This window comes from Veillonella parvula, assembly GCF_945949885.1.
GTDB lineage: Bacteria > Bacillota > Negativicutes > Veillonellales > Veillonellaceae > Veillonella > Veillonella parvula_B.
Genome location: NZ_CAMFFZ010000002.1, coordinates 1 through 115,343, shown reverse-complemented (window position 1 = coordinate 115,343; position 115,343 = coordinate 1). Strand labels below are relative to the sequence as shown.

General features: G+C 40.1%; 116 protein-coding genes, 8 tRNA genes, 2 pseudogenes and 1 riboswitch (1 of these 127 running past the window's edge). Of the genes and pseudogenes, 16 read left to right on the top strand and 110 right to left on the bottom strand.

The window, feature by feature from the left end; genetic code table 11:
• Window positions 1–365 carry the end of a LysR family transcriptional regulator gene (locus tag Q7O55_RS01575; protein ID WP_303927817.1) on the top strand. It extends 526 nt beyond the left edge of the window, so the window shows 365 of its 891 coding nt (coding positions 527–891); the start codon falls outside the window, past its left edge; its stop codon occupies window positions 363–365.
• Window positions 366–453: 88 nt separating this feature from the next.
• On the opposite strand, the gene Q7O55_RS01570 is transcribed toward Q7O55_RS01575, so the two are convergent.
• The 46 genes and pseudogenes from Q7O55_RS01570 to Q7O55_RS01345 form a co-directional block, all read right to left on the bottom strand.
• Entirely contained in the window at window positions 454–1,608 is a 1,155-nt protein-coding gene (locus Q7O55_RS01570) for an alpha/beta hydrolase (RefSeq protein ID WP_303927815.1), read from the bottom strand.
• 218 nt (window positions 1,609–1,826) lie between these two features.
• Window positions 1,827–2,930, bottom strand: a complete 1,104-nt coding sequence (locus tag Q7O55_RS01565) for a nicotinate-nucleotide--dimethylbenzimidazole phosphoribosyltransferase (protein ID WP_303927814.1) — start codon at window positions 2,928–2,930, stop codon at window positions 1,827–1,829.
• Window positions 2,927–3,964, bottom strand: a complete 1,038-nt coding sequence (locus Q7O55_RS01560) for a nicotinate-nucleotide--dimethylbenzimidazole phosphoribosyltransferase (protein WP_303927813.1) — start codon at window positions 3,962–3,964, stop codon at window positions 2,927–2,929. Before Q7O55_RS01560 ends, Q7O55_RS01565 begins: the two co-directional genes overlap by 4 nt.
• A gap of 123 nt (window positions 3,965–4,087) precedes the next feature.
• Window positions 4,088–4,975, bottom strand: coding sequence for a prephenate dehydrogenase/arogenate dehydrogenase family protein (locus tag Q7O55_RS01555; protein ID WP_303927811.1), 888 nt, complete (start codon window positions 4,973–4,975; stop codon window positions 4,088–4,090).
• A 107-nt stretch (window positions 4,976–5,082) separates the two neighbouring features.
• Complete coding sequence (locus tag Q7O55_RS01550) at window positions 5,083–6,429, bottom strand: MATE family efflux transporter (protein ID WP_303927810.1); 1,347 nt, start codon at window positions 6,427–6,429, stop codon at window positions 5,083–5,085.
• 207 nt (window positions 6,430–6,636) lie between these two features.
• Window positions 6,637–7,509 (bottom strand): 2-oxoacid:ferredoxin oxidoreductase subunit beta, encoded by an 873-nt coding sequence (locus tag Q7O55_RS01545; protein ID WP_004695167.1) that lies wholly within the window; start codon window positions 7,507–7,509, stop codon window positions 6,637–6,639.
• A 1-nt stretch (window position 7,510) separates the two neighbouring features.
• Window positions 7,511–9,262: a 2-oxoacid:acceptor oxidoreductase subunit alpha gene (locus Q7O55_RS01540; RefSeq protein WP_303927807.1), complete on the bottom strand. Its 1,752-nt coding sequence runs from the start codon at window positions 9,260–9,262 to the stop codon at window positions 7,511–7,513.
• A 292-nt stretch (window positions 9,263–9,554) separates the two neighbouring features.
• Window positions 9,555–10,340 (bottom strand): tRNA pseudouridine(38-40) synthase TruA, encoded by a 786-nt coding sequence (gene truA / locus Q7O55_RS01535; RefSeq protein WP_303927806.1) that lies wholly within the window; start codon window positions 10,338–10,340, stop codon window positions 9,555–9,557.
• Window positions 10,337–11,140, bottom strand: a complete 804-nt coding sequence (locus Q7O55_RS01530; protein WP_303927805.1) for an energy-coupling factor transporter transmembrane protein EcfT — start codon at window positions 11,138–11,140, stop codon at window positions 10,337–10,339. The genes truA and Q7O55_RS01530 overlap by 4 nt, the downstream gene beginning before the upstream one ends.
• A complete protein-coding gene (locus Q7O55_RS01525; protein ID WP_303927803.1) occupies window positions 11,130–11,990 on the bottom strand; it encodes an energy-coupling factor transporter ATPase in 861 nt (286 codons plus the stop codon). The genes Q7O55_RS01530 and Q7O55_RS01525 overlap by 11 nt, the downstream gene beginning before the upstream one ends.
• A 176-nt stretch (window positions 11,991–12,166) precedes the next feature.
• Window positions 12,167–13,000 (bottom strand): annotated as a pseudogene (locus Q7O55_RS01520) (energy-coupling factor transporter ATPase); the annotation flags it as partial.
• Between the two features lie 283 nt (window positions 13,001–13,283).
• The gene (rplQ, locus tag Q7O55_RS01515) at window positions 13,284–13,619 is read right to left on the bottom strand and encodes a 50S ribosomal protein L17 (RefSeq protein WP_004695155.1); all 336 of its coding nucleotides are present in this window, start codon (window positions 13,617–13,619) and stop codon (window positions 13,284–13,286) included.
• A 12-nt stretch (window positions 13,620–13,631) separates the two neighbouring features.
• Window positions 13,632–14,636, bottom strand: a complete 1,005-nt coding sequence (locus tag Q7O55_RS01510; RefSeq protein ID WP_303927801.1) for a DNA-directed RNA polymerase subunit alpha — start codon at window positions 14,634–14,636, stop codon at window positions 13,632–13,634.
• Between the two features lie 70 nt (window positions 14,637–14,706).
• Window positions 14,707–15,096, bottom strand: a complete 390-nt coding sequence (rpsK, locus tag Q7O55_RS01505; RefSeq protein ID WP_004695151.1) for a 30S ribosomal protein S11 — start codon at window positions 15,094–15,096, stop codon at window positions 14,707–14,709.
• 19 nt (window positions 15,097–15,115) lie between these two features.
• The gene (gene rpsM, locus Q7O55_RS01500) at window positions 15,116–15,484 is read right to left on the bottom strand and encodes a 30S ribosomal protein S13 (RefSeq protein WP_004695149.1); all 369 of its coding nucleotides are present in this window, start codon (window positions 15,482–15,484) and stop codon (window positions 15,116–15,118) included.
• A gap of 23 nt (window positions 15,485–15,507) precedes the next feature.
• A complete protein-coding gene (gene rpmJ, locus Q7O55_RS01495) occupies window positions 15,508–15,621 on the bottom strand; it encodes a 50S ribosomal protein L36 (protein WP_004695148.1) in 114 nt (37 codons plus the stop codon).
• Window positions 15,622–15,647: 26 nt separating this feature from the next.
• Entirely contained in the window at window positions 15,648–15,866 is a 219-nt protein-coding gene (infA, locus tag Q7O55_RS01490; RefSeq protein ID WP_004695147.1) for a translation initiation factor IF-1, read from the bottom strand.
• A gap of 22 nt (window positions 15,867–15,888) precedes the next feature.
• Entirely contained in the window at window positions 15,889–16,659 is a 771-nt protein-coding gene (gene map, locus Q7O55_RS01485; RefSeq protein ID WP_004695146.1) for a type I methionyl aminopeptidase, read from the bottom strand.
• 3 nt (window positions 16,660–16,662) lie between these two features.
• Window positions 16,663–17,226, bottom strand: coding sequence for an adenylate kinase (locus Q7O55_RS01480; RefSeq protein WP_004695145.1), 564 nt, complete (start codon window positions 17,224–17,226; stop codon window positions 16,663–16,665).
• A gap of 12 nt (window positions 17,227–17,238) precedes the next feature.
• Window positions 17,239–18,501, bottom strand: a complete 1,263-nt coding sequence (gene secY / locus Q7O55_RS01475) for a preprotein translocase subunit SecY (protein WP_012864761.1) — start codon at window positions 18,499–18,501, stop codon at window positions 17,239–17,241.
• 1 nt (window position 18,502) lies between these two features.
• Window positions 18,503–18,949 (bottom strand): 50S ribosomal protein L15, encoded by a 447-nt coding sequence (gene rplO / locus Q7O55_RS01470; RefSeq protein ID WP_004695141.1) that lies wholly within the window; start codon window positions 18,947–18,949, stop codon window positions 18,503–18,505.
• A gap of 22 nt (window positions 18,950–18,971) precedes the next feature.
• Window positions 18,972–19,151: a 50S ribosomal protein L30 gene (gene rpmD / locus Q7O55_RS01465; RefSeq protein ID WP_004695138.1), complete on the bottom strand. Its 180-nt coding sequence runs from the start codon at window positions 19,149–19,151 to the stop codon at window positions 18,972–18,974.
• 14 nt (window positions 19,152–19,165) lie between these two features.
• A complete protein-coding gene (gene rpsE, locus Q7O55_RS01460) occupies window positions 19,166–19,669 on the bottom strand; it encodes a 30S ribosomal protein S5 (RefSeq protein ID WP_004695136.1) in 504 nt (167 codons plus the stop codon).
• An 18-nt stretch (window positions 19,670–19,687) separates the two neighbouring features.
• Window positions 19,688–20,050 (bottom strand): 50S ribosomal protein L18, encoded by a 363-nt coding sequence (gene rplR, locus Q7O55_RS01455; protein WP_004695135.1) that lies wholly within the window; start codon window positions 20,048–20,050, stop codon window positions 19,688–19,690.
• A 35-nt stretch (window positions 20,051–20,085) separates the two neighbouring features.
• A complete protein-coding gene (gene rplF / locus Q7O55_RS01450; protein WP_004695131.1) occupies window positions 20,086–20,631 on the bottom strand; it encodes a 50S ribosomal protein L6 in 546 nt (181 codons plus the stop codon).
• Between the two features lie 24 nt (window positions 20,632–20,655).
• On the bottom strand, window positions 20,656–21,042 hold the full coding sequence (gene rpsH, locus Q7O55_RS01445; protein WP_004695128.1) for a 30S ribosomal protein S8: 387 nt from the start codon (window positions 21,040–21,042) through the stop codon (window positions 20,656–20,658).
• Window positions 21,043–21,069: 27 nt separating this feature from the next.
• A complete protein-coding gene (gene rpsN, locus Q7O55_RS01440) occupies window positions 21,070–21,339 on the bottom strand; it encodes a 30S ribosomal protein S14 (protein WP_004695122.1) in 270 nt (89 codons plus the stop codon).
• A 16-nt stretch (window positions 21,340–21,355) separates the two neighbouring features.
• A complete protein-coding gene (gene rplE / locus Q7O55_RS01435; RefSeq protein WP_004695119.1) occupies window positions 21,356–21,895 on the bottom strand; it encodes a 50S ribosomal protein L5 in 540 nt (179 codons plus the stop codon).
• A gap of 23 nt (window positions 21,896–21,918) precedes the next feature.
• Window positions 21,919–22,239: a 50S ribosomal protein L24 gene (gene rplX / locus Q7O55_RS01430; RefSeq protein WP_004695118.1), complete on the bottom strand. Its 321-nt coding sequence runs from the start codon at window positions 22,237–22,239 to the stop codon at window positions 21,919–21,921.
• Between the two features lie 18 nt (window positions 22,240–22,257).
• The gene (rplN, locus tag Q7O55_RS01425; RefSeq protein WP_004695117.1) at window positions 22,258–22,626 is read right to left on the bottom strand and encodes a 50S ribosomal protein L14; all 369 of its coding nucleotides are present in this window, start codon (window positions 22,624–22,626) and stop codon (window positions 22,258–22,260) included.
• A gap of 24 nt (window positions 22,627–22,650) precedes the next feature.
• The gene (gene rpsQ, locus Q7O55_RS01420; protein WP_295206356.1) at window positions 22,651–22,911 is read right to left on the bottom strand and encodes a 30S ribosomal protein S17; all 261 of its coding nucleotides are present in this window, start codon (window positions 22,909–22,911) and stop codon (window positions 22,651–22,653) included.
• Window positions 22,912–22,950: 39 nt separating this feature from the next.
• Window positions 22,951–23,154, bottom strand: a complete 204-nt coding sequence (rpmC, locus tag Q7O55_RS01415) for a 50S ribosomal protein L29 (RefSeq protein WP_004695115.1) — start codon at window positions 23,152–23,154, stop codon at window positions 22,951–22,953.
• Window positions 23,144–23,581, bottom strand: coding sequence for a 50S ribosomal protein L16 (gene rplP / locus Q7O55_RS01410; RefSeq protein WP_004695114.1), 438 nt, complete (start codon window positions 23,579–23,581; stop codon window positions 23,144–23,146). The genes rpmC and rplP overlap by 11 nt, the downstream gene beginning before the upstream one ends.
• Entirely contained in the window at window positions 23,581–24,249 is a 669-nt protein-coding gene (gene rpsC, locus Q7O55_RS01405) for a 30S ribosomal protein S3 (protein WP_004695113.1), read from the bottom strand. Before rpsC ends, rplP begins: the two co-directional genes overlap by 1 nt.
• A gap of 16 nt (window positions 24,250–24,265) precedes the next feature.
• Window positions 24,266–24,601, bottom strand: a complete 336-nt coding sequence (gene rplV / locus Q7O55_RS01400; RefSeq protein WP_004695112.1) for a 50S ribosomal protein L22 — start codon at window positions 24,599–24,601, stop codon at window positions 24,266–24,268.
• A 13-nt stretch (window positions 24,602–24,614) separates the two neighbouring features.
• Window positions 24,615–24,896 (bottom strand): 30S ribosomal protein S19, encoded by a 282-nt coding sequence (gene rpsS, locus Q7O55_RS01395; RefSeq protein ID WP_004695110.1) that lies wholly within the window; start codon window positions 24,894–24,896, stop codon window positions 24,615–24,617.
• Window positions 24,897–24,919: 23 nt separating this feature from the next.
• On the bottom strand, window positions 24,920–25,750 hold the full coding sequence (gene rplB / locus Q7O55_RS01390) for a 50S ribosomal protein L2 (RefSeq protein ID WP_303927796.1): 831 nt from the start codon (window positions 25,748–25,750) through the stop codon (window positions 24,920–24,922).
• Between the two features lie 26 nt (window positions 25,751–25,776).
• Window positions 25,777–26,061: a 50S ribosomal protein L23 gene (gene rplW / locus Q7O55_RS01385; RefSeq protein ID WP_004695108.1), complete on the bottom strand. Its 285-nt coding sequence runs from the start codon at window positions 26,059–26,061 to the stop codon at window positions 25,777–25,779.
• Window positions 26,061–26,684, bottom strand: a complete 624-nt coding sequence (gene rplD / locus Q7O55_RS01380; RefSeq protein ID WP_004695105.1) for a 50S ribosomal protein L4 — start codon at window positions 26,682–26,684, stop codon at window positions 26,061–26,063. The genes rplW and rplD overlap by 1 nt, the downstream gene beginning before the upstream one ends.
• A gap of 26 nt (window positions 26,685–26,710) precedes the next feature.
• Window positions 26,711–27,352 carry a 50S ribosomal protein L3 gene (gene rplC, locus Q7O55_RS01375; RefSeq protein WP_004695102.1) on the bottom strand — a complete coding sequence of 214 codons (642 nt, stop codon included), beginning with the start codon at window positions 27,350–27,352 and terminating at the stop codon, window positions 26,711–26,713.
• A gap of 12 nt (window positions 27,353–27,364) precedes the next feature.
• Window positions 27,365–27,676: a 30S ribosomal protein S10 gene (gene rpsJ, locus Q7O55_RS01370; protein WP_303927795.1), complete on the bottom strand. Its 312-nt coding sequence runs from the start codon at window positions 27,674–27,676 to the stop codon at window positions 27,365–27,367.
• Between the two features lie 184 nt (window positions 27,677–27,860).
• Window positions 27,861–29,048, bottom strand: coding sequence for an elongation factor Tu (tuf, locus tag Q7O55_RS01365; RefSeq protein WP_278458059.1), 1,188 nt, complete (start codon window positions 29,046–29,048; stop codon window positions 27,861–27,863).
• Between the two features lie 50 nt (window positions 29,049–29,098).
• On the bottom strand, window positions 29,099–31,174 hold the full coding sequence (fusA, locus tag Q7O55_RS01360; RefSeq protein ID WP_303927794.1) for an elongation factor G: 2,076 nt from the start codon (window positions 31,172–31,174) through the stop codon (window positions 29,099–29,101).
• Window positions 31,175–31,189: 15 nt separating this feature from the next.
• A complete protein-coding gene (gene rpsG, locus Q7O55_RS01355) occupies window positions 31,190–31,660 on the bottom strand; it encodes a 30S ribosomal protein S7 (RefSeq protein ID WP_004693556.1) in 471 nt (156 codons plus the stop codon).
• Window positions 31,661–31,712: 52 nt separating this feature from the next.
• On the bottom strand, window positions 31,713–32,087 hold the full coding sequence (gene rpsL, locus Q7O55_RS01350) for a 30S ribosomal protein S12 (RefSeq protein WP_004693554.1): 375 nt from the start codon (window positions 32,085–32,087) through the stop codon (window positions 31,713–31,715).
• A gap of 76 nt (window positions 32,088–32,163) precedes the next feature.
• A complete protein-coding gene (locus tag Q7O55_RS01345; RefSeq protein WP_303927792.1) occupies window positions 32,164–32,409 on the bottom strand; it encodes a ribosomal L7Ae/L30e/S12e/Gadd45 family protein in 246 nt (81 codons plus the stop codon).
• A gap of 355 nt (window positions 32,410–32,764) precedes the next feature.
• On the opposite strand from Q7O55_RS01345, the gene Q7O55_RS01340 reads away from it, so the two are divergent.
• The gene (locus Q7O55_RS01340; RefSeq protein ID WP_303927790.1) at window positions 32,765–34,786 is read left to right on the top strand and encodes a BCCT family transporter; all 2,022 of its coding nucleotides are present in this window, start codon (window positions 32,765–32,767) and stop codon (window positions 34,784–34,786) included.
• A 140-nt stretch (window positions 34,787–34,926) separates the two neighbouring features.
• Here the strand turns inward: Q7O55_RS01340 and rpoC are convergent, their stop codons facing one another.
• From rpoC to Q7O55_RS01325, 3 genes are all read right to left on the bottom strand, one after another.
• Window positions 34,927–39,129, bottom strand: a complete 4,203-nt coding sequence (gene rpoC, locus Q7O55_RS01335; RefSeq protein ID WP_303927789.1) for a DNA-directed RNA polymerase subunit beta' — start codon at window positions 39,127–39,129, stop codon at window positions 34,927–34,929.
• A 29-nt stretch (window positions 39,130–39,158) separates the two neighbouring features.
• Window positions 39,159–43,319, bottom strand: coding sequence for a DNA-directed RNA polymerase subunit beta (rpoB, locus tag Q7O55_RS01330; protein WP_303927787.1), 4,161 nt, complete (start codon window positions 43,317–43,319; stop codon window positions 39,159–39,161).
• Between the two features lie 330 nt (window positions 43,320–43,649).
• The gene (locus Q7O55_RS01325) at window positions 43,650–45,065 is read right to left on the bottom strand and encodes an aspartate ammonia-lyase (protein ID WP_295817357.1); all 1,416 of its coding nucleotides are present in this window, start codon (window positions 45,063–45,065) and stop codon (window positions 43,650–43,652) included.
• A gap of 267 nt (window positions 45,066–45,332) precedes the next feature.
• On the opposite strand from Q7O55_RS01325, the gene Q7O55_RS01320 reads away from it, so the two are divergent.
• On the top strand, window positions 45,333–46,973 hold the full coding sequence (locus Q7O55_RS01320; RefSeq protein WP_303927785.1) for a glycosyltransferase family 39 protein: 1,641 nt from the start codon (window positions 45,333–45,335) through the stop codon (window positions 46,971–46,973).
• Window positions 46,974–47,014: 41 nt separating this feature from the next.
• On the opposite strand, the gene rplL is transcribed toward Q7O55_RS01320, so the two are convergent.
• From rplL to hcp, 24 genes are all read right to left on the bottom strand, one after another.
• The gene (rplL, locus tag Q7O55_RS01315) at window positions 47,015–47,383 is read right to left on the bottom strand and encodes a 50S ribosomal protein L7/L12 (protein WP_004693540.1); all 369 of its coding nucleotides are present in this window, start codon (window positions 47,381–47,383) and stop codon (window positions 47,015–47,017) included.
• 70 nt (window positions 47,384–47,453) lie between these two features.
• Complete coding sequence (gene rplJ, locus Q7O55_RS01310; RefSeq protein ID WP_008602491.1) at window positions 47,454–47,951, bottom strand: 50S ribosomal protein L10; 498 nt, start codon at window positions 47,949–47,951, stop codon at window positions 47,454–47,456.
• A 175-nt stretch (window positions 47,952–48,126) separates the two neighbouring features.
• On the bottom strand, window positions 48,127–48,837 hold the full coding sequence (gene rplA / locus Q7O55_RS01305) for a 50S ribosomal protein L1 (protein WP_004693536.1): 711 nt from the start codon (window positions 48,835–48,837) through the stop codon (window positions 48,127–48,129).
• A 76-nt stretch (window positions 48,838–48,913) separates the two neighbouring features.
• Window positions 48,914–49,339, bottom strand: a complete 426-nt coding sequence (rplK, locus tag Q7O55_RS01300; RefSeq protein WP_004693535.1) for a 50S ribosomal protein L11 — start codon at window positions 49,337–49,339, stop codon at window positions 48,914–48,916.
• Between the two features lie 109 nt (window positions 49,340–49,448).
• Window positions 49,449–49,985: a transcription termination/antitermination protein NusG gene (gene nusG, locus Q7O55_RS01295; RefSeq protein ID WP_004693533.1), complete on the bottom strand. Its 537-nt coding sequence runs from the start codon at window positions 49,983–49,985 to the stop codon at window positions 49,449–49,451.
• A 12-nt stretch (window positions 49,986–49,997) separates the two neighbouring features.
• On the bottom strand, window positions 49,998–50,219 hold the full coding sequence (secE, locus tag Q7O55_RS01290; RefSeq protein WP_004693531.1) for a preprotein translocase subunit SecE: 222 nt from the start codon (window positions 50,217–50,219) through the stop codon (window positions 49,998–50,000).
• A 43-nt stretch (window positions 50,220–50,262) separates the two neighbouring features.
• Complete coding sequence (gene rpmG / locus Q7O55_RS01285) at window positions 50,263–50,412, bottom strand: 50S ribosomal protein L33 (protein WP_004693530.1); 150 nt, start codon at window positions 50,410–50,412, stop codon at window positions 50,263–50,265.
• Between the two features lie 254 nt (window positions 50,413–50,666).
• Window positions 50,667–52,904 (bottom strand): nitric-oxide reductase large subunit, encoded by a 2,238-nt coding sequence (locus Q7O55_RS01280; protein WP_303927782.1) that lies wholly within the window; start codon window positions 52,902–52,904, stop codon window positions 50,667–50,669.
• A gap of 336 nt (window positions 52,905–53,240) precedes the next feature.
• Window positions 53,241–54,428 (bottom strand): elongation factor Tu, encoded by a 1,188-nt coding sequence (tuf, locus tag Q7O55_RS01275; protein ID WP_278458059.1) that lies wholly within the window; start codon window positions 54,426–54,428, stop codon window positions 53,241–53,243.
• Window positions 54,429–54,608: 180 nt separating this feature from the next.
• A tRNA-Met gene (locus Q7O55_RS01270) sits at window positions 54,609–54,685 on the bottom strand.
• 5 nt (window positions 54,686–54,690) lie between these two features.
• Window positions 54,691–54,766 (bottom strand) — tRNA-Thr (locus tag Q7O55_RS01265).
• Window positions 54,767–54,796: 30 nt separating this feature from the next.
• Window positions 54,797–54,872 (bottom strand) — tRNA-Met (locus tag Q7O55_RS01260).
• 5 nt (window positions 54,873–54,877) lie between these two features.
• Window positions 54,878–54,962: transfer RNA gene (locus Q7O55_RS01255), tRNA-Tyr, on the bottom strand.
• Between the two features lie 10 nt (window positions 54,963–54,972).
• Window positions 54,973–55,048: transfer RNA gene (locus Q7O55_RS01250), tRNA-Thr, on the bottom strand.
• Between the two features lie 447 nt (window positions 55,049–55,495).
• A complete protein-coding gene (brxF, locus tag Q7O55_RS01245; protein WP_303927778.1) occupies window positions 55,496–55,960 on the bottom strand; it encodes a BREX-3 system P-loop-containing protein BrxF in 465 nt (154 codons plus the stop codon).
• Between the two features lie 28 nt (window positions 55,961–55,988).
• Complete coding sequence (locus Q7O55_RS01240; protein WP_303927776.1) at window positions 55,989–57,410, bottom strand: hypothetical protein; 1,422 nt, start codon at window positions 57,408–57,410, stop codon at window positions 55,989–55,991.
• On the bottom strand, window positions 57,407–58,060 hold the full coding sequence (hypB, locus tag Q7O55_RS01235; RefSeq protein ID WP_303927775.1) for a hydrogenase nickel incorporation protein HypB: 654 nt from the start codon (window positions 58,058–58,060) through the stop codon (window positions 57,407–57,409). Before hypB ends, Q7O55_RS01240 begins: the two co-directional genes overlap by 4 nt.
• Window positions 58,061–58,075: 15 nt before the next feature.
• A complete protein-coding gene (locus Q7O55_RS01230) occupies window positions 58,076–58,417 on the bottom strand; it encodes a hydrogenase maturation nickel metallochaperone HypA (RefSeq protein ID WP_303927774.1) in 342 nt (113 codons plus the stop codon).
• Window positions 58,410–59,237: a bifunctional 5,10-methylenetetrahydrofolate dehydrogenase/5,10-methenyltetrahydrofolate cyclohydrolase gene (locus tag Q7O55_RS01225; RefSeq protein WP_303927773.1), complete on the bottom strand. Its 828-nt coding sequence runs from the start codon at window positions 59,235–59,237 to the stop codon at window positions 58,410–58,412. The genes Q7O55_RS01230 and Q7O55_RS01225 overlap by 8 nt, the downstream gene beginning before the upstream one ends.
• Before the next feature lie 100 nt (window positions 59,238–59,337).
• Entirely contained in the window at window positions 59,338–61,305 is a 1,968-nt protein-coding gene (locus tag Q7O55_RS01220; protein WP_303927772.1) for a penicillin-binding transpeptidase domain-containing protein, read from the bottom strand.
• The gene (locus Q7O55_RS01215; RefSeq protein ID WP_303927770.1) at window positions 61,305–62,723 is read right to left on the bottom strand and encodes a CCA tRNA nucleotidyltransferase; all 1,419 of its coding nucleotides are present in this window, start codon (window positions 62,721–62,723) and stop codon (window positions 61,305–61,307) included. The genes Q7O55_RS01220 and Q7O55_RS01215 overlap by 1 nt, the downstream gene beginning before the upstream one ends.
• 69 nt (window positions 62,724–62,792) lie before the next feature.
• Window positions 62,793–63,665: an L-serine ammonia-lyase, iron-sulfur-dependent, subunit alpha gene (sdaAA, locus tag Q7O55_RS01210; protein WP_303927768.1), complete on the bottom strand. Its 873-nt coding sequence runs from the start codon at window positions 63,663–63,665 to the stop codon at window positions 62,793–62,795.
• An 11-nt stretch (window positions 63,666–63,676) separates the two neighbouring features.
• Window positions 63,677–64,339, bottom strand: a complete 663-nt coding sequence (sdaAB, locus tag Q7O55_RS01205; protein ID WP_303927767.1) for an L-serine ammonia-lyase, iron-sulfur-dependent subunit beta — start codon at window positions 64,337–64,339, stop codon at window positions 63,677–63,679.
• Window positions 64,340–64,777: 438 nt separating this feature from the next.
• Window positions 64,778–66,343 (bottom strand): hydroxylamine reductase, encoded by a 1,566-nt coding sequence (hcp, locus tag Q7O55_RS01200; protein WP_303927766.1) that lies wholly within the window; start codon window positions 66,341–66,343, stop codon window positions 64,778–64,780.
• A gap of 272 nt (window positions 66,344–66,615) precedes the next feature.
• On the opposite strand from hcp, the gene Q7O55_RS01195 reads away from it, so the two are divergent.
• The gene (locus Q7O55_RS01195) at window positions 66,616–67,341 is read left to right on the top strand and encodes a Crp/Fnr family transcriptional regulator (RefSeq protein WP_303927764.1); all 726 of its coding nucleotides are present in this window, start codon (window positions 66,616–66,618) and stop codon (window positions 67,339–67,341) included.
• Between the two features lie 165 nt (window positions 67,342–67,506).
• On the opposite strand, the gene Q7O55_RS01190 is transcribed toward Q7O55_RS01195, so the two are convergent.
• The 4 genes from Q7O55_RS01190 to Q7O55_RS01175 form a co-directional block, all read right to left on the bottom strand.
• On the bottom strand, window positions 67,507–69,246 hold the full coding sequence (locus Q7O55_RS01190; RefSeq protein WP_303927762.1) for an LPO_1073/Vpar_1526 family protein: 1,740 nt from the start codon (window positions 69,244–69,246) through the stop codon (window positions 67,507–67,509).
• Window positions 69,247–69,255: 9 nt separating this feature from the next.
• Window positions 69,256–69,807, bottom strand: coding sequence for a TIGR01440 family protein (locus tag Q7O55_RS01185; protein ID WP_120056089.1), 552 nt, complete (start codon window positions 69,805–69,807; stop codon window positions 69,256–69,258).
• A 171-nt stretch (window positions 69,808–69,978) separates the two neighbouring features.
• Complete coding sequence (locus Q7O55_RS01180; protein ID WP_004695073.1) at window positions 69,979–70,539, bottom strand: Fe-S-containing hydro-lyase; 561 nt, start codon at window positions 70,537–70,539, stop codon at window positions 69,979–69,981.
• Window positions 70,540–70,558: 19 nt separating this feature from the next.
• Window positions 70,559–71,401 (bottom strand): fumarate hydratase, encoded by an 843-nt coding sequence (locus tag Q7O55_RS01175; RefSeq protein WP_004695072.1) that lies wholly within the window; start codon window positions 71,399–71,401, stop codon window positions 70,559–70,561.
• A 740-nt stretch (window positions 71,402–72,141) separates the two neighbouring features.
• Here Q7O55_RS01175 and Q7O55_RS01170 point away from each other — a divergent pair.
• From Q7O55_RS01170 to Q7O55_RS09290, 7 genes and pseudogenes are all read left to right on the top strand, one after another.
• Window positions 72,142–72,217, top strand: a tRNA-Asn gene (locus Q7O55_RS01170).
• A 4-nt stretch (window positions 72,218–72,221) separates the two neighbouring features.
• Window positions 72,222–72,296 (top strand) — tRNA-Glu (locus tag Q7O55_RS01165).
• Between the two features lie 5 nt (window positions 72,297–72,301).
• Window positions 72,302–72,377 (top strand) — tRNA-Val (locus Q7O55_RS01160).
• A gap of 109 nt (window positions 72,378–72,486) precedes the next feature.
• Window positions 72,487–73,395, top strand: coding sequence for a hypothetical protein (locus Q7O55_RS01155; RefSeq protein ID WP_303927760.1), 909 nt, complete (start codon window positions 72,487–72,489; stop codon window positions 73,393–73,395).
• Window positions 73,396–73,470: 75 nt separating this feature from the next.
• Complete coding sequence (locus Q7O55_RS01150; RefSeq protein ID WP_303927759.1) at window positions 73,471–74,040, top strand: helix-turn-helix domain-containing protein; 570 nt, start codon at window positions 73,471–73,473, stop codon at window positions 74,038–74,040.
• A complete protein-coding gene (locus Q7O55_RS01145) occupies window positions 74,004–74,708 on the top strand; it encodes an IS3 family transposase (RefSeq protein WP_303927838.1) in 705 nt (234 codons plus the stop codon). Before Q7O55_RS01150 ends, Q7O55_RS01145 begins: the two co-directional genes overlap by 37 nt.
• Window positions 74,709–74,732: 24 nt before the next feature.
• A pseudogene (locus tag Q7O55_RS09290) lies at window positions 74,733–74,858 on the top strand (IS3 family transposase); the annotation flags it as partial.
• Window positions 74,859–74,912: 54 nt separating this feature from the next.
• Here the strand turns inward: Q7O55_RS09290 and atpC are convergent.
• The 16 genes from atpC to Q7O55_RS01065 form a co-directional block, all read right to left on the bottom strand.
• Window positions 74,913–75,320 (bottom strand): ATP synthase F1 subunit epsilon, encoded by a 408-nt coding sequence (gene atpC / locus Q7O55_RS01140; protein ID WP_303927757.1) that lies wholly within the window; start codon window positions 75,318–75,320, stop codon window positions 74,913–74,915.
• A 3-nt stretch (window positions 75,321–75,323) separates the two neighbouring features.
• On the bottom strand, window positions 75,324–76,748 hold the full coding sequence (gene atpD / locus Q7O55_RS01135) for a F0F1 ATP synthase subunit beta (protein WP_004695069.1): 1,425 nt from the start codon (window positions 76,746–76,748) through the stop codon (window positions 75,324–75,326).
• Window positions 76,749–76,766: 18 nt separating this feature from the next.
• Window positions 76,767–77,621 (bottom strand): ATP synthase F1 subunit gamma, encoded by an 855-nt coding sequence (gene atpG / locus Q7O55_RS01130; RefSeq protein WP_303927755.1) that lies wholly within the window; start codon window positions 77,619–77,621, stop codon window positions 76,767–76,769.
• 3 nt (window positions 77,622–77,624) lie between these two features.
• The gene (gene atpA, locus Q7O55_RS01125) at window positions 77,625–79,163 is read right to left on the bottom strand and encodes a F0F1 ATP synthase subunit alpha (RefSeq protein ID WP_303927754.1); all 1,539 of its coding nucleotides are present in this window, start codon (window positions 79,161–79,163) and stop codon (window positions 77,625–77,627) included.
• A gap of 16 nt (window positions 79,164–79,179) precedes the next feature.
• A complete protein-coding gene (atpH, locus tag Q7O55_RS01120) occupies window positions 79,180–79,731 on the bottom strand; it encodes an ATP synthase F1 subunit delta (RefSeq protein WP_303927753.1) in 552 nt (183 codons plus the stop codon).
• Between the two features lie 4 nt (window positions 79,732–79,735).
• The gene (gene atpF, locus Q7O55_RS01115; protein WP_298711526.1) at window positions 79,736–80,233 is read right to left on the bottom strand and encodes a F0F1 ATP synthase subunit B; all 498 of its coding nucleotides are present in this window, start codon (window positions 80,231–80,233) and stop codon (window positions 79,736–79,738) included.
• A gap of 18 nt (window positions 80,234–80,251) precedes the next feature.
• A complete protein-coding gene (gene atpE / locus Q7O55_RS01110; protein WP_005377043.1) occupies window positions 80,252–80,479 on the bottom strand; it encodes a F0F1 ATP synthase subunit C in 228 nt (75 codons plus the stop codon).
• A 23-nt stretch (window positions 80,480–80,502) separates the two neighbouring features.
• Window positions 80,503–81,195: a F0F1 ATP synthase subunit A gene (gene atpB / locus Q7O55_RS01105; protein WP_303927747.1), complete on the bottom strand. Its 693-nt coding sequence runs from the start codon at window positions 81,193–81,195 to the stop codon at window positions 80,503–80,505.
• 227 nt (window positions 81,196–81,422) lie between these two features.
• Window positions 81,423–81,767, bottom strand: a complete 345-nt coding sequence (locus Q7O55_RS01100; protein WP_303927745.1) for a Tat pathway signal protein — start codon at window positions 81,765–81,767, stop codon at window positions 81,423–81,425.
• A 34-nt stretch (window positions 81,768–81,801) separates the two neighbouring features.
• On the bottom strand, window positions 81,802–81,996 hold the full coding sequence (locus Q7O55_RS01095) for an AtpZ/AtpI family protein (protein WP_367268436.1): 195 nt from the start codon (window positions 81,994–81,996) through the stop codon (window positions 81,802–81,804).
• A gap of 1 nt (window position 81,997) precedes the next feature.
• Window positions 81,998–83,140 (bottom strand): non-hydrolyzing UDP-N-acetylglucosamine 2-epimerase, encoded by a 1,143-nt coding sequence (gene wecB, locus Q7O55_RS01090; protein WP_303927743.1) that lies wholly within the window; start codon window positions 83,138–83,140, stop codon window positions 81,998–82,000.
• Window positions 83,141–83,197: 57 nt separating this feature from the next.
• Window positions 83,198–84,349 (bottom strand): glycosyltransferase family 4 protein, encoded by a 1,152-nt coding sequence (locus Q7O55_RS01085; protein WP_303927742.1) that lies wholly within the window; start codon window positions 84,347–84,349, stop codon window positions 83,198–83,200.
• 34 nt (window positions 84,350–84,383) lie between these two features.
• On the bottom strand, window positions 84,384–85,742 hold the full coding sequence (locus Q7O55_RS01080; protein WP_303927741.1) for a PFL family protein: 1,359 nt from the start codon (window positions 85,740–85,742) through the stop codon (window positions 84,384–84,386).
• Between the two features lie 9 nt (window positions 85,743–85,751).
• Window positions 85,752–86,027: an ACT domain-containing protein gene (locus Q7O55_RS01075; RefSeq protein WP_004695058.1), complete on the bottom strand. Its 276-nt coding sequence runs from the start codon at window positions 86,025–86,027 to the stop codon at window positions 85,752–85,754.
• 134 nt (window positions 86,028–86,161) lie between these two features.
• Window positions 86,162–87,799 (bottom strand): phosphoglucomutase, encoded by a 1,638-nt coding sequence (locus tag Q7O55_RS01070; protein ID WP_303927740.1) that lies wholly within the window; start codon window positions 87,797–87,799, stop codon window positions 86,162–86,164.
• A 171-nt stretch (window positions 87,800–87,970) separates the two neighbouring features.
• On the bottom strand, window positions 87,971–88,915 hold the full coding sequence (locus tag Q7O55_RS01065; RefSeq protein ID WP_303927738.1) for a YitT family protein: 945 nt from the start codon (window positions 88,913–88,915) through the stop codon (window positions 87,971–87,973).
• 205 nt (window positions 88,916–89,120) lie between these two features.
• On the opposite strand from Q7O55_RS01065, the gene ispE reads away from it, so the two are divergent.
• The 4 genes from ispE (at window position 89,121) to Q7O55_RS01045 (ending at window position 93,924) form a co-directional block, all read left to right on the top strand.
• Entirely contained in the window at window positions 89,121–90,017 is an 897-nt protein-coding gene (gene ispE, locus Q7O55_RS01060) for a 4-(cytidine 5'-diphospho)-2-C-methyl-D-erythritol kinase (RefSeq protein WP_303927737.1), read from the top strand.
• The gene (locus tag Q7O55_RS01055) at window positions 90,014–90,706 is read left to right on the top strand and encodes a GntR family transcriptional regulator (RefSeq protein WP_303927735.1); all 693 of its coding nucleotides are present in this window, start codon (window positions 90,014–90,016) and stop codon (window positions 90,704–90,706) included. Before ispE ends, Q7O55_RS01055 begins: the two co-directional genes overlap by 4 nt.
• A 141-nt stretch (window positions 90,707–90,847) precedes the next feature.
• Entirely contained in the window at window positions 90,848–92,308 is a 1,461-nt protein-coding gene (locus Q7O55_RS01050) for a sodium:alanine symporter family protein (protein ID WP_303927733.1), read from the top strand.
• 359 nt (window positions 92,309–92,667) lie between these two features.
• Window positions 92,668–93,924: a Glu/Leu/Phe/Val dehydrogenase gene (locus Q7O55_RS01045; RefSeq protein WP_008602423.1), complete on the top strand. Its 1,257-nt coding sequence runs from the start codon at window positions 92,668–92,670 to the stop codon at window positions 93,922–93,924.
• Window positions 93,925–94,065: 141 nt separating this feature from the next.
• On the opposite strand, the gene Q7O55_RS01040 is transcribed toward Q7O55_RS01045, so the two are convergent.
• From Q7O55_RS01040 to Q7O55_RS01015, 6 genes are all read right to left on the bottom strand, one after another.
• Window positions 94,066–94,557, bottom strand: a complete 492-nt coding sequence (locus tag Q7O55_RS01040) for a QueT transporter family protein (protein ID WP_155085952.1) — start codon at window positions 94,555–94,557, stop codon at window positions 94,066–94,068.
• A 470-nt stretch (window positions 94,558–95,027) separates the two neighbouring features.
• On the bottom strand, window positions 95,028–95,717 hold the full coding sequence (gene queC / locus Q7O55_RS01035; protein ID WP_303927731.1) for a 7-cyano-7-deazaguanine synthase QueC: 690 nt from the start codon (window positions 95,715–95,717) through the stop codon (window positions 95,028–95,030).
• Window positions 95,718–95,785: 68 nt separating this feature from the next.
• Window positions 95,786–96,541: an exodeoxyribonuclease III gene (locus Q7O55_RS01030; RefSeq protein WP_004695049.1), complete on the bottom strand. Its 756-nt coding sequence runs from the start codon at window positions 96,539–96,541 to the stop codon at window positions 95,786–95,788.
• Between the two features lie 137 nt (window positions 96,542–96,678).
• Window positions 96,679–96,906, bottom strand: a complete 228-nt coding sequence (locus Q7O55_RS01025; protein WP_008602417.1) for a hypothetical protein — start codon at window positions 96,904–96,906, stop codon at window positions 96,679–96,681.
• A 13-nt stretch (window positions 96,907–96,919) separates the two neighbouring features.
• Entirely contained in the window at window positions 96,920–97,738 is an 819-nt protein-coding gene (locus Q7O55_RS01020) for a sulfurtransferase (protein WP_227065185.1), read from the bottom strand.
• A gap of 51 nt (window positions 97,739–97,789) precedes the next feature.
• Window positions 97,790–97,954: a hypothetical protein gene (locus tag Q7O55_RS01015; protein WP_303927728.1), complete on the bottom strand. Its 165-nt coding sequence runs from the start codon at window positions 97,952–97,954 to the stop codon at window positions 97,790–97,792.
• Window positions 97,955–98,268: 314 nt separating this feature from the next.
• On the opposite strand from Q7O55_RS01015, the gene Q7O55_RS01010 reads away from it, so the two are divergent.
• On the top strand, window positions 98,269–99,198 hold the full coding sequence (locus Q7O55_RS01010; RefSeq protein WP_004695044.1) for a DUF3829 domain-containing protein: 930 nt from the start codon (window positions 98,269–98,271) through the stop codon (window positions 99,196–99,198).
• Window positions 99,199–99,265: 67 nt separating this feature from the next.
• Here Q7O55_RS01010 and Q7O55_RS01005 read toward each other — a convergent pair whose 3' ends face one another.
• The 11 genes from Q7O55_RS01005 to Q7O55_RS00955 form a co-directional block, all read right to left on the bottom strand.
• Window positions 99,266–100,819: an ABC transporter substrate-binding protein gene (locus Q7O55_RS01005; RefSeq protein WP_303927727.1), complete on the bottom strand. Its 1,554-nt coding sequence runs from the start codon at window positions 100,817–100,819 to the stop codon at window positions 99,266–99,268.
• 386 nt (window positions 100,820–101,205) lie between these two features.
• A complete protein-coding gene (locus Q7O55_RS01000) occupies window positions 101,206–102,021 on the bottom strand; it encodes an ABC transporter ATP-binding protein (RefSeq protein ID WP_038125689.1) in 816 nt (271 codons plus the stop codon).
• A complete protein-coding gene (locus tag Q7O55_RS00995; protein WP_303927725.1) occupies window positions 102,014–102,811 on the bottom strand; it encodes an ABC transporter ATP-binding protein in 798 nt (265 codons plus the stop codon). Before Q7O55_RS00995 ends, Q7O55_RS01000 begins: the two co-directional genes overlap by 8 nt.
• 12 nt (window positions 102,812–102,823) lie before the next feature.
• The gene (locus Q7O55_RS00990) at window positions 102,824–104,392 is read right to left on the bottom strand and encodes an ABC transporter substrate-binding protein (RefSeq protein ID WP_009661893.1); all 1,569 of its coding nucleotides are present in this window, start codon (window positions 104,390–104,392) and stop codon (window positions 102,824–102,826) included.
• A gap of 173 nt (window positions 104,393–104,565) precedes the next feature.
• Complete coding sequence (gene nikC, locus Q7O55_RS00985) at window positions 104,566–105,387, bottom strand: nickel transporter permease (protein ID WP_021148552.1); 822 nt, start codon at window positions 105,385–105,387, stop codon at window positions 104,566–104,568.
• Window positions 105,387–106,325, bottom strand: a complete 939-nt coding sequence (nikB, locus tag Q7O55_RS00980) for a nickel ABC transporter permease (protein WP_004697516.1) — start codon at window positions 106,323–106,325, stop codon at window positions 105,387–105,389. Before nikB ends, nikC begins: the two co-directional genes overlap by 1 nt.
• 144 nt (window positions 106,326–106,469) lie before the next feature.
• Window positions 106,470–106,657, bottom strand: a riboswitch (cobalamin riboswitch).
• 407 nt (window positions 106,658–107,064) lie between these two features.
• Window positions 107,065–108,396 carry a putrescine-ornithine antiporter gene (potE, locus tag Q7O55_RS00975; RefSeq protein WP_004697529.1) on the bottom strand — a complete coding sequence of 444 codons (1,332 nt, stop codon included), beginning with the start codon at window positions 108,394–108,396 and terminating at the stop codon, window positions 107,065–107,067.
• Window positions 108,397–108,985: 589 nt separating this feature from the next.
• Window positions 108,986–110,413: an argininosuccinate lyase gene (gene argH, locus Q7O55_RS00970; RefSeq protein WP_077707646.1), complete on the bottom strand. Its 1,428-nt coding sequence runs from the start codon at window positions 110,411–110,413 to the stop codon at window positions 108,986–108,988.
• Entirely contained in the window at window positions 110,413–111,624 is a 1,212-nt protein-coding gene (locus Q7O55_RS00965) for an argininosuccinate synthase (RefSeq protein ID WP_303927724.1), read from the bottom strand. The genes argH and Q7O55_RS00965 overlap by 1 nt, the downstream gene beginning before the upstream one ends.
• A gap of 211 nt (window positions 111,625–111,835) precedes the next feature.
• A complete protein-coding gene (locus Q7O55_RS00960) occupies window positions 111,836–112,729 on the bottom strand; it encodes a hypothetical protein (RefSeq protein ID WP_303927722.1) in 894 nt (297 codons plus the stop codon).
• Window positions 112,711–115,343, bottom strand: a 2,633-nt coding sequence (locus Q7O55_RS00955) for a hemagglutinin repeat-containing protein (RefSeq protein WP_303927720.1), incomplete at its 5' end; no start/stop codon positions are given. The genes Q7O55_RS00960 and Q7O55_RS00955, both read right to left, overlap by 19 nt.

Below are 115,343 nucleotides of genomic sequence, written 5' to 3'. Positions count from 1 at the left end.
CAAACCTTTCCCAAATAACTAACACAGACTTGTTTGAAGAACCATTAATTATATCAGGTCAAACAAATGCAGATTTATTTATCACTTCATGGATGGGAAAACCATTGGAGGAAATACATATTGCAGGCTATTATAATCTCGTTTATAACGCATCTGTTATGGCAAGAGCTGGCATCGGCTCAGTACTTACTGTCGAGGGCCTCATAAATACAGAGGGAACAAATCTTGTTACTATTCCATTATCACCAAAACTCGACATTGGCTGTCACCTATTATGGAAGAAGAATACCGCCCTTTCACCTATAGGAAAACTCTTCTTAACACAATTACAACAGCACATAACACAATATACTGCTAATCGCTAATTAAATATTAGGCAGTACAACTTAGAGAAATACCCTCTGTTGTTAGAACAAATACTAACAATAGAGGGTATTTCTACTTATAGTTATATTATTTATCTAAATTAGTACGGAAGAAATCCGCCATTTTTTGAATAGGAATGAGCTTTAAGTTATCATATAAATCTACATGGTTTGCCCCTGAAACAACTACTAACTCTTTATTAGAGCCTGCTTTTTTATATGCATTCTCAGAAAAGTAACGGGAATGCGCTTGGTCCCCAGTAACCATCAAAATAGGACGATTACCCAGTTCGTCTATATGTTCCATCAATTCAAAATTAAAGAAACCATATTTAGCTCGATTGTCCCACATTGTATTGGAATTAATAGAACGTGGGTGATATGCCCGATCACGATAATAATTATAAAACACTGTAGTTACAGGATCCGCATCTGCAGGTAATGTTTCCGGCAATATACGAGTCCCTTTATCTACATGACCTTGTGCATCCACTGGCATCTCATGTAAAGAGCGAATTTGTTTACCGCTATCAACACCTTCCCAGCGTTCTTTCGCCATTTCTTGCTTAATTGCTTCACGTTGTTCAGGCGTATAATAAGCGCCATTATAATGATCACGAATACTTTCGGACATATTATACATTGCAGTTGTAGCAACAGCCTTGATACGCACATCATTGATAGCAGCTGTCACAGCTGGGCCGGATAAACCGCAGATACCTAATGCTCCGATACGGTCACGATTTACAAAATCAAGAGTTCCTACAAAATCAACCGCCGCACTAAAGTCCTCCGTATAGATTTCTGGGGATGCCATATCACGTACAACGCCGCCGCTTTCACCTGTAAAGGACGGATCGAATGCGACGGTTACAAATCCCTGTTTTGCCAATTCCTGTGCATGTAAACCGGAGGACTGCTCTTTAACCGCACCAAACGGTCCACTAATTACGATGGCATCATATTTTTTAGATGCATCAAAATCTTTTGGTAAATACATATGACCGGCTACGTCAATACCAAAACGATTCGGGAATCTCACATCTATAGCTTTAATATCCTTATCCACAGCAAATACACGTGTATCATCTTTAATAGAATCACTAACTATTGCATTTTGTAAATGAGAAGCCTGTTGTAGGTTATTGATAGTTGTTGCTGCAAATGAATTTGTTGTTCCCATGGAAAATACCCCCAATGCTAAAACAGATGTTAATATTGCAATTTTAGTAAATTTTTTCATATTTCCTCCATTAATAAGGCTTTAGGCCTTACATATTCTTGATTACTAGATCTTATGAAATTAGTATAACTTTAGCTCAGCAATATAACAATTTCATATACTTAATATCTAGATATAATTTTTATCAATACTAGATAAAATAAAAATACCAGAGTATTGTAACGACAGTTCCAATATCTCTGGTATTATTCATATACCTATAATAGCTAATGGCTAAACTATTCTTTATCCTTTTGTCTACCTTTACCGACCCCATCTTCAGCCGCTTTAACCTCAGCTTCAACGAAGGTTTTCATATCATTTAACATATGCATAGATGCATCGATAATAGATAGCCCCATAGTCGATCCCAAAGCTTCATCAATTTGTAAATTGTAGTATAAACATGGTTTTATTCCAAGGAATCGACATTGTTCCTTATGAATTGGTTCCTCATAGGCAGCGGATGGGAATATATAGTCCTTAACTAATGGTTCAATGGTAACGGCTGCCAACACAGCTGCACCCGTTACAGCATTATCAAATACTACTGCCATACGATGACCGACAGCACCTAAGATAAAACCCATCAGGAATGCAATATCTAATCCCCCTGCTACGTGAAGCAAATGCAGTACCGCATCACGGCGCTCGCTTTCACTCAAAGCGGACCAGTCATCTACAGCAATATTAAAACGATCCACAAAGGAATGAATATGAGCGGCTCGTTGCTCTACCGTAGGACCGCACTCTGTATGAACGAGAATATCATCATACGCACAACCCGTAATGGTGGCAGTCGTTACTAAAGTATCTAGAAACGCTCGTTCCCCTATATTACCGATAGCTACGACCTGTAATCCATCATCGTGTAGTTTATCAGCATACGTAAAGCCGAGGTCAATAGCACGGTCTAATTCCTCTCGGGAAATGACGGGCTCCACACCAAAGAAATGGGAACCCTTACGGATAACTTGTTGGTCAATATTTGTCAAATCTGTTGTATCTTGTTCAAGACCTATATTTACAACATGCACAGCTGCATTCAACTTAGATGCGGCCCCTTGTGTAGCCGTTCTACCTTCATTGAAACGCTTGATAGCCTCATAACTTTCACTACCATGCTGACTATTTTGAGGACCATCTACCAAGTGGTCCGACGCCACCACAAGTACGCCATATCGCAAATGATTTGGTTTAGGATCTGCCAGAATACCCGCAAAACGCTCAGCTATTAACTCTAATGTTGCAAGACTATAAATAGGTTTTGTTAAATTATCGATACGTAATCGGCATGCTTCCATGGATGGTGCATGTAATGGTTCAATTGTAAAAGTTCTCATGCCTTACCTCCTGTAACAGCCAAATACATATGAACAGCAAGATCTAGCATTCCCATTTGAATGGAACCACCAGAGGCCTCACCGAGACATAACCCTAAATCAACATAGGCTTCAAGACCTAAATTTTCTAAAGAAGATTTAGCCGCTTTTTCAGCAGATAAATGAGATGCCATTACATAATCCATCGCCTGTGGAACTAATGTTTTAGCAACCAATGCACAAGCGGATGTATTAAAACCATCAATAATAACGAGTGCATTATTCGCTGCAGCACCTAGAATAACACCTACGATACATGTAAATTCAAAGCCGCCCACAGAAGATAAAATTCCAATGGCATCGTCTTTAGGAATATCCTTATATTTCTCCAGTACATCATGAACAATGCGTTGCTTTAGTTTAAGTCGTTCATCGGAAATATTCGTTCCTCGTCCTGTCGCCTCTTCCGCGGTAAGTCCTGCAAACTTAGCCGTCATAAGAGCACTAGCTGTCGTATTCGATATGCCCATTTCGCCTACAAGAAACACATTAAAGCCTTCGTCGATTTTTTCTTTTACAAGTCGAATGCCCGTTTCGATACCTTCAATCGCTTGATCACGCGTCATAGCCGGCTCTTCTACAAAGCTTTTCGTTCCCATCCCCAGTTTATGACTACGAAGGCCTGGAACCCAACTCATATCCGCATCGATCCCCATGTCGATAACTTCCATTTGGGCCCCACAATAATTAGCTAGGGAGTTAGCACCCGCCCCTTTAGGAATTAGATAATTTTGTGTCATTCCAACAGTTGTTTCCTTGGGATACGCACTGACACCCATATCAGCTACGCCATGATCCGCAGAAGCAATAATCATACATGGTTTTGGCACGGTTACCTGCTCTTGATTCGTAGCCGCCCCATATTGAGCCACAACATCTACAAGACGACCATATCGATCCACAGGCGATGCTGTATTCCAGCTATCGATTATATGTCCTTCAATCTCTAAGCTGCGACCTGTAATAGCGCCACAAGTTTCTTGTAACAAACTCATAAAAGCTCCCTTAACATAATATATTTACATACTCATATCGATATATAGTATACACGATTCTAGATATATGTCATGTTTTTTCAGTTACATTTACTCTCTTATAGGATACAAAACTACGCCATTTTAATTATCCTTGATTTGACCAGTTAAATACGGTAACTTTCCTCGAATCTCGCGACTTCGTTCAAGATAGATTTCTAATTCTTGACCGTCATCCTCTTGTAAAAGTATTTCTTTTACACGTTGAATTTCTGCTTCAATTTGTGTGAGACCTTCGATGACATTACGACGATTTCCATAGATAATTTCACGCCACATCGATGGTAACCCACCTGCAACACGGGTGCAATCACGGAACCCACCAGCAGATAATTTCATGCGTAATTCGCCCAATTCATCGCCTCCCGAAACTTGTGTTAAAATAGAGGCCAATAAGTGAGGCATATGACTAACCATCGCAAGATATGCATCATGGTCATAGATATCGACAAACTCGATACGAGACCCTAAGGCACGACCCATTTCAGCTAATTCTTGAGCGACTTCTTCACTATATACATCTGAGGCCTTATCCTCTAAAACGATCCAGCCCATGCCTTTAAAAAGGTTCTTATGAGATACTTCATAACCACCCTTTTCAGAGCCTGCCATAGGATGAACAGATACAAAAATCGTACCCTTAGGAATAGAGTCATATACGGCATGAGCAAAGTTTTCCTTCGCACTAGATACATCTGTTACGACTTGTCCCGGTCTAAATAGATGAGCCGTTTCAGTAAAAAGTTGTGCATTTGTATCAGGCGGCAAGGAGAATACAACGATATCAGAATGTTTAATCAATGGTTCAACTTCTGTCCATGCAGCTTTTACTACTCCATCTTGAATTGCCGCATCACAGACCTCTTGGCGACGTGCATAACCTACTACCTCATAATCGGTATATGCCTTTAAGGCCTTTGCCAAGGACCCACCTAATAGACCTAGTCCAATAATACCCACTGTCTTACTCATATAAACCTACTTTCATATAAAACTAACAATGTCTATTCTCCAATATAATGCTAGTTATATTACATTATTATTTAGCTAATTATAAATCAAAATTAGGGAGAATGAAATTAAGCTTCGATAAGATGCTTGTTTCTCCATTTACCGCTATACCAACGATATACAAACAATAACCCTCGCAAGATTTCATCAGCGGCCATGGCAATCCATATACCAACAAGGCCCCAACCCCAGTAAATACCAAATAGATACGATAATGGCACGGCGCATAACCACATACCAAAGATTCCCACTAGCATAGGCGTACGAATATCACCGGCAGCCTGCAAACAACCAACCATAACGATGTTTACTGCACGTCCTAACTCAAGAAAGATTTCAACCAGTAATACATTATGTGCTAACTCTAGGATTTCCGGATCCGAAGTAAACACAGATACAACAAAATCACTAGTCACATAGAAGAATGTAGCAAGACCTACGTTAATAGCAATCGCTAAATACATGGACTTCCATACACGACTAGTAACCTCCTCTTGGCGTTTAGCGCCCATTAGGAAACCTACGATAACTTGTGAAGCATTGGATAGCGCTATGGTGTATACATAACAAAGCATGGCGATAACAGATACATAAACTTTAGTATTAATAACTGCTAAGCCTAACATGTTGACCATTTTCATGATTGTAGTTTGAGATAATTGATAGCTCAATGTTTCTCCACCAGAAGGAACACTAATATGCAATAAAGATTTAACCGTATGCCACGGAAATGATTTTAAGAATTTAAAGCTCACCTCTAAGGTTAATAATTTCTTAAAAGTATATCCAATAATCACGAGCCCTACCACTTTAGATAGCCATGTTGAAATAGAAACACCTAATACCCCAAGACTTGGTATTGGACCATGTCCAAAGATTAATACATAGTTTGTTAGAATATGAATGATATTCATCACAAGGGCAATGTACATGGTAACGCGTGTTAATGAGTGACCTCTAAATACGGCTACTAACGCATAATACATCGCTTGTATCGGTAGCCCTGCAGCAACGATAGTAGTATATATCGACGTATCACTCATCGTTTCTGGTGGTATACCTAGCCATGTAAAAATCCATTCATGGCAAGTAATAAAGAATACTGCCGCTATAGATGAAAAGAGAAAATTCATCATTAAGCTGACCGTACATACCTCTGATAGCTTGGACTGATTTCTCGCTCCTAAATATTGGGCAATCAAAATCGTCGTAGCTGTACTCATGACGATGATGAGCATAATAAAGATATTTAAAATTTGATTGGCATTAGCTACCGCTGCTACCGCTTGAGGCGAGTAGTGACTCATCATCAATTGGTCTATATTACCTACTAGCATCTGTAGGAACACTTCAATAAATATAGGCCAGCTCAAAGTCCAGATAGATAGACTAATCCCCTTTTCATATGCTTTCATAAAAACCTCTGCAATGAATACGATACAATTGCAATGAATATCATACAATGTCCTTATTATATCACGTTATATAACCACATGGGACAAATCGCAGAAAGCAATATACTAAATAGTTTTTCATAAAATAGTACATACAAAAAACGTGCCACCCGAAGGTGACACGTTTATTATGTAGACAAGCAAGTATCTATAGTGTTCTGCTAATGCTTATTTGAAGCCATTACAAAGGCTGTCGAATAATGCTTGGTCAGGTTTTACAACATCTTCAGTCAATGGACGAGGATGTGGTCCGCCATTTGCTGCAGCCATTGCTTTTTCAAAGGAAGGTTTAGATGTATTTTGATAGATAAGGCCTGTAACCAAACCATCAGTATCACCCAAAGTTTTAAGCGCTGTTGCACGATCTGTTGGGTCATAACCTTCAGGCAATGCTACTAAATGTTCTTTGAACCAATCATAACTATTGCGTTTGTTGTATGTAACACATGGGCTAAATACATTGATGAAGGAGAAGCCCTCATGATCCATAGCTTGTTGAATCAAATCAACGAGCTCTTTACGATTCACCATATAGCTTTGCGCTACAAATGTAGCACCTGCTGCAATCGCAGTTTCACAAACGGACAATGGTGACTCAAACGCACCATGAGGAGTTGTTTTTGTAACAAAACCGATGTCAGAACGAGGGGATGCTTGACCTTTAGTCAAACCATATACATGGTTATCCATTACTACGTATGTCATGTTTACATTACGTTTAAAAGCATGAATGGTGTGACCCATACCGATAGCAAAGGCATCACCGTCACCGGAAAATGCAATAACTTCTAGGTCTTGGTTAGCAAGCTTAACGCCTTGCGCATAAGGAAGCGCACGGCCATGAGTTGTATGCGCACCATAAGCGTAGAAATAGCCACCGATACGGCTAGAACAACCAATACCGGAAATTACGGCTAATTTTTCTGGTGGAATATTTTTCGCTACTACAGCGTCAGTAATCGCCGCTTGAACCCCATAATGGCCACAGCCTGGACACCAGTTAGGACGAATATCATTTCTGTAATCTTTAGCTGTTGTCATATTATAGGACCTCCTTAATCGCATTTTTCACATAACTTTTTGTGAATGGATTACCATCGTATTTCAAGCAGCTAGAAATCTTATGTTTCTTATGCATGTTGATTTTAAATAAGTTAGCCAATTGACCAGTTTTATTGTGTTCTACAATAACTACTTTTTTCGCCGCATCAAAGAACGGTTGTAATTGCTTTGCTGGGAATGGTTTAATTAAGCGCAATTGTAAATGGTTAACCTTAACACCTTCTTGATCGAATTCAGCAACAGCTTCTTCGATAGCCCCACGACTAGAAGCCATACCTACAACGAGTACATCCGCTTCATCGTATTTAGCATTGTCCAAGAATGGTTCATAATTATCAGCTACAGTTTCCAATTTACGGAAGCGTTTATCAGTTTGCGCTACGTGCATTGTAGGCGCTTCTGCTGGTTTACCTTCTTCATTATGCTCTAAACCTGTGGAAAGGAATAGACCATTTTTCATACCTGGAATTGTACGAGGGGAAATGCCATCATCAGTCAATTCAAAGCGTTTGAAATAGTTAGGTTGTACCAATTCAGGAAGCTCAGCTTCTTTCATCATTTTACCTCGATTAATAGGTACGCGGTTCAAATCGAAAGAAGGAACGGATTGTTTATTCAAACCTTGTTGTAAGTCAGGCATAAAGATAACTGGACATTGGTACATTTCTGCCAAGTTGAAAGCTTTTTGAATTTCATAGAAACATTCTTCAATAGATGTTGGAGAAATTACGATACCAGAGTAGTCACCATGTGCATTGTAGCAAGCTGCATCAATATCGGATTGTTCAACTTTTGTAGCCATACCAGTGGATGGGCCAGAACGTTGAACGTCAATAACAACCATTGGCAATTCAGCCATGGAAGCCATAGACAAGGATTCTGCCATCAAGGAAAGGCCTGGACCAGAAGTACATGTAAAGCCACGAACACCTGCGTATACACCACCCATAGCTGTCATACATGCTGCGATTTCGTCTTCTGTTTGAACAACAGTTGAGCCCAACTTATCCATAGTTTTAATCATGTATTCCATAACTTCGGATGCTGGCGTAATAGGATATGATGCCATGAAACGGGAGCCCGCAGCAATAGCACCAAGAGCACATGCTTCGTTACCTAATAAGAACATTTGATCTTTCTTACCAGGCGCTGGCAATGTATCGATCGCAACATCGCCTAACTTTTCCATTACAAGGCTATGACCATCATCGAAAGCAGCCAAGTTTTTATCTATAATCTCTTGGGATTTCTTTGCAAATTTCTCAGTAATAGCATCTTTAAACATCTTAGTATCAAAACCAAGAAGCGCTACGGACATTCCAAGTGCTACGATATTACGCATCAACAAGGAGCCTTGTTTCATTGCTGTTTCAGAGATAGGCAAAGATAAACAATTAATCTTTGTACCTTCAAATTTAGAAAAGTCTGGATTAACTTTGCTATCACAGATGATATATCCACCATCGCGTACTTCGGAACCGTGCATATCAACGGTTTCTTGATCAAGGGAAAGCAAGAAGTCTACCCCTTCACCAATGGACATAATTTGTTCCAATGCTACGCGCAATGCGAATGTAGTATGACCACCTTTGATACGAGATGCAAATAAACGTTGGCTATACAAAGAGTAGCCTTCTTTAGCAAGGATTGTGGCCATGATTTCACCGCAACTCTCGATACCTTCACCTTGTTGGCCGCCCATTTTCCAGATAAAATCTTTACGTTTTTGCAAGAGATTCACCCTCCTTAGGATAAAAATTACACTGCTGACAAGAGTCTACCTTACTATTTTAATGTATAGTACGAACCTGTCTTATATCGTCATTGTATCATGTATATTTTAGGTTTACAATGTATCATTTCACATAATAATAGGTATAAATTAAGGTATTATAACTAAAAATTATAAGAGAAAAAGGATACCACTTTTTAAGTAGTATCCTTTTAGTATTTATGCTTATCGTTTTATATTCAGACGGCAAAAAAGAGTCTATATAAAATTATATAGAATATTTATTCTCGAATCATCTAAAATATTTATTTCGTAACACCTCTTGTTGTCGCTCCTCAGTGAAGAATATTTCTTCTAAACATAAGCCTTGAGCGGGTGCAGTTTTTCCTATAACACGGCGGTCCTTAGCTACTAAGTACCCTTTAATGTCCTCCACCTTACGGCGACCAAGTCCGACATCTACGAGTAACCCCGCAATATTACGCACCATATGGTATAAGAACCCATCACCGATCACAGAAATCGTTACGTGAGCCCCCTTTGCCTCAACATGGATTCCCAGGATTGTTTTTACAGGATCAGCAGGGGTTGAATTCGTTCCCTTTAAGGTTGTAAAGTCATGCGTACCTAATAGTTCATTACCTGCAGCCTGCATCCGATCAATATCTAAAGGCTTTTTCACATGCCAATGATACCGCTTCGTCAAAGGATCTGCAATGAGCTGATTATGAATCGTATATACATACTCTTTACCGTATATATTCCACCGTGGCTTCCAATCTAGCGGAATTTCTATCGCTTCTATAACGACTATATCCTTAGGTATATGAGCTATCATGGCGCGAGGGATATTTTCTACGGGTATAGTCCCTGATGTTTGAAAGGTACATACCTGAAATTTAGCATGCACCCCTGCATCCGTACGAGATGCACCATAAATTTGAATGGGTTCATTACAAATACGTGATAAACCATATTCCAAACATCCTTGTACCGTTAAGCCTTTATCATTAGGTTGCTTTTGATAACCTGCTAAATCTGTACCATCATAAGCCACTATGATCTGTATGTTTCTCATAGATCTAACCACCACAATGCGATAAGTACAATAGTTACCAAAACAACAGCGCCAACACCAATATAATCGACACAGGTAACTTGTAATTCCTTCATACGCGTACGGTTGACACCACCTCTATAGCAACGCGCTTCCATAGCGATAGCTAATTCATCGGCCCGTCGAAACGCACTGATAAATAATGGCACTAAAAGTGGCACCATGTTTTTCGCTCGTTGAATGATAGAGCCTGTCACAAAGTCTGCACCACGAGCAGATTGTGCTTTCATAATACGATCTGTCTCATCCAATAAGGTAGGGATGAAACGCAACGCAATAGTCATCATCATGGCTAGTTCATGAGCAGGAACACCAATGCGACGGAATGGATTGAGCAAGTGCTCGATGCCATCAGTTAAGCGAATCGGTGATGTGGTATAGGTCAACAAAGAAGAGAACAAGATTAAGAAGATTAATCGTGCCGCCATTTGAAGACCCATTGCCACCCCATGATCCGTAATATTAATAATTCCCCATTGGAAAATTGGATTACCTGGCGTCGTAAAAATATGAATACCCATGGTAAATACGATGATAATCCAAAGCGGTTTAATGGCAGACCACATAAGGCGCAATGGCAAACGCGATAACAGCATTGCAAAGATGGTAAAACCACCAACAATACCATATGCCAACGGAGAATTCGCCAAGAATATAGCTACAACAAAGATTGTAGTGGCTATAATCTTTGCACGAGGATCCATGCGATGTAAAAAAGAATTCCCTGGGAAGTATTGACCAATAGTAATATTATTTAACATGGCTACCTCCCTCTAGAATTGCTTGTACCGCATCATCTACGGATAGTACGCGATTAGACACATCAAGGCCTTGTTCACGCAAATATTCCATGGTAACAGACACTGGTGGAACATCTACACCAACAGCTTGTAACTCATCACGATGATTATTAAAGATGTCCATCGGCTCACCATCGAGAACGACACGCCCTTTATCGAGTACTACGAGACGGGAAGCCATGCGAGAAATATCTTCCATATTGTGAGATACGAGAATTACAGTTATTCCCTTTTCTTTATGAAGTCGAATGATTTCTTCAAAAATTTCTTCCCGTCCAAATGGATCAAGTCCGGCAGATGGTTCATCAAGCACCATGAAATCTGGGTTCATAGCCACTACACCAGCAATAGCAACGCGGCGCATTTGACCACCAGATAAATGAAATGGAGATCGTTCTGCATACGTGTCGTAGTCAAGACCTACAAACTTCATCGCATCTCGCACACGCTCGTCTACGTCATCAGCACTCAGTCCTAAGTTTTTAGGCCCAAAGGCGATATCCTGAGCAATGGTTTCTTCAAACAATTGATGCTCTGGGTATTGGAATACCATACCAACCTTATGGCGCATTTTTTTAGCTTCCTCTGTGGAGGCGCTAATATCTACACCATTGACCGTAACGGTACCAGTTGTAGGATGTAATAGACCATTTAAATGCTGTACAAAGGTAGATTTACCGGAACCAGTATGACCGATAACACCTAAAAACTCCCCATTTTCAATGGTAAGAGATACACCACGAAGTGCAGTCTTTTCAAAAGGAGTACCCATGCCGTAAGTATATGTAATATTATCTAATACAATCGCCATTAGTGGGTTCCCTCCCCTCTTGAAGCATCTGTTGAGTTTATATCGGATACATTTTGTATATCCGATTTATCTGTAATACTGTTAGTTTTTACAGCCGTAGTAGCATTAACAGCATTCGTTGCATTACTGGCTTTCATTGTACCACTTGCTAATTGTTTACCCAACTTTGAACCTTTAAGGCCCTCTGCTAACTCTTCATTATTAATAATACTCTTACCCACTTCATAACCTTTGGCATTCAATTTAAAAGCAATCTCAGAGGCTACTGGTACATCGAGGCCCAGACCTTTTAAGATATCTACATGGCTAAAGATTTCACGAGGCGTACCATCATGTAATTTCACACCATTTTTCATAACCACAACGCGGTCTGCCGTAACAGCTTCCTCCATGAAGTGTGTAATATATACAATGGTAATACCTTCTTCTTTATTGAGCTTATGAACTGTTTCAAGAACCTCACGACGACCTTTGGGGTCGAGCATAGCTGTTGGTTCATCAAGAACAATGCAATCAGGCTTCATCGCTAATACACCTGCGATAGCAATACGTTGTTTTTGTCCACCCGATAATAAATGGGGCCCATGTTCTCTATATTCAGTCATATTAACAGCGGCTAACGCTGCATCGACACGTTGTCTAATTTCTGCACTAGGAATACCTAAGTTTTCTGGACCAAAGGCAACGTCCTCTTCTACGACGGCCGCTACAATTTGGTTATCAGGATTTTGAAATACCATCCCCACATGTTGGCGAATCTCCCAAATATGCGCTTCATCTCGCGTATCAAAGCCACACACGTTGATATGTCCTTCGCTAGGTTGTAATAGCACATTAAAATGCTTGGCAAGCGTACTTTTACCACTACCATTAGTACCGATGATACAAACAAATTCGCCGCGCTTAATGGATAGACTCACATCGTCTAAGGCATGTACATCATTGCCGTTTTCATCAGTATAAATATGACTCATATGATTGACCTCAATCATAATGTCTTGTTCATTCATGGATAACCTCATATCTTTCTAGTCAATTTCGTTTCTATGAAAGTAGAACCATTTGCATCATCTATCATACTCATGCTGTGCATGATTCCCTTATTTCAATTTATCCTATTGATAGAACTTGAATTTAATAATGTCTTAGATATTATGCAAAAAGTTGACAATACATATTCATTATTTACGATAACTGCTAACATATTACGATATTATACTAGTCGATTGTACCATAAAATTGACAATAAAAAAACGGTGCTGCAACGTAAGTTACAACACCGTATAAGTTTGATTAAACTAACTCGATAATAGCCAAAGGTGCAGCGTCACCTTTGCGAAGACCAGTTTTGATTACACGAGTGTAACCACCTTGGCGGTCTGCATATTTTGGAGCAATTGTATCAAACAATTTTTTTACTACACTTTCATCCATGAGGTATGCAAGAACTTGGCGACGTGCATGAAGATCACCACGTTTAGCCAAAGTTACCATTTGATCAGCTAAAGAACGAAGTTCTTTCGCTTTAGCTTCAGTCGTTTCAATACGCTCATATTGGAAGAAAGATGTTAACATGCTACGGAACAACGCTTTACGAGCGGAGCTGTCGCGGCCTAATTTTCTGTACATTCGTCTTCCTCCTTATTCGCCTTTTTGTTTAAGTTGAAAACCACCTGGGTGATTATTGAGTTTTTCCTCAATTTCATCGATAGATTTTTTACCTAAGTTGCGAACTTTTCCTAAGTCATCAATGGTTTTGTCTAGCAAGTCTGCAATTGTATTAATGCCAGCACGTTTCAAGCAGTTATACGCACGAACAGAGAGTTCCAACTCGTCGATGGAAATCTTTGCTGGGCCGTCATCTACAGCTGGTTCTTCATTATCAGAACCTACTGGATCTATAACGATACCGCCTTCACCAGTGTTTACATCTACAACATCTGCAGAATGCGCTAATTTAGTGAAGTTCCCTAAATAACCAATCATAATGGCAGCAGATTTTGCCACTGCATCAGCAGCAGTAATGGAGCCATCAGTCCAAACTTCTAATGTAAGCTTGTCAAAGTCCATTTCATTACCTACACGAACATCACTCACTTCGTATTTAGCACGAAGAATTGGAGAGAAGATGGAATCGATTGGAATACAACCAATAACATCAGTATCTTTTTTATTCTTCGTTGAAGGAACATAGCCTTTACCTCGTTCAATTACTACGTCCATTACGAGATGAGCTGTCTCATCCATTGTCGCAATCACGAGTTCAGGATTCAATACTTCTACCTCTGGCGGGAATTGTTCAGCTAAATCAGTAGCTGTCAATATTCCATCCTTTTGGAAGTCGAAATGAACTTCCAAAGGTAATTGTGCGTCTTCTTCAACTTTGATGCACAATTGCTTTAAGTTAAGGATGATATCCGTAACGTCTTCGCGAATACCAGGAATAGTAGAGAATTCATGAAGAACTCCATCAATTTTGATAGAGGTGATAGCTGCCCCATCCAAGGATGAAAGCAAAATTCTGCGTAAGCTATTACCGAGAGTGATCCCATAACCACGATCTAATGGTTCACATACGAACTTACCATAACGACCGCCATCGGCGATGTCCACTTTCTCGATTTTAAGTTTCTTTTCTTCGCTCATCAGGAACATCCTCCTATATAACACACGTTCATAGTTAATTATAGCACCGTATCATATCGGTCACTATAAATTATACACGACGGCGTTTTGGAGGGCGACAACCATTGTGAGGAATTGGAGTTACGTCTTTAATGGAAGTAACTTCAAGACCTGCAGCTTGTAAAGCACGGATTGCAGCTTCACGGCCGGATCCAGGACCTTTTACGAATACTTCAACAGTGCGAAGACCATGTTCCATTGCAGCTTTAGCAGCTTGTTCAGCAGCCATTTGAGCAGCAAATGGAGTGGATTTACGAGAACCACGGAAGCCCAAGCCACCAGCGGAGGCCCAAGACAACGCATTACCGTTTGTATCTGTCAAAGTTACGATAGTGTTATTGAATGTAGAACGAATATGAGCCGCACCGGATTCAATATGTTTCTTTTCTTTTCTTTTAGTTCTAACAACTTTTTTAGCCACGCTTTATCCCTCCTTTATCTTATTTCTTTTTACCAGCAATTGCTTTTCTAGGACCTTTGCGAGTACGTGCATTCGTTTTAGTACGTTGACCACGAAGTGGTAAACCCATACGATGACGTTTGCCTCGATAGGAGTTGATTTCAATTAAGCGTTTAATGTTAAGAGCTTCTTCACGACGAAGGTCACCTTCTACTTTGTAATCAGCATCTAACAATTCACGGATTTTCGCTACTTCATCTTCAGAAAGATCGCGAACGCGTGTGTCAGGATTGATGCCAGTTTTAGCAATAATTTCAGATGCTAAAGTTGGACCAATACCATAAATATAAGTTAAACCAATTTCCACTCGTTTATCACGAGGTAAATCTACACCGGCGATACGTGCCATCTAATCATCCACCTCCTATCAGATTATCCTTGTTTTTGTTTATGTTTTGGATTTTCGCAAATAACCATTACACGGCCTTTGCGTTTAATGATTTTACATTTTTCGCATATCTTTTTAACTGATGGTTGAACCTTCATTAGTACCTCCTTTGTGGACCCTATGCTTATTTAAAGCGATAGGTGATGCGACCACGATTTAAGTCATACGGTGTCAGTTCCATAGTAACTTTATCACCAGGAAGAATACGGATAAAATTCATACGCATTTTACCTGACACATGAGCCAATACGATATGACCATTTTCCAATTCAACTTGGAACATGGCATTCGGTAATGCCTCAACGACCGTACCTTCCACCTCAATAACGTCTTCTTTTGACATATCTTTTCCTCCGGTTACCTGTTTATTTAATTAACCGCGGTTCTTCCCGCATAGTTAATATTTCAGGGCCGTTTTCTGTAACAACCACTGTATGTTCGAAATGAGCAGCAGGTTTACCATCTACTGTAACTGCTGTCCAGTCATCCCCTAATACACGAACACGATGTGTCCCTAGAGTTATCATCGGTTCAATACACAATACCATACCTGGTTTCATAAGAGGTCCTTGATCAGGACTACCATAGTTTGGTATTTGCGGATCTTCATGCATTTCGCGGCCTAAACCATGACCTACGAAGTCGCGTACGACACCGTAACCATGTTTCTCACAATACGTTTGAACAGCGTGACCGATAGCACCAATACGGTTACCGACTTTCACTTGTTCAATTCCCTTGAACAGACTTTCCTCTGTAACTTTTAACAATTTCATCACATCGGGTTTGACGTGACCAATAGGAATCGTCACAGCCGAATCGCCGTGATATCCATCAATAGATGATACGAGATCAATACTGAGGACATCGCCGTTTTTAAGCTTACGCTTAGCGCTCGGAATACCATGAACGACTTCTTCGTTAATAGAAGCACAGATTGTAGCGGGGAATCCATAGTACCCTTTACAACTTGGTATACCACCGTGGCTGCGAATATATTCTTCGGCAATTGTATCTAACTCAAGCGTCGTGATGCCAGGTTTAGCCTTTTTTACTAACAAGGACAACGTGTCTGCTGTAAGCTTACTTGCCTTGCGGATACATTCAATCTCATGGGGCGATTTTAAAATAATCATAGATTATTTCTCCAACGCCTTAATGATGTCAGCAAATACTGCGTCTACATCTTGTAAACCATTGATTTCTTGATACAATCCACTATTGCGATAGTAATCAATTAATGGTTTAGTAGATTCTTCGTACACAGCTAGACGTTTCTGTACTGTTTCAGGGTTATCATCAGCACGATTTTCTAGAACAGCTCGTTCGCTAATACGTTTAACCAATTCCTCGGAAGGAACATTTAAGTTAAGTACAGCGTCCAAAGAAATTCCTAATTCTTTAAGGATTGCATCCAAGGACACAGCTTGCGCTGTAGTTCTTGGGAATCCATCAAGAATAAATCCAGATTTGCAGTCATCTTTCACCAAGCGATCACGTACGATACCAACAGTTACGCTGTCTGGTACCAATTGACCAGCATCGATGTATTTCTTAGCCTCAACTCCAAGAGGTGTTTCGTTCTTAATCGCAGCGCGGAACATATCACCTGTTGAAATTTGGGGAATACCGTATTTTTCAATAAGTCGAGCTGCCTGAGTGCCTTTACCAGCACCAGGAGGTCCCATTAATAGAATATACATATTGTTTCCCTCCTATTTCACAAAGCCTTTATAGTGGCGTGTTACCATGAGCGACTCAATTTGTTGCATTGTATCAAGTGCTACACCTACAACGATGAGAAGAGCCGTACCACCAAAGTATACGCCTTGGACGCCGGTTATACTACCGAGGAAATTCGGTATAATAGCAACGACAGCTAAGAATACAGCGCCAGCCAAAGTGATCTTGGTCATCACGTTATCCACATAATCAGCAGTTGGTTTACCCGCACGAATACCTGGAATAAAACCACCGTATTTTTTCATATTATCTGCCATATCTGTAATGTTGATAGAGATTGCAGTATAGAAATACGTAAAGATAAAAATCAATATCGCATACAATGCCGTTTGTAACGGCGTCCCCCATGTAAATAAATCAGCAACTTTATGAACAAATTCATTGTCAATAAATTGTGCAATCGTTACAGGGAACATCAACACAGATGACGCAAAGATAATTGGGATTACACCTGCCTGATTGACTTTCAACGGCAAGAATGTAGAGTGACCACCGTACATTTTTCGCCCTACTACGCGTTTTGCGTATTGGATAGGAATGCGACGTTGGCCTTGTGTAACTGCCACTACGACAGCGATCATCGCAAGTGCAATTACAGCAAATAAGAATGCTTGGAACATGTTAATGGTTCCGTTTTGGATATATTGATAAATAGTTTCGAGACCATCTGGCAATCGAGCTACGATACCAGCAAAGATGATCAAGGAAATACCATTACCTATACCATATGCTGTGATTTGCTCACCAATCCACATCAACAAACATGTGCCTGCTGTGAGGATGATAGCCACAACGAATACGCTAAGGAAATCATTATTTACCAAAGCGTTGTTTGCTCTAAGAGCAAATGCCATACCAGCGGCTTGTACAAAGCCAAGGACTACGGTGCCATAACGAGTTACCTTCGCTATTTTCTTACGCCCGTCTTCACCATCTTTACTCCATGCTTCAAACTGAGGAACTACAGACTGAAGCAGTTGCATGATGATGGAAGCATTAATGTAAGGGGTAATACTCATCGCAAAGATAGAGAACTTACTTAGCGCACCACCAGCAAACAAGTCTAATAGACCAAATAGGTTACCGGATGTAAACAAGGATTCAATAACAGATGCATCTACACCTGGTACTGGGATGTGAATGCCGGCTCTAAACACAGCAAACATCATCAATGTGTACAAAATCTTGTTACGTAATTCAGTAATCTTAAAGATGTTCGAGAGGCTATCTAGCACCCTAGATCACCTCAACTTTTCCGCCTGCTGCTGTGATTTTTTCTTCAGCAGCTTTAGTGAAGCCATTAGCGATAACAGTCAAGTTTTTAGTTTCCAATGTACCGTTACCTAAAATACGAATACCATCGCGTACATTTTTCAAAATGCCAGCTTCAATAAGAGCTACTGGATCAACTGTTGCACCATCTTCAAAGCGATTTAATTGTGCTACGTTAACTTCAGCATATTGTTTAGCAAAAACGCTGTTGTTGAAACCGCGTTTTGGTAAACGACGATAAAGAGGCATTTGGCCGCCTTCAAAACCGGAGCGAACGCCACCGCCAGAACGGGAGTTTTGACCTTTTTGACCACGACCAGATGTTTTACCCAAGCCAGAACCTAAACCACGGCCTACACGAGTACGAGTTTTTTTAGAACCAGCTGCTGGTTGTAATTCATGAAGTTTCATTCAGTGCACCTCCTTATCAGTATTAAACTTCTTCAACTTTTACTAAATGTCTAACTTTATGAAGCATTCCTTCGATTTGAGGTGTTACTTCTTTTACGACTTGAGAATTAGTTTTTTTCAAGCCCAAAGCTTTAACTGTCGCGCGTTGATCTTCAGGACGACCGATTAAGCTTCTTGTTAATGTTACTTTAACTTGTGCCATTTCTTGTCTCCTTATTACGCGTTATAGATTTCTTCAACGGTTTTACCACGAAGCTCAGCAACTTCGCTAGCGCGTTTCAAATCTTTCAAACCTTCGATTGTAGCGCGAACCATATTGTTAGGGTTAGAAGAGCCCAAAGATTTAGTCAAGATGTTACGAACACCTACTAATTCCAATACGGCACGAACAGGGCCACCAGCGATAACGCCAGTACCTTCAGCAGCTGGTTTCAAGAATACGCGGCCTGCACCGAATACGCCTGTTACGCTGTGAGGGATTGTACCATTTTTAATAGCTACGTTTACAATATTTTTCTTAGCATCATCGATACCTTTACGAATTGCTTCTGGTACTTCCGCTGCTTTACCTAAGCCAACGCCTACATAACCGTTGCCATCACCAACAACTACAAGAGCGCTGAAGGAAAAACGACGACCGCCTTTAACTACTTTGGCTACGCGGTTGATGAATACTACTCTTTCTTTAAGATCAAGACTGGTGTAGTCAATTCTCGCCATGTCTATAGTTCCTCCTTCTTAGAATTTTAAGCCTGCTTCACGAGCACCTTCTGCAAGGGCTGCTACGCGGCCGTGGTAAATATAACCACCACGGTCAAACACTACAGTGTCAATGCCTTTAGCGATAGCTTTTTTAGCAACTGCTTCACCAACAGCTTTAGCAGCAGCTACGTTACCACCATAGGATAAGTTCAAATCTTTATCTAAAGAGCTAGCAGCAACCAAAGTTGTACCTGCTACGTCATCGATTACTTGTGCGTAAATGTTGCTCAAAGAACGGTAAACGTTCAAACGTGGGCAAGTTGCCGTACCAGAGATGTGACGGCGAATACGAAGATGACGTTTTGCTCGAGCGATATTTCTACTAGATTTACGAGGCAAGATATTCACTCCTTTCATTCATATAGATGATATTACTATTTACCTTTTGCACCAGCTTTACCAGCTTTGCGACGAACAACTTCGCCTTCATAGCGGATACCTTTACCTTTGTAAGGTTCAGGTTTTCTCCATTTACGGATATCAGCTGCTACTGCACCTACAACTTCTTTGTCTGCACCAGACACAACGATTTTGTTAGGAGCTGGAACGTCGATTGTAATACCAGCTGGAGCTTCCATTTCTACTGGATGAGAGAAGCCAAGTGTAAGCGCTAATTTATTGCCTTGTTTAGCCGCTCTGTAACCAACACCGTTGATTTCAAGAGTTTTTGTAAATCCTTCAGATACGCCTGTTACCATATTAGCAACAAGAGCGCGAGTCAAACCGTGAAGGGAACGATGATTTTTATCGTCGGAAGGACGAGTTACTGTGATTGTGTTACCTTCTACAGTGATATTCATATCTGGATGCAAATCGCGAGATAATTCACCTTTAGGGCCTTTTACGTTCATATGATGGTTATCATATGTAACAGTAACGCCTGCAGGGATCTCGATAGGCATTCTACCGATACGTGACATTATTTCTACCTCCTATTGCTACTATTACCAAACGTATGCGATTACTTCGCCACCAAGACCTTCTTTACGAGCTTGTTTGTCGCTCATAACGCCTTTGGACGTAGAAATAACTGCGATACCCAAACCACCAAGTACACGAGGAAGTTCTTCCTTTTTCGCGTAAACACGTAAACCTGGTTTGGAAATACGTTTAATTCCTGTAATAACTTTCTCGTTATTGGAACCATATTTCAAAGTTACTTTTAAAGTGTTTTCTTCTTTTTCAACGTTCTTTACAAAGCCTTCTTGTAAAAGGATGTCAAGAACGGCTGCTTTCATTCTAGATGCAGGAATGTTTACCGTTTCATGAAGTGCAGCGTTTGCATTACGGATGCGCGTAAGCATATCCGCGATAGGATCGGTCATTACCATAATCTAAAAACCTCCTCTCGTCTAATATTACCAGCTGGCTTTTTTAACACCAGGAATTTGTCCTTTGTACGCCAATTCACGGAACGCAATACGGCTGATACCGAATTTACGCATATAGCCGTGAGGACGACCAGTTAAGTTGCAACGGTTGTGCAAGCGTGTTGGGGATGCATTTGCTGGTAATTTGGATAAGCCTTCATAATCACCTGCCGCTTTTAACGCTTCACGTTTAGCTGCATATTTTTCAACGATTTTAGCGCGTTTCTTTTCGCGTTCAATCATAGATTTTTTAGCCATCTATATGTTCCTCCTATTATTTTTCAAAAGGCATACCGAATTGAGTCAACAATTCACGAGCTTCTTCATCTGTCTTAGCACTTGTTACGATAATGATATCCATACCAGTAACACGTTCTACCTGATCATATTCGATTTCAGGGAAGATGAGCTGTTCTTTAAGACCCAAAGCGTAGTTACCACGGCCATCGAATGCAGTAGCGCTGATACCGCGGAAGTCACGTACACGAGGTAATGCCGCATTGATCAATCTATCAAGGAATTCATACATGCGTTCGCCACGAAGAGTAACTTTTGTACCCAACGCCATGCCTTCACGAACTTTGAAGTTCGCAATGGATTTTTTAGCTTTTGTGATGACAGGTTTTTGACCAGCAATGATAGTCAAGTCATTAACTGCTGCTTCCAATGCTTTTGCATTACCTACTGCATCACCTACGCCGATGTTGATAACGATTTTTTCCAATTTAGGAATTTCCATTACGTTGCCGTATTGGAATTTTTCTTGCATACTCTTTTTGATTTCAGAGTTGTATTGTTCAAACAAACGAGACATTTATGTAGCTCCTCCTTTCCTGATTATTTAAGTACTGTACCGGATTTAACAGTAGCGCGAACGAATTTACCGTCCTTACCTTCTACCTTTTTGATACGAGTAGCTGTTTTAGTTTCTGGATCAACAACCATTACGTTAGAAACGTGAATGCCCGCTTCTTTAGTAACGATGCCTCCTTGTGGGTTAGCTTGGGAAGGTTTTGTGTGACGTTTTACAGTATTAACGCCTTCAACAAATACGCGTTCTTTTTTAGGTTCAGTTGCAATAACTGTACCTTGCTTACCTTTATCTTTACCGGAGATAACAACAACTGTATCGCCTTTTTTGATTTGTAGCTTAGCCATATGCTGCGTTCCTCCTTCTTATAATACTTCTGGAGCCAAAGAAACGATTTTCATGAAGTCTTTTTCACGAAGTTCTCTAGCTACAGGTCCAAAGATACGAGTACCACGAGGGGTCTTGTCATCTTTAATAACTACTGCTGCGTTTTCATCGAAACGAATATAGGAACCGTCTTGACGGCGGATACCTTTTTTAGAACGAACAATAACAGCTTTAACTACGTCGCCTTTCTTGACAACGCCACCGGGTGATGCATCTTTTACAGAAGCAACGATTACGTCACCGATATTGCCGAATTTGCGATAAGAACCGCCCATGACTTGGATGCACATAATACGTTTAGCACCAGTGTTGTCGGCAACATTCAAAATTGTTTGTTGCTGGATCATCGTCTATTCCTCCTTACATCACTCTTATTTTTGTCTTTCAAGAATTTCAACAACTCTCCAACATTTATCTTTAGAAAGTGGACGAGTTTCTACAATTTTAACTGTATCGCCAACTTGGCACTCATTATTTTCATCATGAGCTTTGAAGCGTTTTGTGCTAACCATTGGCTTGTTATATAATGCGTGAGGTACTTTACGTTCTACAGCAACAACAACAGTTTTATTCATTTTGTCGCTTACAACTTTACCTACGCGAACTTTACGTACGTTTCTTTCTTCTGCCACGATTTTAAGCCTCCTTTTCAACCATTAACAAATCTGTTATTATGCGTTTTCAGATTTAAGTTCAACTTCACGTTGTACAGTTTTAATACGAGCGATTGTCTTCTTAACTTCACGAATGCGCATAGGATTCTCTAATTGACCTGTTGCAAGCTGAAAACGGAGGTTAAATAACTCTTCCTTAAGACCGGAAACTTTTTGTTCCATTTCGGCAGCGCTCATATTGCGAATGTCATTAACCTTCATTTACGTCACCACCCAATTCTTTACCCTTAACAACAAATTTGCATTTGATTGGAAGTTTATGGCTTGCAAGACGCATAGCTTCACGAGCTGTAGCTTCTGGCACACCGTCCATTTCAAACATTACACGACCTGGTTTAACCACTGCTACCCAGTATTCAGGAGAACCTTTACCGGAACCCATACGAGTACCAGCTGGTTTAGCTGTGATTGGTTTGTCAGGGAAAATTTTAATCCATACTTTACCACCACGTTTGATATAACGAGTCATAGCAATACGGGCAGCTTCGATTTGACGGTTAGTGATCCAAGATGGTTCGCATGCTACCAAGCCGAACTCACCATGAGACACTGTATTACCGCGCATAGCACGACCTTTCATACGGCCGCGGAATTGCTTACGATGTTTTACGCGCTTTGGAATAAGCATTACTTGCCACCTTCTTCCTTCTTAGCAGGTGCTTGTTTTGCTTCTGGCAAAACTTCACCTTTGTAAATCCATACTTTAATGCCGATACAACCATATGTTGTATGAGCTTCAGCAGTACCGTAGTCAATGTCTGCACGAAGTGTATGCAAAGGAATAGAACCTTCACGGTAGGATTCGCTACGAGCGATTTCAGCACCGCCAAGACGACCGCTTACCATGATTTTGATACCTTTTGCACCTAAGCGCATTGTACGACCTACAGCTTGTTTCATTGCACGGCGGAAGCCGATACGACGTTCCAATTGGCCCGCAATGTTTTCAGCAACTAATGTTGCATCCATATCTGCTTGTTTAATTTCTGCAATGTTAACATCCACTTGTTTATCAGTGAAACGAGTCATTGCTTTTTTGATATCTTCGATACCAGCACCACCACGACCGATAACCATACCTGGTTTCGCAGTGTGGATAGTCAATTTAATACGTTTATTTGTACGCTCGATTTCAATGCGGGAAATACCAGCAATGAAAAGGGTTTCTTTCAAGAAGTTACGAATTTTTACGTCTTCATGAAGATTAGCAGCGAAATCTTTATCTGCATACCATTTTGCGTCCCAATCTTTTACGATACCGACACGCAAACCGTGTGGATTAACTTTTTGACCCACTCTGTTTCCCTCCTTCTTAAGCTCTTTCTTTAACTACTACTGTTACGTGGCTAGTACGTTTCAAAATTTTGAAAGCTTGACCACGGGAACGAGGATGAATGCGTTTTAATGTAGGGCCTTGATCAACGAAGATCTCGGATACGTAAAGATTGTCAACATTCATATCGAAATTATGTTCAGCGTTTGCGATTGCAGAACGCATAACTTTTTCTACTACATCAGCGCCAACTTTCGGAGTGAACTTCAAGATGGCAAATGCTTCGCCGATGTTTTTACCGCGCACTAAATCTGCAACGATACGGATTTTACGAGGCGCGATTCGGATATGTCTAGCGATTGCTTTTGCTTCCATGTATTATTTCCTCCTATTTTTTGCCTGTAGATTTTTCGTCCTTACCATGACCTCTATAAGTACGTGTAGGAGCGAACTCACCTAATTTATGACCTACCATATCTTCTGTAATGAATACAGGTACATGTTTGCGACCATCATGCACAGCAATTGTGTGGCCTACAAAACTTGGGATAATAGTAGAGGCACGGGACCAGGTTTTTACAACTTTCTTTTCGTTAGTTTCGTTTAAAGCTTCAACTTTCTTAAGCAAATGATCTGCTACGAAAGGGCCTTTTTTTATAGATCTGGACACTATTTTATCTCCTTTCCTTTATCCTATTTTGTACGACGTTTAATGATTAAGCTATTAGAAGCTTTTTTCTTGTCGCGAGTTTTAACACCATGTGCTGGTTTGCCCCAAGGTGTAACAGGATGTTTACGACCAACAGGAGATTTACCTTCACCACCACCATGTGGATGGTCACAAGGGTTCATTACAACACCACGGTTGCCAGGGCGAACACCCATCCAACGATGACGACCAGCTTTACCGATTACAAGGTTGCTATGGTCAGCGTTACCAACAACACCAACTGTTGCACGGCACTCTTGACGAACACGACGCATTTCACCAGATGGTAAACGAAGAATAGCGTAGCCATTATCTTTACCCATCAATTGAGCAGATGTACCAGCGGAACGAACGATTTGACCACCTTTACCGATTTTCAATTCGATATTGTGGATTTGTGTACCGTCTGGAATATTAGCCAATGGTAAGCAGTTACCATGTTTAATATCGGACTCAGGACCGGAGAATACAACGTCACCAACTTTTAGACCGTTAGGAGCTAAAATGTAGCGTTTTTCACCATCAGCGTAGTTAAGCAAAGCGATACGAGAAGAACGGTTAGGATCATACTCGATTGTTGCTACTTTAGCTGGAATATTATCTTTAGTACGTTTGAAGTCAATAATACGGTATTGACGTTTGTGACCGCCACCTTGGTGACGAACTGTCATTTTACCAGTATTGTTACGACCACCTTTTTGAGAAATCTTAGCGAGCAAGGATTTTTCTGGTTTGCTTGCTGTGATTTCGTCGAAGGCGGATACTGTCATAAACCGGCGACCAGCGGAGTACGGTTTAAATGATTTAATTGCCATTAGTGGGCCTCCTTACAACTAGACTCTTAGACACCTTCAAAGAATTCAATGGATTCGCCAGCTTTTAAGGTTACGATAGCTTTTTTGTAATCGCTACGTTTACCTTGTGTACGACCCATGCGTTTAGTCTTACCTAAAACACGAATAGTAGCTACTTTTTCTACTTTTACATTGAAGATTTTTTCAACTGCTTGACGGATTTGCACTTTATTTGCAGTCAAAGGCACACGGAAAGTGTATTTGCCTTCTTCCATAAGCATAGTGGATTTTTCGGTAATAACCGGGCGGATTAGTACATCATGTAATTGCATTATCCGAGCACCTCCTCGATTTTTGCGACAGCGCCTTTAGTAATGAAGAGCTTATCGTAATGAAGAAGATCGAAAATGTTCATACCTTCGCAAGCCAAAGCTTTTACACCTTGAATGTTGCGAGCGGAACGTTCAACATTTACATCACCTTCAGTGATGAACAATACTTTTGCATCACCAACGTTGAAGCTGTTAATAATGTTCAACACTTCTTTTGTTTTAGGAGCTGCTAATGTGATTTCTTCCAAAACGTATAATTCGCTATTATTCACTTTATCGCTAAGAGCAGATTTAACTGCTAAACGTCTAGCCTTACGAGGCATAGCTTTGTAATAGCTGCGAGGTTGTGGACCAAATGTAGTACCGCCACCGATCCAGATTGGGGAGCGGCTGGAGCCTGCACGAGCACGGCCAGTACCTTTTTGTTTCCAAGGTTTGCGGCCACCGCCACGAACCATACCTCTAGTTTTTGTTGCATGTGTGCCGAGACGTTCGTTAGACAATTGACGAACTACGGCTTGATGCATTACGGCTTCGTTAACTTCAACGCCGAATACTGCATCGTTTAACTGTATTTCACCGACTTTAACGCCGGATTGATTATATGTTGCTACTGTAGGCATTACATAATCCTCCTTTCGACAAATGATTATTTAACAGGTTTAACCGTGTTGCGAACCATAACCAAGCTACCTTTAGCGCCTGGGATACCACCTTTAACCAATAAAAGGTTACGTTCAGCATCAACTTTCACAACGGATAAGCGTTGTACGGTAACTCTGTAACCACCCATTTGTCCAGGGAGTTTTTTACCTTTGTATACCTTACCGCCGCCACCGGAGATCATAGGACCGATGGAACCAGGTTCACGGTGAGATTTAGAACCATGAGTTTCAGGACCACGGGAGAAGTTATGGCGTTTAATTGTGCCAGCAAAACCCTTACCTTTACCTGTACCCACTACGTCCACCAATTCACCTTCTGCGAAGATATCAGCTGCCAGAGTTTGGCCTACTGTGTAGTCAGCTGCATTAGCTACGCGAACTTCGCGAAGATATTTCACTGGAGCTACGCCAGCTTTGTCGAACTGACCTTTTACAGGTTTTGTTAAATGTTTTTCTTTAATGGAACCATAACCAATTTGTACTGCTTCGTAGCCGTCTGTTTCTACAGTCTTTACGCGCACTACAACGCTTGGGGTAGTTTCCACTACTGTTACAGGAACTAATTGGCCTTCAGCTGTGAAGACTTGTGTCATTCCTAATTTTTTACCCAAAATAGCTTTAGACATTATCGCACCTCCTTATAGTTTTATTTCAATAGACACACCAGCTGGTAAATCTAAACGAGTGATAGCATCTACTGTTTTCGAATTTGGTTCAAGAATATCGATTAAGCGTTTATGTGTACGCATTTCGAATTGTTCACGAGAATCTTTATTTACGTGTACAGAACGAAGAATTGTGAAGATATTCTTTTCTGTTGGCAATGGAATCGGACCAGATACCATAGCGCCAGTTCTTTTTGCAGTGTCTACGATCTTAGCAGCGCTTTGATCGAGAGCTTTGTGGTCGTATGCCTTAAGGCGAATACGGATTTTTTGCTGTTTAGCCATTATTAATAATTCCTCCTGTCGTCCATTTCGTGAATGGGCTGCTCCATAGAAATTCTCCTCCGCAGAGGCAACCTTCTACTTCATAGTTTAAAAACACAACACGAGAGCGGCATTATCTGCCGCTCTGAGTGCTGCATATATTGTGCTCAACGCATTTATTCTACGATGAGCATAAAAGATTAAATTAACCTTCGATTGCTGTTACTACGCCAGCGCCTACTGTATGGCCACCTTCGCGGATCGCGAAACGAAGACCTTCTTCGATAGCGATTGGAGTAATCAATTCGATTTCCATTGTTACGTTATCGCCAGGCATACACATTTCTACACCTTCAGGAAGGTTTACAACACCTGTTACGTCTGTTGTACGGAAGTAGAATTGTGGACGGTAGTTGGAGAAGAATGGAGTATGGCGGCCACCTTCTTCTTTAGTCAATACGTATACTTCTGCTTTGAATTTTGTGTGTGGATTAATGGAACCTGGTTTAGCCAATACTTGACCACGTTCAATATCTTTACGATCAACACCACGAAGCAATGCACCTACGTTGTCACCGGCTACTGCAGAATCCAACACTTTACGGAACATTTCAAGACCTGTTACTACGTATTGTTCAGCTTTTTCTTTCAAGCCTACTACTTCAACAGTATCACCAACGTTTACTTGACCACGTTCAACACGGCCAGTTGCTACTGTACCACGACCAGTGATTGTGAAAACGTCTTCCACAGGCATCAAGAATGGTTTATCAGTGTCACGAACTGGTGTTGGGATGTAGGAGTCTACAGCGTCCATCAATTCGTCAATTTTAGCTACATATTGAGCATCGCCTTCCAAAGCTTTCAACGCGGAACCTACAACGATAGGTACTTCGTCGCCAGGGAATTCGTAGGAAGAAAGAAGTTCACGAACTTCCATTTCTACCAATTCGATCAATTCTTCATCATCAACCATGTCAGCTTTGTTCAAGAATACTACGATTGCAGGAACACCAACTTGGCGAGCCAACAAAATGTGTTCGCGAGTTTGAGGCATAGGGCCGTCAGCTGCGGATACAACCAAGATAGCGCCGTCCATTTGAGCCGCACCAGTAATCATGTTTTTAACATAGTCAGCATGGCCTGGGCAGTCAACGTGTGCATAGTGACGGTTAGCAGTTTCGTACTCAACGTGTGCAGTGTTAATTGTGATACCGCGTTCACGTTCTTCTGGAGCTTTATCGATCATGCTGTAATCTTGGAAGTCAGCTTGACCTTTTTCAGCCAATACTTTAGTGATTGCAGCAGTCAAAGTAGTTTTACCATGGTCAACGTGACCGATTGTACCGATGTTAACATGCGGTTTCGTACGTTCAAATTTTTCTTTTGCCATTTTAAATTATCCTCCGAGGAAAATAGTAATTCTATTAATCTAATGTAAGATTAACCGTTTTTCTTTGCTTGAATTTCTTCAGCAATTTTCTTAGGAACTTCTTCATAATGATCGAATGTCATGGAGTAGTTACCGCGACCTTGGGTTTTGGAACGAAGATCTGTTGCGTAACCAAACATTTCGCTCAATGGAACATATGCTTTGATATGTTGGGAACCATTACGAGCTTCCATGCCGTCCATGCGACCACGACGAGAGTTCAAGTCACCGATAACGTCGCCCATGTATTCTTCAGGTACGTCTACTTCTACAGCCATGTATGGTTCAAGCAATGCAGGGTCTGCTTTGCGAGCACCTTCTTTGAAGCCCATAGAACCAGCAATTTTGAAGGCCATTTCGTTGGAGTCAACGTCATGGTAGGAACCATCAAATACGATAACTTTAACATCAACCATAGGGTACCCAGCGATAACACCGGATTCCATAGCTTCTTTAACACCGCTTTCAACAGGTCCGATGTATTCACGAGGAATCGCACCACCTACAACCTTGTTTTCAAACTCGAAACCAGCACCTGGTTCTTGAGGAATCAATTCCAACCAGCAGTGACCATATTGGCCACGACCACCAGATTGACGTACGAATTTACCTTCAGCCTTAACAGCTTTACGGATAGTTTCGCGGTATGCTACTTGAGGCTTACCTACGTTACAATCTACTTTAAATTCACGGTTCATACGGTCAACGATGATATCCAAGTGAAGTTCGCCCATACCAGAGATAATAGTTTGACCTGTTTCTTCATCAGTACGAACTTTGAAAGTAGGATCTTCTTCTGCCAAACGAGCAAGAGCTGTACCCATTTTTTCTTGGTCAGCTTTTGTTTTAGGTTCAACAGCAACGGAAATAACTGGTTCAGGGAATTCCATGGACTCAAGAATTACAGGAGATTTTTCATCACACAATGTGTCGCCTGTAGTAGTATCCTTTAAGCCAACCGCCGCAGCGATGTCACCAGAATATACGCGTTCGATTTCTTTACGGGAGTTAGCGTGCATTTGAAGAATACGGCCGATACGTTCTTTTTTACCTTTAGTGGAGTTGAAAACATAGGAGCCGGATTCCAATGTACCAGAGTACACACGGAAGAACGCTAATTTACCAACATAAGGGTCAGCCATGATTTTGAATGCCAATGCGGAGAATGGCTCTTCATCGGAAGAAGGACGAGTTGTTTCTTCTTCAGTACCAGGAACAACACCTTTAATAGGTGGGATATCGATTGGAGCTGGCATATAATCGATTACAGCATCCAACAACATTTGTACACCTTTATTTTTGTAGGAAGAACCACAAAGAACTGGGAACAATTGGTTAGCAATAACAGCTTTACGCAATGCCGCTTTCAATTCTTCCATAGAAATTTCTTCGCCTTCCAAATATTTCATCATGATATCATCATCTGTTTCAGCGATAGCATCGACCATCATTTCACGACGAGCTTCTGCTACTTCTTGATATTCAGCAGGGATATCAGTGATTTCATATTCTTTACCGTCATCGGATTTGTAAATTTCCGCTTTCATAGTCATCAAGTCAATGATGCCTTCAAAAGTATCTTCAGCACCGATTGGTACTTGGATAGCTACGGAATTTGCACCCAAACGAGTTTTCATCATGTCAACTACGTTGAAGAAGTCAGCACCTACAGTATCCATCTTATTTACATAAGCGATACGAGGTACACCATAGTTAGAAGCCTGACGCCATACAGTTTCGGATTGAGGTTCAACACCACCTTTAGCACTGAACACCGCAACAGAACCGTCAAGTACACGTAGAGAACGTTCTACTTCTACAGTAAAGTCAACGTGACCAGGAGTATCGATGATGTTGATACGATGTTCTTTCCATTGACAAGTTGTTGCAGCAGAAGTGATTGTGATACCACGTTCTTGTTCTTGCTCCATCCAGTCCATCGTAGCAGCGCCTTCATGTACTTCGCCGATCTTGTGAACGATACCTGTATAGTAGAGGATACGTTCTGTAGTTGTTGTTTTACCAGCATCGATGTGAGCCATGATACCGATATTACGAGTTTTTGCTAAGGAAAACTCTCTTGCCACAGTTGTCACCTCTTATTACCAACGATAATGAGCAAATGCTTTATTAGCTTCTGCCATTTTATGAGTATCTTCTTTTTTCTTGATTGCAGCGCCTGCATTGTTGAAAGCGTCCATCAATTCGCCTGCCAAACGTTCTTTCATAGTGCGTTCACCACGAAGACGAGCGTAATTTACAACCCAACGAATACCGAGGGTTTGACGGCGATCAGCACGAACTTCAACTGGCACTTGATAGTTCGCACCACCGATACGGCGAGCACGTACTTCAAGTACAGGCATAACATTTTTCAATGCTTGATCAAAAACTTCCATTGGGTCTTGACCCATTTTGGAACGAATAATTTCGAATGCATCATATACGATAGTTTCAGCAATGCCTTTTTTACCATCGTACATAACTTTGTTAATGAAACGTGTTACTAATTTGCTGTTGTACACCGGATCTGGAAGTACATCACGTTTCGGAACAGGGCCTTTTCTTGGCATGTTCAATTCCTCCTTTATAATGATGTGTGTTAATTTCGTTTACTGGCTAAAATTATTTTTTAGCTTTTTTCGCGCCGTATTTGGAACGACTTTGCATACGGTTTTGTACGCCAGCTGTATCCAATGCACCACGAACGATGTGATAACGCACACCTGGAAGGTCTTTTACACGACCGCCTCTGATAAGTACAACACTGTGTTCTTGTAAATTGTGACCAATGCCTGGGATGTAAGCAGTTACTTCAATAGCGTTTGTCAAACGTACACGAGCAACTTTACGAAGCGCGGAGTTTGGTTTCTTTGGAGTAGCTGTGTACACACGAGTACATACACCACGTTTTTGTGGAGATTCTTGAAGCGCAGGAGCTGTAGATTTTTTAGTCAAGCTCATGCGTCCTTTGCGTACTAGCTGATTAATTGTTGGCATTTGGGCACCTCCTTTCCAAATTTGAGATTTATAATTGATCCGTCATAACAAAGTGTTACATCGGATATTACCGAGATTAACGTAGGATGCCTACAGCTGTGGCCCGCACCTTGATGCGACACGCACGTCCAAGATCATCCATGGTGTGCTCGTCATTCACAGGTATCCTCTGTTCTTCACAAGCAATCCGTAAAGGCTGTACCACACGTTCATCACTATCACAACCCAGGAACACGTACTTCACAGCACCTTTAGCAATTTGTTTCAACGTTTGCTTGGCACCGATTGTTTTGTTCACCGACTTCAGATGGGCAATGTCCATTGTACTAATTCTCCTTACGAAATTATGCCCATTAGGCATACCTCGCCTAAAGCACTATGTAAGTATATCAATTACAGCAGGCCGTGTCAAACAATTTCCAATGTCATACACCGCTCTACATCTGCATTTTATATGTACACTTACCCGTGTGTTTCACGCAATCTTGAATTATAAATGAAGAGCGTTTTTTTATTCATATATCATTATTTTTATGTATAAATAATCATTCTATACATTTGCTATTATTTTTTCTTTTACCAATTATGCAAAATTAATATAAACACCATTTTATTATGATATAAATTAATACAGAACAAATATTTGTATTTATAAGTTACTAAAGAAAGGAGATTATATGACTAAACTCATCAAACGTTATTCAAATTTTAATCCCCCTGTAATTATAGGTAGCTTGTCTATCGTCTTAGGACTGAGCTTATGTGCCCTTCTGATTCCGCAAATATCTCAAACGATTCTCCAAGGGGTTCGTGATATTATATTTGAAGATTTCAGCTGGTTTTATGTTTTATCCATAAGTCTCTTCTTTATCTTCAATATCTTTCTTGTACTTAGTTCGCTAGGTGACATCAAACTGGGTAGCGATGACGAAGAAGCGGAATTCTCTTATACCGCCTGGCTCGCCATGTTATTTGCGGCGGGTACCGGTGTAGGTCTCATGTTCTTCGGAACTGCTGAGCCGCTCTCACATTATCACTCTGCTGTAGGCTTAGTCGATGGTGCACCTAACGCCAAGGAAGCGTTATTCCGCTCCATCTTCCACTGGGGCATCAATGCATGGACGGTATACGGCATTATGGCTTTAGCATTAGCGTATTTCGGTTTTCGCTATAAATTGCCATTATCACTACGTTCATGTTTCTATCCTCTGTGGAAGGATAAGATCAATGGCCCACGGGGGCATATCATCGATATCATCGCACTTTGCGTAACTTTATTAGGTATTGTAACCACCTTAGGATTTGGTGCCGCCCAACTAGGTGCGGGCTTTCTATATATTGACGTCATTTCCGCTAACGACTTTCCCGCACAAACGGTCATCATCATCGTCATTATGTTCATTGCCGTTTTATCTGCTGTTACAGGTATTGATAAAGGCGTTAAGCTGCTCAGTGAAATCAATATATCGGTTGCATTAGTCTTAATGCTCTTTGTACTCTGTACAGGTCCTACATTGCTCCTATTAAATACAACGGTAGAAAACTTTGGATACTATTTATCACATATTTTAGGGCAAAGCTTCTATACATCTATCTATACACCAGAAACCCGACCATGGTTCTTCAGCTGGACCATACTATTCTGGGCTTGGTGGTTATCTTGGGCGCCATTCGTCGGCATGTTCATCGCACGAATCTCAAGAGGTCGCACAATTCGAGAATTCATCTTTGGGGTACTCATTATTCCAACTGTATTTACTATCGTTTGGTTTACTATCTTTGGTAACACTGCAATTTATATCGACGAAACAGTAGCAAACGGTGCACTCGGTGCATTAACCGATAAACCAGAACAACTACTCTTTGCATTTCTTGAATATTTACCTTTATCCGGTTTGACTAATCTCCTATCGATTATCGTATTGGCATTATTTTTCATCACATCCGCCGACTCGGGGATTTATGTATTAAATAATATTGCCGCTTATGACAAAGGCACGCCATCACCGAAATGGCAGTGTCCAATGTGGGGCGCCGTAATGGCATTCCTAGCCATCAGCTTGCTCAGCATCGGCGGACTCAACGTACTCCAGTCGGTAACACTCATTCTCGCCTTACCGTTTGCAGCCTTGATGGTTATCATGTGCTACAGCTTATGGCAGGGATTATTGACAGATACACAATACTTTAACACAAAACTTTCAACCACATCCATCTACTGGGACAGCAAGAACTGGAAGCAAGGTCTTGCCAAAATACTCAATCAAACGCAGTCAGAAGATGTTATCTCCTTTATGAAAACGACAGCACTACCTGCTATGTATCAGCTCAATAAAGAATTGACCGAAGAGTACGGATTAACTACGAGAATTGACAAAAATTTCAACGGTAACGATGCCTCCGTAGAATTGACCATAGAAAAAGAATCAATGCGTAACTTTACCTACGGCATCAAGCTCGTTACGCAAGAGGTATCAGATCATCTCATTGAAGATCCTAACATTCCTCACATTACTGAAAGCACCAACGCAATTCCTATGACATATTTCAGTGACGGGCGCGCCGGATACGATGCGCAGTATATGACACGGGAGGATATTATTACCGATATCATTCGACAGTACGAACGATATCTTACTTTATCGGATGACGTCGGTTATGACATCATGGCTCATGATGCGGAGGAAGCGGCCGAGTAGTTTTTATAGCTCAAAAATCAATATATGCCTATAACAAAAGGGTGCACCTCGCGGGTGCACCCTTTTTTATTCTGTCGCACAGTATCAACAATGCAACAAGTCTATACAATTAATATAGCCTAACGGCCGCTCCGAAGCAATTAATCTTCAGACATAACCTCTTCCGTAATATCAATGATTTCAGGTGTATTTTTTACAACTTCAATCTTACGGTAACGACTCATGCCTGTACCAGCAGGAATCAACTTACCAATAATTACGTTTTCTTTTAAGCCCAACAATGGATCGATTTTACCCTTGATAGCAGCATCGGTAAGAACACGTGTCGTTTCTTGGAATGATGCAGCGGACAAGAAGGAGTCCGTTGCCAAAGCGGCTTTCGTAATACCCAATAACGTGCGTTTGCCCGTAGCATTTTCACGACCATTGAGGGTAAGACGACGGTTTTCTTCGTCAAAGGTATTAACGTCGACCATATCCCCTGGAAGCATATCCGCATCGCCAGCTGTTTCAATTTTAACTTTATGAAGCATTTGACGAACAATAACTTCGATATGTTTATCGTTAATTTCTACACCTTGGGATTTGTATACTTTTTGTACTTCGTATACGAGGTAACGTTGAGTTGCTTCAGTACCCATTACACGCATGATGTCATGAGGATTGATAGACCCCTCTGTCAAACGAGCGCCCAAGGATACCACATCACCGTCTTTAACGATAATACGAGAACCATAAGGAATGAGGTAATCGAGTTCAACACCATCTTCACCAGTGATAAAGATAGTATTTGTACCTTTTTTACCTTCATTAGGTACAACGCGAACTGTACCTTCGTTTTCTGCGATGATGGCATTACGTTTTGGTTTGCGAGCTTCGAACAATTCTTCGACACGTGGCAAACCTTGTGTAATATCGTCACCTGCGACACCACCAGTATGGAACGTACGCATTGTCAACTGAGTACCAGGTTCGCCGATGGATTGTGCCGCAATGATACCTACAGCTTCACCAACTTGAACTTGGTTGCCAGTTCCTAGATCACGACCATAACACTTACGACATACGCCATACGGGCTACGGCAAGTTAATACGGAACGGATTTTTACTGTTTCATAGTGTTTTACAACTTCATCAGCTAACGCCTCTGTGATTTCACCGTTAAGAGGAACGATGACTTCGCCAGTTTCCTTATTAACTAATTCTTCAGCTGCAATACGACCTACGATACGGTCTTTTAATGGCTCGATAACACCAGTGCCTTCAACGATAGCTTCCACTTCAATACCGTGGATTTCATTGTTGCGTACTTGTACTTCTTTTACATCGGAGTTAAGAATCGCTTCGATGCCTTCTTCGGTGAGACGTGTATCAGCTGGGAAAATTTCTACCCCTTCGCTGTCAACGATTGCTTGTACAGTATCCTTATTCAACATATTTTGAACCATAGTTTCTTTCAATGTTGCACGGATGCTATCGTCGCTTTCACCAAGAATAATTTTTTGAACCAAGTTAGTATGGTTAATATCGCTATCAGAACCCAAATGTGCACCACGCAATGCAATAGATGTAACACCGGCTTCAGCAATATCAGCCAAGCATTGTTCGTCTAAGATAGTTTCAGCAGGTACAACAAGTTCCCCTGTTTCAGCGTTCACTACATCTTTATCTAGAACACGACCAATGAGCTTATCTTTAAGCAATTCTAATGCTTGACGTGAAGATGTAGCTAAACGAGCACGTTCACGAACGAGATCGATACCTACAACGTCACAATCATCCTCACGAACGATTACGTCTTGAGATACGTCAACAAGACGACGAGTCAAGTAACCAGAGTCAGCTGTACGAAGCGCTGTATCGGCCAAACCTTTACGAGCACCATGAGAGGATGTAAAGTAATCCAATACAGTCAAACCTTCTTTAAAGTTTGCTTTGATTGGTAAGTCGATAATACGACCAGATGGATCGGCCATCAAACCACGCATACCAGCAAGCTGACGAATCTGTTGTTTATTACCACGGGCACCAGAGATAGCCATCATGTAAACAGGGTTGAAGCCATCTTTGTCGCACGCCATGTTATCCATCATGGCATCGGTAACATCTTCTGTTGCCTTTGTCCATAATTGGATAGTTTTACGATAACGTTCTTCTTCTGTAATAAGACCACGACGGTACATACGAGATACTTTTTCTACCTCTTGCTCCGCTGTATCTAACAAACTAGTTTTAACTTCTGGTACTTTAATATCAGCAATAGCTACAGTCATACCTGCACGACGTGCAAAGGAGTAACCCAAGGACTTGATGCGGTCCAAAAGTTCTGCAGTCTTTTCATTACCAAACAATTGGAAACATTGATCAACCAATTTACCAACTGTTTTCTTATCCATAACCTTACCTAATGTGTAAGTGCCATCTTCACGTTTCTCATATTGCCACAATTCTGGGAATAAAGCATTGTTGAAGATCAAGCGACCTGCTGTTGTTTCTACACGGCCATGATCAGGTAAACGGATATAAAGAATATCTTGCAAACCAATGATATGAGACTCATAGGCAAGCATAACTTCATCATAGGTAGCAAATGTCTTTGCTTTATCACGAGTATCTTCGCGTACAACTGTTAAATAGTATGTACCTAAGATCATATCTTGAGAAGGTACTGCTACCGGCTTGCCGTCCTTAGTGGACAAAATATTATGGCTAGAAAGCATCAATGTACGAGCTTCCGCTTGTGCTTCTACGGACAATGGTAAGTGACACGCCATTTGGTCACCGTCAAAGTCGGCATTGAACGCTGTACATACTAATGGATGCAATTTGATAGCACGGCCTTCCCAAAGGATTGGTTCGAAGGCTTGAATACCAAGTCTATGCAATGTAGGGGCACGGTTCAAGAGAACTGGATGTTCTTTGATTACCTCTTCTAAGGATTCCCATACGCCAGGGCCGATTCTTTCGACTTGGCGTTTAGCGGCCTTAATATTGGATGCTTGACCACGTTCTACCAAGCGTTTCATAACGAACGGTTTGAACAATTCCAATGCCATTTCTTTTGGTAAACCACATTGGTGCATTTTAAGTTCAGGACCTACTACGATTACGGAACGACCGGAGTAGTCAACACGTTTACCGAGCAAGTTTTGACGGAAACGACCTTGTTTACCTTTAAGCATATCGGATAAAGATTTCAATGGGCGGTTACCAGGACCTGTAACAGGACGACCGCGACGGCCATTATCAATCAATGCATCAACCGCTTCTTGAAGCATGCGTTTTTCGTTGCGCACGATAATATCAGGAGCACCCAAATCCAACAAACGTTTCAAACGATTGTTACGGTTGATAACACGACGGTATAAATCATTGAGGTCAGATGTAGCAAAACGGCCACCATCTAATTGAACCATAGGGCGCAATTCAGGTGGGATTACAGGAACGATATCCATAATCATCCATTCTGGGCGGTTCCCAGATTGACGGAATGCTTCTACTACTTCCAAACGACGAACTGCACGGATTTTACGTTGACCACTAGCAGTGTTCAACTCTTCGCGCAATTCAGCATTCAATGCTTCAAGATCAAGTTCTGATAAGAGAGCTTTTACCGCTTCAGCCCCCATGTCGATACATGCGAAGAGGACCTCTTCAGCAGCGCCTAATTCATAGCGTTCTTCACGAGTTAATTCTTCGTATTCCTTATCAGCTTCTGGTATTGTTGCATCATCACGAAGAGCCGCATTATAGCGCTCTTTACGTTGTGCTTCACGAACAATAGCTAAACGTTCATTACGTTGAGCTACTGTTTCGATTACGACGGATTTACCACCGATAGTATAACCGTCTTCATTAAATTGAGCTTCGTATTCGCGGTATTCTTGCTCTGACAATAATTGACGTTTTGTCAATGGGGTACCAGCTGGATCTACTACGATGTAGGAAGCAAAGTATAATACGCGTTCCAAAGAACGTGGAGATATGTCAAGGATAAGACCCATACGGGATGGGATTCCTTTGAAGTACCAAATGTGAGATACAGGAGTAGCCAATTCAATATGGCCCATGCGTTCACGACGTACTTTCGCACGGGTAACCTCTACACCACATTTGTCGCAGACTACGCCTTTATGGCGGATGCGTTTATATTTGCCGCAGTGACATTCCCAGTCCTTTGTTGGTCCAAAAATGCGTTCACAGAATAGACCATCACGTTCTGGCTTCAACGTACGGTAGTTAATTGTTTCAGGTTTCTTAACTTCCCCATGAGACCAGGATAAAATCTGCTCTGGAGAGGCTAAACCGATTCGCATGGAATCGAATTCATTTACGTCTAGCACTACTATCGCTCCCTTCCTTATAGATAGTTTTAGTCTTCATCGTTAGAGGAGTCGCCCATTGGGTACGCCAATTGGCTAAGGATATCATCTTCACCGCCGTTATCAGCTGGTAATTCTTCCTCTTCCTCTACTTCTGGTTCTACTACAGTTACTTCATCAGTTTCTATAGCACTGCCTTCCATAACTTCTTCAATACCAGTTTCTACCACCTCATCTTCGTCCTCAAGTTCTTTCATAACAACTTCTTCTTGGTCTTCGTTCAAGATTTTTACATCGAGACCAATACTTTGAAGTTCTTTAAGCAATACCTTGAAGGACTCAGGTACACCTGGTTCAGGGATATTTTCGCCTTTAACGATTTTTTCGTATGCTTTCACACGACCAACAACGTCGTCAGACTTAACAGTTAATAGCTCTTGAAGAGTATAGGCTGCGCCATATGCTTCTAGAGCCCAAACTTCCATTTCCCCAAAACGTTGGCCACCGAACTGAGCTTTACCGCCCAAAGGTTGTTGTGTAACAAGGGAGTACGGACCTGTAGAACGAGCATGGATTTTATCATCAACCAAATGATGGAGTTTAAGCATGTAAACGTAACCAACAGTAACGCGATTATCCATCGGTTCACCAGTACGACCATCATATAGCACGGTTTTACCATCATCAGGACGACCTGCAAGCGCCAATGTTTCGAATACATCTTTTTCGTGAGCACCATCAAATACAGGTGTAGCAATATGAATACCTGCTACATCTGGTTTTGGCATGCCATATTTGTCAAAGTCGTAGCCAAGACCTTCCAACTCTTTGCGGATTTCAACGCGTTTTTCTTCAGCAGAGTGAATATTGTTAAGCGTATTCTTAATTTTATTAATTGCCTCTAATTCCTCTACAAGAACAGGATCCATTTCAGGAGCATCCTCTTCAGAATCAAAGAACTCTACATGAAGTGCATTGTATTTAGCTTCAATAGCTTTAAGTTCTTGGTAACGAGCTTCGCCACCCATAGCGTCCAATTTCTTTTGCGCCGCTTTTTCTACATGTTTTAGAATTTTAGTTTTCAAAGTAATGATTTGTTCATTTTCTTCGAAATGATTTACGGTTACATCTTCTGCAACTTTCGCTTCCAATTCTTCAATTTGAGCATAAAGGTCGCGGATTGCATCGATTTGTTCCCAGTAAGACGCATCAGTACGAGCTTCTTTCAACACGTTTTGAATGTGAAGGTCTGTAGCTTTGATTTTCATACCTAAGCCTTGAACAGCCCAACCCAAGTGAGTTTCAAGAACCTGACCGATATTCATACGAGAAGGTACGCCCAATGGGTTCAATACGATTTGTACTGGAGTACCATCTGGAAGGAATGGCATATCTTCTTTTCTCATAACGCGAGAAACGACACCTTTATTACCATGACGGCCCGCCATTTTATCGCCTTCATGAATCTTACGTTTTTGAGCGATATATACGCGAACAAGTTTATTTACACCGGGTTGTAATTCGTCGCCATTTTCACGAGTGAAAACTTTAACGTCTACAACTTTACCAGATTCGCCATGAGGCACGCGCAATGATGTGTCACGAACTTCACGTTCTTTATCGCCAAAGATAGCGCGCAATAAACGTTCCTCTGGAGTAAGTTCAGTTTCACCTTTTGGCGTAGCTTTACCTACGAGGATATCGCCAGGATGTACTTCTGCACCAATGCAAATAATACCTTCTTCATCCAAATTTTTAAGTGTATCGTCACCAGTATTAGGCAATTCACGAGTGATTTCTTCAGCGCCTAATTTAGTGTCGCGCGCATCACATTCGTATTCTTCAATATGAATAGATGTATAGATATCTTCTTTGCAAAGTTCTTCACTAAGCAAGATAGCATCCTCGTAGTTATAACCTTCCCAAGGCATGAACGCTACAAGAACGTTATACCCCAATGCCAATTCACCGCCATCAGTAGCAGGACCGTCAGCCAATACTTGGCCTTTTACAACATGATCGCCACGATTAACGATTGGTTTTTGGTTAAAGCATGTGGATTGGTTAGAACGAAGGAATTTATTCAAACGATATGTGTCAACACGACCGTCACTATCACGAAGAACGTGGATTTCATTACCCCAGCAACGTACAACTTTACCCGCTTCACGCGCTAATACGCAAACGCCGGAGTCAGTAGCTGCTGTATATTCCATACCAGTACCAACAAGTGGTGCTTGAGCACGCAAGAGTGGCACCGCTTGACGTTGCATGTTCGCCCCCATCAAGGCACGGTTAGCATCGTCATTTTCAAGGAATGGAATCATAGCTGTACCAATGGATACAACTTCTTTTGGACTTACGTCCATATAGTCAACCTTATCAGGTGTAACTTCTAATACGTCATGACCACGACGACAAGCTACGTGTTCAGTTGTAAAGTAGCCATCTGCATCAAGTGGAGAGTTCGCTTGGGCAATTGTCATGCCTTCTTCTTCATCAGCTGTCATGTATACTACGCTGTCAGATACGCGCACTTTAACAACTTTATCAGCATCCTTGCCTTTACCATACACTTTTTCTACTTTACGGTATGGTGCTTCGATGAAACCGAATTCGTTTACCTTTGCATAGTTGGACAAGGAGTTGATCAAACCGATATTTGGACCTTCTGGAGTTTCAATAGGACACATACGGCCGTAATGAGAGTGATGCACGTCACGGACTTCGAAGCCTGCACGCTCACGAGATAAACCGCCAGGTCCAAGGGCAGATAAACGACGTTTGTGAGTCAATTCTGCTAATGGATTTGTTTGGTCCATGAACTGGGACAACTGGGAGGAACCAAAGAATTCTTTGATTGCAGCCACTACTGGTCGAATGTTAATCAATGCTTGAGGCGTTATAGATTCGATTTCTTGAATTGTCATACGTTCACGAACAACGCGTTCCATACGAGTCAAACCAATACGGAATTGGTTTTGCAACAATTCGCCTACACAACGAAGGCGACGGTTTCCCAAGTGATCGATATCATCTGTATGACCTGCGCCATCCATAAGGTTAAGCAAGTAAGAAATGTTAGCAATCATGTCTTCACGTGTTACTGTACGGTGATCATATGGTAAGTTGCAGTTATTACAGATAACTTTGGACTCTACACCATCATTATTTACAATGTAGAATTCAGCGAAACCTTCACCATCGAATACATGGCTATTAGCAACGATATCAAGTTGTTCTTCCCCAACTTGTACACCTGCATCAAGGATAATTTCGCCAGTTTCTGGATCTACAATTGGTTGAGCCAATGTTTGACCCAACATCCGTTGACGCCAGCCAAGTTTTTTGTTCAATTTGTAACGACCAACGCGCGCTAAATCATAGCGGCGTGCATCGAAGAACAAGTTATCGAACAAGTTACGAGCAGACTCTACAGTAGGAGGCTCGCCCGGACGTAATTTTTTATAGATTTCAACCAATGCTTCATCAGCAGATTGAGTTGTATCTTTTTCTAATGTACGAACGATGCGTTCATCATATACTGGTAAACCATCCTCATCAGTTTTACCGTTCCAGAAGAGGTCGAGGATACTTTCATTAGTATCCCAACCTAATGCACGTACCAATACAGTAGCTGGTAATTTACGATTACGGTCAATACGAACAGCCACAACTTCACTTGCATCAGTTTCAAGCTCGATCCATGCACCACGGTTAGGAATAACTGTGGAATCGTACAATCGATTACCCATGGTATCGATTTCTTTGTTATAGTAAACGCCTGGAGAACGTACCAACTGGGATACGATAACACGTTCTGCACCATTGATGATGAAAGTACCTGTATCCGTCATTAATGGGAAATCGCCCATGAATACTTCTTGTTCTTTAATGTCCATATTTTCTGGATCATTATTTACCAAGCGAATATTTACACGAAGTGGTGCTGCGTAAGTTGCATCACGGTTTTTACATTCATTAATATCATACTTAGGTTCACCTAAGCTGAAGCCTTCAAAAGAAAGTACTAGATTACCTGAATTGTCTTTAATCGGAGAAATATCGTTGAAAATATTTTGTAAACCACTCTCCAAGAACCACTCATACGATTTACGCTGAATGTCCAATAAATGCGGCATCTTGATAACTTCGTTAATTTTAGCGTACGTATAACGAGTTCGTTTGCCTACCTGTTCAGGTTTGAACATATTTGCTTTCACCCCTATCAAAACACACTGGTCTACCATTTTCTATAACGGCATGAAAAAGACATCTTACAGGTCTCAGTTTTCCTGCTCGGGCAACGTCAAATAAAGCAAGGTCCATTTCATTTTTAAAATAACCTTGCTTCCCATTAACCAAGCACAACCTTGGAAGAAAACCTCATCACTATTTGTGTTATAGTTTTTACATCCAAAAGCAGAAAACGCTACTTTTGCAATATATAATTTTATCAGTATTAAAAAAGACTGTCAACCAAAAGGGTTGACAGTCTTTCACCTTCATGCTTCATTCATGTATTAAAAGAGAACTATAAATTAGTTGCCTTTTTGTTTTAAAAGATTCGCACCAGCGATACCAGGGCGAGTCATTTCCTTAGGAGAAAGAATATGATTAATTTCATTCTCAGTCAATAAGCCTTGATCCAAGATGATATCACGAATAGCTCGACCAGTTTCATACGCTTCTTTCGCCAATGCAGATGCAGTTTCGTAACCAAGGTGTGGTAACAATGCTGTTACGATACCTACGGAACGGTTCAACCAGTATTCGCATTGTTCACGGTCTACTTCAAGATCAACGAGCAATTTATCAACGAATGTATTTACACCGTTTTTGAGGTAGCAAAGGTTATTGAACAAGTTGTATGCCAATACAGGTTCCATAACATTTAACTCGAATTGACCATTTTCTACAGCTAATGTAATAGTAGTATCATTACCGATAACTTGGTAACATACTTGGTTCAATACTTCGGCGATAACAGGGTTTACTTTTCCTGGCATGATAGAGGAGCCTGGTTGACGGGCAGGTAATTTCAATTCCCCAATGCCACAGCGAGGACCAGATGCCATTAAGCGAAAATCATTTGCCATCTTAATCAACACAAGTGCAGTTACCTTCAAACCGCTAGAGATATCAGCAAATACATCTGTATTGTTTGTAGCATCGATTAAGTTCTCCGCAGTGTAGAATGGTTCGCCTACTACTTCACTAAGTTCATAAGCTACATCATGAATGTAGTTAGGTTCAGCATTAAGACCTGTACCAACTGCAGTGGCGCCCATGTTGATTACATGTGCACCTTCAACGGCGGATTTAATACGTTTAATACCACGACGAATACCAGATGCATAAGCGCCCATCTCTTGTCCTAACGTAATAGGCACCGCATCTTGCAAATGAGTACGCCCCATTTTTAAAATTTCACTATATTCTTCAGCTTTTTTCTCAAGCTCATCAACAAGACGTTGCAAAGCTTCAAGTAACGGTTTAGATTTCAAAATTGCACAAACTTTAATCGCTGTTGGAAAAGCGTCATTTGTAGATTGTGCCATGTTACAGTGATTGTTAGGACTTACAATATCATAGCTACCTTTTGGATGTCCTAAAATTTCACAAGCACGATTTGCCAATACTTCGTTCATATTCATATTCACAGAAGTGCCAGCACCACCTTGAATTGGGTCAACTGGAAATTGGTCAGCAAATTCACCGGCAATAACTTCATCAGCTGCTTGAACAATCGCTTTACCAATAGATACATTGAGACGACCTGTTTTCATATTTGCTAAAGCAGATGCCTTTTTTACCATTGCTAGAGCTTTAATAAAATCTTGGTCTAAATGTTTCCCTGTAATATGGAAGTTTTCTAAGGCACGAATCGTTTGCACACCATAATATAACTCATCCGCTACTTCTAATTCACCTAGGAAATCATGTTCTTTTCTCATAATAGATCCTCTTTCCACTATTTCATATATTAGATGATAGTTTAATGAAACGGTTTTATCTTACGCGCTCATTATAGCATGTATTTTGTATACATAAAAGTCATTTCATATATTCCGAATAAACAATATTCTATACAATATATTATTTCATAATTATTTTCTATAACTATTTCCATATTTATAAAGGCTCTGTTTTTATCTTTGATTAGTTTAAATATTACACGCCCTATAGTACAATAATATAAACTATATAAGTAAGGAGTAACTATGATTAACAATCACATGCTGCGCATAGGTGCGCTCTTTTTATTAACCGTTTCATGCTACGGCTTTTATAATGCCTATTTGCCAATCACTGATCCGGTGGAGTCCAACTATGTTCTCTCCGCCATCACCATGCTAAAACACAACTCATGGATATCCCCCATGATATACGATCACGTATGGTATGATAAACCACCCCTCACCTATTGGGCACTTATGATTACATACAAACTATTTGGCATATCTGACTTCACGTCTCGTATACCGAATACGCTTGTTGCGGGAGCTAGCGTAACCCTAATGTATCATATAACTTACCGCATGTCTAAAAGTACCTTTGTCGGTATACTCTGTGCGATTTTATTAATGAGTACACTACAGTTTTGGTATATATCTCATGCAGTTATAACCGATGGATTTCTATTTTTCTTCACCTTAGCTATATTTGGATATAGTTATTTGGCATTTACCAATAATGACAAGTCAGCTATGGTGAAAGCTTACATTGCTGCGGCCTTAGCCGTGATTACCAAAGGACCTATAGGCATTATCTTACCTGGGCTGATATTACTTATTTATATATGTGCACGCTACGCCATCCATAGAAAGGATGAAAGCTATCAGCTTTTAAAGGATATAAAATTACTATTTAATCCCTTGGGACTATTAGGCTTTATAGCGATAGCTAGCCCTTGGTATATTGCTATGTATTCCATTCACGGTGAGCAGTTTATTTCCGGATTTTTAGGTCTACACAATGTAGATCGAGCCCTTGTATCCGAGCATCCTAAATTTAATGTATGGTATTACTACCTATTAATTGTGCCCCTTTCACTATTACCCTGGACACCGCTAACAGTCTATCATTTAAAAGATATTGACTGGAAAGATGATTTTGATCTATTAGGCATTATATGGTTTATAGTTATAGTACTCTTCTACTCTCTAGTAGCTACAAAGTATCTAACTTATACCTTACCTGCCATTATCCCTTGTATAATATGGGCGGCTATAAGAATTTGTGAATTAATTACTGACAAAGAGACCGGTGAATTTACTCAATCATTCAAAAAGTTTAATTATGTAGTTACATTGCCACTATGTATTTACTACCTGATTTTTACATTTGCTACAGCCTTTGATAAAAGTCTTGATAGTAAACCGCTAATCATAGGGTCCTTTATCATAGTATGTATGATTTTAATCGGCCGATACTATATAACACCATTTTTTAAACTAGCAAGGTATGCTTTAGTTCCACTAATTACTTTATACTCGGCTATTACGATTACGGTACCACCGATATTGTTTAATCAGTCTGGTTTACAGTTCAAAACGTTCATCGAAGATGCATCAAAACCAATATATGTATATGGCAGTTACTATACTTCTATTGTATATTACATGGGCACTACACCTACCCAAGTTTTTGTAGATACGACAGATGATTCTATATGGACTGAAGGCAAAACATTGATGCCTACAATAACTAAAGAAACATTTTTAAGTAATACATCAAATAATCATGCTTCCTATGTCATCGTTCCTAAAAAATATGACAAAGATTTCTCTAATGCATTACCGTATCCAAAGGCAAAATTAGTCAACAAAACAAAACTCGCATCAATTTATAAGCTTCAATAAAAAAGGCGTACCCATAGGGTACGCCTTTTTTATGGTTAGAATTATTTCAATTCTACGGATGCACCAGCTTCTTCTAATTGAGCTTTCAAAGCTTCAGCAGCTTCAGCAGCAACGCCTTCTTTTACAGGTGCAGGAGCGCCGTCAACGATAGCTTTAGCTTCTTTCAAGCCAAGACCAGTTGCTTCACGAACAACTTTGATTACGTTGATTTTAGATGCGCCAGCATCTTTCAAGATTACGTCGAAGGAATCTTTAGCAGCGCCGCCTTCAGCACCACCAGCAGCTGCTACAGCTACAGGAGCTGCTGCAGTTACGCCAAATTCTTCTTCGATTGCTTTTACAAGATCATTAAGTTCAAGGATTGTTGCTTCTTTCAATTCAGCAACGATGTTTTCAATGTTCAATGCCATTTTAGATTTCCTCCATAAATTAGTTTATAGTGCCAGCCTCAAGCGGCCAACGAATACTTTGCAAAAAATATTATTCTGCAGGTTTTGCTTCTGCAACAGCTTTGACAGCGTATGCAACATTGCGAACAGGAGCTTGCAATACGGAAAGCAACATAGAAAGCATACCTTCGCGGTTTGGAAGAGATGCAATTGCTTTAACACCTGCTGCGTCCATAACTTCGCCTTCAACGATACCAGCCTTAACTGTTACAACTTCTTTTTCAGTTGCTTTGATGAATTGTTCAATTACACGAGCAGGTGCAACAGCATCGTCTTTAGAAGTAGCCAACGCAGTTGGACCTTCTAAATGCTCAGCGAAACCTTCAAGATTCAATTCGTTTGCAGCGATACGAGTCAAAGTATTTTTGATTACTTTGTATTCAACACCTTCAGCCAACATTTTGCGACGAAGATCAGTTGCTTGCGCAACAGTTAAACCAGAGTAACCAATCAATACAGCACCTTTTGCTTCAGAAAGAGTTTCTTTCATTTGAGCAACGATTGCTTTTTTTGATTCAGTGACAGCCATTAGATTACCTCCTTGTAGATTTTTTTGGTGCTCTATGTACTATCTTAGCGTAAAAACGACCCCATCGCACGCGATGAGGTCGTAACTAGTCCTAGGTTGTTCTAGTGTCAGCCTCAGCGGGCGGATTTTCATCCATTATACATACCAGCCGTCTACAGCTAAGAGACATATTTAATTATTGCTCTTTGGAAACAGTGCTCAATTTGAACACATTCAAAGGTACACCAGGGCCCATTGTAGCGGACAAGGTTACAGATTTAATGTATTGACCTTTAGCTGCTACAGGTTTAGCCTTGATAATAGTATCAACGATTGTACGGTAGTTGTCAAGTAATTTTTCTTCATCGAAAGATGCTTTACCGATAGAGCAAGAGATAATACCTGCTTTATCAGTACGGTATTCGATCTTACCAGCTTTGATTTCGTTTACTGCACGAGCAACGTCTGGAGTTACTGTACCAACTTTAGGGTTTGGCATCAAGCCTTTAGGACCCAAAATTTTACCAAGACGGCCAACTTGACCCATCATGTCTGGTGTAGCAACTACTACGTCGAAGTCGCTCCAACCACCTTGGATTTTAGCTACTAACTCTTCAGAACCTACAAAATCTGCACCAGCTTCTTCAGCTGCTTTAATATTGTCGCCTTTTGCGAATACAAGAACGCGTTTAGTTTTGCCAGTACCATGAGGCAATACTACTGCACCACGAACTTGTTGATCAGCGTATTTAGGGTCGACATTCAAGTTGAAAGCAATTTCAACTGTTTCATCGAAATTTGCAGTTGCAGTTTTCTTAACCAACTCAATTGCTTCTACTGGTTCGTAGAATTTACCAGCTTCAATAAGTTTTACTGCTTCAGCGTATTTCTTACCTACTTTTGCCATTATAATATCCTCCTTATGTGGTCAAACGGGAATTCCCTCCCACCGATTTGCGCCTTATGCGCAAGTCGTACGCTTATTAGTCAACGATTTCAATGCCCATGCTGCGAGCAGTACCTTCCACCATGCGCATACCTTGTTCTACGGTATTAGCATTCAAGTCAGGCATTTTCAATTCAGCAATTTCACGAACTTTATCGCGACCTACTTTTGCTACTTTATCACGGTTAGGTACACCAGAACCTTTTGGAATACCTGCAGCTTTTTTCAACAATACTGCAGCTGGTGGAGTCTTAGTGATGAAGTCGAAGCTACGATCTTCATATACGTTAATAACTACTGGAATAATTAAGCCAGCTTGTTTAGCAGTACGTTCGTTGAATTCTTTTGTGAAAGCAACGATGTTAACACCTGCTTGACCTAGTGCAGGACCAACTGGTGGTGCTGGAGTAGCTTTAGCGGCTTCAATTTGTAGTTTTACTTGTTTAACTAATTTCTTAGCCATGGGTAATTAAACCTCCTATGCTTATACTGTGGTGGTAACGGATATACATCCTCCCACTGGCAACCAAAATCGATTGCTCTTTTTAGAGTTATATTATTATATTTATATATTAAAGAGCTTTCTCAACTTGAGAGAACTCTAACTCTACCTCGGTATCTCGATTGAACATTTCTACGCTAAGTTTCAATGTTCCTTTTTCAGGGTTAAGTTCGGTAATAACACCTAGTTTATCTTCAAAGGCACCGGACGTAATGCGAACCGTTTCACCAACTTCTACATCAACGTTAATGGTTGGTTTCTTATCCAAGCCCTGAGACTTAAGTATATGTTCTACTTCGGAATCAGAAAGTGGAACTGGTTTTGTAGCAGAGCCAACGAAACCTGTTACACCTGGCGTGTTGCGTACAACATACCAAGAACGGTCATTAACTTCCATTTCCACCAATACATACCCAGGAAATATCTTACGTTTTACTACTTTTTTAACCCCATCTTTTTCATCTATTTCGTCTTCAAGAGGCACCAAAATTCGGCTGATCACATCTTGTAGCCCCATAGATTGAACTTTAAGTTCAAGAGTGGTTTTTACTTTATTTTCGTAGCCTGAATAGGTATGAATTACATACCACTTCTTATCTGCTTCCATATAATGGCCCCCTTATCCAACAAAGTGCAACAACGTATTAAAAAGTTGGGCAAAGAGTCCATCAAGCACAGAAATAATCAAAGCGATGAATATGGTCACTAAGAATACTACAATTGTGTAATTGATAAGCTCTTTTTTTGTTGGCCAGACTACTTTTTTTAGTTCAGCTTTCACACCGCGGAAGAATTTTCCAAATCCACCACGCTGCTGCACTGCTGAGTTAGACTTTGCCATTGTGTTTCACATCCTCAAATCAACAGGTAATGAATGATAAGAATTATTTTGTTTCACGGTGTAATGTATGTTTACCGCAGAATTTGCAATATTTCATCATTTCAATACGATCAGGATTGTTCTTTTTATTCTTGTTCGTTTGATAGTTGCGTTGTTTGCAATCTGTGCAAGCTAAAGTAATGGCATTACGCATCCGGATACACCTCGCTTTATATTTACTAAATCTGTCTCTTGTACTCGAAAACGCTCGACTACATACTAAAAAACTATATCATACGTAGCAAGCGATGTCAAGAAATTAAGCAACTCAAAAAAGCCAGGCACGTATGCCTGACATGGATAGTATAACAGACAATGGCGCCCCTTGTCTACCCAAAGAACGCCATGTCATGTTAGCTTATATGTCTATATATTATATTTACATATTTACTATTACTGCTTCATTTATTACTGTTTCTTTGTGAAAGTTACTTTCACGATTTGCCAGAAGAAGGCCAATGCCCCCAATATCATGATGGTATCCCCTACCATACGAAGCCAACGCAAATTTTGTAACAATGGTTGTTGCATAAACTCTTCGCTGCGAGCGAGCCATAAGCCTTGTGTAACACTTGCCCAACTTTGAATCAAGCCGATTGGCAATAGGCTGATAAGAACCATTAACGCAAGGCCCCAGTTCAATGCCCAGAAACCGAATTTCATCAATTTGTCGTTAAATTCTACTTCAGGTCGAATATAACGAGCGATGAGGAATACAAAGCCTAAACTCAAGAACCCGTATACGCCGAACAATGCCGTATGAGCATGAACAGCTGTTGTATTTAGACCTTGAATATAGAACAAGGAAACCGGCATATTGATTAAGAAACCGAAGATACCGGCCCCTACCAAGTTCCAGAAGGACACCGCAATAAAGCAATATACAGGCCATTTTAAGCGATGCATCCACGGTGCACTATGAAGGCGTGTATAATTTTCAAACGCTTCATAACCTAAAAGTACAAGAGGCACTACTTCCAATGCGGAGAAAGATGCCCCTGTGGCCACGATAGTTGATGTAACACCGGTGAAATAAAGGTGATGGAATGTACCAGGGATCCCGCCGATAAGGTAAATGGCACCAGACGAAATCGCTGCTACTGTACCAGCACGATAGGATACGAGACCAAGTGTTACAAAAATAAAGGCCATCAACGTAGTAGAGAACACTTCAAAGAAGCCTTCTACCCAAAGGTGAATAACCCACCAGCGCCAGTATTCCATGATTGCCAAGTGGCTGTGTTCCCCGTAGAAAAGACCTGGACCATAGAAAATACCGACCATCACAACGGAGAAAATAAAGGCGGCAATAAGGTTTTTATCCCCTTTGTTTTTGAAAGCACCAATGATGCTGCGCACCATGAGCACAAGCCAAAATAAAATACCGATATATTCAATCCATTGCCATACGCGGCCCAACTCGATAAACTCGTATCCTTGATGACCCAAGTAGAAGTTTAAAGATGCCGGAATCTCATGAGCAACACCTAAATATGTGCCCGTAAAGGATCCCACTACTAACACGACGAGTGCCCAGAACAAAATATCCACGCCCAATTTTTGGAACTTAGGATCTTTACCGCCATTAATAATTGGCGCCAAGAATAAACCGGCACTCAAGAATGCCATCGCAATCCAGAACAGGGATGCTTGAATATGCCAAGTACGCGCAATGGAATATGGGAAATATTGCGCCAATGGAATACCATAGAAAGCCTGTCCTTCTACGGTGTAGTGCGCAATGATACCACCCATACCAAGTTGAAGTAAAAATAATGCCAAAATCGTAAATAAATATTTTCCTAAAGACCGTTGGGACGGTGTGAGATTTAATTTGGAAATTGGATCTTCCGTAGGCGGTGTTAATTCATGCTCATCTTGTTTGCGACCGAATGCCCACATCCATACGACAATACCAATACCACAAAGTAAAATAATAACACTCACAACAGACCAAGCTACGCTTTCCGGTGTTGGATTATGATCTAACAACGGTTCATGAGGCCAATTGTTGGTGTATGTTGCATCTGTACCAGGACGTTGAGTCGAAGCCATCCAGGTAGTCCAGAAGAAGAAACGTGCCATATCAATACGATCTTTTAATTCTGGCAACGTATTGTCCTTCATCGCAAAATGGTCGCGTGTTTCGGACAATTTAGGATTATCACCATACAGTTCAATAAAATATTGTCCGGTTATATTCATCGCTGTAATACGTTCCGGCGAAAGCACAACAGTTCCATCTTCACGAACAGCACTGTTAAAATACTCCATTTTAACTGCTTCTTTAACAACCGCTTTCTGCACAGCACCTAACTGTTCATAAAGAACACCAAAAGCTTCTTGAGACTTGATATCAAGCATTATGGACACTTCTTTATGCAACCAATCAGCTGTCCAGTCCGGGGCTTGATATGCGCCATGACCTAATACGGTCCCTACAGATTGACCACCTGTAGATTGCCAAGCCGATTGACCATTTAAGATATCATCTTTAGTGAACAAAACCTGTCCATCCTGAGATACATACGCGGTTGGTACCGGTGGAGCTTGATGATACACATCAGTACCCAAATAGCCAAGAATAGAGAATCCGATAATAAGAACTGCTACTACGGCTATCCAATACTTTTTGTATTCGCCCATCACATTACCTCCTTTTCTATAAAAGCACAAAAAGAGAGCCTATGCCCTCCTCATATATAATATACACCAATTTTATGAAGAAAGTTGTATCTAAAGTTACAATATATTAAAATTTCTTCTCAATTTGTATCAATAGTATAATTATTCTTTGAATCCTTAATACAAAGTATCTGTCGTCCCACATAATCATCAGTATTTCAATATATTGACGAATCAATTCCATACTTTTAATCATCAATACATACAAAATAAAAGGGACCCAACGGGTCCCTTTTATTGAATCTTACATTCAGTTATATCGCCAATGTATCGACACATTGAGCATATAAGTTTGTATTAACCTTCGATTGCTGTTACTACGCCAGCGCCTACTGTATGGCCACCTTCGCGGATCGCGAAACGAAGACCTTCTTCGATAGCGATTGGAGTAATCAATTCGATTTCCATTGTTACGTTATCGCCAGGCATACACATTTCTACACCTTCAGGAAGGTTTACAACACCTGTTACGTCTGTTGTACGGAAGTAGAATTGTGGACGGTAGTTGGAGAAGAATGGAGTATGGCGGCCACCTTCTTCTTTAGTCAATACGTATACTTCTGCTTTGAATTTTGTGTGTGGATTAATGGAACCTGGTTTAGCCAATACTTGACCACGTTCAATATCTTTACGATCAACACCACGAAGCAATGCACCTACGTTGTCACCGGCTACTGCAGAATCCAACACTTTACGGAACATTTCAAGACCTGTTACTACGTATTGTTCAGCTTTTTCTTTCAAGCCTACTACTTCAACAGTATCACCAACGTTTACTTGACCACGTTCAACACGGCCAGTTGCTACTGTACCACGACCAGTGATTGTGAAAACGTCTTCCACAGGCATCAAGAATGGTTTATCAGTGTCACGAACTGGTGTTGGGATGTAGGAGTCTACAGCGTCCATCAATTCGTCAATTTTAGCTACATATTGAGCATCGCCTTCCAAAGCTTTCAACGCGGAACCTACAACGATAGGTACTTCGTCGCCAGGGAATTCGTAGGAAGAAAGAAGTTCACGAACTTCCATTTCTACCAATTCGATCAATTCTTCATCATCAACCATGTCAGCTTTGTTCAAGAATACTACGATTGCAGGAACACCAACTTGGCGAGCCAACAAAATGTGTTCGCGAGTTTGAGGCATAGGGCCGTCAGCTGCGGATACAACCAAGATAGCGCCGTCCATTTGAGCCGCACCAGTAATCATGTTTTTAACATAGTCAGCATGGCCTGGGCAGTCAACGTGTGCATAGTGACGGTTAGCAGTTTCGTACTCAACGTGTGCAGTGTTAATTGTGATACCGCGTTCACGTTCTTCTGGAGCTTTATCGATCATGCTGTAATCTTGGAAGTCAGCTTGACCTTTTTCAGCCAATACTTTAGTGATTGCAGCAGTCAAAGTAGTTTTACCATGGTCAACGTGACCGATTGTACCGATGTTAACATGCGGTTTCGTACGTTCAAATTTTTCTTTTGCCATTAGGATTATATCCTCCTTCACAAAAACAAATTACATTCTAGCATTAATATAATATATTAACCCTAATTTATCAATGGAATATAAGATTTCCTTACCTATTATTATACCATATATACAAAATCTTAGAATAGTATGTTATACGTAAAGAAATAAAAAAATCCCCACCAAGGTGAGGTTTAATGGTGGCGGCACACGGATTTGAACCGCGGACACACCGGGTATGAACCGATTGCTCTAGCCAACTGAGCTATGCCGCCATGTATGGAGCTAGTGACCGGGATTGAACCGGTGACCTTATCCTTACCAAGGATACGCTCTGCCGACTGAGCTACACCAGCACAATGAACGATCATTCACTGTGATTTTTATGGTTGCGGGGACAGGACTTGAACCTGCGACCTTCGGGTTATGAGCCCGACGAGCTACCAACTGCTCCACCCCGCTATGAATGGTGGAGGGAGAAGGATTCGAACCTTCGAAGTCGAAGACGGCAGATTTACAGTCTGCTCCCTTTGGCCGCTCGGGAATCCCTCCACAAATAAAATGGAGCTGGCGATAGGAATTGAACCCACAACCTGCTGATTACAAGTCAGCTGCTCTACCTATTGAGCTACGCCAGCATCATTACGACAAGATGAATTGTATCACCTAGTACACTAAGTGTCAAGACCCTTTTAAAAACTTTTTTGAAGTTTTCCGTTCACTGCGGTCACCCTTAGTGCTTAATCATAATAACATGAAACGATACCCTATGCAAGTATTTTGTCAAAAAAAATTTATATTTTATCAATCCTCTATAAAATGCCTTGTTTTCAGTATATAGCCAGTAATCAACTTTTATTTACTAGTATATTCTTTATATACCTTTACATAGTTTCATTCCTTACCAGTCCATGCCTGCTAACATCCATATTTCAGGTTTACTAAAATCAAATAATAGGAAATTACAAAACTATATTTTTTACCTAATAACTGTAATTATATAACTAAAAAAGGAGATAGCCCGCTATCTCCTTCTATACATTTATAGTTTTCCCTATATTCAACCAATATGTTCAAACATACATTTAGTCGATTACAATAACATGATCTGGATGTGCAATACTAACTACAGCATGTTTAGGATTATTGTTATGTTCTAAGTACAACTGATCCCCTTCAATATGTCCACGCCAGCCAACGACAATAGGATACTTCTTACTAATAGTTTTTAACAACTCAAATGGTTGTAGATTTAAGATAGGTGCAAAGAATACATTAATGCCATCTAGCAAGACTACTTCCGTATCACTACGGCTAAGAGCACGACAAATAACTTCTTCCGCTAATTGAGGCCGTTCATCGCGAGGCACAAGCAAAAACTCTTCCTCGATAAGCTGCTTAGCTTCCAAGTATTTCCAGCCCTTCTGCTCAGACAGTTCACGAATCAGCAAACTTTTACCAGAACCTGGACCACCAACGATAAACAATATACGTTCATCATCACCTTGAATCTTTTCCCAACGTTCTTTTACATCTTGTACAGTAACCATACCCTTTGCCTCCTCGCTGTGACCTGTCCTATTTTACTGGACGGTCAGATAACATAACGGATTTGATATATTGGTTTTTATCATCTAGGGCAAACTGTAAATAAGAGTTGCTTGCCGCTGGATTTTTATATTCATATACGGTAGACGTCCCCGCCTTTGTTGTAGATTCAACAATACGAGTTGGCATACCATACACAAAGAGCAATAAATATTTGGTATCACCCATTGCGATTCCACGACGTGTAGGCGTATAAACATTTAATAATACGCGATTGATAAGATCTTTTTTATCTACGCTTACACCGTATTCATTATAGCCAATAAATGTGGATCCAAATAATATTCCTTGATGTTTCCAATCATTATTAGGATCATTAACAAAATGATCATTCAACTTGAAACCACGCAATACAAAATCATCAGCCGTAAGTGTACCAGCTTCAAAATCATACACTTCAGCTTTCGGTAATCCAAATCTAGGCCATACTTGTCCACTAATAATATCTACAGCCTCTATATTGCTTTGTTTAATAGTGAAAGCAATATATTCTTTTGGCTGACCAAGCATAGATTGTTGTTGGCTATTACTATTTGTATTCTCTACAGGACTCTTAAATTCCTTTTTTTGAGGCAATGAATTTTCGGAATAACCCTCGTAAAGGAAAATATACGTCTCATTTTTCTTATCACGCCACATCGCATTAGGACTGCCATAAGCAAATACCAATTCCATCCGTGTGCTACCAGGGCCAATGTCACGTACTGTATTAGCGCTCTTTTTCGTACTATGAATATTTGTAATAGTATTTGGTTCAAAGAAGTAAGTCGCCCCTTGGCCACGTAATTGATTATTAACCAACAATTCTTGAGCAGGTCCAGTATATACAGTTACTGCTACATCTTTCATATAATACGTAGTAAAATTATCGCGTACCTCAGTTTTTTCTACATCTTTCGGGACTTCAAACTGATCCCCCAATCGGTATGTGCCGATAGCATAATCATCCTGAGAGCCCAAAGGCGGTAAACTGTTTGCCGTATAAGACTTACCAATATCAGCTAAATTATTTTGAGTGATACTCGGCAAAGGACCTTCGTTCTCACTAGCTGCTTGCCAGAATTGTATAGAATCACCAAATTCAGTTACAGCCATTTGCTCTGCGAGCCATCCAGTTTTAGAACTTTTCTGTTTCGTTTTTGGGTCTAGCTTAACAACTCTAACTGGTGCATTATCAAGGTAAGATAAGCTATCAACCTCACCAGTTCCATCTACACTACCATCATTGCTCACATTAGTGGAGTCCTGAGCTACAACATTAGTGTCATCAGTAGTTTCCACTGCAACTGAATTAACAGTTGAAATGGCAGGCTCTGCTGCATAACTGATTGTAGTAGCACACAAGCCTACAAGGAAAGCCGCTACAATACGGCTCTTCATAGAATAGTTCATCGATTATTCTCCAACTGTGCACGCAACCAATTCAACCATGGTTCAAGACCGTTGTGGGTCGTGCAACTTACTTCAAAAATTTCTCCATTTGGATTTAAATTATGGATATCTTGTATTGCCTGCTCCTTTTTGAAAGGCACATACGGCAATAAATCAATCTTGTTAATAAGGATGGCCTTAGACTCTTTAAAGATTAACGGATACTTAAGGGGCTTATCTTCACCTTCAGTAACAGATAAAACCGTTACTTTCATGCTTTCACCAATCTCAAATTCCGCAGGGCAGACTAAATTGCCTACATTTTCAATAATAATCATATCGAGATCATCAAGATTAAGACCACCTAAGGCATCTTGAATCATCTGTGCATCGAGATGGCACCCACCAACCGTATTAATCTGGATAACAGGCACACCCAACTCATGAATGCGCTTGGCATCCTTTGCCGTAAATAAATCGCCTTCAATAACGGCTAAGCGATAATCCTTTTTTAAATCTTGTAAGGTTGCCTCCAAAAGGGAGGTCTTACCTGCCCCAGGTGAACCTAACAGATTAAATACAAATATATTCTTTTCCTTAAACAACTGTTGTAAGGACTCTGCAATAGCATCGTTTTTTGCCAGTACATTAGTTTTAACTTGAACTTGCATGCCCTAACCTTTCTATCAATCGATATCTATAGAGGTCACTTGTAGCTCGCGACCGCCTATAGTTTGTACGAAATGGCTGTCACAATAAGGACAAATAAACGTATAATTTTTTACAAAAAATATTTTATCACAATCTAAACACTTTCCTTCAATAGGAACTGTATTGATTTCTATGCGTGAGCCTTCCGCAGGTGTTCCCTCCGTAATGGCTTCCCAACAAAATAGCAATGAATCCGGTTCTACCCCACTCATTAAACCTAAGTCTAGTTGAATAGAATGAATGACTGTCGCATCATGTTGACGTAAGGTATCGAGCGCTACATCAAGAATACCTTCTGCTATAGACATCTCATGCATGATATGCCTCGTACACAGCTTCGAGCATCATTGTTGTAGTGACTGATCCAACACCTCCTGGTACAGGGGTAATGGCAGATGCAATATCTTTTACCGCATCATAATCAACATCCCCTACAGTTTTTCCATCCAGTTCATTAATACCTACATCAATAACAACAGCACCTGGCTTAATCATATTAGCCGTAATCATATGAGCACGACCAGCTGCGGCAATAACAATATCACCACGCTTTACTTGCTCTGCTAGATCAGGGGTTCTAGAATGGCACATTGTAACGGTACCATGTGCAGAGAGAGCCATAAGCGCTACAGGTTTACCGATAACTTGGCTACGACCGACTACAACCACATGTTTTTCTTCTACAGAAATATTATAGTGATTTAAAATAGCCATACAAGCCTTAGCCGTACAAGGAGCAAAGCCACCCTTCCCAGCTGTTACTAAACCGATGTTATATGTTGTAAGACCATCAATATCTTTTTTAGGATCTAACATATCGATAAGGGCTTCTGTATCAATGTGTTTAGGCATTGGCATTAGCGGCAAAATCCCATGAATAGATGCATCACTATTTAATTCTTGCAACGCCGCTACTACTTCATCTTGCGTTGCCGTTTCAGGCAATTGCTTTAGCACAAAACCATAGCCAAAATTTTTAGCTGTTTTTTCCATAAATGTAGCATACATATGAGCGCCGTGGTCTTCACCGACAAGTACCACTGCCATAGTAATCACAGAGTTGCCTACTGCTGCAACTTTTTCTTGTAAAATCGCCTTGTGAGCATCTGCTACCGCTTTACCTCGTAATTCGATCATAAGTATCTCCATTCATTCAAACTATTTATAAAAAAGGTGCCTCCTGAGAGGCACCAAAGTCTCTTATTCTATTATATAACGAACTGTCTATAATTTCTAATTATCTACTAAAATGGACGGTAATTGCCGTCCCCGCTTGAACAGTAGTGCCCCCACTTTCATCTTGAGAAACGGCAATACCCGTTCCATCAGGCTTAAACGCAAGCCCCGCCTTATGTAACCAATCACGTACCTCACCATAGGTGAAGCCCGTAAAATTAGGTAACGTTACGGAACCATCACTAGAAAGATTTGGCTCTGGCAATGTATTGCTAGGTTTAACAGCTACAGGAGTACTATCTTTAACATATGGGCTCAATTGATAGTAGCGTACAAGTTGAGACACAATATCTTTAAATACTGGTGCCGCAATTTGACCACCATAAATAGATCCTTTTTGCGGATCATCAATGGCTACAAGAACCACAAATTTCGGATCCTCTACAGGGCCAAAGCCGATAAAGGATGCAATGTATTGACCATCTAAATAGCCACCGCGTTTAGTATCTAATTTTTCCGCCGTACCAGTTTTGCCTCCAAAGTGATAGCCTTCTACCATCGCTTTGTTACCACCGCCTTCAGACACCTCTTTTTCCAAGATATCTACAATAGTTTTTGCTGTTTCCTCTGGCACTGGTTGACCTACTACAGTATTTTCGGTAGTACTTGTTACTTCTCCTTGAGCATTGCTATAAGACTTGATAATATGCGGACGCATCATAGTGCCTCCATTAGAAAGAGCACCAAAGGCACGTACCATTTGTAACGGCGTAACCGCAATACCTTGACCGATAGACATAGTCGCTACATCCAACTTACTCATATCTTCCGGATTATACAGGATACCTGCTCCTTCACCAGGCAATTCAATGCCCGTTTCAGAGCCAAAACCATAATCGCGCACATATTTAGAAAGGATATCTGCCCCAGTTGTTGTACCAATTTCTGCCATACCTGTATTGATAGAATACTTCAAGATATCTAGCAATCGAACTGGTCCATAACCTTCGCCATTCCAGTTTCTCATCACATGACCATTCGCTACAAAGGCCCCTTTATCATTGTACACGGTTTCTAATTTCCACTTTCCTGAAGCAAGAGCTGCAGATGCAACGATTGGTTTGAATGTAGAACCTGGTTCGTATAAGTTAGTAACAGCAATATTTTTGAAAGCCTCTTCCCCACTTTGATTATAATTGTTAGGATCATAACTTGGACGATTCGCCATCGCAAGAATTTCACCAGTCTTAGGATCCATAACGATAACACTAGCATGTTTAGCCCCTGTATCAGCCATCGCTTTATCAAGTGCACGTTCTACAATAAATTGGATGGTTGCATCAATTGTTAAAGTTACGCTTTTACCCTTATCAGGTAAGAATTTGGACAATACGGAACCAAAGATAGCATTACCTTTGTTATCGGTAGCAACGATTTCTTGCTGTACGCCACCCTTTAACTCATCATCAAGGACCATTTCGAGCCCATCAAGGCCTTTATCATCGGTACCGACAAACCCTAGTATTTGAGCTGCTAGTAAACCATTTGGGTAATAACGTTTGGACTCTTCCACAAAGTTAAGACCCGCAATATTATTATCCTTAATGACTTGTGCCACCGCCTTAGACTTGTCCGCATCCATCATGCGATTAATCCATACGAAGGCAGAATCCTCTTGCAGAGCTTTCACAATATTTTCTTTTGACATAGTTACATACGGCGAAATGAGTTCCGCAATCTCTTGGGGAGACTGTTTAATCATCTTAGGGTCCGCATACAAAGATTTTGTAACCACACTCATCGCCAAAGGCTTACCATTACGGTCATAGATTGTACCGCGCGGTGATTGTAATTTTCTATCTACTTGAACCTGTAATAAATTTTTCTTCTCTAGATCAAATGTATCAAAGACCTGCAACTGTGCCAAACGCCCTATAAGGACAAAGGCAACAGTCATGAGAATGGCAAGACACCAAGTAGTACGACTCCAACCACTCACGCGTCGCAACGCTTTATTTAGTAAATTCATCATTTCTCCACTGGACGGCGTAACTTATGGTCTAATGCGTCATATAGCGCATCTGGTTCATTAGGAACAACCCCATTTTGTACCTGACCCAATAAATATTGCAATCCTTCCCCCACTTGCTTCCCAGCGAGTTTAATCACTCGTTCATCATAATTTAGATCCTTTGTATGCACAGGCATCTCCAAACTAAGATCTGCCATACATTCGCCAAAGGCTAACGTTCCATCTGCAGATGAGTAAGGTTTCCCACAGCCTAACACATCGGCAGCACAAACCTTAGCTAATTGCTCCCAGGCAGTGCGCATAATTTGGCTATCTCGGAACTCTCCACTCCGAGCTTCCTTACGAAGCCATTTTTTCTCGTTTGCATCACCATTTTGTACGAAATAGTGAAAGCGCATGTGGTTTTTCACAATCCACGCCACTCGTTGCACAAAGGCCTTCGGATATCCTAGGCGTGTTAATAACGTTTCTGTCATCTCCGCTCCTAGTGTATCATGACCACGATCTGTGAGGCGACCATTGATAACAGCTCGTACCGCTGGCATTCCCTTTGCCACATCATGTAATAAAGCACCCCAACGCAGCACCAAATCCGGTTCCGTATGGGATACAACAGCTAATGTATGGTACCAGCCATCGAATTCGTGAAAGTCCTTTTCTTGGGGCAAATTCACGAGATGGTATAGTTCGGGCAAGATAGGAACCTCTCGAGCCACTCCGTTTTCAACCACTCGACATGAACATTCTGCCAAACGCGACTGCACCAATACATCTAAACCTTTTGCCACAGCAGGCTCTAGCATGAGGCGATTAATTTCGTTGCGCACCCGCTCCAAGGATAAACCAGAGACGCGATGAAAAGCCTTAGGCATAGCCGCTAATAGCTCTTTACTCGGTAAGAAATCTAACTTCGCCACAAAGCGGCACGCTCTAAATAATCGCAATGCATCTTCTTCAAAACGTTCCTGCGCATTACCAATAGTGCGTAATGTCTTATGTTTAATATCTCGGCGTCCACCTACGAGGTCGATAACCTCACCAAAGCGGTTCATAGCCATGCCGTTGACAGTAAAGTCACGACGTAACACATCTTCTTCTAAGGTATCGGCATAGATAATTTCTTCAGGGCGATGGCTATCTGCGCCATATCGCTCCGTTCTATATGTAGCAATTTCGTATTGCTTTCCCTCTAATGTAGCTACCACTACACCAAAAGATTTGCCTACGAGGTCTGTCGTTTGAATATCATGACTGCGAAGAACCTCAATTACCGTATCGGGACGTGCAGACGTCACAATATCAAAGTCATGCGGCTTTTGATGCATCAAAATATCGCGCACAGCGCCGCCTATGATATAGGCTTCATGACCGGCTTCTTCCAATACGGTCAATATTCGATTTGCTTGTTCTATCATACACGCTCCTTTCTGAACTAGTCTAACTTTTATTTTACTACAAATGAAAGCATGAAAAAAGTGCAACCCTTATAAGGATTGCACTCTTTCCGCAATAGCTGTTCCTGTCGGTGTTACCGCAAGACCGCCATCACTTGTTTCACGCAATGCTGCCGGCATAGCGCGACCTATATTATTCATCGCTTCGATGACTTCATCTGGTGGAATTTGGCTTTCAATATTCATCAACGCCATTTCAGATGCAGTAATAGCATGAACTGCATAGAAACCATTACGCTTAACACATGGCACCTCTACGAGCCCCGCCACCGGATCACAAGCAAGGCCCAACAAATTTTTCATGCACAATGCAATAGCATGTCCGACTTGACGTGGTGAACCACCCATCATTTCGACGATAGCCCCTGCCGCCATACACGCCGCTGTACCGATTTCGGCTTGGCAACCACCAACAGCACCAGCAACACAAGCGCGATTTGCCACGACATTGCCAATACCAGACGCAGCTAAGAAGCCTTTTACAACTGTGGCTCTATCTAATTGGTAGTGATCAGCCACTGCTTTCACAGCACCAGGCATAACACCACAAGAGCCAGCCGTAGGACAGGCGACAATGCGGAACATCTTTGCATTAGCCTCGTTTACAGCAATAGCATACGTCATCGCCTTATATGCGATTTCACTCATAAAACGCGGTGCTTGACCATTAAGCTGTGCTGCTTGACCACCCGACATACCAGAAGCAGTTTTCTCAGCATAAGCTATACCGTCTTGAATGGAGCTTTCAAAAATATCTAAACGATTCTCTATTTCTCGAACAACCGCTTCTTCATTGCGATCATAATTTTCTAATTCATAGCGCAGTACTACATCGCCAAAGGAAATATTATTTTCCTCAGCTAGGCGAATAATATCTGCAATTGTATCATATGCATAACTCATTATTCGCCCTCCTATAACGCTTCAAAGGTCATAACATCTTGAATCCCTGGACACTCGCGCATAAACTGAACCGTAATAGGATTTACCACTGTATCCGTAGTAATAACCATGACCGCATCCTTGTGCTTGCCCTTACGGAATACGCGCATCGTAGCAATATTAATATCAGACTCGCTCAAGGCTTGGCTGATAAGAGAAATCGCACCAGGTCTATCCTCGTGGAATACAACGAGAGTGAACTCATCACCTGTGATGGACATGTCATTTCCATCTACTTCAGTAATCATAATCTGACCACCGCCGAGAGATCGACCGATAACAGTCATATGGCGGTTATGGTCATCATACATATCAAAACGCACCACATTCGGATGACCTACATCAAGAGGAGACTCGATGAAGGCAAACTCCATCCCCTCTTTTTTCGCTATTTCATGAGCAATGCGGATATTTTTATCATCTTCTTTATAACCCAATAGACCACCAATCAATGCACAATCCGTACCATGACCTTTGTATGTTTTTGCAAAAGATCCATATAAAGTTAAATCTACCTTTTTAGGAGTAGAACGAAAAATACAACGCGCCATCTTGCCTAGCCGAGCAGCCCCCGCTGTATGCGAACTAGACGGACCAATCATAATAGGTCCTATAATATCAAAAATACTATTCATACATGCCTCTACATACACACAAATAATGTGAGAAAGTTCTTACTTACCTATAGTATAACAATCAATATTGATAAATGTCTATATGCACATTAGAGGCATATTTGTTTGCCTACAGAGGACTATTATTCTTGTGAAAGCTGTTCTAAAAGTTTGTATATTGATGGGACTTATGTTCCTCAAACGTTTTACTAATGGGCACCACCTATTGAGGGCCGACTTACGCGTCGTATGGAGGCATGAGATAGGTGGTTCCCATTAGTAATCTAGTTGTCGTAATAATATCGGGCCCCATCAATATACAAAATCTAATAGATAGCTTTTACAAAAATAGTAAAAAACGCACCTTAGGCGAACCCAAGGTGCGTTTTTTATAACAACAGTCCTAAATCATAAAAGAGAGGGGACGTAGGACTGTGGTTAACAGATTAATAGATCCTATTAGCCCAAGATAGCTTTCATGTCAGCTTCTGGAGTTGTAATTGGATGTAATTGGAATTTTTCTACCAAAATGTTCAATACATTGCTAGAGAAGAATTTAGGCAAGGAAGGTCCGATGTAAATGTTACGGATACCCAATGCCAACAATGTTAACAAGATACATACTGCTTTTTGTTCGTACCAGGACAATACCAATGTCAATGGCAAATCGTTTACATCACATTCAAATGCACCAGCTAAAGCTACTGCTACTTGAATAGCAGAGTAAGCATCGTTACATTGACCCATATCAAGGATACGAGGGATACCACCGATTTCGCCGATGTTCATGTCGTTGAAACGGAATTTACCACAAGCCAATGTCAATACTACAGTATCATCTGGAGTTTGTTTAACGAATTCAGTGTAGTAGTTACGGCCTACTTTAGCACCATCACACCCACCTACCAAGAAAAAGTGTTTGATTGCGCCAGCTTTCACAGCATCGATTACTTTATCTGCAATACCCAATACTGTACCATGACCGAAACCAGTAGTTACTTCATGACCACCGTTGATACCAGTGAATTCTTGAGCTTCTTTGTAGCCGCCCAATTCGATAGCACGGTTGATAACTGCGGAGAAGTCTTTAGTACCATCTTCTTTTTCTTCGATATGTGCACAGCCATCGAAACCTACCATATCTGTAGTGAAGATATTAGCTTTGTAGTTTTCTTTTGGTGGCATAATGCAGTTTGTAGTGAACAAGAATGCGCCAGGAACATCAACAAATTCTTTTTGTTGGTTTTGCCATGCTGTACCGAAATTACCTTTCAATTGAGGATGTTTCTTCAATTCAGGATAAGCGTGGCAAGGCAACATTTCACCGTGAGTATAGATATTTACACCTTTACCGTCAGTTTGTTCCAATAATTGTTTCAAATCATGAAGGTCATGACCGGTTACAACAATGAAAGGACCAGGTTCTACAGTCAAAGGAACTGTAGTCGGTACAGGTGTACCATATGTTTCAGTATTAGCTTTATCAAGAACAGCCATACATTTCAAGTTGATATGACCGAATTCCATTAAAAGATCAAGCCATTCTTCAGCGCTGTGCTCTTTAGCGAATTCTACCATACCTTTAACGAACCAAGCGTCAACATCAGCATCGTGGAAGCCAAGGCGAGCAGCATGCCATGCGTATGCAGCCATACCACGCATACCTAACAATAATGTGGAACGAAGGGATACGATGTCTTCTTCACCTTTCCACAATTGTTCCCAATCAAAGTTTTGTTGAGCGCTGTCCACTTTTGCATGGTAAGCATTCACTTCGTCAATGAATTCTTGAACGCGGCCTTCAGAGAAGTTTACGTTTGTTACACACATGAACAAACCGCGCATAATATAATCGATACCTTCTTTAGTATGACCCTTTACGTCTAAAGCGCGAGCCAAGCCAACTAAGGCAGCAGTTAATTCGTCTTGTAAGTTAGCAACTGGTGCAGTTTTACCACATACACCTTGTACAGTACAGCCACCTGGTGCTGCAGATTGTTCGCATTGATAACAGAACATACTCATTTAAAAATCCTCCTTTGCGAGACTTCCTCGCAATCAAGCTAGATAATATAAAACCTATACATTACACTGATGTTTTATCAGTTGTCTGATTGATTACATTTGAAAGTATAACGTAAAGATGATACAATTTCTGTAGCTTGAGCAACAAATAAAAACTTTTTCAAAAACTTTCCTGACTCCCCTTATGGAACAGGTAGACCATTTAGTCTTATACTTTTATTATACAATAATCATTTTTAATTGCTATAGACTTTATCACACCGGAGGTGCTTATGAAACAAATACTTTCAAACGATATCATTAATCAATATATGCCCACCCTCGTGAAATGTCCTTTATTCAATACATTAGGAGATCCAGAGCTGCGTAGCTATTTAAATAATGCCAAAGTTATCATCCACAGTTACAAAAAAAATGATTTTATAGCCCTCGCTGGAGATCCTATGGAGGGTATTGGTGTCATCCTTGAAGGCAGCGCTTTACTGACTCGTGAAAATGTAATGGGGCAACGGGTTATTATGGCAAACTTAGAGCAATCAGATATTTTTGGAGAAGCACTACTATTTAGCAAACAGCCTTTATGGCCTGCTACCATTAAAGCAACAAAAGCAACTAAAATTATGTTTATTCCGCTTGAAACCTTTATTAAAACATTACCGGATTGTCATCAATGCCAAACTAAAATCCTATCTAATCTATTAGAGGATTTATCTGAAAAAGCAATTCTATTAACCAGAAAAGTCCATTACCTCACATTAAAAGGAATGCGCGAAAAGATTTTTGCGTACTTAACAGATATTTATAAACGTCAACATTCTAACACAATTCAATTACCCCACAACCGCGAGCAAATGGCTGAGGTCCTCAATGTATCTCGCACAGCTCTTAGCCGTGAACTAGGTCGTCTTCGCGATGAAGGTCTCATTGACATTACAGGTCGCACCGTAACAATTAAAAACATTGAAGACATTGAAGAATTCGGCTTCAACACCTTCTAACACTTAATAGCTATTAAATTTAACAAACTAAAAAGTCTCTCAAGATAATCTTGAGAGACTTTTTTATTACATAACACATAAGCTATATAACGTTTTTAAGTATATACCTATATTAATAACTATATAATCCAATTTTTGAAACTATATAGTGCTTAAAATCATAAATTAGAACCAATGAGACAAATCAAATTCTTCACCAATGGTTGCTTTCACATGAGCACGGCCTAAGTAAAGGCCTAACAATGTTAAACTAATTTTAGACATTGGCGTGCTATCGAAGACATCAGCCAAGTCCAATAAAACTGGTGAAATGTCATCCATAATATCACGCGCCTCTTGTCCCCTGAAAGCAGTAGGTTTGCTCTTCATCAAAGCTAAAAGATCACGTTGAACCATAGCATTAGAAATTCGTGTTTGTCTAAAAAATTGTGGCGCCAAAGACTCATCTACCAAGGCTAGTTTATAAAGATTGGAGTTCAAGCTACGCACCACATAACGTGGATCTACACCATGACCGTCTGTAGCACGGAAGAGTTCTTCCTTAGAGAAACCACGATAGTTAAATACAAAAGGATATGAATTAGACAACACTTGACATAAAGTGATGGGTTCTTGTTCTTCTTGCGTACAGCGTAAGTAGTCCAGCTGGCGATAGAAAGAATCATTTCGAGGCAAATCAGAGATAAATGGCTCAATATATTTTTCCACATAATGTTGGAAGTGAATCAATCCATAGTTATTAGAGTTTCTAGAATATTGTAACAATAATGTTAAGGCCATAACTTGAAAGTGACCTAATGTTAAATGAGGTAATACACGTAATGCATCAAAAGCTACGAGGTATGGCGTACTAGATTTAGGAGATTGAACCACATCTAGAAAAGCACCTAACGCAGCGGACTTCATCCACTCCGTATTTGTAGCAGCATATGCCTTTTGCATACTCATCAACGCTTCTTGAATAACAATATTCTCTAGTAATGCATTCACTTCAACAATTTTTGTAATATTGAGAGCCGCTAAAGCATCTCTTGTAATAGATTCTACATAGTGTTGCGTGTCGCCATGTAGTACCCCAAAGGAATGAACAAATGGCGCTATAGCCAGCTCAACGCATTTATCTTCATGTGCCGTTTTTGCCCATTGACCATGCGGTTCCTCCTCTTCAGCTAAACTTGTTGCCGCCAATTGTGCTTCAATTTCAGAAGCATCAAACAAACGCGTTTCATCTAATACCGATGGCCCTTCCGCGGTTTGTATTTCGTTTACACCACCTATCATCTGCGTAGCATCTATGCTATCCGCTTCATCAGCTTCAAAGGCTTCCACAGATTCACCCATAGCAATTGTATCTTCAACAGAGTTAGCGTTATTGAGAAGTTCATCTGTAACGACATCAAGGACGATAGTTTTATCCACCAACGGAGTAACACCTTGATTAGCTTGATTAGCTTGCTTAAGATCTGATACGGCTGTCATCACAATGGTTTCATCCCCTATTGGTGTGCCATTATCCGAACCTAATGCTAACGCATATTCTCCTGCTGAAACATGACTTGAATTGGACTTTAGAGTACTTCTTCTATTATAAGAAGTATCTATAGGATCAACTAAAGATTCAACAGATTCTCGCTCTTCACTATCCATAGTTTCAACTGTATCCGGAATTGATGCAGTATATACATTAGTACCACTCATATGAGTAATTGTTACATTGCCTTCTTGCGACTCCGTTGCAAATATAACATCATTATACTCTTTAGGATTATTTTTATTACTTATGTTTTTATGGGATTTTTCCTTTGCCTTACTTTCACCATCACCACCGCTAAAAACAGCATAGCAAACAGCAAAAAATCCCAATGCCACGACGGCTAATACAAAATACGGTATTAGGTTTGACATACTATCCCCCTACATCAATGCTTCATTATATGCAGCACGCTCACCGCCGATGCTCTTTGGCCGAACACGACAAGCGGTCACATGTGCTTTTCCAATTTCTTTCACACAAAGACGTACAGGCACTGCAACGTGTTTCATGTGCATACCAATGAAAGTATCTCCAATATCGATGCCTACATCAGCTTGAATAAATTCAACCATCACAGGATCATCAAAATGTTCATACGCCATCACAGCCAGGGCACCACCCGCATGACGTTGAGGAACAACATTAACTTCCTCCTCCCATGTCATGGCGCTACGTTCCATAACAAGTGCACGATTAATATGTTCACAACATTGAATAGCCAAGTTAAGTCCTTTAGCCTTAACAGCATTGTATATTTCATCAAATACGACCTGAGCCACATCAAGGTGAGAGTCAGTGCCGATTTTTTTACCTACAATTTCGCTAGTGGAACAGCCCACAACGAACAATTGACCTTCGCGAACCTTTGCTAAATCAAGTAATTCAGCCATCGCGTTACGAGCTGACTGACGAATAGTTTCTACAGAAGTCATGTTATCGCCTCACTCAAATTGAATGTATAAAATCTATATGTATATTATCATAAAACCGACAGAATCGATAGACTAAACTCTACACGTAACGGATGAACGTCTTATGATTATGGCTTAACAACAAAAAGAGGCTTGCTAAAGCAAGCCTCTTTCAATCACTCAATGGTGATATTAGATTTTTCTGTAAGGTTTTTGGCCTAATTCGTAGAAGTTATTACCTTCAGTATCGCCAACTACGATGCAAGGGAAATCTTCAACAGTCAATTCAGCCAAAGCTTCTGGTCCAAGTTCTCCATAAGCAAGAACTTCGTATTTTTTGATGGATTTTGCAATCAATGCTGCAGCGCCACCAACTGCTGCGAAGTATGTGCAACCATTTTTCTTCATGGATTCAACTACTTCTGGTTTACGGGAACCTTTACCGATCATGCCTTTGATACCTTGATCAAGCATTGTTGGTGTGTAAGCATCCATACGACCGGAAGTTGTAGGACCAGCGGAACCAATTGGATCACCAGGTTTTGCAGGTGTTGGTCCAAGATAATAAACAAACTTATTTGTCCAGTCGATTGGCAATTTTTCACCACGCGCTAAAGCTTCAGTCATAACTTTATGAGCAGCGTCACGAGCGGAGTAAATTTTACCAGTGATAAGAACGCTATCACCAACTTTTAATTTGCGGGAAAACTCTTCATTATATTCTTCAGTATTAATGCGAATTGATTCAGCCATTGTTTTTACCTCCTATCGATTAAAGTACTACGTGAGCATGACGAGCAGCATGGCACATGATAGTAACTGCAACAGGAAGACCTGCGATGTGAGTTGCACCCCATTCGATGTTTACACCGATACAAGTTGTAGTGCCACCCAATTGTGGTCCAATACCAGTTTTGTTAACCATTTCCATAATTTCTTCTTCTAATTTTGCATAGTCTGCATCTTTATGAGGTACACTAATGTCACGAAGCAACGCTTTTTTGGACATAACAGCTGCTTGGTCCATAGTACCGCCAATACCTATGCCGAGTACGATTGGAGGGCATGGGTTAGGGCCTGCATGTTTTACGATTTCAAGGACTGCATTTTTAACGCCTTCCACCCCATCAGCAGGTACGAGCATAGCTACATCGGATTTATTTTCAGAACCGAAACCTTTTAATTCCACTTGAATATCTACTTTATCGCCAGGAACGATTTCAGTGTAGATGATTGCAGGTGTGTTATTTTGTGTATTTTTACGATTGAACAATGGTTCAGCTACAACGGATTTACGAAGATAACCTTCAACATAACCAGCTGCAACACCAGCATTGATAGCTTCTGTAAGGTCACCACCAACGAAATGAACATCTTGACCAACTTTTAAGAATACCATTGTCATACCGGTATCTTGGCAGTATGGACGATCTTCAGCATCGGCAATTTCTGCATTTTTAATAATTTGATCAAGAACGATACGACCTACTGAAGACTCTTCTGTTTCACGGCCTTTTTTCAAACCTTCATAGATGTCTTTTGGCAAGTGGTAAGCTGCGTCCATACACATTTGACGGACTGTTTTTGTGATTTCAGATACTTGAATCTCGCGCAAGATAATCCCTCCTCAGGAAAATAGTTGAATATTAATTCTAATACCGATGAGATAAATTAAAATTCTCAAACATATGAAAGAATATCTATCTCAAACCGATGAGATTAACTCTATACATAAATCGTAGCACACAATATAGGGGGATTCAACGCCCCACCTATACAGTTTTCTCAATGCTTTTTCGATTTTTGAGAATTGTTTTCATGAATATTTTTGTATATATTTCGGTTTTTCAATAGGCTATATAGACCTTATTTTCTAGTCACTAAAATAGCCCTTCATTGTGATAAAAGTCATAGTCTATCATATATCAATAAGATTTTTATATCTTATATTTTTACCTACTTTCTTATATATAGATTTGGTTTAAAATTAACCACAAACATAGGCTATATCTAATAAGATAAATACACTTTTCTCTTAACTGATACTACTTTTCAACTAAATCTTATAAACTTTTCTATAATGCATATGTATACCGATTATCTTCAATATACTTATATTGCTAACTCCCATGCATTTGGAGTCATATAATCACCTTAGAACACAGTAAATACCTATAGTTAATAAGCTCTATAGATTTTATTAATTTTAATGACTCTCTCATTAAAATTATTGATAACTAATTTTATCTATAAAGTTATGTCTTTTAGTCATAATTGACAGTATCTATTTTATAGTGTTTAAAAAAAAATGCTTGCTTTTATAATTAATCTAACATATAATAACAATCGTACCATTCCTCGATAGCTCAGTCGGTAGAGCAATCGGCTGTTAACCGATCGGTCGTAGGTTCGAGTCCTACTCGAGGAGCCATTCTGGCCCGTTGGTCAAGCGGTTAAGACACCGCCCTTTCACGGCGGTATCCCGGGTTCGATTCCCGGACGGGTCACCACATATGGACGATTAGCTCAGCTGGGAGAGCGCCTGCCTTACAAGCAGGATGTCGGCAGTTCGATCCTGTCATCGTCCACCAGACTAAAGGAGCAAGCTATTAAGCTTGCTCCTTTTTTTTATATATATGATATAATAATATAAATTGTATAATTTGTAATTTTAAAAGAGTTTTATTAAGAGGAGGAATTATGTTACATAACTTCGGACTCTATAAACGTCCACTATTTACAGTACTTGCTGTACTACTCACAACTGCATTTACAACAGCTAGTGCCGCTATGATCGATTTGAGTCAGCTAACACCAAATACAACGCAACCTGTGGCTCTTAGCACTATACAAAGTAACACAAGTAATGAGGCTTCTACATTGACCCCTAAAACAAATATGGAGCCTGTCATAAAAGTAGCTGCAACACCAACATCTACACCAATTTCTGGAGCTTCAGAAAAAGCAACTATTAATGCTACTAGTACAAGTCATGATGGTCACTTGGAAAACTTTCCAAGCCGCAAAGTAACTATTGTTGTACCAGCAAATTTGCGCAATGAAAACACAGCTCAATTTGGTCACTACATGACAGATCGCTTATCAAATACACTTAAATATCCTTACTATGATACAACCATTGTAAGTACTAACACACCAACTGCAGAAATTAAAGCCGCTGATCTTGCTCGAATTGCAGAGGCCCAAAATTCTGAAATTGTTATTATGCCTGTGCCATTACAAGATGTATATGTACAAATTAATACTATTAACAGCCCAGATTCGTACAATAAAGATAATCATGAAATTTATATCGCTGCAAAGGTTAATGCCCTTTTATACTATTATGATGTAAACGATAAGGTAATCCATACTGTTCGTACGGGCTTCAACCAAACTGATGACTCTTTAACTATGCCAACACATAAATCAGTTTGGAACAAAGTTATGACTATATTACTTGATAAATTACCATACAAACGAATTCCAACAGACCGTGACCGTTACCAAGCACCTGGTATTAATTCTGAGGCACCTGTTGTACTCGATTTCCAAGTAGAACAACCTAAGAACACTGCATACTCCTTAAAAGGTGTGAGCGTCTTGTAGATAAATTTATAAGAAAAGGCTAGCCAGATTGATATGTACCCCCTTTACTGGACAACCAGTAAAGGGGGTAGTTTCATGAGATATAGTTATGAATTTAAAAGAAAAGCAATTGAATTGTTTTACCAAGGTAAATGGCCGGAGACATCAACCGGAGTATTGCCACACACTTTTCATGAGCAAATAAGGAAATGGGCTAAACAAGAAAAGTTTAACGGACCAGAAATTAATGAGCATCGTACAGATAATAAGCGTTGGTCTCCAAAGAACAAATATGAGTTAGTATGCCAAGTATTATCTGGTAAATCTATACGTTCTGTATCTGTTATGGCTGGAATTAACACTGGCCAACTGTATCAATGGGTTCATAAATACAAAACTTTGGGATACAATGGTCTTATTAATAAACCTAAAGGGCGACCATCAAAGGATTCCAAAATGAAAGCAACTAAGACTATCTTACCTCGAAAACTCAAAGAGAGTGAATATGAGGAGCTAATTCGCTTACGAGCTGAAAATGCTTACATTAAAGCTGAAAATGAAGTCATAAAAAAAGAGATTGCCTTGAGAGAAGAAAAAGAGGCTGCGCGACTCAAGGCGAAAAAGCAGCGATTATCAAAACGCTCCGCCAACAAGGATATCAACTAAAGTATCTTCTGAAAGCTATGCCAATGTCCAAATCTACCTATTATTTTGAACTCTCTAAAGTAGATCTTGTAGATAGAAGAAATACACAAGTAAAAAACGAAATTCAAAAGATTTTTACAGAACATAAAGGCCGGTATGGTGTACGCCGTGTATATCAAGAGCTTCTTAACCGAGGTTTTATAGTCAATCATAAACGAGTACAAAGACTTATGCATATCATGGGACTTGCTGGAAAACGGCCAAAGGAGAAGTATCACTCTTATAAGGGACAAGTAGGTAAAGTGGCAGAAAATATTATTAATAGAGATTTTAGTACAACCGCACCATTACAAAAGTGGACTACTGATGTATCTCAATTTAACTTCTCTTGGGGGAAATGTTATTTGTCACCTATTTTAGATATGAATACGAATGAGATTGTTGCTTATGACTTAGCATTAAGGCCTAACTTAGAGCAAGTTTCTCGTATGTTAGATAAAGCCTTTAAGAAGTTTACCAATCTTTCGGGATTAATCTTCCACTCTGATCAAGGCTGGCAATACCAACATAAGTACTTTAGGAGAACACTCAAAGAACACGGTATTATTCAATCTATGTCTCGAAAAGGAAATTGTTATGATAACTCTGTGATGGAAACCTTTTTTGGTAGATTGAAAACGGAAATATAGTATGGTTTTGAAAGGGAATATTCATCATTTAATGCTTTTGCAGCAGCGATAGAAGAATACATTAACTATTACAATAACAAAAGGATTCAAGCAAAAACAAAATGGATGCCCCCTGTAAAATACAGGGTAGCATCCATGTGTTTAGGCTAGTGAATAATATGTATCCAGGAAAATGGGTACATATCAAGATGGCTAGCCTTTTTCTTATAACATTTTTGTAACATGCAAGCGCAGTAAAGCACGTTGCAATGCTGCTTCCGCTCTTTCTACATCAATATCAGGTGTAGGATTTGATAACCGACCTTCTGCACGCTCTTTAGCTCGACGAGCACGTTCCACATCAATGGATATTGGATCTTGACAGTCAGGGGTTACAATACTCACCTTATTATGTTCAATTTCACAGAAGCCACCAAATACAGCATATTCACGAGATGTTCCATCTGGTTGATCAATGCGTAAAGGTGCTAAGTCTAATGCAATAATCATAGGCGCATGATTTGGCAAAATACCAAAAGCACCATCGATAGCTTTACCTACAAAGAATGTAGATTGGCCTTCGAATACGATTGCATCAGGTGTAATTATCTGTAGGGTCATAGGTTCCGCCATGGATTATTCCCCCTTCTCTTGCATTTCCTTTGCTTTTTGAACGGCTTCATCAATGGTACCAACCATGTAGAATGCACCTTCTGGCAATTCATCATGTTTACCATCTAAGATTTCTCTAAAGCCTCTCAATGTTTCGGACAATGGCACATATTTACCAGGAGAACCAGTAAATACTTCTGCTACGAAGAATGGTTGACTCAAGAAACGTTGAATCTTACGAGCGCGAGATACAGTGAGTTTATCTTCGTCAGACAATTCTTCCATACCGAGGATTGCGATAATATCTTGAAGATCGCGATATTTTTGCAATACTTCTTGTACGCCACGAGCTACTGCGTAGTGCTCTTCACCAAGTACATGTGGGTCCAAAATACGGCTTGTAGAATCCAGAGGATCCACCGCCGGATAGATACCAAGTTCCGCAATAGAACGAGACAATACTGTTGTCGCATCCAAGTGAGCGAATGTCGCTGCTGGAGCAGGGTCAGTCAAGTCATCGGCAGGTACGTATACAGCTTGTACAGAGGTAATAGAACCTTCTTTAGTAGATGTAATACGTTCTTGCAATGCCCCTACGTCATTAGCCAATGTAGGTTGGTACCCTACGGCAGATGGCATACGACCTAAAAGGGCAGATACTTCAGAACCCGCTTGGATAAAGCGGAAGATGTTATCGATAAACAAGAGCACGTCTTGTTTCTTCACATCACGGAAGTATTCAGCCATTGTAAGGCCAGTAAGACCTACGCGCATACGAGCCCCTGGTGGCTCATTCATTTGGCCGTATACGAGAGCTGTTTTGTTGATAACGCCGGATTCTTTCATTTCGTTCCACAAGTCATTACCTTCACGAGTACGTTCACCTACGCCGGAGAATACGGAGTAACCGCCGTGCTCTGTAGCAACATTGTGAATCAATTCCATAATCAATACGGTTTTACCTACACCGGCACCACCGAAAAGACCAATTTTACCACCTTTTACGTATGGAGCGATAAGGTCAACGACCTTAATACCTGTTTCCAAGATTTGTGTATCCGGAGAAAGGTCATCAAATTTAGGTGCTGGACGATGAATAGGCCATTTTTCATCAGCTACAACCGGAGCTGGATCATGGTCTACAGTTTCACCAAGTACGTTAAAGATACGACCCAATACGCCTTCCCCTACAGGGACGGAAATTGGAGCGCCAGTATCTTCCGCTTCCATATTACGTGTCATACCGTCAGTAGAACTCATGGCAACGCAACGAACTGTATCGTCACCTAAATGTTGCATAACCTCTACTACGATTTTTTGTCTATCGTGTGCCTTGTGGTCATGGTAGATGTGGATGGCGTTGTAGATAGCTGGTAAATGACCAGCATCAAATCGCACGTCTACAACTGGGCCGATGACCTGCACAACTTTACCAATATTATTACTCATCGACAGATGTCTCCTTATCTATTGCAAGGCATTAGCGCCACCAACGATTTCAGAAATTTCGTTTGTAATACTAGATTGACGCAACTTGTTATATTCAAGGCCTAAGGACTCAATGAGTTCCCCTGCATTATCTGTAGCCGATGTCATGGCCGTCATACGAGCACCCAATTCACTAGCTGCAGATTGCAACAATCCATTATAAACTGTAATTTCTAAGTATTTTGGCAACAACGCCTCCAAGACGGATACAGCAGATGGCATGAAATCATACTCTTCTCCTTTTACCTCATCTTGTGGTTGCTCTATTGGCAACAAGCGCTCAGCCTGTGCAATTTGCGTCATAGAATTTACAAAACGTGTATAGATCATGATGACTTCGTCAACTTCATGACGTTCGTATAGTGAAAGTGCTTCATGCATGATGGTACGCGCATGTTCATAAGATGGTTTATCAGAAAAGCCCGCATAGGACTTATCGATATGAATACCTCTAGATTTCATGCTGTCTCTAGGCTTTCTACCTGCCGTGATAACACGGTATGTATCAGGAGATTTACCATGTAATTGTTCCATGGCAAATTTCAACACATTAGACGAGAATGCCCCTGCCAGACCTTTATCTGCACCTACTACAATATAGCAAGTACGCTCTACAGGTCGCACATCTAAGAGAGGACTTTCAAATCCTTCTAAATCACTATTAGACATATGACGCAAGATTTGCCCTATCTTCTCTGCGTAAGGACGAGTAGCTTCAGCTTTTGTTTGTGCCCTACGAAGACGAGCAGAAGCTACCATCTTCATCGCTTTTGTAATTTGTTGCGTATTGGTAACACTTTTTATGCGTTTTCGCAAATCTTGTGCACTAGCCATACATTACGCCTCCTTACGAGACACTAATGTATGTGTAGAGCCAAATGCTTCAACACATTCTGGGATTGCTTGCTTCAATAGATTTTCAGTTTCTTCGTCAATTTTCTTAGACGTTTCAATGTTAGTGATGATTTCAGGGTAATTTGCTTTCACATAGCGTAAAAGTTCAGCTTCAAAGGACAATACATCTGCCACTTGAATATCTGCTAAGTACCCTTTTGTACCAGCGTAAAGGTTAATAACCATTTCCGCTACACTCATAGGCTCATATTGACCTTGTTTTAACATTTCAGTTAAGCGTTCACCGCGATCAAGTTGAGCGCGTGTAGCCGCATCAAGGTCGGAACCAAACTGAGCGAAAGCAGCCAACTCACGATATTGAGCAAGGTCCAAACGCAATTGACCCGCTACTTGTTTCATCGCTTTAGTTTGAGCACTACCACCTACACGGGATACAGATAAACCTACGTCAACAGCTGGACGAATACCAGAGTAGAACATATCTGTACCCAAGAAAATTTGACCATCGGTGATGGAAATTACGTTTGTTGGGATGTATGCAGATACGTCACCTGCTTGTGTTTCAATGATTGGCAACGCTGTAATGGAACCTCCACCAAGTTCAGGTGAAAGTTTCGCAGCCCGCTCTAATAGACGGCTGTGTAAGTAGAATACGTCGCCTGGATATGCCTCACGCCCTGGTGGACGGCGCAATAATAGGGACATAGCACGGTATGCAGCCGCTTGTTTTGTTAAGTCATCATATACGCATAATACGTGTTTACCTTGGTACATAAAGTATTCACCCATGGCAACACCAGCGTATGGGGCAATGTATTGAAGAGGTGCACCAGTGGAAGCACTCGCAGAAACTACGATTGTATATTCCATAGCCCCTGCTTCTTCAAGTTTTTGTACTACACGAGCAACCGTAGATTCTTTTTGACCAATAGCTACATAAATACAAATAACATCTTTGCCTTTTTGGTTCAAAATAGTATCTAAGGCAATCGCAGTTTTACCTGTACCACGGTCACCGATGATAAGCTCACGTTGACCACGGCCGATTGGTACCATCGCATCAATCGCTTTAAGACCTGTTTGCAATGGTTCGTTTACGGATTGACGATCCGCAATACCAGGTGCTGGATGTTCGATAGGACGACGTTCTGTAGCTTGGATAGCATCCTTGCCATCAAGAGGTTGACCAAGAGGGTTTACTACGCGACCAATCAAGGCATCTCCGGCAGGAACGTCCATAATTTTGCCAGTACGGCGCACTTGGTCCCCTTCTTTAATCAAGAAGTCATCACCTAATAGTACGGCACCTACATTATCTAATTCTAAGTTCAAAACCAAGCCATATACACCGTGCGGCAATTCTAGCAACTCACCGGCCATGGCTCTTTCAAGACCATAAATATGGGCGATGCCATCCCCTACGTCGAGAACAGTACCCACGTCATCGACATTGAGGTCAACATCATAGTCCTGAATCTGCTGTTTGATTATAGCAGTGATTTCTTCAGGCTTCATTTTCATATATACCCATTCACCCCTATCTAATAGAGTTCGTTCTTAATAAAGATTTTTCTAATTCCTCTAAACGACGAGATACAGAGCCATCAATGCGTTTATCCCCTACTTGGATAACGATACCACCCATAACAGATGGATCTTTACGCACAGATAAAATAACATCTTTCCCTGTTACTTCTCGTAATTTAGCTTGTACAGATGCTTCTACATCAGCTGTGATTGGTTCTGCTACAGTTACAGTAGCTTCCAAAATGCCACGAGCCTCTCGTGATTTTTGAATAAACGCCGCAATGGCCTGCGCAATATAACGATGGCGTCCGCGTTTAATCATCACATAGATAAAATGTAAAGCAACTTTGTCGATACTAGATTCAAAAATAGAACCAACTAACTTAATCTTTGCATCTTCTGTAACGATTGGATTTTCAAGGAATGAACGAAGTTCAGGCTGTTCCGCCATAACGGACGCTACATAACCTAATTGCTCCTCCATGAGTTCCAAATTATTTTGTTCTTGAGCTAATTCAAACATAGCCGAACCGTATTTATCTGCTACAATTTCTATGCTCATCGTATCACAACCCTATCGTTTTACTATCAAGTTGACGAATAGCGTCTTCGATCAATTTTGTATTAGTTTCGCTGTTCATATCTTTAGCAACAACTTTACCAGCCATAGCTACAGATAAAGATACCACTTCGTTACGCAAGCTGTTCATAGCTCGATCGCGTTCAATAGCGATATCTTGGCGAGCTCGTTCTTTCTCAGTTTCAATTTGAGAACGCGCTGCTGCTACTTCTTCAGCCGTACTTACCTTAGCTTGATGATGCGCTTTTTCAACGATTTCTTGTGCTTCTTGGCGAGCTTTTGCAATTTGCGCTGCATAATCAGCTTTGATTTGCTCTGCTTCAAGTCGAGATTGTTCCGCACTAGCTAAGTCATTAGCAATTTGCTCTTTACGAGCATTCATCATACCTACTAATGGTTTATACGCAAAACGATGTAAAATCCAAACTAATATAAAAAAGTTTAGCATTTGAGCAAGAATTGTTCCTGGGCTTAAATCAACCAAGGTATTGCCTCCTTGCTATTAACGGAATAACAAAATGAAAGCTACTACTACGCCGATGATAGGCATCGCTTCGATCAAACCAATCGCTACGAACATAGTAGACATCAATTGACCACGTAATTCTGGTTGACGTGTAATACCTTCGATTACTTTACTAGCTACCATACCGTCACCGATACCAGCAGCGATGGCACCACAACCTACTGCGATTGCCGCAGCTAAAGCGAATAAACCTTGAACTTCCATGATTAATCCTCCATTAGATAAAATTAATGTTCTTCACTTAGAGCCATACCTAAGTAGTTAGCTGTAAGAACTGTGAAAATAAAGGCCTGAATAATGCCGATAAATAAACTAAAAGCAATCCAAATCCATGGCACTGGTACAAACCAAGGCAAATTGTAGAGGATTTCTAACAAGATTTCACCTGCCACAATGTTACCAAATAGACGGAATGCTAATGTGATTGGTTTTGCAATTTCTTCAAAAATATTCAAAACCAACATGGCTTTATAAGGCTGTAAGAAATGGTTAAAGTAAGATAAACCTTTTACCTTAATCCCCATCCCCCATACTACAAGACTACTACATAATGCCAAGGCAGCCGTTGTATTGATATCTGCAGTTGGCGAAGTAATTGCATGTAGAGTAGGCAGTAAGCCTAGTTCATTTCCGATAAAGATGAACAAGAAGAATGTGAATAATAATGAGCTCACCATCGGCCAATGTTTACCAAGTGTAGGACATAATTGACCTTCTAAGGCTTCTAATAGTGCTTCTACACCATTTTGAACTCCTACAGGAACCAATTTCCGCCCACGCGTAGCCAACAAGGTAATGATGATGACGATCGCCATCGTAATCCACGTAGCGATTAAGGTATCAATATTAAAAGATAGCCCTAGCCAGTGAACCACCTGATGGTGACCAGCATGCAATTCCACAAACTCATCCCCTTCCATAACTTATAATAAAAACCTTATATATTTATAATTTATATAAATATAATATATATGTATCATCATACATCGTTATAGATATATAATCAACACTTTAAAGGTAAACAATTCCAAATAATCATAAAAAGAATGTATTCAATGCATTATTAGAATACAACTCCATGTATTAGTAAAATCAACACAAATACATTAATTGAAAGGCAATAAAATTCTTAATTAAAATATAAAAATTAGAGTCGATAACTAAGCCGCCAATACACTATATAAAGCGCAGGCTGAATAAGTGCAATCGCTACAAACATACTAATTGCTTCTACATTGGGAAGCTTCAAGCCTAATACTACTAAAGATCCAACAAGCATAAGACGCCACATCATCTGCCTGCGTACCTTACGAACTGCTTTATAAGGATCACCGGCCATAATCGATTGGCTGTGTAAGGCAAGGCTAAGCAAGTAGAGCACCATTATAAAAATACCCCACAGCCAGCCCCATACATATTGTTGTAATCCGCATGCAACTTGTACTATGCCCCCTAAAAAGGCAATAAAAAAACAAGTCAGTAGCACGCGCACTATGAATTTTATATATTGATTCATACATACCTCATTACTTAACTTGTTTGTATAGCATATAAAATCCTGTTATAGCTCCTATTAGGCCAAATATGACCATACAAAGTGGCTCCGTTTGTAGCCAACTATCTAATTTATGGCCTAGCCAAATAAAACCACCTATACAGGAGACCAGTGTGACCCCCGCTGATGTTGCCATTGCGAGGGCTTTCACAAGATCCTTATCCATATTATTTACCAAAACGTTCAGGGCGATTTGCATCACCTAAAAACTCATGGCGTAACGCTTGGATAATGCGTTCAGATGCTTTACCGTCACCATAGGGATTAACGGAATTAGACATCAATTTATAAGCCTCTGCATTACTTAATAATTCATGAGCTGCTTTATGTACTATATCCTTATTAGTACCTACAAGACGAACGGTACCTGCTTCTACCGCTTCAGGACGTTCTGTCGTATCACGCAATACGAGAACTGGTTTACCAAGAGCTGGGGCTTCCTCTTGAATCCCACCAGAATCAGTAAGAATCAAGTAAGATTTAGCCATCAAGTTTGCAAATGGTTCATAGTCAAGAGGATCAATTAATGTAACTCGATCCACAGAACCAAGTTCCTCTTGTACCACTTGGCGAACTTTAGGATTCTTATGTACAGGGAACACAACTTGAATATCTTCAAATTCATTAATTAAATCACGAATGGCTTGGTATACATGACGCATAGGTTCGCCTAAGTTTTCACGGCGATGTGTGGTAACAAGGACCGTACGTTTTTCGGGGTCGAGAGCATTAATAGCTGCATTATCGAATACATAGTTGTCTTGCACCGTCGTATCAAGAGCATCGATAACAGTATTGCCAGTTACATAAAGATGTTCTGTATTGATATTTTCTTTTTTTAGATTGCTTTCAGAACTAGAAGTAGGTGCAAAGTGATACGTTGCAATAGAGCCCGTCAATTTTCGGTTCATCTCTTCAGGGAACGGAGAGTAAATATCACCTGTTCGAAGACCTGCTTCTACGTGACCTACAGGAATTTCTTGGTAGAAAGAAGCCAAAGCACCGGCAAAGGTAGTAGTAGTATCACCATGAACGAGTACTACATCTGGTTTTGCCTCTTCTAATACATCTTTAAGGCCTAGCAAAGCACGATTGGTTACATCATATAATGTTTGCCCTTGGCTCATAATATTTAAGTCGTAATCTGGGATAATATTAAACAAGTTCAGTACTTGATCGAGCATATCGCGATGTTGTGCCGTAACGGTTACGATAGGTTCCATATCTGGTGCTGCTTGTAATGCTTTCACAAGAGGAGCCATCTTGATAGCCTCAGGTCTTGTACCAAAGATTGCCATAACTTTTAACATAGTTGCCTCCAACATAGTAGGATAGAAAAAATGGGGCGCGAAGCGCCCCACATATGGTTATTCCTCATGAGAATCATCTGGATTCTCCAAGGCTTTAGCCAATTCATCGCGATCAAAGGATATGGTATCATCCGAGTCGCTGCGTTCAATTGTAGGACGTGGTAACGGATGCCCTGCCGCATCGCTATGCATAATAACACCAAGGCGGCGAGCAATATAGATACTGCACAAGAAAATGACTAATACCAAGGTCGCGCCGACCCAAGCATTAACCTCTGCAACGATAACAGATACACCTCCGAAAAGAGCGGTTACCGCATACATCATCAATACAGCTTGCTTTTGAGTTAAGCCTTGTGCTAATAAACGATGATGAACGTGACCTTTATCAGGTTTAAAGATGGGACGTCCACTGATTTTACGGCGCACAATGGCAAATAAGGTATCCAAAATCGGCAAACCTAATACGATAGCGGGCACTACTAGAGCAATCATGGCAGCCGTCTTTACGGCACCCATAACAGAAATAGCCGCTAATGTATAGCCTAATAACATGGATCCCGTATCACCCATGAATATTTTTGCAGGATTAAAGTTATACCGTAAGAAGCCTACGGTTGCACCTGCCAAGGCAAGAGAAATACAAGCGAGGTCAGTTTGACCAAGTTGCAATGTCATTGCACAAACAGCGATACATGCGATAAAGGAAATACCTGCAGCCAAGCCATCAAGTCCATCAATTAGGTTTACAATATTTGTAAAACCAACTATCCAGAAAATAGTCAATGGAATAGCCCAATACTTGAGATATACTACACCACCCCAAGGAAGGTTAATGAAGTCTACTCGAATATCATAAGCCACCAGAATAGCAGCTGCTATAATTTGTCCCATTAACTTAGTTTTTGGCTCAATTTGTTTAATGTCGTCCCAAATACCAACTAGCACCAAAATGACCGTACCAAGGACAAACCCAAACAATTTATGATCATGAGGGATGGAATTGTTAAAAAGAACCGATCCCACATAACCGAGAAAGATTGCTAATCCACCAAGTCGTGGAATCGCACCATGATGCACCTTTCGAACATCAGGCTTATCTATTGCCCCAACAGCAACGGCAAAGCGTTTTACCAATGGGGTAAGTGCAAAGGTTATGATGAGCGCTAGTGCAAAGGCCCATACATAATCGAGCACATATTCACTCATAAGACACCTCCAACAACCAGGTTGCAAAAACGGATTAGTTCGTCAAGCTGCGAATAGGAGCAGGAATTCGTCCACCGCGGGCGATGAACTCAGCCGCACTATATGGGCTTACTTCAATAATAGGGGCATAACCTAATAGGCCACCAAATTCAACAACCTCTCCAACCGTCTTACCAGGTACCGGAATTACGCGAACCGCAGTTGTCTTATTGTTAATCATGCCGATAGCTGATTCATCTGCGATGATAGCAGAAATTGTATCAGCAGTAGTGTCTCCAGGAATAGCAATCATATCAAGGCCAACAGAACATACACATGTCATAGCCTCTAATTTATCAAGCGTTAAACTGCCACAGGATACAGCATCAATCATGCCTGCATCTTCAGAGACAGGAATGAATGCACCACTAAGTCCACCTACGTGAGAGGAGGCCATGAGACCACCTTTTTTCACCGCATCATTAAGTAATGCTAGTGCTGCTGTAGTGCCATGACAGCCACAAGAGGACAAGCCCATTTCTTCCAGAACATGAGCTACAGAGTCGCCTACAGCTGGTGTTGGCGCCAAGGATAAATCGATAATACCAAATGATTTACCAAGACGACGAGATGCCTCTTGCGCTACCAATTGACCTACGCGAGTGATTTTAAAAGCAGTACGTTTAATCGTTTCTGCTACAATGTCAAAGGATTGTCCACGAACGGATTCAAGCGCATGTTTTACAACACCCGGGCCAGATACACCCACAGAAATAGCACTATCCCCTTCTGTTACGCCGAAGAAAGCACCAGCCATGAACGGATTATCCTCTACAGGATTACAGAAAATAACGAGCTTAGCACAACCAAGCGCATCATTATCCTTTGTAAGTTCTGCGGTTTTCTTAACGATGATACCCATGTCGCGCACTGCATCCATGTTGATACCAGTTTTAGTTGAGCCCACCGCAACAGCACTACAAACGATATCCGTAGTTGCCAGAGCTTCAGGAATAGAGTCAATCAAAATACGATCAGCTCGTGTAGCACCCTTTGTTACAAGCGCAGAAAAGCCGCCGATAAAATTAACACCTACAGTTTTTGCAGCACGATCCATAGCTTCCGCCACAGGAACATAGGATGTTAAATCACTACCACCTGCTACAAGAGAAATGGGTGTTACAGAAATACGCTTGTTGATAATAGGGATACCGAACTCGCGTTCAATATCTTCACCGGTAGATACAAGGTGTTCTGCTTCTTTCGTAATGCGATCATAAATGCGATCACACAATTCTTTACCAGAACTAGATGCGCATTCGAGCAAGCTGATACCCATCGTAATGGTACGCACATCAAGCTTATTATCGTGAATCATCTGATTAGTTTCTAAAATATTGTCGATAGATAACATAAGTGCCTCCTATCCTACACGGTGCATGCTCAAGAAAATATCAGCATGTTGCGCACGGATTTCAACACCCAGTTCTTTACCTTGTGTAGTCAAAGCTTCTTGAATAGCTGTAAGATTTTTCATATCTTCAGACTTGGTTTCACACATCATAATCATATTGAAAACGCCATCAAGGATGGTCTGATTAATGGACATAATATTTACACCGTAGTTAGCGAGTACGGTACTAACTCCAGCAATGATACCAACGCGGTCTACGCCGACAACGGTAACAACTAATTTCATAACATCACCTTCTCTAAGCACTACAAACTACATAGCCAGTATAGGGCATTCAATAAACTATATTAATATATTATAACACATTTATTATCTTTCATTGGTGAAATCTTCATGAGTTTTCTAGTAAAAATAATATGTTACACTTCGTCAGACAAAGCACTTGTTACAATCTCTTCACCAGCAGTTAACAATGCGATAAGACCTTTGTCTCCTTTATAGCTTTCACCATAAATTTTATATAAATCTTCAGTACCAGATGGACGTGCTACAAACCAGCCGGTTTCCGTCTCCACACGAACACCATCGATAGGCATATCCTTGTACAAGGATGTCGTGCGTACATTCATAATAGCATCACCATCGACCTCTGTAGCTGTAATAGAGCTAGCATTTAACTGTTTCAACTTAGCCTTGGCCTCCTTTGTACAAGCCGCATCAATACGACCAAATCGAGGATCTCCACAGCCTTCCACAATATTGTTATACAGTCTCTCAACAGTGGCGCCCATTACAGCGTACATCTCCATCGCTAAGAGAGCCATTACCATGCCGTCTTTATCTGTGGTCCATACGGTACCATCTTTTTTGAGGAAGGATGCCCCAGCAGATTCTTCGCCTCCAATGCCAATTTCCCCATCGAATAATAGAGAGCTAAAGTATTTAAAGCCTACTGGAACTTCATACACGGGAATTTCTTTAACGGATGCCCACTTATCAATCATGGTTGTACAAACAACCGTTTTACCTACCCCTTTATCCTTCCAACCACGAGTTGTGAATAGATAATCGGCAGCGGCTACGAGGAATGCATTTGGTGAAGCAAGCCCTTCTGCACTAACAATACCATAACGATCGTAATCGGGATCGTTACCAACAGCCAAATCGTAATTACCTATTTGCTTAATAACATCGGCCATAGCGTATTCTGAGGAACAATCCATGCGGACCTTACCATCATGGTCATACGTCATAAAGCTAAAGGTTGGATCATATTCATCATTGATAATATCCATATTGAGATTATAGCGCTCTTTAATAGCTCGCCAATAACCTAGTCCACTACCACCAAGGGCATTAACGAGAACCTTAGGTTTTGCACTTTGTATTGCCTCCATATTAATGATAGAAGACAGTTCTTCAACATACAGGCCTTTATAGTCATACGGAACTTGTTGATCAGGTTCAATATTGTCGATACTAATACGTTTGAACCCTTCTAATTCACAATATGCACGAACATATTCATTAGCACGGGTTTCAATCCATTTTGTAACGAGAGTATCCGCCGGACCACCATTAGTAGCGTTATACTTGATGCCACCGTTATCTGGAGGATTATGAGATGGCGTAATCACGATACCATCCGCTTTATCATCGTGGCTTTCATTATAACGAATAATGGCACGAGATATAGATGGTGTCGGCACGAAATCCATATCGGAATCAACCATTGCCGTTACGCCATTGCCAGCAAGAACCTCTAGAACTGTTACAAGGGCTGGCTGAGATAAAGCATGTGTATCTTGACCGACAAAAATCGGACCTGTAGCGCCGAATTGGCCACGGCCATCACAAATAGCCTGTGTAATAGCGGCCACATGTAAATCTGTAAAAGTACCATTTAAAGATGTACCGCGATGGCCAGATGTACCAAAGGATACGAGTTGTGTCGGATCTGTAATATCCGGAGTATTATCAAAATAGGCATCCACAAGGGTTTGCACATCGATAATATCTTGTTCTTGTACAGGCGTACCTGCTAATTTGTGAGTCATAGAAACCTCTAATCTTATCTTGAGGGCAAGCCCTCTCATTTTACAACCTTGATATTCGATCAATTACATTAAATTATTTTCAAAATGTATGTATCATTCATAAAATATTATATTTACACATAATTAATATAAGATGACAACAGCCAGAGATTTTATCATAATTCTTTATTTTTATCTATTACAACTATTTTCATCTATTACAACATTATTGTTCGCTTCGGTAGTTATATCTTGTGATTTTAGCTGATTAGATATTTCCGCAGGAACAATAGGTTGAGTAAAACCTTGACCGATAACCTCTTGAGCATCAGTAATCAAGATAAACACATTTGGGTCCGCTTCTTGAATAACCTCTTTCAATTTATTTACCTGCAGCAAGTTAACTACAACCATCACAATCTGCTTAGGCGTCCGTGTATAGGCGCCAATACCATTAATAATGGTAGCACCACGACCGACTTTATTGATGATACATTCACATACTTCATCAGTCCGATAGGTAATAATAAAAGCAACTTTACGTTGATTAAAACCAATTACCACCTTATTTGTAATAATAGTATATACATACACACTGATAAGAGTTACGGCTACCGCTTCAAGTCCAACAACGCCGACAGCAACTAAGAGGATAGCACAGTTGATGGCACTATTAATAGATCCCATTTGAAGACCATAATATTTGCGAACGATAAGTGCAATTGGATCAAGGCCACCTGTATTACCACCTACACGGTAGACGATACCAAGCCCCAGTCCAGTTGTGATACCCGCCATCATAGAACTGAGTAGTGGATCCTTAATAATCATGTCATATTGTAAGAAACTAAACAGATCAATCATCCACGATAGCATGAGCGTGCCATACAAGGTATTCAGTACAACACGTTTGCCAAGCCACTTCCAAGTAGCCCAAAAGATAGGGACGTTCAAAATAACGTTCCAAGAACCAACGGATAATCCCGTTAGATAATACAGAATCAATCCTACCCCACTAATACCAGTACTAACCAGTTTATGAGGTAGTACAAAGGCGTCTAAACCAGCACCAAAAATTGCACAACCAATAGCAACTATGACACATTGATAGACAACATCTTTATACTTGGCGAACATAGCTCCCTCCAAATTGCCATTTCACTATAAATATTCTATAATGAACTAATTAAAACATACGCTGTTTACAATGCTTTTAATAATCAAACAACAGGTATATACAAAATCATCATAAACCACTTAATGGTTATTTTCAATCACTTTATAACAGTATAAAATAAACATATTAACTGCATATAATTTGTACATTACAAACGAGGCTATTATGAGTAAAAGTTTTGAGCAACTCGGTTGCAGCAAAATTAATATTGGGCTTGCTATTACAGGTAAGCGTGACGATGGATACCACAACATCGATTCCATATTTCAATCGATTCGCCTTAGTGATTCTATTTATTTCGCTAAGCATCATTCCGTAGTATTTTCTGGTGGCGCTCCCGAATTGCCCGATTACATGCAAAAGCTCGTAAGCTATGGAGAAGATAATCTCGCACTCAAAGCTTTACGCGCCATACAGGCCTATACGGGTTGTAAAGCCGGTGCCGCCATCCACCTATTAAAACGCGTTCCTATTCAAGCGGGTCTTGGTGGCGGTAGTGCAGATGCAGCGGCCATGTTATTAGGTCTCAACCGTTTTTGGGACTTACGTCTTACGCAAGAGGAACTTTTAAACATCGGTGCCTCACTCGGATCTGATGTGCCGTTCCTACTACAAGGTGGTACAGCTCGCGGAACAGGTCGTGGCGAAGTGTTAACCTATAGTCAATCGCCAGAAGCACATTGGCTATTATTAGTAAAGCCAAAGGTATCTATTTCTACAGCGGTTGCTTATGGTCGTTTCAGCGGTAAATCTAATGCCACCACAAAAACAATCGATACCGTTCTGAATCATCTTAAGAATAATGATTTACAATCTGCTTTCACCAGTAGCGCTAATACCTTCGAAGAATTATTATTTTTAGATTACGAAGAACTAGTAATATGTAAGGAATTCTTCACTAACCGTGGTTACCCAACTATCATGACAGGAAGCGGTCCTACTATGGTAGTATTACTTAACAAACCGATGGAAGCATTGCAGTTACAAGAAGAGAGCAAAGCAGCTGGTCATGATTGGCTGTCACTCATTACTAAAACATGTACACAGGAGGACTTAGTATGACAAAACGGTTACAACCTATACGACTTGATGCGTATAAGCCACTAAGAGAAGTAGTAAGTGAAACATTGCGTCAAGCCATCCAAGATGGGGTGTTAAAACCTGGGGAGCGCCTCATGGAAATTCCCCTTGCTGAAGAGTTAGGCGTAAGTCGTACCCCAATTCGTGAAGCCATACGCAAACTGGAACTAGAAGGCTTTGTCGTTATGGTTCCTCGTCGCGGTACCTACGTTGCCAACATATCTTTAAAGGATATTACGCAAGTATTTGAAATCCGCTCTGCCCTTGAAGAACTTGCAGCAGGTCTTGCAGCAGAACGGATTACGGAAGAAGAAATCGAAATATTAGAAAGAATGCTCGTAGAAATTGGGGATCATATGGAAAACAAGGATATGGAATCCGTTGTGGCTGCAGACGTAGAATTCCACGAAGTCCTCTACCGTGCCTCTCGCAATGAAAGATTGGCGGATATTGTTCACAATTTACGAGAACAAACCTACCGCTTCCGCAGTTTCTCCATGAACCAACCAGGTCGTCTCAGAAAAACTTGGGAGGAACATCGTCAATTAGTGGAAGCCATCGCCTCTCACAATGCCGCACAAGCTCGTAAATTAGCTCGAATTCACATGGAACATTCTGAACAAACCTTGTTACAAGGAATGGAAGAGTCACAAGAATTTACTAAGGCATAAAAAACATCCTACAAAAACACTATATAAAGCAAAAATCCTTCCTATTTGTGAAGGATTTTTGTTTTACATAGTCTATAGAAATTGATACAATATCATTGATTATTATGAAATATAGATTTTTTTACAGGAAAGGGAGTTTTTATGGAAGCAATGCTCAATGATGCTATATCTACCATAAACAATTATTTATGGAGTTATTTCATCATTTTTATTCTCATCGGTGCAGGTCTCTTTTTTACGATGACAACGAATTTTGTACAAATTCGCATGATTAAAGAAATGATTCGCCTCGTAATTAACGGCGCAGGTAGTTCTACAGAAAAAAATCATGTATCCTCATTCCAAGCATTCTGTGTTAGTACCGCATCTCGTGTAGGTGTTGGTAATATCGCAGGTATAGCTATTGCCGTTGTACTTGGTGGCCCTGGTGCCATTTTCTGGATGTGGGTTATCGCACTTATCGGTGCTGCCACGGGCTTCATCGAATCTACATTAGCACAAATTTACAAAGAACCTGTTGCTAAAGGCGGTTTCTACGGTGGACCAGCTTACTACATTCGCTATGGTCTAAACAATAAAGCATTATCTGTTCTATTCGCTATTTTAATCAGTATTACATATGGCTGGATTTACAATTCTGTACAAGCCAATACATTAGCTGCATCTCTCCAGATATTCAACTTTGATGTATCCTATACAGGCGCTGTAGTGGCAGTCCTCCTTGGCATTATTATTTTCGGTGGTATCAACCGCGTTGCAAAAGCATCTGAAATCATTGTTCCTATCATGGCAATTCTATACATTGCTACTGCATTATTCGTGGTAATTATGAATATCACCCAATTCCCACATGTAATCTATACTATTTTCTCCTCCGCATTTGAGCCTGTTGCAGCAGGTGGTGGCTTATTAGGTGCTACTGTCATGAATGGTATCAAACGGGGGCTCTTCTCTAACGAAGCCGGTGAGGGTTCTGTTCCAAACGCAGCCGCTACTGCAGCTGTTAACCACCCTGTGGAACAAGGTCTTGTACAAGCATTCGGCGTATTCCTTGATACCTTCATCATTTGTACAGCTTCTGCTTTCATCGTACTTATCGTGGGTGATTACAGCACTACAGGTCTAACAGGTATTGCTCTTGTACAACATAACCTAGCTGAACAGCTTGGTTCTTGGGCTCCTACAGCCGTAGCCATTTTCATCGTTATGTTTTCCTTTAGCTCCTTAATTGGTAACTATTACTACGGTGAAATCAATATTAGCCACTTAACAAATAAACGATTCTACCTACATTTGTTCCGTATTGGTGTAATTCTTATGACATTTGTTGGCTCTATTGCCTCTCTAGATCTTGTATGGAATCTAGCCGATTTATTCATGGCTTTCTTAGTATTAACTAACGTAAGTTCCATCGTACGTATGGGACGTACAGCAGGTCTTGCCCTTGATGACTATATCAAACAACGTAAAGCAGGTATTGAAACGCCAGTATTTAACCGTTCTATTCTAAACCACACGTACGGCATCGTATGGTGGGGTGATGGTCAAACTACAGACTCCTCCGTACCTCCTACTCCGATTGAAGATACAGTGGAAAAATAAAATATATTGACCTATGAGGCTGGTGAAAGTATCTTTCACCAGTCTTTTTCGTATAATCTTTAAATTCGTATAATCTTTAAAATACTTTATTAATACATACAGATGGGTCTATATTCTTCAGAATATAGATTTTTATTTTTTGTAAAAGTATCCATTTTCATAGATAAGACTATCCTCCACCAAGAGATTTTAAAGTGACAGATATCACAGTAACTATCTATATTTTTCCTACTTTTAAAGGTTAAAAACTATAGAATATATTTATAAAAATATAAAGGGTATTCTATTTATAATGTCGAATACTTAAGTATGTGAAAAATTAGCACTAATTAATTTACTCTGTTATCCGGGAGGTAATTATGAGCGGTTATAACCCATATGAAAACATGTTAAACACATTAGACGTAGCAGCTGAAAAGCTCGGCTATACTCGTAGTGAATACGAAGTATTGCGTCACCCAGAACGGGAACTAAAAGTAGCAGTTCCTCTTCAACTAGACAATGGCGAAGTTCGCGTATACGAAGGCTATCGATGCCAACATTCCACATTGCGTGGTAGTGCTAAGGGCGGTCTTCGCTTCCATCCAGATTCCGACGAAAACGAAGTGCGTGCACTTGCGGCATGGATGACTATTAAAAACGCTATCGCTAACATTCCTTATGGCGGTGGTAAAGGGGGCATCAAAGTCGATCCTAAAACTTTAAACCCTCGTGAGTTAGAACGCTTAACTCGTAACTTCGTACGCCGTATTGCACCTATCATTGGTGTTAATACTGACGTTCCTGCACCAGACGTAAATACGAATGCCCAAATCATGAGCTGGATTGCTGACGAATACAGCACATTAAAAGGCGAATGGAGCCCAGGTATCGTTACAGGTAAACCAATCGAAGTAGGCGGTTCCTTAGGCCGTAATGAAGCGACTGGTCGCGGTTGTCTCATCGCATTGCAAAGCTATCTTGCTAAGAAAAACTTAGATATTAAAAACCTTACAGTTGCAGTTCAAGGCTTTGGTAACGTAGGTTCCGTAGGTGCTCGTCTCATTGCACAAGCAGGCGCAAAAGTTGTGGCTATCGGCGACGTAAGTGTTAACATCTACAATCCTAACGGTCTCGATGTTGAAAAAGCATACGAATATGCTAACTCCCACGGTCGTTCCCTAGAAGGTTACAGCGAACCAGGCATGACTACAATTGGGCCTCAAGAGTTATTGGCTCAACCAGTGGATGTATTGTACATGGCGGCCCTTGAAAACCAATTAAACAAAGACAACATGGAAAATATCCAAGCTAAGATCATCTTGGAAGGAGCTAATGGTCCTACTACTAATGATGCGGATAAATACTTCTATGAAAAGGGCATTGATATCATTCCTGACGTGCTTGCTAACGGTGGTGGCGTAGTTGTATCCTACTACGAATGGGTACAAAACAAAGCAAGCTTCTACTGGACTGAAGAAGAGGTTAATGAAAGATTAACTAAAAATATGCAAAATAGCTTCGAAGCTGTTTGGGAAATGCAACATAAATACAATGTACCACCTCGTCAAGCAGCGTACATGGTTGCTCTTGAACGACTCGTAGTTGAAACTAAATGGCGTGGCTACAACTGTTAAACTCCTATACCTCCATACATATTAGCCATGAAAAAGGCGTAAGCTCAATGTGAGCTTACGCCTTTTTATTTACCTATATACACAATCGAAACATCTCTTGAGGCTCAATTATTTACTTAGTTTTGTCAATAAAACCACTTATTATTTAAAAGCACCTAACAAAGCAGCCACACTAGGACGACTAATTAAAGCTTTCACCAATACGGAACCAAGAATCGCTGGAATAGTCTGACCTACGATAAGATTCAACACTAATGGCCAGTACGGTAGACCAAGTAATGGGCTGAGCCACAATGGCACACATATTGCAGGCACAAAGACGATTGGAAGCATTACCCACCAAGCGCTGAGGCCAAGCTTGCGCATTCCTACGATGATGCCAGTTGTCAATACACCAACACCAAAGCCTCCCATCATATCGAGGATGCCAAGACCACCAAATAGGAAGTTAGAAATGAGGTTGCCAATCCCCATGGGAATTACCAAGAACGGAAAGGCATAAGCAAGTGCATATAATGATGTTGCTATACGAATTTGATACGCCCCGAAGGAAACGCTTTGCGTTACATACAATACAACGATGTACAATGCCACAACCATGGCAGAAATAGTCAATTTGCGTGTAGAAATCATAACACTCACCTCCTCAAAATAAAAAAAGCATGGCAAAACTACCATGCTTACAATGCTTATGAATTTCCGTAGTTTTGTTTAGAGACAGGATGGTTTCAAACTGTCTTATTTAGTTGTGCGCTTATAATATCATATATTTTCAATATTTACAAGTCACGGGTAGATTAAAGCGGCCTGTGACAGTAACTACTATCGGTGCAATGTTTACAAGGACGGGGTGTCAGAAAATACCTTTCCTCATCGCTCCACTGGCTATACGGTCATCGGCCTAGGGCCTCGACCTGCCAAAGTCGCTCTTTGAAAAGGTATTTTCTTCCACTTCGAATTTAGCAAATAAATCAACATTACAGTTATGTAGTGACTCAAAAGGCCACTTTAAAGCACTATACTTCTATGTATTATTTATCTACACTATAACACTATATTATCTTATAGCCTGCCCACAACTTGTCTAAGCCAGTTTATGGGAGTTATAGTGCTGGGTCTTCGACTCCGTTTGCGTGGAAGGCTTTTGCTCTGTCGATACAGGTACCGCAGTGTCCGCATGGTTTGTCTCCGCCTTCGTAGCAGGACCAGGTTAAGTGATATGGTACTCCGAGGCGTAGGCCTTCTTTTACGATGTCAGCTTTGTTTACGTTAATAAAGGGTGCTTCTAAAGAGCATTCTTTACCGGATCCTTCAAAGATGGCGTCGCCCATAGATTTGTAGAAGTGTTCTGTACAGTCAGGGTATGCATTACCCGCCGCATCATCACTGTGAGCACCGTAATAAATATAGCCGCAGTCTAGAGATAGTGCTAAGGATGCTGCCGCAGATAGGAATAGACCATTTCTAAACGGTACATAAGTACTCACCGTACCTTCCCCTTCTGCATCTTGTTGTTCTTTGTAGGAACCTTGCGGAATGTCTTCACTAGATTGTACTAACAAGGAGCAGTTACTGAAGGCAAATAGCTTGGTAACATCCATCGTTTTACCTTCCATACCATAATACTCTAAAATAGCTATAGCAGCCTCTAATTCTTTACTATGTTTTTGACCATATTGAATCGATAAGGGTACCACATTATCTTTGCCAAATCGTTCAATAGCAAGGGCTAAACACGTAGTACTATCTACACCTCCGCTAAATAGAACGACAGCTTTTTGTTTTTGAGCCATAGTATCTCCTTTTCTATCACAACAGCCTCATCCGTAGATGAGGCTGTACTTTTACATTCACTAAAATTTTATAGATCAATAACCAATTCTACTGGACAGTGATCGGAGCCAAAGATTTGTTGATGAATCTTCGCTTCTTGGATTTTATCATCAAGGCGTTTAGATGTGATGAAATAGTCAATTCTCCATCCTGTATTCCGTTCACGAGCTTTCCCCATATAGGACCACCAGCTGTATTGTTCAATAGCATCTGGATAAAGGTGACGGAATGTATCTGTAAAACCTGCCCCTAAGAGTTCTGTCATCTTTGCACGTTCTTCATCGGAGAAGCCTGCATTTTTACGGTTCGTCTTAGGATTTTTTAGGTCGATTTCTTGATGGGCTACATTGAGATCACCACATAGGATGACAGGCTTTTTCTTATCTAATTCAAGTAGATAATTACGGAATGCATCTTCCCAAGTCATACGATAATCAAGGCGAGCTAATTCACGTTGGCTATTCGGTGTATAACAGCATACCAAATAGAAATTATCGTATTCAGCAGTGATAACACGACCCTCTTGATCGTGTTCTTCAATACCGATGCCATTCGTTACGGACAATGGCTTAATACGCGTGAATACAGCCGTGCCACTATAGCCTTTCTTAACTGCACTATTCCAATATTGCTCATACCCTGGCAACTCCAAAGAAATTTGATCGGGTTGCAATTTTGTTTCTTGCAGGCAGAAAATATCTGCATCTAATTCATTAAAGGATTCCATGAATCCCTTTGTTACAGCGGCGCGGAGGCCGTTTACATTCCAAGAAATTAATTTCAATTCTTACTCCTTTATAATACTTCGCATCAATCTAATACTATTCACCGTATTTAACTTGGTGAAAGTCTCTTTCACATAGAATATACGTCAAGTTTTTGCTTAATGTAAGCTAATCTAAAGATTATATGTTAGCAATACTACTGCTTTTTATGTTTCTTAGCATGTCTTGCTTCTGCACGAGCCTTGCGGGCATTTTCATTTGCTTTAAGATCGCTTTCACGTTTCTCACGAAAATAGTTAGCCACCGCCGACAAGACAAGGATTACTAATACAGTTACATTAAACATACCAGGTCCAAAGGTATAGATATGATAACACAAATAACCAAAGGCAACGACTGTTAATAATTGTTTTAATAGATTCATTCGCCCTCCTAAGTTAGTTTAATGTTTCTACACCTGTACTAAGCGGGAAGCCTTCATACGTTACCCAGTCACTAGAACTACCAACATATAAAGCAGATTCAAGCCCTACTTCACTCATGGTTAACAACGCATTGCAGGCAGTCACACCAGACCCACAGTACGTTACAACTGGCCTATTTTGGTAAATTTCGTTGTAATACTCAGCCTCTAAATCTTTCAAGGATTTAGGACCATCTACGGTATAACCGCTTTCATAAAAGTGATTAACAGCGCCAGGGATATGGCCTGTCATGCCATCCATCGTATCTACTTGAGATCCATCATAGCGGAATGGCGCACGAGCATCAATGATAACATGATCTCCGCTTTCACTAGCCTTGAGTACCTCATCACGGCTCATAACCATATGCGTTTGCAACTCGTAGTTAAAGATAGATGGTTCAGCAGGTAATGGAGTAGGCTCTTTAGTTAGGAGATGGCCCTCTCGAACCCAACGTTCAACACCACCAGACAATACACGTACATCAGTTAAGCCCATGTAGCGCAACGTCCACCAAAGACGGCCCGCTAAAAATAGCCAAGAATCATATACTACAACCTTGGAGTTGCGAGTAATGCCATAAGACTCAAAGGTATGAGCCAATCGTTCCATATCTGGCAACGGATGACGACCACCATGCTCGCCCAAAGGACCTGTTAAATCCTTATCTAAATCTACCGCATAAGCCCCCTTAATATGGCCCTTTTTATAATCTTGATACCCTCGAGCATCTAAAATGATGACCTCATCAAAACAAGCTAATAATTCTTTAGGAGTGATAAAATTTGACATGTTGTACTCCTTTCTTTGATTATATCGAAAAATACAAATCTGATAATATTATTATATACGAGTACAACGGGATATACAATTAAATGCTACTGATATTAAAAACTCATCACAATTGCGTAACCCATCTTCAATGGCAGATAATACATTACGTCCTTCCCCATTAGCAATAAGTTCCAAAGATGTAGCAAAATTGATTAAATGATTCGATTCTGACATAACGAACTCCCCATATAATGAATACTATACTTGCTATTATACCAGCCGCAGCTGCAACGTCTAGAGAGTATATAGTTTTACTTTTAAAAGTATATTTTTATAACAGCTTACAGCCTCATTCATCGTTTAATCGCTAATTATAAATATAAATACATGTCCAAATCTAACATTTTCATCTATTCCTTATAATTATCGTATCTATACGTCTTTTTTGCCACGTAAAGTTGTGATATAATGTAAATAATTACTCTTAGGACATTAGTCTGTCCAAATGGATCCAAAAGAGTTAGTGTGTTTTCAAGGAGCGTGCGCAGTTGAAAAAGGGGTACATCAAGTTAATAGCAGCCATTGTGCTCGGTGCTGCTATTATCGGTGGTGGGATCTATGGGGTGTATACACTCTTATCATCCAATACAACGACAATTTTATATCGATCAACCGTTGACGATAAAATCAACGCCATACGACCTTATATTGTTGCATTAGATGCATATAACTCATACAGTGTAGCCTATGCTAGCCAATTACAGCCAACTCTTGAAGAGTTGCGCAATGGGTCTCATAATACGACGATTACCTTACCTAAATATAAGGAACTTAAAGCTGCATTAGAGGTAGCAAAACAAGATAGTTCTACGCCCTACGAAGATGTAAACCAAGCAACAAATGATGTCCTCGTAGTACTTGATCAAATTATTCCTATTGCTGATCAGTTGCAATCTTACTATGTGGAACGTCGTTATGAAAAGGATAATTATAAAGGTAGCGATGAGCTAGCAGCTCAATATGTACCTTTAGCAGAACAGTTCTACGCTACATATAATGCATTAGACTTAGCTTTAGATAATCGTAATAATGAGCTTTATAACGAACGCATGACTGAGTATCAGGGAGAAAAACGGGAAAATGCGGTTAACTTTATAGAGATAAATCTCATAACAGCACAAACTATTGACCTTATTGATCCAGATGGGAATACAGACACCCAAAAGGTAGAATCAAACTTACAACAAATTACACAACGCCTCAATAAATTACAACCTGGTACTACACCAGAAGTACAAAATGCGGTAAGAGAGTATCAAGACTCAGTAAAAGAATTTGTTGCAGAGGCACGCAACTACATTATTATCAACTCATCTTATGGCGAAGCTTATACGCAATTATTTACCAAGTATAATAAAATGATTGGCAAGGCCAATGCAGTTAACATGGCAGACTTAGATGTAACAGAAAAAAAATAATATTTAGATAACACAAAGGACTAGCCCATGCGAGCTAGTCCTTTTATTTTTATGTAAGCAACAAACTTTATTTCTTTTTCAAATCTTTTGTAATGATGTAATATTCAGAAGGTGTCATCTTAATGCCATCAATATGGTTATTACCTACAATATTAATTTTAGGATACCCAAGGAATAATGCTACAGCGTTATCTAACATCAGTTGTTGTGCATTGATAACCGCATTACGACGCACCACTGGATCGCTACTGCTTTCACCAAGATCCAACAATTCATCGAAACGAGGATTAGAGAAGCCAGACCCATTAGTTTCAACGCCTGTACCCCAATATTGTTTCAAGAACCATACTGGTTGACCCGTATTAGCGGTTACAACACTGGAGATAATCATATCATAATCACCAGATTGAGATAATGTGTCGATAACCGCATAATCTACGATTTTAATTCGTAAATCTACACCGATTTTTTTGTAGTCCGCTTGCAATGCTTCCGCATATAATGGCAATTCAGGACGAGTTGTGTAGGCATAAAAATCAAGTACGAGGTTTTCACCATCTTTATCGACAATGCCATCACCATTCGTATCTTCATAGCCTTCCCGTTTAAGTAATTCTTTAGCGCGCTCTACATTATATTTATTAGGATCGCGTAATTGGTTAAAGCCATAATCGATGGATGGTGGCAATGGAGCCTTACCAGCTACGAACGTATCTTTCATGAGATTTTTCGCATAAGACTCGCGGTCTGCCGCTGCAATGAGGGCTGCACGAAGATTTGGATTTCGTAGTTTCCCCTTTTGCCCCATACGAACAAATACGTCACGCAATGAAGACATTTCATAGATTGTGAAGTTCTTATCATTTTGGAAGATACTATATTCACCAGGTCCAATGCTAATAGCCATATCTACATCACCAGATTGTAATGCCATAGCACGCGTATTCGCATCATTAATGGAAGGAATCTCAACCTTGGCAAAGCCTGCTTTACCGTCCCAGTAATTATCATTACGTTTTAGTTCAGCACGCTCTTTTGTGAAAGAGGATACTACATATGGACCAGTACCAATAGGACCTTCCTTTGCAATATCACGACCATTCGACTCTGCTGTCACATCCATAATCAAAAACAATGGATCTCCTAACAAGTTGGGCAAGTTATAATATTCCTTGTCAGTCTTGATGGTCAACTCCTGACCGTTAGCAGTAATTTCTGTATAGTTAAAGAACGTTTTTGCTCGTTTACTTTTAGCAAAAGTTCGTTCTAAAGATGCTTTTACCGCCTCAGCTGTCAAACTATTACCATTTGAGAATTTAACTTTATCATTGATGGTGAAAGTCCATGTTAACTTGTCATCACCTTGCTTCCAAGAGGTGGCAAGCCAAGGCGTTGCTTTCATTTGATCATCAAACTTGATAAGCGTTTCACCTATACCAAATCGTACAACGGCCCAACTAAAATAATTTTCCGTTGGTTCTAATGTGCCAGCAAAACTAATAGCCCCTACCTTTAATACATCATTAGATGAAGCAGAATCTTGATTCATACAACCAACAGTCCCGAGCATAGTCACACCAAGGGTCATACCAATTAGTAAAGCCTTGCGTAATCCTTTCATTTATACACCTAACCTTTCTACACACATTAACTATCTATTTATACTCAGATATTCACTATTTTTTGCATTAACATAATCTAGTAAATATAACCTGCTTTTACAATAGTTAATATAAAGAGAATCTATGTACATCACTTCATATGAGCATATCTCGTTATACCCATAGGGGTATATTTTATACAGTCAACTATACTATATATTAGGTGTTAACACAATGTATAATTTGAGAAACATTTCAATATATCTATTAAAAAATTTCATATCTTAACTATGCATAAAAATAGCAGTTAGTCTTGAAACTAACTGCTATTTTAAGTTTACCTATCCGATGTAACTCTCTACGTTTCAAATTTATGCTTTTGAAATTTTGAAAATAAATTTTCCTATTAAGCTTCTAATGCAGCCTCATCCAAGGTAAGCGGCTTATGATCTTGACCAATTTCAAAGATAGAGCTCAATAAAACCTTTGTATATGGATGTTTTGCATCCGCCAAGTGGAAAGCATCTAGTTCTTCAACGATAGCACCTTTGTACATTACGACCACCTTGTGGCACATAGTACGAATAAAGGCAATATCATGAGCAATAAATAGGTATGTTAAATTTTTCTTTTTTTGTAAACGCGCCAAAAGGTACGCAATGGAGTCTTGTACAGATACATCTAGGGCACTAGTAGCCTCGTCTAACACGAGGATTTCGGGCTCTAAAACGATAGCACGAGCAATGGCAACACGTTGGCGTTGACCACCAGACATTTCATGAGGATAGCGATGCATAAACTCGCGAGGTAAATCTACCATTTCCAGGTAGTCACCTGCGATTTGCTCTTCTTTTCCCTTTTCAAGAAGACCAAAATTATAAAGTGGCTCAAGAATGATATCTTTAACCTTCATACGTGGGTTAAAAGCTGCAGATGGATCTTGGAATACCATTTGAATCTTTTTACGATATTCTTTCGTTTGTTCAGAATTCATATGTTGAATCTCTACACCATCTACATAAATCTCGCCTTCCGTAATAGGAAGCATTTTCATGATCATACGAACCAATGTTGTTTTCCCAGAGCCAGATTCCCCTACAATCCCAAGGGACTGACCTTTTTCGAGAGTTATATTAATATCCTTACATGCTTCAAGCTCACCACCAGTAGGAAGTGGGAATCGTTTACATACATTCTTAATTTCTACTGCGTAATTAGTCAATGTAACGACCTCCTCCCAATGTTGGCACAGCGTCTTTTAGTTGTTTCGTATATTCATTAGATGGATTTTCCAAAATGTCTTGTGGGGTTCCAGCATCTACAACACGGCCCTTTTTCATAACAATAATATAGTCAGACATATACGCTGCTACACCAAGGTTATGAGTTACCATGACTATTGCAGAATTATGCTCTTTAGCTAGTTCAAGCATTTGCATAACCACTTGAGATTGTGTTGTTACATCGAGTGCAGATGTCGGTTCGTCACCGATGAGTAATGCTGGGTCCAATGCTAACGCCATAGCAATACCAACACGTTGACGTTGACCACCAGATAATTCGTGTGGATAACGGCGCAATATATCCGCTCCATTAGGAAGAGATACAGATTCTAATAACTCAATTGCTCGTCGATCACATTCATCATTAGTGATTTCAATATGAGATGTAAACAATTCTCTAAATTGTTTACCAATGCGAACAATTGGATCTAATGCACTACCACTATCTTGGAAAATCATAGCCATATCTTTACCACGTATAGCTCTCCATTCTGACTTAGATAGGGTGCGAAGGTCTTGACCATTAAAGAGCATTGTACCATCTGTGACCTCACCACCTACAGGCAATAAACCCATGAGGGCCCGGATCACGGTAGTTTTACCGGATCCGGATTCCCCTACAATGGTCAATACCTTACCGCGTTCCAAGGTAAAGTTTACATCCATAACAGCAGGCACACCTTGGTACGCGATGCTAAGGTTCTCTACAGTTAGTATGTTTTCTGCCATTATAGCTCCTTACTATTTTGTAATTTTGTTAGTAATCCAGTAGTAATCACTTGGGTACATGACAGCACCTTTCAAGTAAGAACCAGTAATTATATTAGTTTTAGGATAACCTAAGAACAATGCAGCGCCATCATTCATCAATAATTGTTGAATTTGAATTGCATATTCACGACGTTTTACAGGGTCGAATTCAGTTTGAGCAGCATCTAACAATTGGTCAACTTGTGGATTGGAGTAACCAGAACCGTTTTGAGGGTTAGAACCATTATTATTAGTATGCCAGTAGTTAGCTAAGAACCAGATTGGATCACCTGTATTAGCAGTTACGATGTTGGAGATAAGCATATCATAATCGCCATCTTGACCCATTTTATCGATCAAGTTGTAGTCAACTGTTTTGATTTTCATATCGATACCAACTTTTTTAAGATCGGCTTGGACAGCTTCTGCATAAAGTGGTAATTCTGCACGAGAGTTATATACAACGAAGTTGAATGTTAATGGTTTGCCATCTTTATCAAGGATACCATCGCCATCAGTATCTTTCCAGCCATCTTCAGCTAACAATTGTTTAGAACGTTCAGGATTATACGCATTAGGATCTTTCAAGTCATTGAAGCCGTAGTCCATAGATGGTGGAATTGGAGCGGAACCAGGAATGAATGTACCCTTTAATAATACATCTGCATAGTTTTTACGGTCTGTTGCAGAGATTACAGCAGCACGAACCTTGTCGTCACCAAGAATACCTTTTTGATTGATACGTGCTAACACAACACGAAGAGATGCAATTTCATCTACTTTAAATTTGTCATTGCCTTGGAACAAGCCAATTTCACCAGGGCCGATATTAACAGCCATGTCTACATCACCGGATTGCAAGCTCATAGCACGCGTATTAGGATCGTCGATGGATGGGATTTCTACGGTTTTAAACGGTACTGCACCATCCCAGTAATTTTCATTCGCCGCCATTTCAGCACGTTCCTTAGTGAAAGATTTAACTACATATGGGCCTGTACCGATAGGACCTTCTTTAGCGAAGTTACGGCCATCTTTTTCAGATTGCACATCAACAATTAAGAATATTGGATCTGCCAAAAGACCTGGCATATTAGGATATTCTTTATCTGTTTTGATAATTAATTGTTGGCCATTTGCTTCAATAGAATCATAATTAAAGAACGTTTTTGCAATATTAGACTTTTCAAAAGAACGCTCAATAGAAGCTTTTACCGCTGCGGCATCAACTTTTTTACCGTTAGAGAATTTCACCTTATCATTAATTGTGAAAGTCCAAGTTTTCTTATCTGGAGACACTTCCCATTTAGATGCAATCCAAGGTTGAGGCTTCATGTGCTCATCAAACTTAGTCAATGTTTCACCTATACCATAACGCATGACAACCCAAGAGAAGAAATTTTCCGTAGGATCTAACGAAGAGGCAAAGTTAGTTACACCAACTTTTAAAACATCCTTATTAGCAGCACCATTGTTATCGGAACCACAACCAGCGATGAAGGAACCCATCATTACAATGCTGAGGCCTGCTAAGAGAGCCTTTTTCCAAGATTTTTTCATGTAAAATCTCCTTGTACAATTACATACAAAACATAAAAACATTTAAACATCAAGACTATGATAATCCAAAATAGTCAGTGATGGAAAAACCATTATTTATACCTATTCACATAGAAGCTTTTACAAGAGAAATTACCACCAAAAGCTTTCAAAACATGAATAGATATACTATATTATCCTTGGTTTTTAGGATCCACTACATCACGTAAGGAATCGGACCAAAGATTAAAAATAGCAACCACGATAAGGATGGACATACCAGGGAATGCCATGAGCCATGGACTCGTTTGCAAGTACTGGCGACCCTCGTTAAGCATAAGACCCCATTCTGGAGTCGGTGGCTGAGCACCAAAGCCAAGGAAGGATAAACCTGCTACCTCAATCATGATAGCCCCGATATCTAATGCACCTGTTGTAATAACGAGAGGCATAATATTAGGAATGATATGACGTCTGATGATGGCCGTCGTAGATGCGCCCATCATAACAGCAGCCGTTACATATTCCTCACCGCGCACCTTGAGCGTCATAGAACGTACAATACGAGCATATTTTGCCCAACCTACAACAGATAAGGCTAAAATCGTATTTACAATGCTACCACCTAGAATACCAGCAATAGCAATAGCCAATACGATACCAGGGAATGATAACATAATATCAGCTAGGCGCATGAGGACCATTTCGACTTTGCCGCCAAAATATCCTGCTATAGCACCGATGATAGTACCAATGCTCACCATGATAACGACGATGGATACGCCCATGAACAAGGATAATTGAGTACCATAAATGATACGAGATAATACATCACGTCCTAATTTATCTGTACCAAACCAATGTTGGCTGCTTGGTGCTTGCAATGCCTGATTTATATTTGAGGTGAAAGCATCGCCCGGTGCAAGCCAGGGTGCAAAGATAGCGATGAGAACAATGATAATCATCAACCCACTATAGAAAGAGAACAATTTATGTTTTTGAATAAATTCTGCCATTATGCTCTCTCCCTTTTCAATCTAGGGTCTAATAAGATATATGATGCATCAACCAATGCGTTAATACACATATATGCTAAAGCAACCCACAACACAAAACCTTCAATCAATGGATAATCGCGCATAGTAATAGCATAAATTGCCATATTCCCAAGTCCCGGCCAAGAGAATACCATTTCTACGACTGCCACACCACCTAGTAACCAACCAATAACAACACCAAGAATAGTGATGAGTGGTAACACCGCATTAGGTAAAATATGACCGAATAAAATTTTTATCTCACTAACACCGCGAGCACGAGCGCCAATAACATAATCCTTTTGCATTTCCTCAAGGATAACGAGCCGCACTTGACGCATGTATTTAGACCCAACAACAACTGCCAAAGTAATAGCGGGCAAAATAACACCAGACGCAGTCACTCGAGAGGATGCAATCGGTACAAGGCCCAATTTAAGACCGAAGATGTAAATCAGTACAAGACCTAACCAGAACGTAGGCATAGATACGCCTACGAAGGATAGAAATCTCAACACATAATCAACCCATTTGTTACGATTTAAGGCGCTTATAATACCTGCAGGCAATGCATAGAGCAGCGTAAATACTAAAGCCGTACCCGCTAACATTAATGTACCTGGTAAAGCCTCCAACATACGATCTACTACTGGTTTTTTAGCAGAATAACTCATCCCTAAATCACCTTGTGCGGCATTGACGACCCAGTTTGCATACTGTACTACAAATGGTTTATCTAACCCAAGCTGAGCTCGAGTTTCATCGATAAGCTCCTGAGATACGATAGTATCTGCCGTTTCAAGTAACATCGTTACTGGGTCACCTGGTGCTAAATAGGTGAGACAAAATGTCAAAAATGTGATGCCAAACAAGGTAACAATAAATTGCCCCAATTGTTTGACAAAGCGTTTGCCCATAGGCGCCTCCTAAACTCTCTAAACACTAACAACAATTCAAATGACAAACTAATGGTACTAGCTTTTTTATATAGCGATGAAGCTTAAAGGCTAGGGAACGAAAAAAGGTTAGTCGCCCGACTAACCCAAATTAAGCACAGCATATGTATACCATGCCTTTAGAGCAGGCTTTCTGACTCTGATTCATCGCAACATTTCGGCCTTCCCAGTTTCCCAGTGACCCTATAATGAAACCTTGCTCCTCATTACAGCTATTTGCATAGTATGGGTTTTTCACCCATTTTCCTCTTTTACGCTCGGTAAATACCGACACTCACTAGTTCATTCATTTTTATCGATTATAAATATACTATATTAACACTCTATTTACAATACATATACCCCTTATGGGTATATATATTTCACGTATTTTCAATATAATTTTTATACTGATAAAAAATATTGATTAGTGATTAAATTCACAATCCTGCATAAAACCATATAAATTAACTTATATAAATAATTTTTTATTATATTTACTGTATAAGACGGTATATATATTAATTTTAATAATAACAAAGCAACGTAAAAACTTTATTATAAAATCTTTTTATGCACAGCAAAAATTTGATTAATAATAAAAATGCTCTTTAAGTTTTTTCAAATTAGACACTCATGAATTATAAGTCTAATTTATAATTATCATAAAAAAGAGGCTATTACCGAAGTAATAGCCTCTAATAAGACGAGATGTATTCAGTTAATCAATACTTTGTTGTAAGCGGTGTGCTCTGCGTGTATCCCACGCTTTACGCAAAACATAAATCACCAAACCTATGCTTACTGCCACTGCGCTACCTACCATAGCATCAAAACCACATGCGTAGATTGCATATAGACAATAAAGAACGCCTATACCGAACAAGTAATTAGAGCGTTTAATACGACTTTCAGCTACGCCAGCCATACGCATCATTGTAGGTACTGCCAAAATGCACAATACATACGGTACTACGTTAGTTACAACCGCTAAGTTTACTAAGATTTCAAATTGCTCACGCAAGGATTCGCTTGCAGTGAATAAAGTAAGTAATGTTTCAACAGCGAGTAAAATCAATACACCACGAACAGGAGCATCTTTGCTATTTACACGAGCGAATATTTTAGGGAAGTAACCATGTTCTGCTGCACTTTTGAAGACGCGAGACAATGTGAATTGCCAGCAAAGCAAAGCGCCAAAGCAAGAAATAACCATAGCAGCCATAACGATGTTTGCAATTGTATCATTGAACATGTATACGAATGTCAAACCGAATGGTGCATTAGAATTTAATAAATCAACGTTAGGCACAATACCTGCCATAACGTTTGTGGACAAGATATAAACCACGGCCACTGCTAATGTACCCGCCACAGTTGCGATAGGTACGTTTTTCTTTGGATTCTCAACAGCATCAGCATTAGCCGCTGCGGACTCAAATCCTAGGAAGCCCCATAAAGTTAGGGAAATAGATTGTTTTACCGCATCATAAAGCGGAAGATCATTTGGGTTCCATGCCGCCCAATAAATAGATGGATCAAACCAATACCAGCCGATTGTACCGATTAATAAAACCGGAACAATAGAGCCCCAAATAGTCATATTGCTGAGTCGACCTGTGAAACGATTCCCTCTGAAGTTTAGAATCGCTGCAAACCACAAGAGCACAATTGTTACCTGACTTGTTTGTGTCGCATTGAGGTCAACGCCAAAGAAAGCTGCGCCATAACCTACGGCAGATACCGCAATGGCGATATTAGCAATGATGAGAGATATGCTGTAAGCATAGCTCGCCATAAAATGTCCAGTTTTACCGAAGCGATGTTCTGCATAACCGCCCATGCCCCCTTGTTTTTGGGAGAACATACCCGCTTGAGCAAAAATATACGCTAGTAAAAGCGCACCCACAGCTGTCACGAGCCAAGATAAAACTGAAATAGTACCAACTTGAGCCAAATTAGTTGGTAACATAATGATCCCAGCTCCTAGCATATTGGCTGCTACCATTGTGGTTAGCTGGAATACAGACATTTTTTTAGCGGTGGTTTTCATGTATCAATCCCCTTTCACTAAGGTGAATTTTTTCTCGTCCATAATTCACTTAAAATATATATACCGCTAAGTAAATCCAGTTCGTGCTGTGATGGGCTTGAATGTGAATTTACCGTTTTTATTCTTATTACGAGTTAAATAATAACACCTATGAAACCAAAATAAAAGTACTTTATTGGCGGACAAGCTATATTACACGAATTGAATAAATCATAGGTAATTTATCATCAAAATTGAACAGAACTCATTTTAATTGTGGCAAAGTATATTTTTACCCTATTTTATTCTGTGTATAGATGTAATTTTTCCTATCTATCACGGTTATAGTGTCCTAGTACAAGACTATTATTTCCTCACAGTCCACTATATGTGTACACACAAATGCATCATTTTAATAGTGAATTATCAATTAGAATTTTGGGATTTATAGGTATCGTCTAGCTTTTAAATAAAAAATCGATATACATATAAGTATAATGGGCAATATTAGACCCTTAATGAAATCCTTATATGTATATCGATCTTATTTTTCCAGATTTTATTGATAACTATTCTTTATTTTTATCTACTGCTTATTCCGCACTAAGCTCTACTCTTGTACAGATTCAACGATTGCTTTCCATTCAGCAATTTGCTTTTCCTCAGCAGCGATAATAATTTTACCATTATTACGCTGTCGTTCCACACATTCTGGAGCCGTACCAGAATAGTTATTACGACCTGCAACACAAGCTTCGATGGAGATAGCGTCAAGAATATCTGCATCAAAATGGTTGGAAATAGCTTTGAAGTCCTCTACGGATAGATCAAGGAGTACACAACCTTTTTCGATGCAATGATGCACCGCATTACCTACGATTTCATGGGCTTCACGGAATGGGACACCTTTCTTCGCAAGATAATCTGCCATATCCGTAGCATTAGAGAAGTCGTCAGCAAGAGCTGCTTTCATATGAGCCCCATTGACCTTCATGCCACGAATCATAGCCGCATTAATGGACAATGCGAAGTGTACTGTATCATTAGCATCGAAGATACCTTCTTTATCCTCTTGCATATCCTTGTTGTATGTAAGAGGCAAGCCTTTCAAAGTTGTTAAAAGGCCTAACAAATGACCATAGGTACGGCCTGTTTTGCCACGAACCAGCTCGCAAACGTCAGGATTTTTCTTTTGAGGCATAATACTAGAGCCCGTGCAGTGAGCATCATCAAGTTCAATAAAATTGAACTCATTGGTAGACCACAAGATCAACTCTTCGCTAAGACGACTCAAGTGCATCATCACTAGAGATGCAAAGGACAAGAATTCAACTACGTAGTCACGGTCAGATACGGCGTCCATACTATTTTCGTAAATACGAGAAAAGCCCAAAAGCTTTTGCGTATATGTTTGATCAATGCCGTATGTAGAACCAGCTAATGCGCCGGCCCCAAGTGGCATGATGTCAGCATGTTTGAATACCATCAACAAACGATCAAAATCGCGTTCCAACATAGAAAAATAGGCCATCATATGATGCCCAAACAATACAGGTTGAGCCCGTTGTAAGTGCGTATAGCCAGGCATGATAACGTCACTATATTTTTCAGCTGTTTCAATGAGAGCTTTCTGCATATCTACAATGAGCTCGCCCATTTCCACAACAGCTTTACGCACATACATGTGCAAGTCTACTGCGCATTGGTCATTACGGCTACGACCTGTATGCAAACGACCACCCGCTTCACCGATATCATCAGTAAGGCGTTTTTCAATATTCATATGAATATCTTCAAGAGCCACGGAGAACGGGAACTCTCCTTTATCAATCTGATCTTTAATCTTCGTTAACCCTGCTAAAATAGCATCTCGATCTGCGTCGGAGATAATATGTTGTTTTGCCAGCATAGTCGCATGTGCCTTGCTGCCTGCAATATCTTCGGCGTACATCCGCGCATCAAAAGCGATAGAGGATGTAAAATCCTCTACCGCTTTATCAGTGCCTTTTGTGAAACGCCCGCCCCACAATTTAGCCATTATTTACCTGCTTTCTCTTTCATCAATGCATTAATTTTGAGAGGTAAACCGAACAAGTTAATGAAACCTTCTGCATCAGATTGATCGTATACGTCATCTTCTTCAAATGTTACGAAATCTTCGCTGTACAAAGAATATGGAGAAGTACTACCTGCAGAAATGATATTTCCTTTGTACAATTTAAGTTTTACTTCACCTGTTACAGTTTTTTGAGTTTCGTCAACAAACGCTTGTAACGCGTTCATCAATGGTGCAAACCACATGCCATCATATACGAGTTCAGCGTATTTGTTAGCAATGAGTTCTTTGTAGTGGTATGTAGCTCTGTCGAGGCAAAGGTATTCAAGTTCTCTATGAGCATACATGATGATGGAGCCACCTGGGTTTTCATAAACACCACGGGATTTCATACCTACCAATCTATTTTCGACGATATCTACAACGCCTACACCATAGTGTGCACCGATTTCGTTGAGTTTTTCTAATATTTGTAATGGAGTACCTTCTTGACCATCTACAGCTACAGGTACGCCTTCTTTGAAGGATACAGTTACATAACCAGCTTCATCTGGAGCTTGTTCAGGAGTATGTGTTACCAAGTACACATCATCTTTAGGCGCATTTGCTGGATTTTCAAGATCGCCGCCTTCATGGGACAAATGCCATACGTTTTGGTCCATAGAGTACGGATGTTTTTTTGTAGCTACAACTGGAATATCATGTTTAGCAGCATATTCCATGCAGTCTGTACGGGATTTCAAATCCCACTCTCTCCAAGGAGCGATGATTTTCATGTTAGGAGCTAATGCTTTGATAGTCAACTCAAAACGAACTTGGTCATTACCTTTACCAGTCGCACCGTGAGCGATTGCATCAGCCCCTTCTTTTTTAGCAATATCTACAAGGATTTTACCAATTAAAGGTCTAGCGAAGGATGTACCTAATAAATATTTACCTTCGTAGATTGCACCAGCTTTTACAGTAGGCCAAATATAATCTTTTACAAACTCTTCCTTAGCATCAACGATATACGCTTTAGAAGCACCAGATTTAATCGCTTTTTTCTCAACTGCATCATAATCCTCAGGTTGGCCCAAGTCTACACACACAGCAATAACTTCAGCGCCATAATTTTCTTTCAACCAAGGAATGATAACAGAAGTATCTAAACCACCAGAATACGCGAGTACTACTTTATTTGCTTTACCCATGATAACACCTCACAAACCACTATCTATTTAGACTCATATAATCAATACAATATCAGATAATTGTGAAAGCACCGTGGTATTTTCTATTCCGACAGGCATTTTCTCCTTCTGACAAAAAATAGTATACACCTGTATAATTATAAATGCAATCATTATTTTTATTCAATTTAATAATATATTTCGGAATGTAACCATTTTTCAAGGTATTATGTTATTCGTTTAAATAATCAACAATAGGTACATTATTTAATTTCTCTATATCAAGAGCTTTACGAGTTCGAATCATTTTATCTATCAATACACTAAATATTTCTTGATCCATACGGTTGAAATCAGAAAAATTATTTAAAAACAGAATGTTGACAGTATGATTATCTAATAAATCTTTATCTTTTACTCTTTCTTTTTCTAATACATCTAATAAATAATTCTCAAATTCATCACTTTTATGTACTTTAGAAAAGTTAGATATTAATAGTTTAGAGGTATACAATTTATATACCTGATTAGTTTCTAAATCAATTTTTCCAATAGTTCCAAAATCAACAAAATATAGTGCTTTGTTTTGAATACTAAATTCTCTATAATGACCTATTAACGCACCATTATCTAACTTAAGAATTTTATGTTGTAACGCGGAAAGATAAAATGGATACTTAACAACATAACAATCTGGAAATTTATCTTGCGATTTAATTTCATTATTCAAAATTTTTGACCATATATCCTGTTCACTACTATCAAGCTGCTCAATTGATGAATACACCCGGTTTAAAGTTAACTTTACATCAGTTGGTATCGTATTTTCATTAGTATATCTAACAATATTATTTTCATATGTTTGTTCATTATAAATACCATAACCATAAGAGGTGATATAAAAAACTTTATTTGCAATTTCATATATCCCATATACATCTCTGGCTATAACACCCTCTGATTTAGAGCTATTTAACACGTTTTCTTCAATATCATAATAAATCTCTGGAGTATTAAACCGGTTATCTGAAAAAAGATAGTTAACTATCAAAATAAAAAATACTAAACAAAGACTACTTATGACAAATAATATTTTTATGTATTTCATTATCCATTTTTTACCCATACAATATAATTTACATTTTTTTCTTTTTTAGCATCATATATAGTTATTAGTCTACCTCCTGAGTTTAATTGCTCGTTAATTATATTAACCAAACTATTCTTACTTGGAATCTCAGAACCATTTTTCTCTACTGCGCTCTTAATAAGAGCAATACTAGGAGCCTTTCTGACTATACGATCTCCGATAATTCGTATTTCATCTCTTTTCTCCATTTCTTCTAACCTAAGCATTTCAACCGGCACAGCCTCTAGCTTAAATTTAATCATCCATTCATAAGGTTCCAAATGCCCTAGTTCCATTCCCCTAGCCCCTATATTATTTAATATATCTGAAGGTGATGTACCTTTATGATACTCATAATTTGAATTGTCAACTAATAATGAATTTGTGTAAATCTTCTTTCTTGAATCTATTTCAGCCTCTGAATTAAACTCATGCCGTCCTGCACTTACAAACGGGAACAAATCTAATAATTTCTCACCTGTAGAACTTCTATTATATGAAATATTAGTTTTTATGTTGATAGCTTTACCAGCCGTACCATTATTAACAGCAAATTCAATTGTATCTTTGATAGCTTTCTGCATTTCAATCCCCTGCATTATTACACTACCTAATTGAGAGTTCGCAACAAATTCATATTTACGAGGAGATAATAACTTAAATCCCTTATCTTTATAGTTTAACTGATTAATATAATCTGAATTTAAATTCATCATTAAAAAGGCACCATTTTCTTTAAAAGGATTAGTCTTATTCGCCGCCTCTGCCAACGACCTAAAAAAGTCTGGTGATACATCACGAAAATCAACCCCAACTCCTACTGGACCTAATTCTTTTACCAAATTCAAACTATTAGAAACTTCTTCATAACTCACATCAGAATTTACCCTGTAAGCACTGGCTTCAGCATCTTTTTCATATAAAAACGTCTCATTAGAACGCTCAACTTGACTAACAGATACCTCATTCCATTTTGTTCCATAACTCGCTAAAGCTGCACCTAAATTAGAATCAGAATCTGTAGAGAAGTTTACTAAAGCACCCAATCCAGCACTTAACCACTGTGCTAAATCAGAATTATCTTTAGCTAACTTTCTTATTTCATCAATTAACATTTCATTAGTCATAGTAGCTTTAAAACCGCTACCTGGTGTATTACCAGCTATACGTGCAGCTAATTCACCTATGATTCCATGTGCAATAGATTTAGCGGCTTTGCCATCCTTAGTTGTTGGTTGCCAGTTATGTAGTTGTTCAAATGCATTTTTAGAGAATAGACGTGCTAATTCTTGGCGCTCTTCAATTTTCTTTTTATCGAAAATCTTATCTAGTTGATGTAATGTATTTTCTGTGTTTGTGTTAATGGTTTTAGTATCAATTTCTTTACCATCTACAGTTAGTATACCATCAGAAATAGCAGATTGAGTAGTAGAGCTTGCTTTACCTTTAGAGCCTACGCCTAAGTTTGGAACTAGACCAATATTATTATAAATCTTATCATAGCCTTTTTTATCGTTAGTCTTCATCTCTTCGAGTTTCTTTTTACTGCCATAGTAGTTATAGCCAATACCGTTGTTGCTATATGTATATTCGGCTTCGTTCTTGATATCTTTCATCTCTAGAGATTTTGTAGTCAGTTTATTCTTAGTTTTTGGAGCGTTACTTTTAATTAGAGCACCTTCTAATGTAGTGCTATTACCTACATTAATGTCATAGCCGTCTTCTCCAGCATAAATGCCAGCTTGTTCTGTTACGCTTTTCCATTTGCTATCAATTCGTCCTACGCTAGCATTTATACTGCCAGTTGGATCTTTGAAATTAGGTTTCGAGGATACAGAGAATCCAGCGGACTTACTATGTTCTTTAAAGTTATCTACATCTTGCAAACTTTGAATATGTAAATCACGACCTGTATCTACTTCTACCTTTTTACCAGATACAGTAGAGCCAATAATATTCGTATCTCGTTTAGCCTTAAGTTGCGCTAATTCAGCAGCTTTAATTTTTGTTGGTACATAACTTTCTTGATGAGTATCTCCATTTTGGCGTGCCATATAACCACTTGCATTAATATCAAGGAGTCCACCACCAGTTAAACTAATACTCGCACCTGCACTCCAGCCAGAACTCTTATAATCATTTTTAACATCTACTGTATTCTTACCAGCCTCTATATTAATATCGCTAGCGCTAGCCAGACTAATAGATTCAGCAGATACGCTTTCACCAGTAAGAGTAATACCATTTTTCTTAGCATCACGAGCCGTTAGATGAACATCACCGTCACTAATAATAGTACCACCTTTATAAGTTGCAGTATCTACTGTTTGACCTTGTTTCTGTGATGTACTACCAATTGATACAGATAAATTAACAGCATCATCAATATTTTTAGGACCTCGTTTAGCTTTACCATTTACTTTTTCAACTTTACCAGTCACTGCATCTCGTATTTTAGCTCCATGTAAAGCACTATCTACAGCTTCATATCCGTCTTGTAACTGTTTACGAGCTTCATTAAGTTCAAGTGCTGTCAAACGTTTATCATCACGGCCTCCAGCTTGTTTAATAGTTCGCGTTGCATTCGTTACACTATCAGCTAATGCACCAC

Coding starts and splice junctions, on each gene's coding strand:
- Q7O55_RS01570 (WP_303927815.1), bottom strand. CDS start 1,608: ATGAAAAAATTTACTAAAATTGCAATATTAACATCTGTTTTAGCATTG.
- Q7O55_RS01565 (WP_303927814.1), bottom strand. CDS start 2,930: ATGAGAACTTTTACAATTGAACCATTACATGCACCATCCATGGAAGCA.
- Q7O55_RS01560 (WP_303927813.1), bottom strand. CDS start 3,964: ATGAGTTTGTTACAAGAAACTTGTGGCGCTATTACAGGTCGCAGCTTA.
- Q7O55_RS01555 (WP_303927811.1), bottom strand. CDS start 4,975: ATGAGTAAGACAGTGGGTATTATTGGACTAGGTCTATTAGGTGGGTCC.
- Q7O55_RS01550 (WP_303927810.1), bottom strand. CDS start 6,429: ATGAAAGCATATGAAAAGGGGATTAGTCTATCTATCTGGACTTTGAGC.
- Q7O55_RS01545 (WP_004695167.1), bottom strand. CDS start 7,509: ATGACAACAGCTAAAGATTACAGAAATGATATTCGTCCTAACTGGTGT.
- truA (WP_303927806.1), bottom strand. CDS start 10,340: ATGAGAAACATACAGATCATAGTGGCTTATGATGGTACAGATTTAGCA.
- Q7O55_RS01530 (WP_303927805.1), bottom strand. CDS start 11,140: ATGTTAAATAATATTACTATTGGTCAATACTTCCCAGGGAATTCTTTT.
- Q7O55_RS01525 (WP_303927803.1), bottom strand. CDS start 11,990: ATGGCGATTGTATTAGATAATATTACATATACTTACGGCATGGGTACT.
- rplQ (WP_004695155.1), bottom strand. CDS start 13,619: ATGTACAGAAAATTAGGCCGCGACAGCTCCGCTCGTAAAGCGTTGTTC.
- Q7O55_RS01510 (WP_303927801.1), bottom strand. CDS start 14,636: ATGAGCGAAGAAAAGAAACTTAAAATCGAGAAAGTGGACATCGCCGAT.
- rpsM (WP_004695149.1), bottom strand. CDS start 15,484: ATGGCACGTATCGCCGGTGTAGATTTACCTCGTGATAAACGAGTGGAA.
- rpmJ (WP_004695148.1), bottom strand. CDS start 15,621: ATGAAGGTTCAACCATCAGTTAAAAAGATATGCGAAAAATGTAAAATC.
- infA (WP_004695147.1), bottom strand. CDS start 15,866: ATGTCAAAAGAAGACGTTATTGAGGTGGAAGGTACGGTCGTTGAGGCA.
- map (WP_004695146.1), bottom strand. CDS start 16,659: ATGATTATTTTAAAATCGCCCCATGAGATTGAATGTATCCGCAAGGCA.
- Q7O55_RS01480 (WP_004695145.1), bottom strand. CDS start 17,226: ATGTATATTCTATTAATGGGACCTCCTGGTGCTGGTAAAGGCACTCAG.
- rplO (WP_004695141.1), bottom strand. CDS start 18,949: ATGAAACTTCATGAATTACAACCAGCAGCTGGTTCTAAAAAAACTCGT.
- rpmD (WP_004695138.1), bottom strand. CDS start 19,151: ATGGCACAAGTTAAAGTAACATTAACAAGAAGCTTAATCGGTCGTCCT.
- rpsE (WP_004695136.1), bottom strand. CDS start 19,669: ATGGCGAGAATTGACTACACCAGTCTTGATCTTAAAGAAAGAGTAGTA.
- rplF (WP_004695131.1), bottom strand. CDS start 20,631: ATGTCACGTATCGGTAGAATGCCTATCGAGATCCCTGCAGGCGTTACT.
- rpsH (WP_004695128.1), bottom strand. CDS start 21,042: ATGGTAATGACCGATCCTATCGCGGATATGCTTACGCGCATCCGTAAT.
- rpsN (WP_004695122.1), bottom strand. CDS start 21,339: ATGGCTAAAAAATCTATGATTGAACGCGAAAAGAAACGCGCTAAAATC.
- rplE (WP_004695119.1), bottom strand. CDS start 21,895: ATGTCTCGTTTGTTTGAACAATACAACTCTGAAATCAAAAAGAGTATG.
- rplX (WP_004695118.1), bottom strand. CDS start 22,239: ATGGCTAAGCTACAAATCAAAAAAGGCGATACAGTTGTTGTTATCTCC.
- rplN (WP_004695117.1), bottom strand. CDS start 22,626: ATGATCCAGCAACAAACAATTTTGAATGTTGCCGACAACACTGGTGCT.
- rpmC (WP_004695115.1), bottom strand. CDS start 23,154: ATGAAGGTTAATGACATTCGCAATATGAGCGCTGCCGAAATGGAACAA.
- rplP (WP_004695114.1), bottom strand. CDS start 23,581: ATGCTTATTCCAAAGCGCGTAAAACATCGTAAGCAATTCCGCGGCCGT.
- rplV (WP_004695112.1), bottom strand. CDS start 24,601: ATGGAAGCAAAAGCAATCGCTAGACATATCCGAATCGCGCCTCGTAAA.
- rplB (WP_303927796.1), bottom strand. CDS start 25,750: ATGGCAATTAAATCATTTAAACCGTACTCCGCTGGTCGCCGGTTTATG.
- rplW (WP_004695108.1), bottom strand. CDS start 26,061: ATGCAATTACATGATGTACTAATCCGCCCGGTTATTACCGAAAAATCC.
- rplD (WP_004695105.1), bottom strand. CDS start 26,684: ATGCCTACAGTAGCAACATATAATCAATCCGGCGTTAAAGTCGGTGAA.
- rplC (WP_004695102.1), bottom strand. CDS start 27,352: ATGTCTAAAGCTATTTTGGGTAAAAAATTAGGAATGACACAAGTCTTC.
- rpsJ (WP_303927795.1), bottom strand. CDS start 27,676: ATGGCTAAACAGCAAAAAATCCGTATTCGCCTTAAGGCATACGACCAC.
- tuf (WP_278458059.1), bottom strand. CDS start 29,048: ATGGCAAAAGAAAAATTTGAACGTACGAAACCGCATGTTAACATCGGT.
- rpsG (WP_004693556.1), bottom strand. CDS start 31,660: ATGCCAAGAAAAGGCCCTGTTCCGAAACGTGATGTACTTCCAGATCCG.
- rpsL (WP_004693554.1), bottom strand. CDS start 32,087: ATGCCAACAATTAATCAGCTAGTACGCAAAGGACGCATGAGCTTGACT.
- Q7O55_RS01345 (WP_303927792.1), bottom strand. CDS start 32,409: ATGGACATTGCCCATCTGAAGTCGGTGAACAAAACAATCGGTGCCAAG.
- Q7O55_RS01340 (WP_303927790.1), top strand. CDS start 32,765: ATGACTAAACTCATCAAACGTTATTCAAATTTTAATCCCCCTGTAATT.
- rpoB (WP_303927787.1), bottom strand. CDS start 43,319: ATGTTCAAACCTGAACAGGTAGGCAAACGAACTCGTTATACGTACGCT.
- Q7O55_RS01325 (WP_295817357.1), bottom strand. CDS start 45,065: ATGAGAAAAGAACATGATTTCCTAGGTGAATTAGAAGTAGCGGATGAG.
- Q7O55_RS01320 (WP_303927785.1), top strand. CDS start 45,333: ATGATTAACAATCACATGCTGCGCATAGGTGCGCTCTTTTTATTAACC.
- rplL (WP_004693540.1), bottom strand. CDS start 47,383: ATGGCATTGAACATTGAAAACATCGTTGCTGAATTGAAAGAAGCAACA.
- rplJ (WP_008602491.1), bottom strand. CDS start 47,951: ATGGCTGTCACTGAATCAAAAAAAGCAATCGTTGCTCAAATGAAAGAA.
- rplA (WP_004693536.1), bottom strand. CDS start 48,837: ATGGCAAAAGTAGGTAAGAAATACGCTGAAGCAGTAAAACTTATTGAA.
- rplK (WP_004693535.1), bottom strand. CDS start 49,339: ATGGCTAAGAAATTAGTTAAACAAGTAAAACTACAAATTGAAGCCGCT.
- nusG (WP_004693533.1), bottom strand. CDS start 49,985: ATGGAAGCAGATAAGAAGTGGTATGTAATTCATACCTATTCAGGCTAC.
- secE (WP_004693531.1), bottom strand. CDS start 50,219: ATGGCAAAGTCTAACTCAGCAGTGCAGCAGCGTGGTGGATTTGGAAAA.
- rpmG (WP_004693530.1), bottom strand. CDS start 50,412: ATGCGTAATGCCATTACTTTAGCTTGCACAGATTGCAAACAACGCAAC.
- Q7O55_RS01280 (WP_303927782.1), bottom strand. CDS start 52,904: ATGGGCGAATACAAAAAGTATTGGATAGCCGTAGTAGCAGTTCTTATT.
- tuf (WP_278458059.1), bottom strand. CDS start 54,428: ATGGCAAAAGAAAAATTTGAACGTACGAAACCGCATGTTAACATCGGT.
- brxF (WP_303927778.1), bottom strand. CDS start 55,960: ATGGTTACTGTACAAGATGTAAAAGAACGTTGGGAAAAGATTCAAGGT.
- Q7O55_RS01240 (WP_303927776.1), bottom strand. CDS start 57,410: ATGAACTATTCTATGAAGAGCCGTATTGTAGCGGCTTTCCTTGTAGGC.
- hypB (WP_303927775.1), bottom strand. CDS start 58,060: ATGCAAGTTCAAGTTAAAACTAATGTACTGGCAAAAAACGATGCTATT.
- Q7O55_RS01230 (WP_303927774.1), bottom strand. CDS start 58,417: ATGCATGAGATGTCTATAGCAGAAGGTATTCTTGATGTAGCGCTCGAT.
- Q7O55_RS01225 (WP_303927773.1), bottom strand. CDS start 59,237: ATGATCGAATTACGAGGTAAAGCGGTAGCAGATGCTCACAAGGCGATT.
- Q7O55_RS01220 (WP_303927772.1), bottom strand. CDS start 61,305: ATGAATTTACTAAATAAAGCGTTGCGACGCGTGAGTGGTTGGAGTCGT.
- Q7O55_RS01215 (WP_303927770.1), bottom strand. CDS start 62,723: ATGATAGAACAAGCAAATCGAATATTGACCGTATTGGAAGAAGCCGGT.
- sdaAA (WP_303927768.1), bottom strand. CDS start 63,665: ATGAGTTATGCATATGATACAATTGCAGATATTATTCGCCTAGCTGAG.
- sdaAB (WP_303927767.1), bottom strand. CDS start 64,339: ATGAATAGTATTTTTGATATTATAGGACCTATTATGATTGGTCCGTCT.
- hcp (WP_303927766.1), bottom strand. CDS start 66,343: ATGAGTATGTTCTGTTATCAATGCGAACAATCTGCAGCACCAGGTGGC.
- Q7O55_RS01195 (WP_303927764.1), top strand. CDS start 66,616: ATGAAACAAATACTTTCAAACGATATCATTAATCAATATATGCCCACC.
- Q7O55_RS01190 (WP_303927762.1), bottom strand. CDS start 69,246: ATGTCAAACCTAATACCGTATTTTGTATTAGCCGTCGTGGCATTGGGA.
- Q7O55_RS01185 (WP_120056089.1), bottom strand. CDS start 69,807: ATGACTTCTGTAGAAACTATTCGTCAGTCAGCTCGTAACGCGATGGCT.
- Q7O55_RS01180 (WP_004695073.1), bottom strand. CDS start 70,539: ATGGCTGAATCAATTCGCATTAATACTGAAGAATATAATGAAGAGTTT.
- Q7O55_RS01155 (WP_303927760.1), top strand. CDS start 72,487: ATGTTACATAACTTCGGACTCTATAAACGTCCACTATTTACAGTACTT.
- Q7O55_RS01150 (WP_303927759.1), top strand. CDS start 73,471: ATGAGATATAGTTATGAATTTAAAAGAAAAGCAATTGAATTGTTTTAC.
- atpC (WP_303927757.1), bottom strand. CDS start 75,320: ATGGCGGAACCTATGACCCTACAGATAATTACACCTGATGCAATCGTA.
- atpD (WP_004695069.1), bottom strand. CDS start 76,748: ATGAGTAATAATATTGGTAAAGTTGTGCAGGTCATCGGCCCAGTTGTA.
- atpG (WP_303927755.1), bottom strand. CDS start 77,621: ATGGCTAGTGCACAAGATTTGCGAAAACGCATAAAAAGTGTTACCAAT.
- atpA (WP_303927754.1), bottom strand. CDS start 79,163: ATGAAAATGAAGCCTGAAGAAATCACTGCTATAATCAAACAGCAGATT.
- atpH (WP_303927753.1), bottom strand. CDS start 79,731: ATGAGCATAGAAATTGTAGCAGATAAATACGGTTCGGCTATGTTTGAA.
- atpE (WP_005377043.1), bottom strand. CDS start 80,479: ATGGAAGTTCAAGGTTTATTCGCTTTAGCTGCGGCAATCGCAGTAGGT.
- atpB (WP_303927747.1), bottom strand. CDS start 81,195: ATGGAAGGGGATGAGTTTGTGGAATTGCATGCTGGTCACCATCAGGTG.
- Q7O55_RS01095 (WP_367268436.1), bottom strand. CDS start 81,996: ATGGATAAGGATCTTGTGAAAGCCCTCGCAATGGCAACATCAGCGGGG.
- wecB (WP_303927743.1), bottom strand. CDS start 83,140: ATGTTAAAAGTTATGGCAATCTTTGGTACAAGACCTGAGGCTATCAAG.
- Q7O55_RS01085 (WP_303927742.1), bottom strand. CDS start 84,349: ATGAGTGAATATGTGCTCGATTATGTATGGGCCTTTGCACTAGCGCTC.
- Q7O55_RS01080 (WP_303927741.1), bottom strand. CDS start 85,742: ATGTTATCTATCGACAATATTTTAGAAACTAATCAGATGATTCACGAT.
- Q7O55_RS01075 (WP_004695058.1), bottom strand. CDS start 86,027: ATGAAATTAGTTGTTACCGTTGTCGGCGTAGACCGCGTTGGTATCATT.
- Q7O55_RS01070 (WP_303927740.1), bottom strand. CDS start 87,799: ATGACTCACAAATTAGCAGGTACGCCTGTACAAGAACAAGATATTATC.
- Q7O55_RS01065 (WP_303927738.1), bottom strand. CDS start 88,915: ATGTTCGCCAAGTATAAAGATGTTGTCTATCAATGTGTCATAGTTGCT.
- ispE (WP_303927737.1), top strand. CDS start 89,121: ATGAGTAAAAGTTTTGAGCAACTCGGTTGCAGCAAAATTAATATTGGG.
- Q7O55_RS01055 (WP_303927735.1), top strand. CDS start 90,014: ATGACAAAACGGTTACAACCTATACGACTTGATGCGTATAAGCCACTA.
- Q7O55_RS01050 (WP_303927733.1), top strand. CDS start 90,848: ATGGAAGCAATGCTCAATGATGCTATATCTACCATAAACAATTATTTA.
- Q7O55_RS01045 (WP_008602423.1), top strand. CDS start 92,668: ATGAGCGGTTATAACCCATATGAAAACATGTTAAACACATTAGACGTA.
- Q7O55_RS01040 (WP_155085952.1), bottom strand. CDS start 94,557: ATGATTTCTACACGCAAATTGACTATTTCTGCCATGGTTGTGGCATTG.
- queC (WP_303927731.1), bottom strand. CDS start 95,717: ATGGCTCAAAAACAAAAAGCTGTCGTTCTATTTAGCGGAGGTGTAGAT.
- Q7O55_RS01025 (WP_008602417.1), bottom strand. CDS start 96,906: ATGAATCTATTAAAACAATTATTAACAGTCGTTGCCTTTGGTTATTTG.
- Q7O55_RS01020 (WP_227065185.1), bottom strand. CDS start 97,738: ATGTCAAATTTTATCACTCCTAAAGAATTATTAGCTTGTTTTGATGAG.
- Q7O55_RS01015 (WP_303927728.1), bottom strand. CDS start 97,954: ATGTCAGAATCGAATCATTTAATCAATTTTGCTACATCTTTGGAACTT.
- Q7O55_RS01005 (WP_303927727.1), bottom strand. CDS start 100,819: ATGAAAGGATTACGCAAGGCTTTACTAATTGGTATGACCCTTGGTGTG.
- Q7O55_RS00995 (WP_303927725.1), bottom strand. CDS start 102,811: ATGGCAGAAAACATACTAACTGTAGAGAACCTTAGCATCGCGTACCAA.
- Q7O55_RS00990 (WP_009661893.1), bottom strand. CDS start 104,392: ATGAAAAAATCTTGGAAAAAGGCTCTCTTAGCAGGCCTCAGCATTGTA.
- nikC (WP_021148552.1), bottom strand. CDS start 105,387: ATGGCAGAATTTATTCAAAAACATAAATTGTTCTCTTTCTATAGTGGG.
- nikB (WP_004697516.1), bottom strand. CDS start 106,325: ATGGGCAAACGCTTTGTCAAACAATTGGGGCAATTTATTGTTACCTTG.
- potE (WP_004697529.1), bottom strand. CDS start 108,396: ATGAAAACCACCGCTAAAAAAATGTCTGTATTCCAGCTAACCACAATG.
- argH (WP_077707646.1), bottom strand. CDS start 110,413: ATGGCTAAATTGTGGGGCGGGCGTTTCACAAAAGGCACTGATAAAGCG.
- Q7O55_RS00965 (WP_303927724.1), bottom strand. CDS start 111,624: ATGGGTAAAGCAAATAAAGTAGTACTCGCGTATTCTGGTGGTTTAGAT.
- Q7O55_RS00960 (WP_303927722.1), bottom strand. CDS start 112,729: ATGGGTAAAAAATGGATAATGAAATACATAAAAATATTATTTGTCATA.